This is a genomic window from Citromicrobium bathyomarinum, from assembly GCF_038594485.1.
GTDB lineage: Bacteria > Pseudomonadota > Alphaproteobacteria > Sphingomonadales > Sphingomonadaceae > Alteriqipengyuania > Alteriqipengyuania bathyomarina_A.
In genome coordinates this window covers 505,315-617,336 of record NZ_JBCFZG010000001.1, presented here as the reverse complement: position 1 = coordinate 617,336, position 112,022 = coordinate 505,315, and the positions used below count along the sequence as shown (strand labels likewise).

102 protein-coding genes, 7 tRNA genes and 1 other RNA gene (2 of these 110 only partly in view) are annotated in these 112,022 nt (G+C 64.5%); 38 read left to right on the top strand and 72 right to left on the bottom strand.

All coding sequences use genetic code 11. The features are described 5' to 3' along the window. The 3 genes from AAG591_RS03070 to AAG591_RS03060 all read right to left on the bottom strand — a co-directional run. A protein-coding gene (locus AAG591_RS03070) for an error-prone DNA polymerase (RefSeq protein ID WP_342529489.1) crosses the window boundary here: on the bottom strand, positions 1-216 show its 5' end (the start). 3,456 nt of this gene lie to the left of the window's left edge; 216 of the gene's 3,672 nt are visible here — the first part of the coding sequence; it begins with the start codon at positions 214-216; its stop codon lies off the left edge, out of view. 125 nt (positions 217-341) lie between these two features. Further along, positions 342-1,799, bottom strand: a complete 1,458-nt coding sequence (locus tag AAG591_RS03065) for a UdgX family uracil-DNA binding protein (RefSeq protein WP_342529488.1) — start codon at positions 1,797-1,799, stop codon at positions 342-344. Then, entirely contained in the window at positions 1,796-3,037 is a 1,242-nt protein-coding gene (locus tag AAG591_RS03060) for a putative DNA modification/repair radical SAM protein (protein WP_342529487.1), read from the bottom strand. The genes AAG591_RS03065 and AAG591_RS03060 overlap by 4 nt, the downstream gene beginning before the upstream one ends. 160 nt (positions 3,038-3,197) lie before the next feature. Between AAG591_RS03060 and AAG591_RS03055 the strand changes: the two genes are divergently transcribed. Next, positions 3,198-3,512: a hypothetical protein gene (locus AAG591_RS03055; protein WP_342529486.1), complete on the top strand. Its 315-nt coding sequence runs from the start codon at positions 3,198-3,200 to the stop codon at positions 3,510-3,512. Between the two features lie 10 nt (positions 3,513-3,522). On the opposite strand, the gene AAG591_RS03050 is transcribed toward AAG591_RS03055, so the two are convergent. Beyond that, the gene (locus AAG591_RS03050) at positions 3,523-5,220 is read right to left on the bottom strand and encodes a DUF6504 family protein (RefSeq protein ID WP_342529484.1); all 1,698 of its coding nucleotides are present in this window, start codon (positions 5,218-5,220) and stop codon (positions 3,523-3,525) included. A gap of 11 nt (positions 5,221-5,231) precedes the next feature. Then, the gene (locus AAG591_RS03045) at positions 5,232-6,089 is read right to left on the bottom strand and encodes a hypothetical protein (RefSeq protein WP_342529482.1); all 858 of its coding nucleotides are present in this window, start codon (positions 6,087-6,089) and stop codon (positions 5,232-5,234) included. Between the two features lie 117 nt (positions 6,090-6,206). Between AAG591_RS03045 and AAG591_RS03040 the strand changes: the two genes are divergently transcribed. Beyond that, a complete protein-coding gene (locus AAG591_RS03040) occupies positions 6,207-6,692 on the top strand; it encodes a pyridoxamine 5'-phosphate oxidase family protein (protein ID WP_342529481.1) in 486 nt (161 codons plus the stop codon). A 62-nt stretch (positions 6,693-6,754) separates the two neighbouring features. Here AAG591_RS03040 and AAG591_RS03035 read toward each other — a convergent pair whose 3' ends face one another. Beyond that, entirely contained in the window at positions 6,755-8,335 is a 1,581-nt protein-coding gene (locus AAG591_RS03035; RefSeq protein WP_342529480.1) for an amino acid permease, read from the bottom strand. 98 nt (positions 8,336-8,433) lie between these two features. Further along, on the bottom strand, positions 8,434-9,972 hold the full coding sequence (locus AAG591_RS03030; protein WP_342529479.1) for a sodium-dependent transporter: 1,539 nt from the start codon (positions 9,970-9,972) through the stop codon (positions 8,434-8,436). A 21-nt stretch (positions 9,973-9,993) separates the two neighbouring features. On the opposite strand from AAG591_RS03030, the gene panB reads away from it, so the two are divergent. Both panB and AAG591_RS03020 read left to right on the top strand, forming a co-directional pair. After that, positions 9,994-10,866 (top strand): 3-methyl-2-oxobutanoate hydroxymethyltransferase, encoded by an 873-nt coding sequence (gene panB / locus AAG591_RS03025; protein ID WP_342529478.1) that lies wholly within the window; start codon positions 9,994-9,996, stop codon positions 10,864-10,866. 12 nt (positions 10,867-10,878) lie between these two features. Continuing rightward, complete coding sequence (locus AAG591_RS03020) at positions 10,879-11,937, top strand: DUF475 domain-containing protein (RefSeq protein ID WP_342529477.1); 1,059 nt, start codon at positions 10,879-10,881, stop codon at positions 11,935-11,937. Here AAG591_RS03020 and prsR read toward each other — a convergent pair. The 5 genes from prsR to AAG591_RS02995 all read right to left on the bottom strand — a co-directional run bounded on the left by prsR (position 11,934) and on the right by AAG591_RS02995 (position 18,610). Beyond that, positions 11,934-13,310 (bottom strand): PEP-CTERM-box response regulator transcription factor, encoded by a 1,377-nt coding sequence (gene prsR / locus AAG591_RS03015; protein WP_342529476.1) that lies wholly within the window; start codon positions 13,308-13,310, stop codon positions 11,934-11,936. The two genes, AAG591_RS03020 and prsR, sit on opposite strands and share 4 nt — an antisense overlap. Then, positions 13,310-15,418: an XrtA/PEP-CTERM system histidine kinase PrsK gene (prsK, locus tag AAG591_RS03010; protein WP_342529475.1), complete on the bottom strand. Its 2,109-nt coding sequence runs from the start codon at positions 15,416-15,418 to the stop codon at positions 13,310-13,312. Before prsK ends, prsR begins: the two co-directional genes overlap by 1 nt. Continuing rightward, a complete protein-coding gene (locus tag AAG591_RS03005; protein ID WP_342529474.1) occupies positions 15,418-16,803 on the bottom strand; it encodes a TIGR03013 family XrtA/PEP-CTERM system glycosyltransferase in 1,386 nt (461 codons plus the stop codon). Before AAG591_RS03005 ends, prsK begins: the two co-directional genes overlap by 1 nt. Before the next feature lie 119 nt (positions 16,804-16,922). Next, positions 16,923-17,216, bottom strand: coding sequence for a hypothetical protein (locus AAG591_RS03000; RefSeq protein WP_342529473.1), 294 nt, complete (start codon positions 17,214-17,216; stop codon positions 16,923-16,925). A gap of 71 nt (positions 17,217-17,287) precedes the next feature. Then, on the bottom strand, positions 17,288-18,610 hold the full coding sequence (locus tag AAG591_RS02995) for a helix-turn-helix domain-containing protein (RefSeq protein WP_342529472.1): 1,323 nt from the start codon (positions 18,608-18,610) through the stop codon (positions 17,288-17,290). Between the two features lie 159 nt (positions 18,611-18,769). Between AAG591_RS02995 and AAG591_RS02990 the strand changes: the two genes are divergently transcribed. From AAG591_RS02990 to AAG591_RS02980, 3 genes are all read left to right on the top strand, one after another. Next, complete coding sequence (locus tag AAG591_RS02990; protein WP_342529471.1) at positions 18,770-20,365, top strand: isocitrate lyase; 1,596 nt, start codon at positions 18,770-18,772, stop codon at positions 20,363-20,365. Between the two features lie 87 nt (positions 20,366-20,452). Then, on the top strand, positions 20,453-20,638 hold the full coding sequence (locus AAG591_RS02985) for a hypothetical protein (RefSeq protein ID WP_342529469.1): 186 nt from the start codon (positions 20,453-20,455) through the stop codon (positions 20,636-20,638). A gap of 117 nt (positions 20,639-20,755) precedes the next feature. Further along, positions 20,756-21,403 carry a carbonic anhydrase gene (locus AAG591_RS02980; RefSeq protein WP_342529468.1) on the top strand — a complete coding sequence of 216 codons (648 nt, stop codon included), beginning with the start codon at positions 20,756-20,758 and terminating at the stop codon, positions 21,401-21,403. On the opposite strand, the gene AAG591_RS02975 is transcribed toward AAG591_RS02980, so the two are convergent. The 5 genes from AAG591_RS02975 to efp form a co-directional block, all read right to left on the bottom strand. Then, on the bottom strand, positions 21,400-22,746 hold the full coding sequence (locus tag AAG591_RS02975; RefSeq protein ID WP_342529467.1) for an amidohydrolase: 1,347 nt from the start codon (positions 22,744-22,746) through the stop codon (positions 21,400-21,402). The genes AAG591_RS02980 and AAG591_RS02975 overlap by 4 nt on opposite strands. 166 nt (positions 22,747-22,912) lie before the next feature. Then, positions 22,913-24,718, bottom strand: a complete 1,806-nt coding sequence (locus tag AAG591_RS02970) for an SLC13 family permease (protein WP_342529466.1) — start codon at positions 24,716-24,718, stop codon at positions 22,913-22,915. Between the two features lie 92 nt (positions 24,719-24,810). Beyond that, a tRNA-Leu gene (locus AAG591_RS02965) sits at positions 24,811-24,895 on the bottom strand. Between the two features lie 156 nt (positions 24,896-25,051). Then, positions 25,052-25,879: an inositol monophosphatase family protein gene (locus tag AAG591_RS02960; protein WP_342529465.1), complete on the bottom strand. Its 828-nt coding sequence runs from the start codon at positions 25,877-25,879 to the stop codon at positions 25,052-25,054. A gap of 6 nt (positions 25,880-25,885) precedes the next feature. Then, positions 25,886-26,449 carry an elongation factor P gene (gene efp / locus AAG591_RS02955; RefSeq protein WP_342529464.1) on the bottom strand — a complete coding sequence of 188 codons (564 nt, stop codon included), beginning with the start codon at positions 26,447-26,449 and terminating at the stop codon, positions 25,886-25,888. A 127-nt stretch (positions 26,450-26,576) separates the two neighbouring features. Between efp and AAG591_RS02950 the strand changes: the two genes are divergently transcribed. Continuing rightward, a complete protein-coding gene (locus tag AAG591_RS02950) occupies positions 26,577-26,969 on the top strand; it encodes a hypothetical protein (RefSeq protein ID WP_342529463.1) in 393 nt (130 codons plus the stop codon). 12 nt (positions 26,970-26,981) lie between these two features. Here the strand turns inward: AAG591_RS02950 and AAG591_RS02945 are convergent, their stop codons facing one another. Continuing rightward, positions 26,982-27,728: a M23 family metallopeptidase gene (locus tag AAG591_RS02945; RefSeq protein ID WP_342529461.1), complete on the bottom strand. Its 747-nt coding sequence runs from the start codon at positions 27,726-27,728 to the stop codon at positions 26,982-26,984. Beyond that, positions 27,703-28,398: a thiamine phosphate synthase gene (gene thiE / locus AAG591_RS02940; RefSeq protein ID WP_342529460.1), complete on the bottom strand. Its 696-nt coding sequence runs from the start codon at positions 28,396-28,398 to the stop codon at positions 27,703-27,705. The genes AAG591_RS02945 and thiE overlap by 26 nt, the downstream gene beginning before the upstream one ends. 79 nt (positions 28,399-28,477) lie before the next feature. On the opposite strand from thiE, the gene AAG591_RS02935 reads away from it, so the two are divergent. Next, the gene (locus tag AAG591_RS02935) at positions 28,478-28,882 is read left to right on the top strand and encodes a hypothetical protein (protein WP_342529459.1); all 405 of its coding nucleotides are present in this window, start codon (positions 28,478-28,480) and stop codon (positions 28,880-28,882) included. A gap of 3 nt (positions 28,883-28,885) precedes the next feature. On the opposite strand, the gene AAG591_RS02930 is transcribed toward AAG591_RS02935, so the two are convergent. From AAG591_RS02930 to tkt, 6 genes are all read right to left on the bottom strand, one after another. Beyond that, positions 28,886-29,779, bottom strand: coding sequence for a fructose bisphosphate aldolase (locus AAG591_RS02930; RefSeq protein WP_342529457.1), 894 nt, complete (start codon positions 29,777-29,779; stop codon positions 28,886-28,888). Between the two features lie 207 nt (positions 29,780-29,986). Next, positions 29,987-30,382, bottom strand: coding sequence for a hypothetical protein (locus AAG591_RS02925; protein ID WP_342529455.1), 396 nt, complete (start codon positions 30,380-30,382; stop codon positions 29,987-29,989). A 71-nt stretch (positions 30,383-30,453) separates the two neighbouring features. Then, complete coding sequence (locus tag AAG591_RS02920; protein ID WP_342529453.1) at positions 30,454-30,918, bottom strand: PaaI family thioesterase; 465 nt, start codon at positions 30,916-30,918, stop codon at positions 30,454-30,456. 4 nt (positions 30,919-30,922) lie between these two features. Next, a complete protein-coding gene (locus AAG591_RS02915; protein ID WP_342529452.1) occupies positions 30,923-32,125 on the bottom strand; it encodes a phosphoglycerate kinase in 1,203 nt (400 codons plus the stop codon). Between the two features lie 146 nt (positions 32,126-32,271). Next, complete coding sequence (gene gap / locus AAG591_RS02910; protein WP_342529451.1) at positions 32,272-33,279, bottom strand: type I glyceraldehyde-3-phosphate dehydrogenase; 1,008 nt, start codon at positions 33,277-33,279, stop codon at positions 32,272-32,274. Between the two features lie 18 nt (positions 33,280-33,297). Then, complete coding sequence (gene tkt / locus AAG591_RS02905) at positions 33,298-35,289, bottom strand: transketolase (protein ID WP_342529449.1); 1,992 nt, start codon at positions 35,287-35,289, stop codon at positions 33,298-33,300. Between the two features lie 180 nt (positions 35,290-35,469). On the opposite strand from tkt, the gene AAG591_RS02900 reads away from it, so the two are divergent. The 6 genes from AAG591_RS02900 to AAG591_RS02875 all read left to right on the top strand — a co-directional run bounded on the left by AAG591_RS02900 (position 35,470) and on the right by AAG591_RS02875 (position 38,161). Next, the gene (locus tag AAG591_RS02900; RefSeq protein WP_342529447.1) at positions 35,470-35,667 is read left to right on the top strand and encodes a hypothetical protein; all 198 of its coding nucleotides are present in this window, start codon (positions 35,470-35,472) and stop codon (positions 35,665-35,667) included. Between the two features lie 10 nt (positions 35,668-35,677). Further along, on the top strand, positions 35,678-36,253 hold the full coding sequence (locus AAG591_RS02895) for a cell division protein ZapA (RefSeq protein WP_342529446.1): 576 nt from the start codon (positions 35,678-35,680) through the stop codon (positions 36,251-36,253). A gap of 10 nt (positions 36,254-36,263) precedes the next feature. Next, positions 36,264-36,432, top strand: a non-coding RNA gene (gene ssrS / locus AAG591_RS02890) — 6S RNA. 138 nt (positions 36,433-36,570) lie between these two features. Continuing rightward, positions 36,571-37,128: a 5-formyltetrahydrofolate cyclo-ligase gene (locus AAG591_RS02885; RefSeq protein ID WP_342529445.1), complete on the top strand. Its 558-nt coding sequence runs from the start codon at positions 36,571-36,573 to the stop codon at positions 37,126-37,128. Beyond that, a complete protein-coding gene (locus tag AAG591_RS02880) occupies positions 37,125-37,340 on the top strand; it encodes a DUF2842 domain-containing protein (protein ID WP_342529444.1) in 216 nt (71 codons plus the stop codon). The genes AAG591_RS02885 and AAG591_RS02880 overlap by 4 nt, the downstream gene beginning before the upstream one ends. A 38-nt stretch (positions 37,341-37,378) precedes the next feature. Next, positions 37,379-38,161: an Fpg/Nei family DNA glycosylase gene (locus AAG591_RS02875; protein WP_342529443.1), complete on the top strand. Its 783-nt coding sequence runs from the start codon at positions 37,379-37,381 to the stop codon at positions 38,159-38,161. 3 nt (positions 38,162-38,164) lie between these two features. Here the strand turns inward: AAG591_RS02875 and AAG591_RS02870 are convergent, their stop codons facing one another. Both AAG591_RS02870 and AAG591_RS02865 read right to left on the bottom strand, forming a co-directional pair. Then, positions 38,165-38,839: a glutathione S-transferase family protein gene (locus AAG591_RS02870; RefSeq protein ID WP_342529441.1), complete on the bottom strand. Its 675-nt coding sequence runs from the start codon at positions 38,837-38,839 to the stop codon at positions 38,165-38,167. Between the two features lie 93 nt (positions 38,840-38,932). Continuing rightward, a tRNA-Asp gene (locus tag AAG591_RS02865) sits at positions 38,933-39,009 on the bottom strand. A 196-nt stretch (positions 39,010-39,205) separates the two neighbouring features. Here AAG591_RS02865 and AAG591_RS02860 point away from each other — a divergent pair. Next, positions 39,206-39,646 (top strand): hypothetical protein, encoded by a 441-nt coding sequence (locus AAG591_RS02860; protein WP_342529439.1) that lies wholly within the window; start codon positions 39,206-39,208, stop codon positions 39,644-39,646. A gap of 6 nt (positions 39,647-39,652) precedes the next feature. Here AAG591_RS02860 and AAG591_RS02855 read toward each other — a convergent pair whose 3' ends face one another. The 5 genes from AAG591_RS02855 to thyA form a co-directional block, all read right to left on the bottom strand. Next, positions 39,653-40,228, bottom strand: a complete 576-nt coding sequence (locus AAG591_RS02855; protein ID WP_342529437.1) for a YdeI/OmpD-associated family protein — start codon at positions 40,226-40,228, stop codon at positions 39,653-39,655. A gap of 4 nt (positions 40,229-40,232) precedes the next feature. Beyond that, positions 40,233-41,549, bottom strand: a complete 1,317-nt coding sequence (locus AAG591_RS02850) for a dihydrolipoamide acetyltransferase family protein (protein WP_342529436.1) — start codon at positions 41,547-41,549, stop codon at positions 40,233-40,235. Between the two features lie 5 nt (positions 41,550-41,554). Further along, positions 41,555-42,625, bottom strand: coding sequence for an alpha-ketoacid dehydrogenase subunit beta (locus AAG591_RS02845; RefSeq protein ID WP_342529433.1), 1,071 nt, complete (start codon positions 42,623-42,625; stop codon positions 41,555-41,557). Beyond that, positions 42,625-43,926 carry a thiamine pyrophosphate-dependent enzyme gene (locus AAG591_RS02840; RefSeq protein WP_342529432.1) on the bottom strand — a complete coding sequence of 434 codons (1,302 nt, stop codon included), beginning with the start codon at positions 43,924-43,926 and terminating at the stop codon, positions 42,625-42,627. Before AAG591_RS02840 ends, AAG591_RS02845 begins: the two co-directional genes overlap by 1 nt. A gap of 109 nt (positions 43,927-44,035) precedes the next feature. Next, positions 44,036-44,968 carry a thymidylate synthase gene (gene thyA, locus AAG591_RS02835; RefSeq protein WP_342529431.1) on the bottom strand — a complete coding sequence of 311 codons (933 nt, stop codon included), beginning with the start codon at positions 44,966-44,968 and terminating at the stop codon, positions 44,036-44,038. Between the two features lie 130 nt (positions 44,969-45,098). On the opposite strand from thyA, the gene AAG591_RS02830 reads away from it, so the two are divergent. The 4 genes from AAG591_RS02830 to AAG591_RS02815 all read left to right on the top strand — a co-directional run bounded on the left by AAG591_RS02830 (position 45,099) and on the right by AAG591_RS02815 (position 48,452). Then, a tRNA-Pro gene (locus AAG591_RS02830) sits at positions 45,099-45,175 on the top strand. A gap of 184 nt (positions 45,176-45,359) precedes the next feature. After that, positions 45,360-46,862 (top strand): helicase HerA domain-containing protein, encoded by a 1,503-nt coding sequence (locus tag AAG591_RS02825; RefSeq protein ID WP_342529974.1) that lies wholly within the window; start codon positions 45,360-45,362, stop codon positions 46,860-46,862. Between the two features lie 92 nt (positions 46,863-46,954). Next, positions 46,955-47,110, top strand: a complete 156-nt coding sequence (locus AAG591_RS02820; protein WP_342529430.1) for a YqaE/Pmp3 family membrane protein — start codon at positions 46,955-46,957, stop codon at positions 47,108-47,110. 4 nt (positions 47,111-47,114) lie between these two features. Next, a complete protein-coding gene (locus AAG591_RS02815) occupies positions 47,115-48,452 on the top strand; it encodes an ABC1 kinase family protein (protein WP_342529429.1) in 1,338 nt (445 codons plus the stop codon). Positions 48,453-48,576: 124 nt separating this feature from the next. Here the strand turns inward: AAG591_RS02815 and AAG591_RS02810 are convergent, their stop codons facing one another. Further along, positions 48,577-50,343 (bottom strand): DUF885 domain-containing protein, encoded by a 1,767-nt coding sequence (locus tag AAG591_RS02810; RefSeq protein WP_342529428.1) that lies wholly within the window; start codon positions 50,341-50,343, stop codon positions 48,577-48,579. Between the two features lie 67 nt (positions 50,344-50,410). On the opposite strand from AAG591_RS02810, the gene AAG591_RS02805 reads away from it, so the two are divergent. Then, entirely contained in the window at positions 50,411-50,881 is a 471-nt protein-coding gene (locus tag AAG591_RS02805; RefSeq protein ID WP_342529427.1) for a low molecular weight protein-tyrosine-phosphatase, read from the top strand. A gap of 417 nt (positions 50,882-51,298) precedes the next feature. Here the strand turns inward: AAG591_RS02805 and recG are convergent, their stop codons facing one another. After that, a complete protein-coding gene (recG, locus tag AAG591_RS02800; RefSeq protein ID WP_342529426.1) occupies positions 51,299-53,359 on the bottom strand; it encodes an ATP-dependent DNA helicase RecG in 2,061 nt (686 codons plus the stop codon). Positions 53,360-53,526: 167 nt separating this feature from the next. Between recG and AAG591_RS02795 the strand changes: the two genes are divergently transcribed. Together AAG591_RS02795 and mfd are read left to right on the top strand one after the other, a co-directional pair. Next, positions 53,527-53,802: an FAD assembly factor SdhE gene (locus AAG591_RS02795; protein WP_342529425.1), complete on the top strand. Its 276-nt coding sequence runs from the start codon at positions 53,527-53,529 to the stop codon at positions 53,800-53,802. Between the two features lie 132 nt (positions 53,803-53,934). After that, positions 53,935-57,426 (top strand): transcription-repair coupling factor, encoded by a 3,492-nt coding sequence (mfd, locus tag AAG591_RS02790; RefSeq protein ID WP_342529424.1) that lies wholly within the window; start codon positions 53,935-53,937, stop codon positions 57,424-57,426. On the opposite strand, the gene AAG591_RS02785 is transcribed toward mfd, so the two are convergent. Further along, positions 57,423-58,712 carry an EAL domain-containing protein gene (locus AAG591_RS02785; RefSeq protein WP_342529423.1) on the bottom strand — a complete coding sequence of 430 codons (1,290 nt, stop codon included), beginning with the start codon at positions 58,710-58,712 and terminating at the stop codon, positions 57,423-57,425. The two genes, mfd and AAG591_RS02785, sit on opposite strands and share 4 nt — an antisense overlap. A gap of 135 nt (positions 58,713-58,847) precedes the next feature. Between AAG591_RS02785 and AAG591_RS02780 the strand changes: the two genes are divergently transcribed. Both AAG591_RS02780 and AAG591_RS02775 read left to right on the top strand, forming a co-directional pair. Further along, positions 58,848-59,636, top strand: coding sequence for an NAD kinase (locus AAG591_RS02780; protein ID WP_342529422.1), 789 nt, complete (start codon positions 58,848-58,850; stop codon positions 59,634-59,636). A 66-nt stretch (positions 59,637-59,702) separates the two neighbouring features. Then, positions 59,703-59,777: transfer RNA gene (locus tag AAG591_RS02775), tRNA-Asn, on the top strand. A gap of 133 nt (positions 59,778-59,910) precedes the next feature. Here the strand turns inward: AAG591_RS02775 and AAG591_RS02770 are convergent. The 5 genes from AAG591_RS02770 to AAG591_RS02750 form a co-directional block, all read right to left on the bottom strand. Next, a complete protein-coding gene (locus AAG591_RS02770; protein ID WP_342529421.1) occupies positions 59,911-60,861 on the bottom strand; it encodes a hypothetical protein in 951 nt (316 codons plus the stop codon). Positions 60,862-61,115: 254 nt separating this feature from the next. Beyond that, entirely contained in the window at positions 61,116-61,862 is a 747-nt protein-coding gene (locus tag AAG591_RS02765) for a sulfite exporter TauE/SafE family protein (protein ID WP_342529973.1), read from the bottom strand. Further along, on the bottom strand, positions 61,859-64,663 hold the full coding sequence (secA, locus tag AAG591_RS02760) for a preprotein translocase subunit SecA (protein WP_342529419.1): 2,805 nt from the start codon (positions 64,661-64,663) through the stop codon (positions 61,859-61,861). The genes AAG591_RS02765 and secA overlap by 4 nt, the downstream gene beginning before the upstream one ends. Positions 64,664-64,762: 99 nt before the next feature. Then, entirely contained in the window at positions 64,763-65,029 is a 267-nt protein-coding gene (locus AAG591_RS02755) for a hypothetical protein (protein ID WP_342529418.1), read from the bottom strand. Between the two features lie 82 nt (positions 65,030-65,111). Continuing rightward, positions 65,112-66,140 (bottom strand): hypothetical protein, encoded by a 1,029-nt coding sequence (locus AAG591_RS02750; RefSeq protein ID WP_342529417.1) that lies wholly within the window; start codon positions 66,138-66,140, stop codon positions 65,112-65,114. 176 nt (positions 66,141-66,316) lie between these two features. Here AAG591_RS02750 and argJ point away from each other — a divergent pair, with 176 nt between their 5' ends. Next, the gene (gene argJ, locus AAG591_RS02745) at positions 66,317-67,543 is read left to right on the top strand and encodes a bifunctional glutamate N-acetyltransferase/amino-acid acetyltransferase ArgJ (RefSeq protein ID WP_342529416.1); all 1,227 of its coding nucleotides are present in this window, start codon (positions 66,317-66,319) and stop codon (positions 67,541-67,543) included. A gap of 10 nt (positions 67,544-67,553) precedes the next feature. Then, a complete protein-coding gene (locus tag AAG591_RS02740; protein WP_342529415.1) occupies positions 67,554-68,366 on the top strand; it encodes an inositol monophosphatase family protein in 813 nt (270 codons plus the stop codon). Between the two features lie 7 nt (positions 68,367-68,373). Here the strand turns inward: AAG591_RS02740 and trxA are convergent, their stop codons facing one another. From trxA to ahcY, 8 genes are all read right to left on the bottom strand, one after another. Beyond that, complete coding sequence (gene trxA / locus AAG591_RS02735) at positions 68,374-68,694, bottom strand: thioredoxin (RefSeq protein ID WP_342529414.1); 321 nt, start codon at positions 68,692-68,694, stop codon at positions 68,374-68,376. 47 nt (positions 68,695-68,741) lie between these two features. After that, the gene (gene addA / locus AAG591_RS02730; RefSeq protein WP_342529413.1) at positions 68,742-72,221 is read right to left on the bottom strand and encodes a double-strand break repair helicase AddA; all 3,480 of its coding nucleotides are present in this window, start codon (positions 72,219-72,221) and stop codon (positions 68,742-68,744) included. Continuing rightward, positions 72,218-75,199: a PD-(D/E)XK nuclease family protein gene (locus tag AAG591_RS02725; RefSeq protein WP_342529412.1), complete on the bottom strand. Its 2,982-nt coding sequence runs from the start codon at positions 75,197-75,199 to the stop codon at positions 72,218-72,220. The genes addA and AAG591_RS02725 overlap by 4 nt, the downstream gene beginning before the upstream one ends. Then, complete coding sequence (locus tag AAG591_RS02720) at positions 75,192-75,908, bottom strand: nucleotidyltransferase family protein (protein ID WP_342529411.1); 717 nt, start codon at positions 75,906-75,908, stop codon at positions 75,192-75,194. The genes AAG591_RS02725 and AAG591_RS02720 overlap by 8 nt, the downstream gene beginning before the upstream one ends. Beyond that, positions 75,908-76,888, bottom strand: a complete 981-nt coding sequence (locus tag AAG591_RS02715) for an aminoglycoside phosphotransferase family protein (protein WP_342529410.1) — start codon at positions 76,886-76,888, stop codon at positions 75,908-75,910. The genes AAG591_RS02720 and AAG591_RS02715 overlap by 1 nt, the downstream gene beginning before the upstream one ends. Then, complete coding sequence (gene tsaE / locus AAG591_RS02710) at positions 76,885-77,322, bottom strand: tRNA (adenosine(37)-N6)-threonylcarbamoyltransferase complex ATPase subunit type 1 TsaE (protein ID WP_342529409.1); 438 nt, start codon at positions 77,320-77,322, stop codon at positions 76,885-76,887. The genes AAG591_RS02715 and tsaE overlap by 4 nt, the downstream gene beginning before the upstream one ends. Further along, on the bottom strand, positions 77,322-79,679 hold the full coding sequence (locus AAG591_RS02705) for a PAS domain-containing sensor histidine kinase (RefSeq protein ID WP_342529408.1): 2,358 nt from the start codon (positions 79,677-79,679) through the stop codon (positions 77,322-77,324). The genes tsaE and AAG591_RS02705 overlap by 1 nt, the downstream gene beginning before the upstream one ends. A gap of 91 nt (positions 79,680-79,770) precedes the next feature. Further along, positions 79,771-81,162 carry an adenosylhomocysteinase gene (gene ahcY / locus AAG591_RS02700; protein ID WP_342529407.1) on the bottom strand — a complete coding sequence of 464 codons (1,392 nt, stop codon included), beginning with the start codon at positions 81,160-81,162 and terminating at the stop codon, positions 79,771-79,773. 333 nt (positions 81,163-81,495) lie between these two features. Here ahcY and AAG591_RS02695 point away from each other — a divergent pair, with 333 nt between their 5' ends. Further along, on the top strand, positions 81,496-81,975 hold the full coding sequence (locus AAG591_RS02695) for a peroxiredoxin (protein WP_342529406.1): 480 nt from the start codon (positions 81,496-81,498) through the stop codon (positions 81,973-81,975). Positions 81,976-82,054: 79 nt separating this feature from the next. Here AAG591_RS02695 and AAG591_RS02690 read toward each other — a convergent pair whose 3' ends face one another. After that, positions 82,055-84,478: a TonB-dependent receptor gene (locus AAG591_RS02690; protein WP_342529404.1), complete on the bottom strand. Its 2,424-nt coding sequence runs from the start codon at positions 84,476-84,478 to the stop codon at positions 82,055-82,057. A gap of 112 nt (positions 84,479-84,590) precedes the next feature. Between AAG591_RS02690 and AAG591_RS02685 the strand changes: the two genes are divergently transcribed. Next, on the top strand, positions 84,591-85,220 hold the full coding sequence (locus tag AAG591_RS02685; RefSeq protein WP_342529402.1) for a TetR/AcrR family transcriptional regulator: 630 nt from the start codon (positions 84,591-84,593) through the stop codon (positions 85,218-85,220). 30 nt (positions 85,221-85,250) lie between these two features. Here AAG591_RS02685 and folE read toward each other — a convergent pair whose 3' ends face one another. From folE to AAG591_RS02665, 4 genes are all read right to left on the bottom strand, one after another. Further along, the gene (gene folE, locus AAG591_RS02680; protein WP_342529401.1) at positions 85,251-85,859 is read right to left on the bottom strand and encodes a GTP cyclohydrolase I FolE; all 609 of its coding nucleotides are present in this window, start codon (positions 85,857-85,859) and stop codon (positions 85,251-85,253) included. Beyond that, entirely contained in the window at positions 85,856-87,412 is a 1,557-nt protein-coding gene (locus tag AAG591_RS02675; protein WP_342529400.1) for a phospholipase D-like domain-containing protein, read from the bottom strand. Before AAG591_RS02675 ends, folE begins: the two co-directional genes overlap by 4 nt. Beyond that, complete coding sequence (locus tag AAG591_RS02670; RefSeq protein ID WP_342529399.1) at positions 87,412-87,903, bottom strand: hemerythrin domain-containing protein; 492 nt, start codon at positions 87,901-87,903, stop codon at positions 87,412-87,414. Before AAG591_RS02670 ends, AAG591_RS02675 begins: the two co-directional genes overlap by 1 nt. A gap of 90 nt (positions 87,904-87,993) precedes the next feature. Then, positions 87,994-88,070, bottom strand: a tRNA-Arg gene (locus AAG591_RS02665). Positions 88,071-88,147: 77 nt separating this feature from the next. On the opposite strand from AAG591_RS02665, the gene AAG591_RS02660 reads away from it, so the two are divergent. Further along, positions 88,148-88,888 (top strand): queuosine precursor transporter, encoded by a 741-nt coding sequence (locus AAG591_RS02660; protein ID WP_342529398.1) that lies wholly within the window; start codon positions 88,148-88,150, stop codon positions 88,886-88,888. Here AAG591_RS02660 and AAG591_RS02655 read toward each other — a convergent pair whose 3' ends face one another. The 12 genes from AAG591_RS02655 to AAG591_RS02600 form a co-directional block, all read right to left on the bottom strand. Then, positions 88,889-90,457: a Ppx/GppA phosphatase family protein gene (locus tag AAG591_RS02655; RefSeq protein ID WP_342529396.1), complete on the bottom strand. Its 1,569-nt coding sequence runs from the start codon at positions 90,455-90,457 to the stop codon at positions 88,889-88,891. Beyond that, positions 90,457-92,607, bottom strand: coding sequence for an RNA degradosome polyphosphate kinase (locus tag AAG591_RS02650; protein ID WP_342529395.1), 2,151 nt, complete (start codon positions 92,605-92,607; stop codon positions 90,457-90,459). Before AAG591_RS02650 ends, AAG591_RS02655 begins: the two co-directional genes overlap by 1 nt. Positions 92,608-92,733: 126 nt before the next feature. Then, a complete protein-coding gene (gene virB11 / locus AAG591_RS02645) occupies positions 92,734-93,759 on the bottom strand; it encodes a P-type DNA transfer ATPase VirB11 (protein ID WP_342529971.1) in 1,026 nt (341 codons plus the stop codon). A 28-nt stretch (positions 93,760-93,787) separates the two neighbouring features. Next, positions 93,788-94,924, bottom strand: a complete 1,137-nt coding sequence (locus AAG591_RS02640) for a TraB/TrbI/VirB10 family type IV secretion system protein (RefSeq protein ID WP_342529394.1) — start codon at positions 94,922-94,924, stop codon at positions 93,788-93,790. Between the two features lie 39 nt (positions 94,925-94,963). Then, entirely contained in the window at positions 94,964-95,743 is a 780-nt protein-coding gene (locus AAG591_RS02635) for a TrbG/VirB9 family P-type conjugative transfer protein (RefSeq protein ID WP_342529393.1), read from the bottom strand. Beyond that, entirely contained in the window at positions 95,740-96,927 is a 1,188-nt protein-coding gene (locus tag AAG591_RS02630) for a TrbL/VirB6 family protein (RefSeq protein ID WP_342529392.1), read from the bottom strand. The genes AAG591_RS02635 and AAG591_RS02630 overlap by 4 nt, the downstream gene beginning before the upstream one ends. After that, the gene (locus AAG591_RS02625; protein ID WP_342529391.1) at positions 96,924-99,362 is read right to left on the bottom strand and encodes a VirB4 family type IV secretion/conjugal transfer ATPase; all 2,439 of its coding nucleotides are present in this window, start codon (positions 99,360-99,362) and stop codon (positions 96,924-96,926) included. The genes AAG591_RS02630 and AAG591_RS02625 overlap by 4 nt, the downstream gene beginning before the upstream one ends. Before the next feature lie 28 nt (positions 99,363-99,390). Next, positions 99,391-99,675: a VirB3 family type IV secretion system protein gene (locus AAG591_RS02620; RefSeq protein WP_342529390.1), complete on the bottom strand. Its 285-nt coding sequence runs from the start codon at positions 99,673-99,675 to the stop codon at positions 99,391-99,393. 21 nt (positions 99,676-99,696) lie between these two features. Next, positions 99,697-99,999 carry a TrbC/VirB2 family type IV secretion system protein gene (locus AAG591_RS02615; RefSeq protein ID WP_342529389.1) on the bottom strand — a complete coding sequence of 101 codons (303 nt, stop codon included), beginning with the start codon at positions 99,997-99,999 and terminating at the stop codon, positions 99,697-99,699. Positions 100,000-100,009: 10 nt separating this feature from the next. Continuing rightward, a complete protein-coding gene (locus AAG591_RS02610; protein ID WP_342529387.1) occupies positions 100,010-100,678 on the bottom strand; it encodes a lytic transglycosylase domain-containing protein in 669 nt (222 codons plus the stop codon). Between the two features lie 207 nt (positions 100,679-100,885). Beyond that, entirely contained in the window at positions 100,886-101,206 is a 321-nt protein-coding gene (locus AAG591_RS02605) for a hypothetical protein (protein WP_342529386.1), read from the bottom strand. A 164-nt stretch (positions 101,207-101,370) separates the two neighbouring features. Next, positions 101,371-101,829, bottom strand: coding sequence for a MaoC family dehydratase (locus AAG591_RS02600; protein ID WP_342529385.1), 459 nt, complete (start codon positions 101,827-101,829; stop codon positions 101,371-101,373). A gap of 128 nt (positions 101,830-101,957) precedes the next feature. Here AAG591_RS02600 and AAG591_RS02595 point away from each other — a divergent pair, with 128 nt between their 5' ends. Further along, on the top strand, positions 101,958-102,371 hold the full coding sequence (locus AAG591_RS02595) for a holin family protein (RefSeq protein WP_342529384.1): 414 nt from the start codon (positions 101,958-101,960) through the stop codon (positions 102,369-102,371). Positions 102,372-102,387: 16 nt separating this feature from the next. Here the strand turns inward: AAG591_RS02595 and purU are convergent, their stop codons facing one another. After that, positions 102,388-103,263, bottom strand: coding sequence for a formyltetrahydrofolate deformylase (gene purU, locus AAG591_RS02590; protein WP_342529383.1), 876 nt, complete (start codon positions 103,261-103,263; stop codon positions 102,388-102,390). Between the two features lie 92 nt (positions 103,264-103,355). On the opposite strand from purU, the gene AAG591_RS02585 reads away from it, so the two are divergent. The 3 genes from AAG591_RS02585 to accC all read left to right on the top strand — a co-directional run bounded on the left by AAG591_RS02585 (position 103,356) and on the right by accC (position 105,709). Further along, the gene (locus AAG591_RS02585; RefSeq protein ID WP_342529382.1) at positions 103,356-103,790 is read left to right on the top strand and encodes a type II 3-dehydroquinate dehydratase; all 435 of its coding nucleotides are present in this window, start codon (positions 103,356-103,358) and stop codon (positions 103,788-103,790) included. Between the two features lie 105 nt (positions 103,791-103,895). Further along, positions 103,896-104,348 (top strand): acetyl-CoA carboxylase biotin carboxyl carrier protein, encoded by a 453-nt coding sequence (gene accB / locus AAG591_RS02580; protein ID WP_342529381.1) that lies wholly within the window; start codon positions 103,896-103,898, stop codon positions 104,346-104,348. Positions 104,349-104,359: 11 nt separating this feature from the next. Further along, on the top strand, positions 104,360-105,709 hold the full coding sequence (gene accC / locus AAG591_RS02575) for an acetyl-CoA carboxylase biotin carboxylase subunit (protein ID WP_342529380.1): 1,350 nt from the start codon (positions 104,360-104,362) through the stop codon (positions 105,707-105,709). A 149-nt stretch (positions 105,710-105,858) separates the two neighbouring features. On the opposite strand, the gene AAG591_RS02570 is transcribed toward accC, so the two are convergent. The 3 genes from AAG591_RS02570 to AAG591_RS02560 form a co-directional block, all read right to left on the bottom strand. Next, entirely contained in the window at positions 105,859-106,380 is a 522-nt protein-coding gene (locus AAG591_RS02570; protein WP_342529379.1) for a DUF4199 domain-containing protein, read from the bottom strand. 99 nt (positions 106,381-106,479) lie between these two features. Then, complete coding sequence (locus tag AAG591_RS02565; protein ID WP_342529378.1) at positions 106,480-106,860, bottom strand: helix-turn-helix domain-containing protein; 381 nt, start codon at positions 106,858-106,860, stop codon at positions 106,480-106,482. Between the two features lie 65 nt (positions 106,861-106,925). Further along, the gene (locus AAG591_RS02560; protein WP_342529377.1) at positions 106,926-107,390 is read right to left on the bottom strand and encodes an Lrp/AsnC family transcriptional regulator; all 465 of its coding nucleotides are present in this window, start codon (positions 107,388-107,390) and stop codon (positions 106,926-106,928) included. A gap of 241 nt (positions 107,391-107,631) precedes the next feature. Here AAG591_RS02560 and AAG591_RS02555 point away from each other — a divergent pair, with 241 nt between their 5' ends. The 4 genes from AAG591_RS02555 to AAG591_RS02540 all read left to right on the top strand — a co-directional run bounded on the left by AAG591_RS02555 (position 107,632) and on the right by AAG591_RS02540 (position 110,788). Beyond that, positions 107,632-109,491: a sensor histidine kinase gene (locus AAG591_RS02555; protein WP_342529376.1), complete on the top strand. Its 1,860-nt coding sequence runs from the start codon at positions 107,632-107,634 to the stop codon at positions 109,489-109,491. A 42-nt stretch (positions 109,492-109,533) separates the two neighbouring features. Continuing rightward, a complete protein-coding gene (locus AAG591_RS02550; RefSeq protein ID WP_342529374.1) occupies positions 109,534-110,523 on the top strand; it encodes a polysaccharide deacetylase family protein in 990 nt (329 codons plus the stop codon). 71 nt (positions 110,524-110,594) lie between these two features. Beyond that, positions 110,595-110,671, top strand: a tRNA-Ile gene (locus AAG591_RS02545). Between the two features lie 40 nt (positions 110,672-110,711). Further along, positions 110,712-110,788: transfer RNA gene (locus tag AAG591_RS02540), tRNA-Pro, on the top strand. Positions 110,789-110,870: 82 nt separating this feature from the next. On the opposite strand, the gene AAG591_RS02535 is transcribed toward AAG591_RS02540, so the two are convergent. The 3 genes in view from AAG591_RS02535 to AAG591_RS02525 are tightly spaced (at most 13 nt apart) and all read right to left on the bottom strand, a layout consistent with a single transcriptional unit that may run on beyond the window. Then, positions 110,871-111,560 (bottom strand): YoaK family protein, encoded by a 690-nt coding sequence (locus tag AAG591_RS02535; protein ID WP_342529373.1) that lies wholly within the window; start codon positions 111,558-111,560, stop codon positions 110,871-110,873. 13 nt (positions 111,561-111,573) lie between these two features. Then, on the bottom strand, positions 111,574-111,954 hold the full coding sequence (locus AAG591_RS02530; protein WP_342529372.1) for a cytochrome o ubiquinol oxidase subunit IV: 381 nt from the start codon (positions 111,952-111,954) through the stop codon (positions 111,574-111,576). Then, on the bottom strand, positions 111,951-112,022 hold the final stretch of the coding sequence (locus AAG591_RS02525; protein ID WP_342529371.1) for a cytochrome c oxidase subunit 3. It continues 555 nt past the right edge of the window; 72 of the gene's 627 nt are visible here — the last part of the coding sequence; its start codon lies beyond the right edge, outside the window; the stop codon is at positions 111,951-111,953. Before AAG591_RS02525 ends, AAG591_RS02530 begins: the two co-directional genes overlap by 4 nt.

The window sequence follows — 112,022 nt, the reverse complement described above, 5'->3', positions numbered from 1 at the left end:
TACGCCCGCCATCGTGTTGGCATCGGCAATGCCGAGCGCATCGTAGCCGAGCGCACGCGCCGTCAGCGCGAGATCGACCACATCCGAACTCCCGCGCAGGAAGCTGAAGCAGGAGACGAGGCCAAGCTCGACGAAAGGCGCACGCGGCGGCGGATCGATCCCCTCGGGGTCGACCTCTATCCGGCGCTTGTCGGGGGTGAGCGGTGCTTCGGGCATCGGTGCGGCTCCCGCCCCTCCCCGTCATTCCCGCGAAGGCGGGAATCCAGCTTTTCTCGGCGCACAGACCTGCAAAAAAAGCTGGACCCCCGCCTTCGCGGGGGTGCCGGGATAGAGGAAGTTGCTCACTGCCCGACCAACTCCCCCAACCGCGCCCGTACCGCCGCAAGATCGGCATCGAACAGCGCAGCCTGCTTCTCGCGCGCCTCGCCATCGAGACGCAGCAGGTAGGACGGGTGCGCGGTGACCCACAGCTCGCTGCCGTCGTCGAGCGGGATCGGTGCCCCGCGAACCTTGGAAATACTCACCGTCTTGCCCAGCAGCCCGCGCGCCGCGCTCGCCCCCATCGCCAGCACCAGCTTCGGCTTCACCAGTTCGCGCTCGCCCTCGATCCACCAGCGGCAGGTGTCGATTTCCTTGGCAGTGGGCGACTGGTGGAGCCGGCGCTTGCCGCGCCCAGAGGCCTTGATCGTGAATTTGAAGTGCTTGACCGCGTTGGTGACATAGGCGGCGCTGCGGTCGATCCCTGCGCGCTCCAGATGCACATCGAGCAGCTGTCCGGCGGGCCCGACGAAGGGTCGCCCCTCCATATCCTCGTGATCGCCAGGCTGCTCGCCGACGATCATCAGGGCCGCACCTGACGGCCCCTCGCCCATCACCGCCTGGTTATCGAGGCAACCGATCGGGCATTTGCGACACTGCCTTATCGCTTCGCCGATCGCCGCAAGACTTTCCGGCCGTTCCTCGAATTCCAGTCCCCCCGCCGCCACCATCGCGCTTTCGCGCTGCTGCGCGCCTGCGATCAATTCCGGGATGAGCGCGGCTTCGGGCAGGTTCTTCCAGTATTTGCGCGGCATTTCGGAGAGCATCGCCCCCACTTTCAGCCGCGCCGGATTGAAGATCGAGGCGTAATAGGTGCGCCACAGATCCTCGACCGGGTCGCCGTGGGGCGCGTCGCTCTTCTGCGCGGGCGGGCCTTCGCGCATCGTCTCGCCATCCCAGTGCAGCGTGCCCTGCGGGGTCAGGATCGACCAGCGCATGCTCGCGAAGCGGCGCCGGAAGAAGCCCGCATTGGCACGCAGGATATGATGCTCGGGCTCGAACCAGGCGACGTAATGGTCGCCATCCTCTTCCTCGATCTGCCGAAAGCGGACGAAGGCATGCATCTTGTGACTGTCGCGCCGCACGTTCTTGTCGAGTTCCTCGACGCGGCGGACATCGGGATCGGCCTTGTCCTCCATGATTCGCGGATTGCGCTGGAGCCGCCAGAGCAGGCGGTAGAGTAGCGCAAAACGCTGCGGGTCGCGGTGCAGCGCGGTGTTCTTCGCAAGGCTCAGGTAGCGTTTGCTCGCCCGCACCGGCGGCGCGTCGGCGGGCGGCTCGGGCAGGCGCATGCCATCGCCAGAAGCCGATTGCGCGAACAGATCCCCGCTGCCGCCCGGTTCGACCCAGACAACCTTGTCTGGCGGGATATCGCACTGGATCAGCGAGCGTGCCCGCTCGCGCCAGAAGGCGAAGTCGTCGCTGCGCGGCAATTGCACGGTGTAGTGCGCGTGCGGGCGGACGTGCTGAAGCGCGGTCATGCCGCGAACAGCTCAAGTTGCTCGGCCTTGGGCGCGAGAAGCGCGCGCAAATCCGCGCGGTCGGTCAGCAGCGTGGGCCGCCAGTCGACGGTGCAGATGAAGGGCCGCACCTTGGTGATTGAGACGGTCAGCCGCGCTACATCGTCCAGTCTCAGCGTGCGGTGACGGCGCGAGGCGAGGATGCGCTGCACCGCCTTCACCCCCAGCCCCGGCACGCGCAACAAGTCCTCGCGGCTCGCGCGGTTCACATCGACCGGGAAGCGTTCGCGGAATTTCAGCGCCCAGGCGAGCTTGGGATCGATATCGAGCGGCAGGTTCCCGTCGGCTTCGGTCGCCTGCATGATCTCCTGCGGGCGGTAATCGTAGAACCGCATCAGCCAGTCCGACTGGTAGAGCCGGTGCTCGCGGATCAGCGGCGGGCGCTTCAGCGGCAGCACGGCCGAGGCATCGGGAATTGGCGAGAAGGCGCTGTAATAGACGCGGCGCAGGCCGAAACTGTCGTACAATCGGCTCGCGCGGCCCACGATATCCGCATCGCTTGCCGCATCGGCACCAACGATCATCTGCGTCGACTGGCCCGCCGGAGCGAAGCGCGGCGCGTGCTTGAAGCGCTTCTTCGCGTCCTTCGCCTCGACGATATCGCTGCTGGTCTTGCCGAGCGCGCCTTCGATCTGGCGCGCATCCTTGTCCGGCGCGAGACGCGTCAGCCCCGCATCGGTCGGCAGTTCGACATTGATCGAGACGCGATCGGCGTAGAACCCGGCGCGGTGGATGATCTCCGGGTCCGCCTCGGGGATCGTCTTGAGGTGGATATAGCCGCGAAAATCATACTCTTCGCGCAGGATGCGCGCGGCCTCCACGATCATCTCCATCGTGTGATCGCTGCTCTTGATGATGCCTGATGAGAGGAACAGCCCCTCGATATAATTGCGACGGTAGAAGCTGATCGTCAGGTCCGCGACCTCCTGCGGCGTGAAACGCGCGCGCTGCACGTTCGAGCTCTTGCGGTTGATGCAGTAGTGGCAATCGAAGATGCAGTGGTTGGTCAGCAGTATCTTCAGAAGAGAGATGCAGCGGCCGTCGGGCGCGTAGGCGTGGCAGATGCCCATACCCTCGGTCGATCCGATCCCGCCCTTGGTGCTGTTGCGCTTCGCGGTGCCGGACGAGGCGCAGGACGCATCGTACTTGGCCGCATCGGCAAGGATTTTCAGCCGGTCGAGAATTGGTGCAACGCCCATGCGTTCTTTATATGTTCTTGCTTATGGATTGACTAGCCCTTCCCTCGCGGCTCGTGCAAAAATTCCTCTTATCAAATGTTTGTCCACTTATTCACAGGCGGGCATGGGACCTTGCCCTTGGCCTGCAATGCGCGCATGATTGCCCTGGAGGAGAGGCATTATGGACGATCTTTCGATCAATTCCGCCCTGGCCAGTCGCCTTTGGCGCGTGGCCCTGTGGGGCTCTGTTGTCGCCATTCTCATCGCTCCGCTGGTCGCAATGCAGTTCACCGGCGAGGTTCACTGGACGCCGTTCGATTTCGCGGTCGCGGCTGCGCTGCTGGGCGCGACTGCGCTGGCTATAGAACTGGCGATCCGTGTGATCGGTCGCCCGACTTTCTGCGTCGTGGCGGTACTCGGCATCCTGCTGGCGCTGGTGCTGGTCTGGGCCGAGCTGGCGGTGGGCATCTTCGGCACGCCTTTCGCAGGGCACTGACGCGCCCGGATCAAGCGTACAGCCCCTGCAGGAACCATTCGGGCGCGCCCCCGCGCCCGTCGCCCGCGATCCCGTAGCGATAGATCCAGTAGCGCCGCCCGGTGTCGTCCTCGATCCGGTAGTAATCGCGCAGCCGCGCCGTACCGCGCTCGCGCCACCACTCGGGCGCAATCCGTTCGGGGCCCTCGACCCGCGCGATCTCGTGCACCTCGCCGCGCCAGCGGAACCGCTGCGGCAGGCCATCGGGCGTGGCGTAAAGCACCGCGATCGCCTCTGCCCGGTCGAGCAGCTTGAGCGGGCGCGCATGGAACCGCAGACTCTCCTGCGAAGGCGGCTCGGGGTCGAGCGCGGGCTGCCAGCCTTGCGACCGTTCGGGCAGGTGGCTTCCCTTCAGCACCGGACGGCGCACCGCCTTGGGGCCAAGGCGCGTGGTCAGCCGGTCGACGAAGGCGGCGAGCGAGGTGCCGTGGCGCTGCGCGGCGGCTTCGATATCGGCCTGGTTCGCGGGGAGCGGTTCGGCCCAGCTCGCGCGCAGGCGAACCAGCTCGATCCCGAAGCCCGCGTCGATATCGTCCAGCTTTTCGCCGAACAGCCGCACGATATGCGCCGCATCGCGCGTCGCGGCGGCGAGTTCGAGCGTCTTGACGGCAACCTCTCCGTCGACTCTCCACAGGCCGAGGTCGAGGCGGCGCGCGCCCTGCCCCGCGCCTTCGAGCTCGCGGACCATGTCTGCGGCAAGATCGCCCAGCACGGTGTCGAGCAGCGCGCGGTGGCGGATCGGCTCCATCAGCCGCCGCTGCACCAGCGGCACCTGCCGCGGCACCACCGGCAACAGCGGTTCGGGCACGCGGCCGAGCAACTGGTCCATCCGCACCAGCGGATTGGCGGCGGGCGACTTGCGATTGCGGAACCGGCGGTGGAGCGCATCGCGGCCCACCGTACCCAGTTCACCCAGCCGCTTGAGGCCGAGCCGCCGCAGCACGGTGAGCACATCGTCGTCGAGCCGCAGCGCCGCCACGGGCAGGTCGGACAGGCGCGCTTCCATCCATGAAGCATCGCGCGGGGCATCACGCCCTCCCCCGTCATCGCGAGGGGCGCAGCCCCGTGGCGATCCAGGGCGGTTGCGCTCGCTGCTCTGGATTGCCGCGCTCCCTCCGGTCGCTCGCAATGACGAGGGAGAAGGTGGCGCGAGAATGCTGCGATCCGGCCCGTAATGCGCCAGTGCCCACGCCGCGCCTGCGGTGGGTGCGATGGCAGCGCGGATCGCGAAGCCGCGTGTGTCGAAGGCATGGTGGACGTCCGCCAGCAGCTTCGCCTCGCCGCCGAACAGATGCGCGACCGCCGTTACATCGACCAGCAGCCCGTCGGGCGGATCGAGCGCGGACCATGGGCCCCAGCGCATGGCCCATGCCGCGAGCTTCTCCAGTTCGGCGAGATCGCCCGCCGGATCGGCCGGCACGGCGACGATCGAGGGGCACAGCGTGCGCGCATCGGCGAGCATGGTGCCGATCCGCGCGCCTGCATTGCGCGCCGCGATGTTGGCGGACTGGATGCGCGGGCCGTGCGCGGTCTCGGTAATCAGGACCAGCGGCTGCGCGTCCGCACCTTCGCCCCGCGTGCAGCCTTCACCAAGCCGCCAGCGATCGATCGCGAAAGCCGCGAGCCAGATCGAAAGGATGCGGCGGGAGGAGCCCTGCTCCCTCCCCATAGCCACCTCTATTACCGTTCGCCCTGAGCTTGTCGAAGGGCTGCCCTTTCTTCAGGTGTCGCGCCCACCAAAGTGAAAGACAGTGCTTCGACAGGCTCAGCACGAACGGAAATCTTTGGGTTCACCAGATTGCGATGTCTTGCCCTGCGGATGGGAATCGGGCGGATTTCCGGAGTATTGCCTCGCTCTACCACCAATCGCCCCGCATCCTCGCTCAGCCGCCACGTGCCCGGCGGATGGCTGCGCGCGCGGAACAGTTCGGCCTGCCATGCAGGCACGCCCGGTGCCTGACGGTTCCACTGGGGACGAGCGGAAGGCGCAGCCTGCACCGCCCAGCGCTGCCTTGCGGAGGAAAGGTCGCGCGTCCCGTCGAGCCGCACCAGCGTCAACGGGATGCCATGCCGCTCCGCCGCCAGCGTCAGCCGGCGCGAGGCGGTGAAATCGAGCGCGCGGGGGCTGCCCACGATCTCGCCGATCACGAAGGCGATGTCGCGGCAGCGCACCGCCTCTTCCAGCGCAAACAGCGCGTCCTCATCCTTCTCGGCAATCACATGGATCAGGCGGTGGCGGATTTCCGGCGGCAGGCCGGGGCGAAACGGGCGACCGCCGCGCTTCACTGCGGCGCGGGTCTGCACCCATACCACGCCACGGCGATCCTCCACCTCTTCGCCCTCCGCACGCGGGCGGGAGCGCCACGCATCGAGCGCGAGCGCCAATGCCGCGCCTGCCCCGCTGCCCTCGCACCCCGAGGCGAAGATCTCGCTCTGCGCGACGGCGCCCAGCCCCGGGCGCCAGCGTTCAGCCTGCGAAACGGAGGCAAGGTCGGCGGCGGTATCGAATGCATCAGGGATCATGGCGGAACGACTCATCTGTTCCACTTATGTTCCCTTTTGCACCCAACCGCAAGCACCCGCTGACTACCGCCCTTGGGCCCCTGTCGAAACCATCTCCCCCACTTGTTCGTTGCCAAAACAAAGGAGATCACAATGAGATACAACGAAGGCAAAGCCGACGAACTGCGCGAGAAATTCTGGAAGGCGCTGGCCGACAGCCCCTACCTGTTCCTCCAGCTCGACACCGATCCGAAAAGCGCTGTCCCCATGTCGCCGCAGCTCGACAAGGATGCCAACAGCTCGATCTGGTTCTTCACCCATACCAAGAGCGATTTCGCCAAGCTGGGTGCGGCGACCGCCACGTTCGAGGGCGAGGATCACAAGATGTTCGCGCGCTTCCATGGCACGCTGACCAAGGAAACCAGTGAGGAGCGGTTCGACCAGTTCTGGAATAACTTCGTCGAGGCCTGGTACGATGGCGGCAAGGATGATCCCGACATTCTGTTCCTGCGCATGGATCTGGGCAACGCGGAAATCTGGAACGGCGACATGGGCCTGCTAGATGTGGCCAAGATGGCGCTCGGCATGACCGTCCATGACGACGCGGAAGAAAAGCACGTCAAGGAAACGTCGCTCTAAGCGATCACTCCCAACCAAAAAAAGGGGCGCGACCAGAAAGGTTGCGCCCCCTTTTTCATTTATCAGGCAGACGGCGGGTCGATCGGCACCATCGTCTCCTCGCCCGACACATCGTCGACCACTTCGACGATCCCACGCGCCAGATGGCTGCGCGAACGGCTGTAGGCGAAGTAGATCACGATGCCGAGCAGACCCCATCCGGGCAGGAACAGCATCGCCTCGTACGGCAGGTTGAGGAACAGGAACACACAGCCCGCAATCGTCAGCGGCGCAATCAGCCACGCGGCCGGCACCCGGAAGGACCGCTTGCGCTCAGGATCACGGCTGCGCAGCACGAGCAACGCAATCGCCACCATCATGAACGCATAGAGCGTGCCCGCGTTGGAGATATCCGCCAGCTTGCCGACCGGGAAGAATGCTGCGCCTATGGCCACGGCACCGCCCGTCAGCATGGTCACGATATGCGGCGTCTTGTACTTCGGATGCACCCGGCTGAGGCTTTCCGGCAGCAACCCGTCGCGCGCCATCACGAAGAAAATGCGCGTCTGGCCGTAGATCAGCACCAGGATCACCGATGGCAGCGCCAGAAATGCCGCGATGCCGAGCAGGTTGCCGATGCTCGACCAGCCGATCTGGCGCAGCACATGCGCCAGCGCCTCGTTCGAGCAGACCAGCGGCAGCTTGTCCGCCGCATAGGTCGCGCACTGGCGTGCGAGCTCTTCCGATCCAGTGGGGAACGGCACGCCGTTCGGCCCCATAATAGGCTGCCCGCCGATCGTCCCAATCGCGCCCGCTGCGACGAGGATGTAGAACACCGTGCAGAACAACAGCGATCCGACGAGGCCGATGGGTACGTTTTTCTGGGGGTTTTTGGTTTCCTCCGCCGCGGTCGAGACCGCATCGAAGCCCACATAGGCGAAGAAGATCGTCGCCGCTGCGCCAACCGCGCCAAGACCCGAGCCGAAGCCGCCGAACACGCCGGCAGGGAGGAAGGGATTGAAATGGCTCGCATCGAAGGAGGGGCTGGTGAAGGTCAGCGCGATGAACGCCGTCAGCGCGGTGACCTTGATCAGCACCAGCACCGCGTTGACCTTGGCACTCTCGCTCGTGCCCACGACCAGCAGGCCGGTGACCAGCAGTGCGATGATCAGCGCGGGCAGGTTGATCAGCCCGCCCGGTGCGCCGCCCAGCGCCAGCGGTCCTGCCGCCAGCCATGGCGGTAGCTGGATTCCGAGAAGCTCGTTAAGGAAAGTCCCGCTGAAATAGCCGGACCAGCCGACCGATACGGCTGCTGCGGCGATCGCGTATTCCATGATCAGCGCCCAGCCCACAGTCCAGGCGAGAAACTCGCCCACGCTGGCGTAGCTGTAGGTGTAGGCAGAACCCGCGACGGGGATCATGGAGGCGATCTCTGCGTAGCAGAGCGCCGCGATGATGCAGACCGCACCTGCGATCGCGAAGGCAAGCATCAGGCCGGGCCCGGCCTTCTGAGCGCCCGCTGCGGTGAGCACGAAAATCCCGGTGCCGATCACGCAGCCGATGCCGAACAGCATCAACTGGAACCAACCGAGAGTGCGATGGAGAGACTTCTTCTCCGCCGTCGCCAGAATGGCATCGAGCGGCTTCACGCGGCCGAAGATCATGGGCGCTTATCCACGGTCCGGAAGCGAGCCCTCCCCGCCCTGCCGACCGCGTCTGCGCCAATATTACAACTCTTTGACCTCGTGAAGCCGAATTTTTCCTAGCCCAGGATGCTGGGGAACAGTCCCGTCACCAGAATGATGGTCACCGCAATGGGGCACAGCCATGCGATCAGGAAGCGCCACAGCGCAAACATGCCTGCCGAAAGGCCGGTTACCTGCTGCACCATTCGCCGGTCGGCGCGCCATCCGACGAATAGCGAAGTCAGCAGCGCGCCCAGCGGCAGCATGACCTTGCCGGTGAACCCGTCGACAGTGTCGAGAATGTCGAGATCGGCAAACAACGGCCAAAAGCCCAGCGGGTGCACGTCTGCCAGCACGTTGTAACCAAGCAGGCAGAATATGCCGATGAGGAACGCGCCCACGCCGAAGACCGTGGCCGAGGTACCCCGCTTCCAGCCCAGCTCCCCGATACCCCACGCCGTCGGCACCTCGAGCAGCGAGATCGAGCTGGTGACCGCCGCCACCAGGATCAGGATGAAGAACAGGAAGCCGATCAGCGCACCAGCAGGCATCGACTGGAAAGCGAAGGGCAGGCTCTGGAACACCAGCGTCGGCCCTGCGGCCGGATCCAGCCCTACCGCGAAGACCACCGGGAAGATCATCAGACCGGCAAGCAGCGCCACACCCGTGTCGGCAACCGCGATCAGTGCTGCAGTGCCGCCGAGCCCATCAGATCCCTTGATGTAGGAGCCGTAGGTGATGAGGCCCGCCACGCCCAGCGAGAGCGAGAACAGCGCCTGGCCCAGCGCGGAATTCATCACCGCAGGCGTCAGCTTGCTCCAGTCCGGCGTGAACAGGAAGGCGAGCGTATCGGTCAGATCGCCGACAATCGCGCCGTAGATCGTGATTCCGACCAGCAGGACGAAGAACATCGGCATCAAAATCGTCGCGGCGGCCTCGATCCCGGAATGCACGCCACGCGCCACAATAAACAGCGTCGCGCCCATGAAACAGAAATGCATTGCGAGCAGCAGGCCGACATTGCCGAACAGGTCGCCCATGCGGCCTTCGATCATCGCCTGGCTCTCACCGGCAAGCGCGCTGCGGAAGGGGTCGCCCGCGCCGATCGCCTGGATCAGATCCGCCCCGAAAACACCGGCGTAGTAGAGCACCCACCCGGCCACGACTGAATAGAAGGACAGGATCAGGAACGCCGCCAGCGCACCAATGCCGCCGAAGATGCTCCACGCTTGCGAAACGTTCGAGTCACGCGCGACCTTGCGAATCGAACCGACCGCGTCGGTCTGGCCAGCGCGGCCGATGAAAATTTCCGAAAGGACGAGCGGCAGACCCAGCAGGAAGACGCAGCCGATATAGAAGATGACGAAGGCACCGCCCCCGCTTTCCCCCGCCAAAGTCGGGAAACGCCAGATGTTTCCCAATCCCACCGCCGCGCCGATGGCGGCGAGGATAAAGGCGGATCGCGAGGACCAACCCTCGCTCGTGCTCGTCGATGTTGCGACCATGAATGTGCTCTCCCTGCGCTGCTTGATCTTGCGCGCATCCGATTTCGGTTGGTCGCGCTTCTGCAATGTTTCTGCCGCTTCGTCGAGGCCCCGGCTTTGCCTTTGTCCCATAGTCGGGCTAGCAGGCGCGCTATGTCGACGACCTTCCAGCTAGATACGGCGACGAGCCGAGCCACCCCCACCCCGCAGCCGATGAAGCGGCTGACAGTGCCGAAAATCCAGAACCGCAAGGCGGATGGCGAGACCAAGCAACCGCTGGTCATGCTCACGGCCTACACCGCGCGGCAGGCACAGCTGCTCGACGAACATTGCGACATCCTGCTGGTGGGCGATTCACTCGGCCAGGTCATCTACGGTCTTCCCTCCACCTTGCAGGTGACGCTCGATATGATGTGCGCGCACGGCGCGGCAGTCGTGCGCGGCAGCTATCATTCGGTGGTAGTGGTCGACATGCCCTTTGGTTCTTACGAAGGGAGTCCGCAGCAGGCGTTCGAGAGCGCCAGCCGGATCATGGCCGAAACCGGTTGTGCGGCGGTCAAGCTGGAAGGCGGCGAGGCGATGGCGGAAACGATTCGCTTCCTCTCGCAGCGCGGCATCCCGGTGATGGCGCATATCGGTCTCACGCCGCAGGCGGTAAACGCGCTGGGCGGGTACGGCGCGCGTGGACGCAGCCAGGAAGAACACGCCAAGATCATCGCCGACGGCAAGGCCGTGCAGGCCGCGGGAGCCTTCTCGGTCGTGGTCGAAGGCGTGGTCGAACCGATCGCCGTATCGCTCACCCAATCGCTCGAAATCCCGGTCATCGGAATTGGCGCCTCTGCCGAGTGCGACGGGCAGGTGCTGGTGGTGGACGATATGCTCGGCATGTTCGAGCGCGTGCCGCGCTTCGTGAAAAAATATGGCAATCTCGCGGATGAAATCACCGACAAGGTGGCCCAATACGCGCAGGATGTTCGCGCGCGCGAATTCCCGACAAAAGACCAGACCTACCAACCCAAGAAATAGGCCGCCCAGGACGTGCAGACCCTTTTCCGGCATTATAGCGGATCGCTGATCTTCACGCTGGTCTGTTTTGCAGCGGCGGCGGCCTATGCGTGGTCGGGATCGGCCGATCTCCAGCAGGTCGCACATGTCCTGTGGATCGTCTTCGTCCTTTCGATCCTCGAAATATCGCTCAGCTTCGATAATGCCGTGGTCAACGCGACCGTGCTGCGCGAGATGGACGAGAAATGGCAGCGCCGCTTTCTCACCTGGGGCATCGTGATTGCGGTTTTCGGGATGCGGATCGTCTTCCCGCTCGCCATTGTGGCGATTGCCGCCAAGCTCGACCCGATTTCGGCGATCAACCTCTCGCTCAACGATCCTGAGCGGTACGAGCAGATCGTGTCCAGCGCGCACATCGGCATTGCCGGGTTCGGCGGCGCGTTCCTGACGATGGTCGGGCTCAACTTCTTCTTCGATGGCGACAAGGACGTCGACTGGATTCGCGGACTGGAGCTGGCACTACGCCGTTTTTCGGAGATCAAGGCGGCGGAAATCGGCATCCTCCTGCTGCTCCTGTATGGCATTTCGACCATTCTGGCGGAAGATGAGGCAATGGTATTCCTCAGCTCCGGCATCCTCGGCATCATCACCTACATCGCGGTCGATGCGGTCGGCTCGCTACTCGACAAAGTCGAACGCAAGAAGATGGCTGCGGGCGCTGTACGATCGGGCATCGGCGGGTTCCTCTACCTCGAAGTGCTCGACGCGAGCTTTTCGTTCGATGGGGTGATCGGGGCCTTCGCCCTGTCCAACAACATGCTCATCATCGCGATCGGCCTGTCTATCGGTGCCATGTTCGTCCGCTCGATGACGGTCCACCTGGTCCGCGCAGGCACGCTGTCGAAATATCGCTTCCTCGAACATGGCGCGTTCTGGGCGATCATCGCGCTGGGCCTGATCATGCTGTTTTCCGCAAAATACCATATTTCGGAGAGCATCACCGGGCTGATCGGTGCGGTCCTGATCGGCATCTCGCTGCTGTGGTCGCTACGCTACAACCGCAAGCATGGCGGGCAGACCGATACGGTCTAGTTCTGCAGGTCGTACTGCTTGAGCAGGTCGTAGAGCGTCGGTCGCGACACGCCGAGCAGCTTTGCACTGCCCGAAATATTGCCCTCGGTTCGCGCAAGCGCGCGGCGGATTACCTGCCGGTCGACCTGTTCGCGAGCGCCTTTGAGATTGAGCGCCTCGTGTAACGAATCTTGCGGCAGATCGAGGTCGAGATCCTCGGCACAGATTAGCTTGCCATCGGCCATGATCACCGCGCGCTTCACGCGGTTTTCGAGCTCGCGAACATTGCCCGGCCACTTGTGCGAGTCGAGCGCCGCAAGCGCGTCGGGCGCGAAGCCCTTTACCTGCGGGTTCATTTCGCGTGCGAAGCGCGTCAGGAACGCCTTGGCCAGCAGGCCTGCATCGCCCGCGCGTTCGGCCAGGGTGGGGATTTTGACCACGATTTCGGCGAGCCGGTAATAGAGGTCTTCACGGAAGGATTGCTCGGCGATCATCGCATCGAGATCGCGGTGGGTGGCGCACACTATGCGCGTATCGACCGGAATAGGCTTGCGCCCGCCGATCCGCTCGATCGTGCGTTCCTGAAGGAAGCGCAGCAGTTTTACCTGCAGGGCAAGCGGGATGTCGCCGACCTCGTCGAGAAACAGCGTGCCGCCATGGGCGGTCTCGATCTTGCCTTCGGTGGTCTTCACGGCTCCCGTAAAGGCGCCCTTCTCGTGCCCGAAAAGCTCGCTTTCCAGAAGGTTCTCCGGAATCGCGGCACAGTTGATCGCCACGAAGGCGCCGTCGCGCCGCGGGCTCGCATCGTGCAGGCCTCGGGCGAGCAGTTCCTTGCCCGTCCCGCTCGCGCCCAGCAGCATGACCGAGGCATCGGTGTTGGCAACACGCTCGATCGTGCGGGCCACCTTCACCATCTCCGGCGCACCCGTAATCAGTGTGCCGAGCACGCGCTTGCTCTTGCCGATTTTCTCGGCAAGGCGGCGGTTCTCGGCCTCGATCCGGTGCAGGTTCAACGCGCGCCCGACGATGAGTTCGAGGGCGGAGAAATCCGCCGGCTTCTGGTAGAAATCGTAAGCCCCCGCCGCGATCGCATCGAGCGCGCTTTCGCGGGCCCCGTGCCCGCTGGCGACGATCACCTTGGTCGATGGCGCGGTCGCCATGATTGCATCGAGCACCGCGAAGCCTTCGCTGGTGCCGTCGGGATCGGGCGGCAGCCCCAGATCGAGCGTGACGACGGGGGGCATTTCCGCCCGCAGGATCGTCAGCGCTTCGTCGCGGGTCGACGCGATAAACACTTCGAACCCCTCGAATGCCCACTTGAGCTGTGTCTGAAGCCCGGCGTCGTCTTCGACAATCAGCAGCTTGGGCCTCGAACCCGTTGAATGATCGCTCATCAGGCAGCCTCTTCGATAGGTTTGGACTCGCCTGCGCTCTCCGCTGCGGCGAGTGGAATTTCGATGGTAAAGCGGGAACCCAGGCCAACACGCGATTGAACCTGCAACCGCCCGCCCATGGCACCGACCAGTTCGCGCGCCTCCAGGGCACCGATGCCGAACCCGTCGACTTTCGAGCTGACGAACGGAGCGAACAGCTTGTCGCGTACGAAGGCCGCATCCATCCCTTCACCGATGTCGGCGATCTCGATCGATGCGCACGAGTCCTCGCTGTGAACCGACACGCATACGGGCGCTTGGGCCGGGCTCGCGTCCACCGCATTCTGGACCAGGTGAACCAGCGCCTGTTCCAACCCTTCGCGATCGCCGTTCACCTCGCAGCCGGAATTTCCAGCGAGTTCAACGCGGTGATGCTGTGCAAAGCGCTTCACGACCTCTTGGGCCAGAATGCCGAGATCAAACCGCTCACGCTTCGCTTCGCGTCCCCTGCCATAGCTGCCGAGACGACGAATCAGCGCATTCAGCTTGTCGGTGCTGGTACCGAGCGTCTTGAGCATGTCCGCCCGGAACGCGGGATTATCCGCATGGCGCTGTGCATTGTGCGAGAGCAGCGAGAGCTGGCTCGCCAGATTCTTGATGTCGTGCAGGACGAAGGCCATCCGGCGATTGAACTCGTCGAACCTTGCCGCATCCATAAGCGCGCGCTGCGTCGCCTGCTCGGACAGGTAGCTGGCCAGCTGTCGGCCGACCACGGTGAGCAGGTCGAAATCTTCCCAATCGAGCTGTCGATCGAGGACGGGCCGCGCGAGAAGCACAGCGCCCTGCAATCGGTCGAAATGACGTAGCGGGACGATCGCCCACGCACGGCTGCTGCTATCGAGCCATGCAGGCAGAGCGTCCGTTTCCCCTGCGACGGACTTTCCCTCGCGCCATTGCTCGAGGTCGATCACGTAGTCGCGGTCGGCAAGCAATTGTACGATCTGGCTCGGCAATTCCCTCCCTTCATCCTCAAGCATCGGCCAGCGCCATGTATCGGTAAGGGAGAGCACTCCTTCACCCTCTACCAGGAACAGAGCGGCCGCAGGGCTCTGGGTAATCTCGGCGACGGCCTGGGGAATGCGCGCGCACAGCGCCGAGCCCTCTTCCGAACCGTGCCCGATGGTGTCGGCCAGCCTCAGCCATTCTGCGCGGTAATCGTATCGATGGCTGAACAGGTGTTTCTGCACCGTCACTTTCAACCACGCGCGAAAGCGCGGGGTCGGAAGCCAGAGCGCCGCGACGGTAAGGAGCGCGACAAGGAAGCCGACCTGGGCCAGCCTCGCCACGTCGGCATCCAGCGCACTCAGGAGACGCGCGAGCCCCGCCATCGCCAGCAGATAGCCCCCGATCAACAAGAGCGAGAGCGAACGAAAGGCGACGTTTCGCGAAGCCTGAAACCGCAAACGCCGCACATCGGCGCCCAGCGCCATGGCGAGCGGCACGCAAACGATCCCGACCACCAGCCCCCTGAGCCCGGCTATTTGCACGGGATAGTCGCCGGTGAACCAGCTCACCGCGTAAAAATTGAGTTCGAACACCCACCAGGCAGACAGCGACAGGGCCACCCACCGCGTGCTTGCGCGATCCTGATGCGAAGCGCCGGTATAAAGATGATGCAGCAGTACCAGCGAACCGATCGCCACCAGCATATGCAGCAATGCCGAAACCTCCAGCGCAGAGGCGGTGAATTCCCGTCCAGGGTTCATCGTGGCACCCACAGCCAGCACGGCGCCTTGCATCAATGTCACGAATACGAGGCTGGCGATGACGAAACGCACCCGCTGCGCGCTTTCCCGGTCGACGCCACCAGCAAACAGTGCGTGGAGCAGTGCCAGCCACGCAAGATTGCGAATGCTCTCCGCAGCCTCCGAAAACAGATTCTCTCCGCCAAGCGCGGCCAATACGCCAGCCCATAACGCGGTGAAGCAGAGCGCAGCCACGCCTGTGATCCGCTCTCGCCGCCACGGCAGCGGGCGCTGCGCAAGCCATAGCGCACCGATGGTGCAGGCGACTGCGCACGCCGTGCTGCCGGCCAGGCCGACGACATTCCAGAGATGGTCACCGACCATCAGCGGGCTCCGGCGGGAAACAGGATGACGCGAAGGGTCTGCAGCAGGATGAGCAGATCGAGGAAAGGCGTATAGTTCTTGGCGTAGTAGAGATCGTATTCGAGCTTGTTCCGCGAATCCTCGATACTGGCACCATAGGGAAAGTTGATCTGCGCCCATCCGGTGATGCCTGGTTTCACCATGTGCCGTTCGGCGTAATAGGGCAGCTTATCCTCCAGATCGTTCACGAAATGCGGTACCTCGGGGCGCGGTCCGACGAAGCTCATCTCGCCCTTCAGCACGCTCCACGTCTGGGGCAGCTCGTCGATCCGAACCTTGCGGATGAAGCGGCCGAGGCGCGTGATCCGCGGATCGTTCTCACACGCCCACTTCGCGCCGTCCTTTTCGGCATCCGTGCGCATTGACCGCAGTTTCACGACCCAGAACGGGCGACCGTAAAGGCCAACGCGCTGTTGCCAGAAGAATGCGGGACCCTTGCTGTCGAGCTTCACCAGCACCGCAAACAGCGCGATCACCGGCAGGGACAGCAAGAGCAGCAGCGCGCCGACCAGAATGTCGAAGGTACGCTTGGCGATGCTCGACCAGCGGCGGCCGGCGGAAAACCCGTCGGAGAAGATCAGCCAGCTGGGGTTGAGCGTATCGAGATCGACGCGCCCGGTCTCGCGTTCGAGGAAGCTGGAAACCTCCTGCACCGGGATGCCGCGCGTTCTCACACGCAACAGATCGGCCAGCGGCAGAGCATTGCGCCGCTCTTCAAGGGCAAGCACGAGTTCGGTCGCCTTCAGGCGTGTGACGTATTCGCCCAGATCTCCGGCATCGTCCCGACCAATAGCTTCGGGGAGGATGCGATGTGCCTCATCCATCGAGATGTAGCCGACGATCGCGAAACCGCTGTCCGGGTCTTCCGACAGGGTTTTCAGACGCGCGGCACGCGAGCCTGCCCCCATCACGACCACACGCCGTTTGAACCGGTCGCGATCGACCGCATGGCTCAGAACCAGACGGGCGAGCCCGATGAGCACTGCCGCCAGGCCCAGCGCGTAGAGCAAGGTCGAACGCCAGAAGCCCATCGTGGGCAGCATGAAGTCCACAACCGCCAGCGCAACTCCGCCGAGCGACAGCGCAACGAGCGCGCGGGCAAACGCGTATCGTGGGCTGCGCAGCGCCTCCGGATTGTAGAGCCCGATGGAAACCAGCGAGAGCCAGCAGACGATAGCGAAGCCGAGGATCGGAGGCAGACGATCAGACCAGGGCCCTGCGTCGATCCCGATCTGGATCGCACGAAGATGCCACGCAAGGTCACCCGCAAGCAGCAGGAGCGCCAGGTCGCACAGCCCGAACAGCAGCACCGCGTGCGGAATATAGTGCTTGAACAGGCGGATCATGCGCTTCGCCGGGCCCCTTCTCCGCGAGGTTTCGCGGGATTTCTCGAGGGGCCCGGTCTAAGCGGGAGTGGTGAAATGTCGGTAAACTTTACAGGGGCTCTCGCCCCGGCCCAACGTGCCTAGTCGTTCGGCGCGACCCGGTCTGCTGCGTCCTTCACAGCTTCGCCAGCATTGTTGGCCGCATCCCCGACTTGCGAGGCAGCCTCGCCGATCGCATTATCCTTAGCGACCTCGGCATTGCTCATGTTGCTGAAGAAGTAGACCGCGATAATGATCGCGACCACGGCCAGGAGCACGAGCAGGATCGTAGCGCCCCCGCCGCCCCGACGCGGTTCGTTATCGCTGACGATGGTATGGGTCGTGTGGGTGTGGCCCGCTTCATCGGTATGTTCGGTAATGCGTTCTTCGGTCATGGTGCTTCCGCCCGGCTTGTGGTCAGTGCTTTGCAAAAAGGGCAACGGGGGTTGCGGTTCCCCAACCTGTGCTAGTCTGCCGGGACCTGAGATGGCCCGCGTAGCGATCGCGCCGGGCATTCGGCCCTTCGGCAGGTGCGACACCCCGGACCGATCGGGACGGCATCCTCAGGCTTGAGCGAGACACCTCTGGCGAGCGCAAAATTGTCGGCAAAGCGGGCCTCGAGCCCGAGGAAGAGCGTGTCTTCGCGCGGTTCGTCGGCGATCGGCGGGGCTGCGATCTGGGCAATCAGCCAGTGCGGCGGCCCCAGCGCGCCGCTTTCCATCATCACTGCCTGCGCGCGCCATTCCGCAGGCGCGTGAAAAGCCAGGCGGGGGCAACCCGGTCGCCTGTCCAGCAGGCTTGCGTCGCTTGCACCGAGCAGACGCTCGACCAGCTGCACCGATGGGTCCACTCTCCCCACGAAGAACGGCAGGCCGCGCTGGCTCACCCTCTGCATCGTAGTAAAGCGCCGCGCGACCTCGCCCACATCGGTGGCGAAGCGGCGCGCCAGGACGCGCGGATCGTAAGCGGTCGCCTCACACGCGCGCAGGAAACGGCCATAGGGCATGATCAGGGCGCGGGCGTAATAACTGCGCAGATAGCTGGTGAAAGCTGCCTTGGTGCCCGGCAGATCGAAGCTGGCACCATTGGCGATGTCGGCGATCATGTCGCGCTGTTCCAGCTCGGCGATCTGTCGTGCGAGCGCGAGATTGCGCGCCGCAGGGGAGAGCATTTCGGACAATTGCACTTGCCGCGCATGCAGATCGAGCCGCCGGTTCGCTTCCGGCATGACCGCTCGCGGAAGATAGCGGATCGCCAGATCGTGACGGTCGCGCAGGTAATCGGTCAGCGCCGCGCCGATATCCGCACGGGTCAGGCGTAGTTCGTCGGCCAGTTCCTCCGCTGCTTCGTCCAGATCGGCGAAGTGATTGCGCCAGCGCTCGATAGCGCGCGACAGTTCTTCCTCGAAGGGCTGTTCCTGATGAATCGCGCGTCCACCTTCGTCGAACAATCGGGCAAAGGCAGCCGCAGCCTGCGGTGCAGCGGCGAGGAACTCGATCGCTTCGGCGCGGTCAATTCCAAGATCCGCGAAGCGTTCGTCGCCCAATCGCCGCGCCAACCCGTCGATTCCACCGATCGCGCCGTCTTCCTGCAAGGATCGCGGGTCGTAGTCGAACTGGTCGACCAGCTCGAGCACGACGCGCGCCGTGACCGGGCGCTGGTTGCGCTCGATAAGATTGAGGTAGCTGGGCGAGATGGACAGGCGCTGCGCCATGACCGCCTGGGTCAGGCCTTCGCGGCGGCGCAGCCGGCGCAGCGCGGCGCCTGCGTAGAGAGATGGTTCGCTCATAAAGAAGGCTATGGCTCCCAGATGTAAATATATTTACAATCGCACAAACACATTGGGCGATAGCAGCCTCGGAAGACAAGTTGTTTTGTAATTTTTCTGTCTGAAGCGCGTCCCGATGCGTATCCGCTTGGCAGCACATCACTCCTGCGGAGCATCGCAATGACCTACCAGAATGAAATCAACAGCCTGAACAACACGATCGCCGAGGGCGGACCCGCGTGGGCTGCCATCGACGGCACGTCTGCTGCACGGATGCGCCTGCAGAACCGTTTCCGCACCGGGCTCGACATCGCGAAATACACGGCAAAGATCATGCGTGCCGACATGGATGCGTATGACGCCGATCCGGCGAACTACACCCAGTCGCTGGGCGCATGGCACGGTTTCATCGGCCAGCAGCAGATGATCGCGATCAAGAAGCATTTCGGCAGTACCAAGCGCCGTTACCTCTACCTGTCGGGCTGGATGGTCGCCGCGCTGCGCAGCGAATTCGGCCCCCTGCCCGACCAGTCGATGCACGAGAAGACCGCCGTGCCCGAACTGATCGAGGAAATTTACACCTTCCTCAAGCAGGCCGACGCCCGCGAACTGGGCGGCATGTTCCGCGACTTGGACGCTGCGCGCGAGGCAGGCAACGAAACCGAAGCCAAGCGGCTGGAGAACGCGATCGACAACTACGAAACCCACGTGGTTCCGATCATTGCCGACATCGACGCAGGTTTCGGCAATGCCGAGGCGACCTACCTGCTCGCCAAGCAGATGATCGAAGCGGGCGCCTGCGCGCTGCAGATCGAAAACCAGGTGTCGGACGAGAAGCAGTGCGGCCATCAGGACGGCAAGGTCACTGTGCCGCACGAGGACTTCCTCCAGAAAATCCGCGCGATCCGTTACGCCTTCCTCGAACTGGGCGTGGACGATGGCATCATCGTCGCGCGCACCGACAGTCTGGGTGCCGGTCTGACCAAGCAGATCGCCTACTCGACGCAGCCGGGCGATCTGGGCGACCAGTACAACAGCTTCCTCGATTGCGACGAGGTCGACCCGACCGACATCAAGAACGGTCAGGTCTTCATCAGCCGCGACGGCAAGCTGCTGGCGCCCAAGCGTCTGCCTAGCAACCTCTACCAATTCCGCCCCGGCACGGGTGTGGACCGGGTCGTGCTCGACTGCATCACCTCGCTCCAGCATGGCGCTGACCTGCTGTGGATCGAGACCGAGAAGCCACATGTCGAGCAGATTGCCGAGATGGTCGACAAAATTCGTGAAACCGTGCCGAACGCCAAGCTGGTCTACAACAACTCGCCCAGCTTCAACTGGACGCTCAACTTCCGTCAGCAAGTGTTTGATGCGTGGGAGGAAAGCGGCAAGGATGTCAGCGCATATGATCGCGCCAAGCTGATGAGTGTGGACTACGACGGCACCGATCTGGCGATCGAGGCGGATGCGAAGATCCAGAGCTTCCAGGCCGATGCCGCGAAGCGTGCGGGCATCTTCCACCACCTGATCACGCTGCCGACCTACCACACGGCCGCGCTCAGCACGGACAACCTCGCCAAGCGCTATTTCGGCGAAGAGGCGATGCTGGGCTACGTCAAGAACGTCCAGCGCGAGGAAATCCGCCAGCAGATCGCCTGCGTGAAGCACCAGAACATGGCCGGTTCCGACATCGGCGACGACCACAAGGAGTACTTTGCCGGTGAAGCGGCCCTCAAGGCCGGCGGCAAGGACAATACGATGAACCAGTTCGCCGCCTAGCTGCGAAGCCTTGTCACCGGGACGCTCGGTCGGCATGGCTGACCAGCGAGCCCGGGACATAGCATTGCCAATGGAGCGATAAGACCGATGACTGAAGAAACCGATACCCCCAAGGAACCGGGCCGCGCGCGTGCGCTGCTCTCCACTGCCGATTTCCGCCTGCTGCGCGCCGCTCTCGCAAGCCACGCGCGCACGACGGAAGACCGCGAGGAGCTGGCGAAGATCAACGCCTTGCACCACCGGCTTGGAACATACGTCCCCGACGCGGAATAATCGCGCGGAGAGGATGCCAGCGGCGGGCGCATGGGGATGAAGCCCCGTGCGCCCGCTTGCGTTTGGGCGGGTAGCGGCTAGACCGCGCGGCGAGTTTTGGCCCGAGGAGATCGACTAATGCCCCGCTTTGCTGATGGTGTCCTGAAGTTTCAGAACGAGGTCTTCCCCGCAAAGAAGGAACTGTTCGAACGGCTGAGCCTGGGCCAGTCGCCCGAGGCGCTTTTCATCACCTGCTCCGATTCGCGGATCGAGACGGGCATGATGACCCAGACAGATCCCGGCGACCTGTTCATCTGCCGCAACGCAGGCAACATCGTCCCTCCGCATACCAACCAGACCGGCGGGATGACCGCCAGCATCGAATTCGCCTCTGCCGCGCTCAAGGTGCCGCACATCATCGTGTGCGGTCACACCGAATGCGGCGCGATGAAGGGTGCGATGGACCTGCACCACGACGCCACCTCGCTCGACAGCCTGCCCCACGTCCGCGAATGGCTGGGCTACAGCCGCGCGGCGGTGGACATCGTCGACGCCCTGGCCGAGGGTAAGAGCGAGACGGACAAGATGCGCATGCTGCTGGAGCAGAACGTCGTCCTCCAGCTCCAGCATCTGCGTACCCACCCCACCGTCGCTCTCCAGCTGGCGCGCGGCGAGGTGGAGCTGCACGGCTGGGTCTACGACATCAAGACCGGCGCGGTGGACGCCTACGACGAGGCGCAGGACCGCTTCGTCTCCATCGAGGAACGCTACGGCCTGGGCGGCTAAATCCCCGAAACCGGCATCAGCTGCATGGCGGACGCTGCCAGCGCTTCGGCGCCGGTGGCGATCACCTTTTCCGCATCGGGCGCCCAAAACGGGCTGTGGAGCGACGGCAACGTCGCCTCAGCCTTCTGCGCGGCCTCCCATTCATCCATCGGTACGCCGCCGACCCAGAAGATGAAGGATTCGACGTCGTCGGGCGCCGCCCGGTGGAACTGGCCGAAATCCTCGCCCCCCATTACGCTGGGCACCTGCATCACGCGCTCCTCGCCAAACCGCGCCCGGAAGCCTGCAACCACGCTCTCGGTCAGCTTGGGATCATTGTAGGTTGAGGGCGTGTACGGCTCTTCCACCGTAACCACGGGCATCAGGTCGTCGGGCAGCCCCGCCGCAATGGCCTCCCCGCGCGCGATCCGGGCGATCCCGTCGAGCAGAAGCTTGCGCGATTCATCGGTATAGCTGCGCACGGTCAGTTGCAGCTTCGCCTCATCCGAGATGATGTTGTGCTTCGAACCTGCGCGGAAGCTGCCGACCGTCACCACACCGGGTTCGAGCGGCGAAAGCTCGCGGCTGACCAGCGTCTGCAATTTCATCACGATCGCACTGGCAAGCACGATGGGGTCCTTAGTCGTTTGCGGATAGGCCCCGTGCCCGCCGATGCCCTTCACCGTGATGTCGACGCTATCCACGTTCGCCAGCGCATAGCCCGGCGCGTAGCCGATCATCCCGGCGGGAAACTGCGCCGCATCGTGGAAGGCGATGGCGTAGTCCGGCTTGGGAAACCTCTCGTACAGTCCGTCCTCCAGCATCGCGAGTGCGCCCAGCCCCAGCTCTTCCGCCGGTTGCAGGATCATCACCAGCGTGCCGCTCCACTGGTCCTTGTGATCGACCAGTTGCTGCGCCGCGCCGATCCACGCGGTCATGTGCGTATCGTGGCCGCACGCATGCATCACACCGGTTTCGACCCCACTGGCAGGCGTCGCGGTGACGGTGGAGGCAAACGGCAGCCCGGTCTGTTCGACCACCGGCAGCGCGTCCATATCCGCGCGGATCAGCACGGTCGGCCCTTCCCCGTTCCTCATCACGGCGACCACGCCCGTCTTGCCGACGCCCTGGGTGACGTCGAAACCCATCGCCCGCGCGCGCGCGGCAAGCTTGGCCGAGGTTTCCGTTTCTTCGAAGCTCAGTTCGGGATGCTCGTGCAGGTCGCGGTAGAGCGCCATCAGTTCGGGCATGTCCTGCGCCACGCCTTCGCGCAGCGTGTCGGACTGGGCAAACGCCGAGGTGGAGCACAGTAACGCACCTGCCGCCGCTGCAATGGCGCCCGCCATCCTAACCTGTTCGAACATCCCCGTTTCTCCCCTTGCCCCGGTTGGCCTGACACACCTGACACAGTGTTCAGGCAACGAAATCCACTCGATCGATCATGGCCCGTCAATCGCTTTATTCGATAAGTTCCGGGCCGCACGAAAGCTCATATCCAACCCTTCGCAAATTTGGCGCGGGTAGGAAATGCTACAGCCGGTACGTCAGCACCAGCAGGACGGAGAGCGTCGTCACCATCAGCAGCACCAGCGGCACGCCAGTGCGGATGTAATCCGAAAACTCATAGCTGCCTTCGCCCATGATCAGCATGTTCGTCTGATAGGCGATCGGCGTTGCGTAGCACAGGTTGCAGCCGAACAGCACCGCGAGAACCAGCGGTTCCGGTGGCAGGCCAAGCTGGGTGGCGATGCTGAAGGCAATCGGGGTGCCCACGGTCGCGGCGGTCGCGTTCGACGCGAAGTTGGTCAGGACGGTCACGAACAGCATCACCGCCGCCAGCACGAAGGCGGGTGCCAGCGAGCTCATCCCGCTGGCCAGCACCATCCCCAGCCATGCCGCCGCGCCGCTCGCGTCGATGATCTGGCCGACCGCAATGCTGGCCGCGACCAGCACGATGACCTTTGCCGATAGCGCACGCCCCACCCGGTCGAACTTCACGCAGCCGGTGACGAACATCAGGATCGCGCCCGCCAGCGCAGAGATTGCGATGGGGAACAGGCCGATCGAGGCGGTGACGATGGCCCCGCCCATGATGACCGCCGCCAGCACCGCCTTGGAGCGTCGGGGTAGCTCGCGCATCCCTTCGAGCATCAGCAGGCTGTCGCCGCGCGCGAATTCTTCCAGCTCGGCGCGCAGGCCCGTCACCATCAGCACATCGCCTTCGGCAAAGCGCAGATCGGTGTCGGAATGGTCGGTCTGTTCCTTTTGCCCGCCCGTCCATCGATCGGGCCGATGCACACCGAGCACGGCGACGCCGTACAGGTCCGCGATGCCCGAGCTTGGCAGGGTACGACCGATCAGGCGCGAATCGGCCGTCACCGCCATTTCCACCACGATCACGTCGTCGCCGCGCGCATCGGCCTGCCGCTTGATCTTGGAGAGCACCCAGTCGGGTGCGACTTCGCCGCGCAGCAGGCGCATCGCGCTCTCGATACCTTCCTGCGTCCCCGATATGAGCAGGCGCTGCTGCGGATGCAGCTTGCCCACCGGCGGATTGTGCACGCGCACGTCCTTGCCCAGGCGCGGCAGGATGTCGGCCAGCGATTCACCGGTCAGCGGCCCGTCCTCGCTCACCCGCAGGCGCGCCTGGAAACGGCGGCTCTCGCGCGTCTCCTCGATCCGGTTGTCCTTCAGCAGTCGCGGCATCACCAGCCACAGGTACGGCAGCGCGATGGCTGCGGCGAACAGCACGATCGGGGTGAAGTGGAACACGCTCATCTCGGGCAGGCCGAGGTCCATGGCGATCGACACGACCAGAATATTGGTCGAGGTGCCGATGGTGGTCGCCATCCCACCGATCAGCACGGCCGCGTTCAGCGGGATCAGCGTCTTCGAGGCAGGCAGCGCACCGCGCGCGGCGAGGCTGACGAAGATCGGCAGCAGCAGGACCAGCACCGGCGTGTCGTTGACCGCCATCGACAGCAGCATCGCCGCCACCAGCGAGACCAGCAGGCCGATCTGGAGGTTCCATTTGAACAGACGTTCGAGGATCTGCGCTGCAGGCTCCAGCGCGCCCGTCACCACCAGCCCGCGCCCCATGATCATCAGCGCGCAGATGGTGATGAGCGCATAATGCCCGAAGCCCGAGAAGGCGAGCGAGAGGCCGTCCGTCGGCTTGGTATCGGGGAGCGGGAAGAAATACAGGAACACCGCGATGACCGCGATGGTCAGCAGCGAAACGATCTCTGTCGACAGCCTGCTGCGCGCGAAGCCGAAGAACATGGCGACCGTCACCACCATTGCGGCGATCGCGTGAAAGGAAGGGGGTTCGATCATCGCTTCGTCCAGCGATAGCGCTTCGCAGGGGCGCTAGGCAATCGTGCGCGTGCGCTATGCCAAGCAAAAATGCGCCGAATGCGCCATGTGCGTGGTGCCCCTGGCCCGACTCGAACGGGCACTCCTTGCGGAACTCGATTTTGAGTCGAGCGCGTCTACCAATTCCACCACAGGGGCTTCCCGTGCGAAGGCCGGGACGACTAGCCTAGCAATCCGGTCGCATCAACGACAAAGCCCCACAGGGCATAATTTCCCGGTCGAACAGGCAAGAACCAGCCTCGTGCCACCGGAAAAGCTCGGCCCAGTGCCTCGGGCCGCATCGCAATGGGATGCCTAGCCTGCGTTTCGCAGTGAAGCAGCGACGACCTTGTGCATTTTGGAATGCAGGCCGTCGTTTCCGGCAAGAACCTGCTCGGTATGGATCGGCTGGCTGCGGCCGCGATAATCGGTCACGAAGCCGCCCGCTTCGCGCACCAGCAGGCACCCCGCTGCGGTGTCCCACGGCTGCAGGTCGCTTTCCCAGAACCCGTCGAAGCGCCCGGCAGCAACCCATGCAAGGTCGAGCGAGGCGGCACCGAAACGGCGAATTCCTGCGACTTCCGGGCCGAGGGCGCCAAAGATGCGGCTCCATTCGGCGAAGTTTCCGTGACCCTGGAAGGGAATTCCGGTCGCGATCAGCGCATCGGACATGCGGTTGCGCGACGACACGCGCAGGCGCCCGTCGTGCAGCCAGGCCCCCCGGGTCTTCTCGGCCCAGAAAGTCTCGTCGGTGATCGGCTGATAGACGACCGCGGCAGTCACATCGCCCCAGCCCGAACCATCAAGCTTGCGCTCCTGCACCGCAATCGACACCGCGAAATGCGGGATGCCGTGGAGAAAGTTGCTCGTCCCGTCGAGCGGGTCGATCACCCAGCGCGGCTGGCCGTCCTCGCCCTTGATCTCGCCCGCTTCCTCCAGCAGGAACCCCCAACCGGGGCGCGCCTGCAACAGGTCGTCGTAGAGCGAGCGTTCGGCGCGCATATCCGCCTTGCTTACGAAATCCGCAGGGCCCTTGCGGCTGACCTGCAGGTGCTCGATCTCGCCGAAATCGCGGCGAAGCCTGCTGCCTGCACGGCGCGCAGCGCGCTCCATGACGCGGATGAGGCCGGAAAGTGCTGCCATTGGTCGTCAGCCAGCCTTGCCGACGTAGGACTGTTCGTACACGTCGACGATGATCCGCGTGCCACTTTCGATGTGCGGCGGCACCATGATGCGCACGCCGTTGTCGAGGATCGCGGGCTTGTAGCTGGAGGAGGCGGTCTGCCCCTTCACCACTGCGTCCGCTTCGACGATTTGCGCTTCGATCTGCTCGGGCAGCGCTACCGAGATCGGCTTTTCTTCCCACAGTTCCAGCGTCACGGTCATGCCGTCCTGCAGGAAGGGGCGCGCGTCGCCAAGCAGATCGCTCGGCAGGTTGATCTGTTCGTAGGTGTCGGTGTCCATGAAAACCAGCATCTCGCCGTCCTCATAGAGGAACTGATAGTCCTTGGTATCGAGGCGGACCTTTTCGACCGTGTCGGCGCTGCGGAAGCGCACGTTGGTCTTGCGGCCATCCTGCAGGTTCTTCATTTCGACCTGCATGTACGCACCGCCCTTGCCCGGCTGGGTGTGCTGGATCTTGGCAACCTTCCAGATGCCGCCCTCGTACTCGATAATATTGCCGGGGCGGATATCGACGCCACTGATCTTCATGGGTTTTACCTTGGGTGCTTGCAAAAGAGGTCTGCCGGGCGAGACGATGGGACGCCCAAGCAGCAAGGCGCGCGCCTTAGCCGAGCGCTCATGGTCAGGCAAGGCAAGGCATCCTATATTGCGCCGCATGGACAGGAAATTCCCGATTCTCGGCCCGCTCGTCGCCAGCGCCGCGCTCTTCACCAGTGTCGCCGCCGGCGCCTCCCCGACACCGCCGCCCCAGGCAGGCAGGCTCGATACGCTGCCGATCGGCTCCTATCAGTGCACGCTGCCCGGCGATGCGAGCGGGCCCGCCTGGCATCGCGTTCCCGAAGGCGACTTCAAGATTCTCAACGCTTCCAGCTATGAGGCAAAGGGGAGCAGCGGCGTCTACCTGCTGCGCGGCGACCTGGTCACGTTCACGCGCGGCCCGCTGAAGGGCATGAGCCTCGAACGCACGGGGCGCACGATGCTGCGCGAACGGGCGGACGACGGGTCCCTGGGGGATATGCGCTGCGTCCGGGCTGGCCCGGTCAACTGATCCGGCCCGCGGTCAGTCCTTCCCTGCGGAAAGGTATGGGTAGGGATTGATCGCGTTGGTCGGTTCCCACCATTCGGCGTCTTCGGTGGTCCGCATGATCGCGAAATGGAGGTGTGGGGCGTCGGGCGCGGCATTGCCCGTCGTACCGACCGTACCCAAACGCTGACCGCGTCTTATCTTCTGCCCCTCGTTCAGTCCCGGCGCGTACTTGTCGAGATGGGCGTAGTAGAAGATCGTCTGCTTGTCGTCGGACCGCACGTAGAGCGAGTTGCCGCCCTTTTCCGACCGATAGATCCGTTCGATCGTTCCCGGCGCCGCGGCGACAACGGTGGTGCCGCGCGGAGCCATGATGTCGATCGCCTCGTGCATCCGGGCACCGCCGTCACGTTCGGCAAGGAAGCTGTCGGATAGCTCGCCCGGTTTCACGTTCAGCACGGGAATGACCAGCTGCGAAAGGTCGCGCGCGCCCGGCCTTGTCGCATTGGCACTATCGTGCGTCACGATATTGCGCTCTTTGGAGGCGCTGGCGGCGCTCTGCTCGCCTCCCGCAACAGTTTCCTGACTGACGGGCTCGGGCGTCTTCACGGCCTGGGCCGGACTGGTTTTTTCGATCTGGCTGTCGGAACCCGACATGTCGAGCAGGCTTCCACCCGCGACGATCCATACCATCGAGGTAATCGTTGCAGTGACGATGATGGTGAGGACGCGGTCCAGCACGCTCATCGACTTCGCCTTAACCGACCTCAGTCCCTCGAACATGGTCCGTGTCCTCCAACCTCTTGACGAAAGCCTTAACGGCTTGCGCCTCGTCACCGTTCCACACGGCGCCGCTGACGGCGAGGAAATCGGCGCCTGCGGCAATCAGCGGTCCGCAGTTTTCCGGCGTAATTCCCCCGATGGCGACGCTCGGAAGTTCGAATATCTGCGACCACCATTCGAGAATTTCGGGAGTCGGCCGTTCGGCGTCGCCCTTATCCTTTGTGGTGCTGGGGTAGAACGCGCCGAAGGCGACGTAATCCGCTCCTGCATCGCCCGCTTCCATCGCGAGATGGCGCGAGGCGTGGCAGGTAACACCGATCTGGGCCTGCATTCCCAGCGCGTCACGCGCTTCCTGCACGGTGCCGTCGTCCTGCCCGAGGTGGACACCGTCAGCTTTCAGCCGCTTGGCGAGCGCGATATCGTCGTTGACTATGAAAGCGACATCGCGCGCGGCGCAGATTTCCTGCAACGGCGCAGCCAGAGCCGCAGCCTCGTGCTGACCTGCTGAGCCTTCGAACCCCTTCACGCGGAACTGAAAGGCAGTGACGTGTCCGTTGCCCGCGTCGATCGCGCGAGCGAGCCGGTCGGGGAAATCGCGACCCACGTCGAGCGGGGAGATCAGGTAAAGCTGCGTCGGAATTTGCGCAATCGCGCCATTTGCGTCGTTCATGACTGGCGCACGTAGCCGGGTAAGCGCGGTTCGTCGATATTCAGCGAACCGCAAGCGAACCGGGCGCTATGTGCGGAGCATGAGATACGCTCCCCTGCTCGCGCTTGCCGCGATCCTTCCGCTCTCCGCCTGCGCGGTCGTTCCCAACGCAGGGCCGATCGTCGATTCGCCCCACGAGATTGCGCAGCAGGGCACCCTCGTGCCGCTGCTGCAGCCGGTGCAGGTCGGCAGCGTTGTCGCCACGCCGATGCGCGTGACGGAGGACAGCCGCTGCCCGATGAACGCGCGTTGCGTGTGGGCAGGACGGGCCGTGGTCGAAACACGGATCGACGGCCCTGGCTGGCGCCAGACTCAGCCACTCACGCTGGGCGAACCGCACACCGTACGCGGCGTGACGATCACTCTGGTGTCGGTGCAGCCCGAAAAGCAGACCGACAAGCAGATCACGTCCGCCGAATACCGCTTCGCTTTCGAAGGCGGATAGCCTTCAGCCAGCGGTGCTGGCGGCGTAAATCTCGTCGATCGCGCTTTCGAGTGCGTTGTCGAACTTCTGATCGTCCATCTGCGCACGCAGCTCTTCCAGCAGTGCGCGGCTGAAGCTTGCGATCATACCGGTGTTCTTGGCCAGTTCCCGACAGGCTTCTTCACGGCCGTAGCCACCCGACAGCGCCACGACGCGCAGCACCTTGGGGTGGTGGACCAGCGGCAGGTAGAGGTTCGGCTCGCTCGGGATCGTCAGTTTGAGCATGACCTGCTGACCTTCGGGCACACGCTCCAGCTCTTCCTGGAACGCCGCGAGCAGGTGCGCCTCGGCGGTGCCGCGATTGTCCGCCTTCAGGCTGACTTCGGGTTCGAGGATGGGCACGAGGCCGTGGCTGAGGATTTCGAGGCCGATATCCATCTGCTGACGGACCGCATCGGCAATGCCCTGGCGGTTCGCCTCGTGCACGACCGAGCGCATCTTGGTCCCGAACACGCCCAGCTTTTTGGCGCGTGCGCACTGGTCGGCCAGCTGCGGCATGTCCTTCATCAGCTGCACACCGTTTTCGGTATCGTGCATGCCCTTGTCGACCTTCAGGAACGGCACGATGCCCTTGCCTGCCAGCCTTTCGGGGATCGGCATGCCTTCGGGATTGCAGCCATCCATGGTCTTTTCGAACAGGATCGCGCCGACAACCTTCTCGCCAGTGAAGACCGGGCTTTCGACGATGCGGCAGCGCATCTCGTGGATCTTGGCGAACATCTCGTCTTCGCCCGAATATTCGCTTTCGGCGACGCCGTACCCGGCCAGCGCCTTGGGCGTGGAGCCGCCCGACTGATCGAGCGCAGCAATAAAGCCGTCGCCGTTGGCGATCTTCGCCTTCATCTCTTCGAAATTCATGCCTTAACGCTTCCCTTCGGGCCGGTTTGCCAGCTTGTGACGCATACGAATGCAGATGCGGCGCTCCTAGGCAGCCGCCGCGTGCAACGCAACATCGGCAAGGCAACCTTTTCGCGGGTGTGCTTTATCGGCCAATCGCGCCGCGCCGAGGCTGTATGGCAGTATTGGAACTGAGGCTAGCCAGCGCAAAAGCCGCAGGGTCGGTGGTCAGCGGCAGGTGACGTAGCCAGTGCCGACCGTCTTGGTCTGCTTGCCCTTGCTGATGACGATCTTGTCTGCGCGCGCTTTCATGCCCGACATCACCCAGCCCCTCAGCGTGTCGTCTTCGCACAGAGCGCGTTCCAGCTGACCCTGTGCATCGATCCAGCTGGTATCGACATCCACGGTGTCAGGGCGGACATAGAAGGTATAGACCTCAACCCCGCTCTGCGATCCGGTGAAGGTGAGCTCCCAGCCCTTGGGGACGGACATTTCCTCGTTGTAGAAGGCCGCGATCACGGGCCCGGCGCCCTTCCATTCCTGCGCCTGCGCAGCCGTGGCGATCAGTGCGGATGCCAGCACCGCCGTGCCTGACACACCGGCAAAAATCCACTTGTCGAGCACCCGCAATCCCCCCGAATGGAAACAAAACCAGCGCAGGAATTATTCCGACGCCTGCCATCGGTCAATCGGGATCAGTCGCGGGTTCCGCGCACCTTGCGGATGATCGCGTCGAAGCGAAGCACCGGGTTGCCGTCGGCCCGGACCTGACCGGCAACGAAGATCGTCTTGCCGCCTGCGCGCACGACCTCTCCGGTCGCCTCGATCAGCTGGCCCACGCGTGCGGGATCGAGGAAATCGCCGCTCAGGCTCAGCGTCACGCCACGGCTATCGCCCATCGCGTCGCGCGCGATGGTGAAGATCGCGCTGTCGGCAAAGGTCATCAGGCAGCCACCATGCATGAAGCCCGCGCCGTTCATGTGGCGCGGTTCGGCGCGGAACGCGGTCAGCATCGTGCCATCGGCCTGCCGCTTTTCGTAGAACGGTCCGGCGCGCTGCTCGAACGCGTCGCTCTGCCAAGTCTGCCAGCCTGCAAACTCGCCCCCGGTCACATCGACCAGGCCGTTGCCGCCCTCACCTACGCCTTCGTTCTCGCTCATCGTGTCAGGCCTTCAGCGCCTCGACACCGGGCAGCGGCTTGCCCTCCATCCATTCGAGGAAAGCGCCACCAGCGGTTGAAACATAAGTGAAATCGTCGGCCACACCCGCAACGTTGAGCGCTGCGACCGTGTCGCCTCCGCCCGCGATCGAGACCAGCGAACCTTCTTGGGTCAGCGCAGCAGCAGTGCGCGCGAGGCTGACGGTCGCCTGATCGAACGGCTCGGTCTCGAACGCGCCGAGCGGCCCGTTCCACACCAGCGTCTTGCAGGTCTTGAGCACATCGGCGAGTGCTTCGGTCGCTTGGCCGCCGATGTCGAGGATCATCTCATCGGCGGCGACCTCGTGTACATTGCTCGTGCGCAGCGACGGGGGATTGGCGGCGAACTCCTTCGCCACCACGACGTCATACGGCAGGTGCACGGTGCAGCCCGCGTGGTCCGCCGCGTCCATGATGGCATTCGCCTTGTCGACCAACTCGTGCTCGCACAGCGACTTGCCGACATCGGCTCCGCGCGCGGCAAGGAAGGTGTTCGCCATCCCGCCACCGATGATGAGGTGCTGCACCTTGCCGACGAGGTTGGTCAGCACGTCGAGCTTGGTCGATACCTTCGCCCCGCCCACCACTGCGGCCACCGGCTCTTCCGGGTTACCAAGCGCCGCATCGAGCGCCTTCAACTCGGCCTCCATCGCCCTGCCCGCGTAAGAGGGAAGGAAATGCGTCAATCCCTCGGTCGACGCATGCGCGCGGTGCGCGGCGGAGAAGGCATCGTTGACGTAAAAATCGCCATGCGCGGCGATCGCCTTGGCGAAATCGGGATCGTTCGCTTCCTCGCCCGGCCAGAAGCGCGTGTTCTCCAGCAGGCCGATATCGCCATTGCGCAGGATGCCGAGCGATTGCTCGACCGACGGGCCCGCGACCTCAGAGATGAACATGATCTCGCGACCCAGCACCCGATCCACATCGCCCTGTACGTAGCTGGTGCTCATGGTCGAATTGCGCTGGCCTTTCGGGCGCCCGAAATGCGCCAGCAGCAGCACTTTCGCGCCCTTGTCGCTGAGTTCGAGGATCGTCGGCTTCGCCGCCTCGACCCGCGTGACGTCGGTCGCCGAACCATCCTTCATCGGCAGGTTGAGATCGACGCGCACCAGCGCGACCTTGCCGGAAAGATCGGCAGGCAGATCGTCGAGGGTTTTGAACTTGGTCATGGGAACTCCCGATCCTCCCCCTTGGGGGAGGGGGACAGCGCGCGCAGCGCGGGGTGGAGGGGCACGCTCGAAATCTCCGAATGGTGGTGGGTGCCCCTCCACCACCTTCGGTGGTCCCCCTCCCCGTTTCCGGGGAGGATTGGTCGTCAGATCAGCCCCGCCATCACGCCGGCGGTGTCGATCATCCGGTTGGAGAAGCCCCATTCGTTGTCGTACCAGCTGACCACGCGGGCCAGCTTGCCTTCGAGCACGGCGGTTTCGAGGCTGTCGACCGTCGAGCTGGCGGGCTGGTGGTTGAAGTCGCTCGAAACCAGCGGCTGATCGGTGAAATCGAGCACGCCCTTCATGGCGCCGTCGGCTGCCGCCTTCAACGCCTCGTTCAGTTCCTCTGCCGAAGTGTCACGACCCGGCGTGAACACCAGGTCGATCAGCGAGACGTTGGGCGTGGGCACGCGGACCGACGAACCATCGAGCTTGCCGTTGAGTTCGGGCAGCACCAGGCCGACTGCGCGGGCGGCGCCGGTGGTGGTCGGGATCATGTTCTGCGCGCCGCCACGGGCACGGCGCATGTCCGAGTGCATCTGGTCGAGCATGCGCTGATCGTTGGTGTAGGAGTGGATCGTGGTCATGAAACCACGCTCGATCCCCACGAGATCGTTCAGCACCTTCGCGACCGGCGCGAGGCAGTTGGTGGTGCAGCTGGCGTTGGAGACGATGTGGTCATCGCCGGTCAGCGTCTCGTGGTTCACACCGAAAACGATCGTCTTGAGATCGCCCTTCGCCGGAGCCGAGATCAGCACGCGCTTGGCACCTGCATCGAGATGCGGCTTCGCAGCGTCGACCGACTGGAAGAAGCCCGTGCATTCCAGCACGATGTCCACGCCCATCTCGCCGTGCGGGAGCTTGCCCGGCTCACGTTCGCTGGTGACGGCGATCTTCTTGCCGTTCACGACCAGCGAATTGCCTTCGACCGAGACCGAGCCGGGGAAGCGGCCATGCGTCGAATCGTACTGGAACAGCAGCGCATTGGCATCCGCACTGGCCAGATCGTTGATCGCCACCAGTTCCAGATCGTGATCGGTGTGTTCGAGCAGTGCACGCGCAACAAGCCGTCCGATGCGGCCGAATCCGTTGATTGCAACCTTGGTCGCCATGGTCTTGGTTCTCCTGACTTATGCTTCCAGCTTGGCGACGATCTTGGGGATGATCGCCTCGCATGTGAATCCGAAATGGTCGAAGGCATCCCCGGCCGGGGCCGAGGTGCCGAAGGAATCGATGCCGATGCGCAGCCCGTTGCTCATCGTATAGCGTTCCCACCCGAAGGTGGTCCCTGCCTCGATGCTGACCCGCAGGATTTCCTCCGGGCCGACGTTGGGCAAGATATTGTCGCGATAGGCCGGGCTCTGTTCGTCGAACAGTCCGGCACACGGCATCGAGACGACGTCCGCGCCGATGCCGCGCGATTCGAGCTCGGCAGCGCACTCGATCGCAAGGCCGACTTCGGAGCCGGTCGCGATCAGGATCACGCGCCGTTCGGCCTCGGCGTCCTTGATGCGATAGGCTCCGCGGGCGGAGCGGTTTTCTTCCACCTCCTCGGTGCGGAACTGCTCCAGACCCTGCCGCGACAGCGCAAGCACGGTGGGGCGCTTCTTCTGCTGCAACGCCACCTCCCAGCACTCGGCGGTTTCGACCGCATCGCCGGGGCGCATCACCAGCAGGTTTGGAATGACGCGAAGGCTCTGCAGGTGCTCGACCGGCTGATGGGTCGGTCCATCTTCGCCCAGCCCGATGGAATCGTGAGTCATCACGTAGATCACCCGCGCTTCCTGAAGCGCCGAGAGGCGGATCGCCGGGCGGCAATAATCGCTGAACACCAGGAAGGTGCCACCGTACGGGATGATCCCGCCATGCAGCGCCATGCCGTTCATCGCGGCGGACATGCCGAATTCGCGAATGCCGTAATAGACGTAGCGCCCGCCGCGGTTGTCCGCCGAGAAGTCGCCCAGTTCGCCAGTCTTGGTATTGTTCGAACCGGTCAGGTCGGCCGATCCACCGACCGTATCGGGCAGGCGGTGGTTGATGACTTCCAGCGCATTCTCGCTTGCCTTGCGGGTCGCGACCTTTTGCGGGTCGCGCACAAGCTTGGTGACGAATTCGTCGAGAGAGAAGCCTTCGGGCAGATCGCCCGCCATGCGCCGCTGGAATTCGGCCTTCTTCTCGCTCGCATCAAGACGCGACGACCATTCCGATCGCACATCCGCACCTCGCGATCCGGCAGACCGCCATTCGCTGCGGATCTGGTCGGGAATTTCGAAAGGCTCGGCCTTCCAGTTCAGCTTCTCGCGCGCGGCAGCGACTTCGTCCGCCCCAAGCGGCGATCCGTGCGTTGCCGAGGTGCCCTGCTTGTTGGGTGCGCCGTAGCCGATCACGGTGCGGCACGCGATCAGCGCGGGGCGATCCTCCGCCAGTGCTTCGTCGATGGCGCGCGCGATATCCTCGTGATCGTGGCCGTCGCACGAATTGACGAACCAGCCCGTCGCCTCGAACCGGGCGCGCACGTTCTCGCTGGTGGAAAGATCGGTGCTGCCGTCGATGGTGATCTGGTTATCGTCCCAGAAGCAGATCAGCCGGCCCAGCTTGAGGTGACCGGCAAGTCCGATAGCCTCGTGGTTGATACCTTCCATCAGACAGCCATCGCCCGCGATCACCCAGGTGTGGTGATCGACCAGATCGTCGCCGAATTCGGCATTCAGGTGCCGCTCGGCCATCGCCATGCCCACTGCCATCGCCAGCCCCTGGCCCAGCGGGCCGGTGGTGCATTCGACGCCGGGAAGCAGGAAATTCTCCGGATGGCCCGCCGTCGGGCTGCCCAGCTGGCGGAAATTCTCGATGTCTTCGATCGTCGGCTTGGCAAAGCCCGACAGGTTGAGCAGCGAATAGAGCAGCATCGAACCGTGGCCCGCGCTCAGCACGAAACGGTCGCGGTCAGCCCAGTCGGGCGCGCTGGCATCGTATTTGAGGTAGTTCGACCACAGCACCGTAGCGACATCGGCCATGCCCATGGGCATGCCCGGATGGCCGCTCTGGGCCTTTTGAACCGCATCCATGGAAAGGGCCCGGATGGCATTGGCCATCGGGATCATACGGGCGGGATCGAGACTCATGTGCCGGGGTACTCCTGAACGGCGCGCCGACGCCGCGATTCGATTGTGCGTGTGCCTTCGACAAGGCAGGCGCTCAGGTCAAGGCAAGGCCACGCTTTGCGACGGACCGATCGTGCAACCTGTCCAAAAAATCGTGCCCGCTCTTGGGGATGGCGGATTTGCCTATTACACATTTGCGGCATGAGGGACCAAAGGCTCGAACAGACCATCCAGCGCATCGAACGCGCGCTGGCGCGGATTGGCGCGGCGGCCGATGCTTCGGTGGCCCGGCGCACCGACGCCACCGGGACTTCGTCGGCACGCTACGAAGAAATGCGCAGCAAGGTCCGCGCCGAACTGAGCAGACTCGATTCGGTCATAGGCGAACTGGAAAAGTGAGCGCCGAGGGATGAGCAAGGTGGAAATCACCATCGGCGGACAGGATTTCGCGATCTCATGCGCCCCCGAAGACGAACAGCGGGTTCGCGAACTCGTCTCCGCAATCGACGGATACTACGAGCCACTGACGCCGAGATTCTCCCAGAACATCCTGTTCGCGTGCCTCCGCGCAGCGGATGATGTCTTCGACAAGGCGGACGTCTCCCCCGGCGAGGACGCTGAGACCAAGCAGATGCGCGAGCGGCTTGCCTCGGTCGAGCAGGAGCGCGATCGGCTGGAGGCAGCACTGTCCTCCGCCACCGATGCGCGCGGACGGCTCGAACGTGACCTGCGCAACGCACGCGAGGAGGCGGCGAGCCGCGACGGGGCCGAGGCCAAGGCACAGTCCGACCGGATCGCCCTGCTCGAACAGCGCTGCACCGATCTGCAACGCCGGCTGGAAGATGCACAGATGCAGGAATTGCCCTTCGCAGCCGCCGCTTCGGGCGCGCAGGTGGACGAAGACCTGCTGCCCGCGCTCGAACGGTTTGCCGGTTTGCTCGAATCCTGTGCGGACAAGCTTGAGGGTGGCGACGGCAACGCCTAGATAGGGCGTGGCGGGACTGCCCGGCACGAGCCGTAGAACATCCCTGAGGCTATAAGTTTATCCTAGGGAGCTGTCCCTTCCCTGGTCCACCAGTTCGGCTGTGGGGCCGGGGTATACGGCGCCCACCTGACCTTCTGCGTCAGAGGATTTCCCAGGCACCGACCCATGGTGGTTCCGCCACTGATTTTTGGAAGTACGTTTGCAGAGCCGATCGGGCTGAGCTTGTCGAAGCCCCGTACTTCCTTGCGTTACATTTGCGTCGAAGTGAGAACGGCCCTTCGACAGGCTCAGGGCGAGCGGTGATAGACAAGTCGGAATTGCGTCGCGAATTACGGATCCTCCGCAAGAACACCGTCGCTGAACTGCCCGATGCGGTGCGCGCGTTGGTCTTCTCACGCCCCCCCGCCCCGGTTCTTTCGCGGATCGCGCCCGATGCGACGATTGGAGTGTATCACGCGAGCGCTGGCGAGGCCCCGGCAGAACGGTACGCCCAGTTCTTCCTCGAACACGGCCACAGGGTCGCCCTCCCCCGCCTGCTGGCAGAGGATGGCGCGATGCGGTTTGCCGAGCATACCGACCCGCTCGGCGGCAGAGACCTAGTAAGCGGCCCTCATGGGCTGAAGCAGCCGGGCAAGGATGCTGACGATCTTGTGCCCGACGTGATCGTGATGCCGCTGCTCGCGTTCGACGAAGATGGCGGCAGGCTGGGCCAGGGCGGCGGATATTACGACCGATGGTGCGCCGCACATCCCGATGCGCTGCGAATCGGGCTTGCGTGGGATGTGCAGAAGATCGATCGGGTTCCGATGGAACCCCACGATATGCCGCTGCACATGATTGTCACCCCCACCCGCGTTTACGAGGTTGCGTCGTGAGGCGCGAACCTAACTGGCGCATTCCCGTAGGCATCCTCGGCCTGCTGCTGGGATTGTTCGTCTATGCGATCCTGATCGCGCGTTATGTGCCAGAGGTAATCGGTACCTGGCCGGTGCTCGTGCAGACGCCGATCTACCTCGTGCTCGGCATAATCTGGCTGCTGCCGCTCAAGCGATTCCTGATCTGGATGGAAACTGGCCGCTGGGGCTGACGCGGGAAACGCTCTGCGGCGATAACCGTTGAACCTGCATGCCTGAACTCCCCGAAGCCGAAGCCAACCGGCTGCGCATCGAACGCGATTGCCTGAACCGCACGATCGAGGCGGTCGAGCTGGGTGAGGATACCGACTATCTCGAACTGCCGGGCGACAACGAACGCAAGCGGCTGGTCGGCCATCAATTCACGCAGACGCACCGCCACGGCAAGCTGATCTTCGCGGGCAGCAAGACGGGCCCTTGGATCGGCGTTCATCTCGGCATGACCGGATCGCTCCGCCCTTTCGACGAGGACGACAGTCCGCCCGACTACGCCAAGTTTCTCATTCGGTTCGAAGGCGATCGCCGACTAGCCTTCAGCTGCCCGCGCAAGCTCGGCTGGGTGCGCGTGATCGACAGCCCGGAGGCGGAAATCGCGCGGATCGAATACGGCCCGGATGCGCTGGAGATCGACCGCGCTACGTTTGCAAACGTGATCGGCGGATCGCGCGGGGCGACCAAGTCCGCGCTGATGGACCAGCGAAAGTTCGCCGGGGTGGGCAACCTGTGGTCCGACGAAATTCTCTACCGCGTCGGGATCGATCCCGAGCGCAAGGGCACCGACCTTTCCGAAAACTCGCTAGGCGACATGCACGAAGCCATGCGCGCCATCTTGCGCGCGGTCATGGACACCGGGGCGTACTACGACCGGCTGCCAGACGACTGGCTTATCCACACTCGCAAAATCGGGGCCGCCTGTCCCCGCTGCAACGGAAAGATCGAGAAGACCAAGATTGGTGGGCGCAGCGCGTATCACTGCACCCGTCACCAGAAATAGCGCCTAGAAACTGAATACAAAGGTCTCGCGCCCGTCCTTTGCCATCGCTCGCTGGAAGGAAGGCGTGCTGCGCATCTGATCCATCCACCGCCGGCAGTTGGGACGATCCGTCAGGCGCCCCTGGGCATCGGCGGACGCTATCGAATAGCACATGGAGATATCGGCGGCGGTCAGTTGATCGCCCGCCAGCCAGGTATTGCGCCCAAGGTCGCTCTCCAGCTTGTCGAACAACACCTTCAGTCGCGGCGCGACCAGCATCTCGCGCACCTTGTCGGTCGCGATGCCGATGACCGAACGGACCAGCGCGGGGCTGCGGGCTTTCATCATCGTCAGCAGGCCATTGAAGAACTGCATCGGCATAAGGCTGCCCACCCCTGCGTGGAACCAGAACAGGTAATCCACCCTGCTCGCCTCGCCCGGCGCGGGGCGCAGCGGGCTCTCCGGGTGCGAATCGAGGATGTAGTCGATCACCGCATTGCTCTCGGCCAGAACCAGCCCGGTATCGTCGGTGATGACCGGCGCGGTGCCGAGCGGCGAGAGCGCCTTGTATTCGGCGGGCGCAAGCCGCGTCTCGGGATCGCGGTTGTAGATCTTCAGCTCGTACGGCGCGCCCAGCTCCTCCAGCAGCCAGAGGATGCGGAAGCTCTGCGAATATTCGAGATGGTGAAGCGTGATCATCGGTGCCCTCCTGCCGGTGCGTTGCAGGGCAGGTGAACGCGCAGCGCGACCCGCGCAAGAGCACGGGGCGAAATCGGCACCATTTGCATGAAATGGCGCGAGTGACGGGACTCGAACCCGCGACCTCCGGCGTGACAGGCCGGCGCTCTAACCAACTGAGCTACACCCGCGCAAACACGTGGGAGAAGGTGTCTCCGCTGCGTGGGAGGGGCGCGATTAGGCCAGCTCTGCGACCCTGTCAATGGCCCGCAACCCGCCTTTTTCGCCTTGCACGAAAGAAACTTGGTTAGTCGGCGATTAACTGCATTTTGAGCATTTGCTGCGAGGGTCCGCAACGCTTGGAAAACGGGCATGGGGAGCCCAGTCATGCGTATCGGATTGCTGATCGGGGGTGTGGCGGTATTCGCTGCGACTGTGGCAAGCGCACAGTCGCTGGTGCAGATCGACCGTGAGGTTTTCGTCGAGCGTTCGCTCGAGCGTGATGGGCGTACCCAGCGCAGCCTCGAACCGGCGGACACACTGCAAACTGGCGATACGGTCGTGCTGATGCTCGCCTGGCGCAGCCCGCAGGACAGGCCCTTCACGATATCGAGCCGAGTTCCCCGATCGCTGGCGTTTCGCGCAAGTGGCGGCGACGAGCCCGAAGTCTCCGTCGATGGCGGCCGCATTTGGGGCAGGCTCACCGAGCTGCGCGTTCGCGGCCGTGCAGCGACCTCTACCGACGTTACGCACGTACGCTGGGATGTCGACAATCCGCGCGCGGCGCGCGGACGCGGCGTGTTCACCTACAGCGCGGTGGTGCGCTGATTCGGTTCAGCAGTTTTCGTATTTCCAGTTGCGGCGCTTCCCCTCGGCCAGCCATTCGACCGCGGTCGCAATCCGCTTGGTGCGCGTCTCGGCCCGCTTCGCCTCGGTAATCCACTCAAGATATTCACGACGCTGGGCGGGAGTGAAGCTATCGAAATTTTGCTTGGCCCGGAGATTGTTCTCCAGCGCTGTCGCGAAATCCTCAGGCATCGGGATTTCGGCTTTGGGTTTCGACTGACGGCGTTTGCCCTCCGCAACGCGTTCCGCACCACGCCGGATTCGCCCGACAAGCTCCTCATCGGGAGGCAGGTCGTCCACCGTAGCGAGTTTGCCGAGCTGGCCCATGCCCTCGCCAACGGCCTCCTGTTCCTCGTGATGGATCACGCACGCGCAGTGCGCCTTGAACGCCGCGATGCTGACGATGTTCTTTCCGCCCTGCATGAAGGTCGGCACGCGCCACTTGATCGCTTCCTCGCCATTGGGAAGCGCCTCATGCGCCAGCTTGCGCAGGTGAATCAGGATCGGCTGGGCAAAGGGTGCCGCCCGCGCAATGTAATCGTCGATGCGCGGGTCGGTCGTCATCGGATCAGCTCGCCAGGATCAGCGCGGGGGCTTCCAGACGCCGCTTGAGCGCCTGAATGAAGCTCGCCGCATCCCATCCATCGACCACGCGGTGATCGCAACTGATCGAAATGTTCATCAGCTTGCGCTTCTCCACGCGCTCGATTCCGTCCGAACCGATGACGAACATCGGGCGCTCAACGATCTTGTTCGGGCCGATGATCGCAACCTCGGGCCGGTTGATGACCGGCGTGGTCGCGATTCCGCCAAGGGGCCCGAGCGAGGTCACGGTCAGCGTGCCGCCCTGCATTTCTTCGGACCTGGCCTTGCCGCTGCGTGCGGCCTCGGCAAGCCGACCGATCTCACGCGCGAGCTGCCAGATGTTCTGCCCCTGCGCATTATGCAGCACGGGCACCATCAGCCCGGCGTCGGTCTGCGCGGCCATGCCCATGTTGACCGAGCCGTGGCGCGTCACCACGCCCGCTTCGTCATCATAGGTGGCATTGATCATCGGGAATTCGGGCAGGCACTGGCAGATCGCGGTGATGAGCAGCGGCAGGATCGTGAGCTTTGGCTTGTCTCCCCGCCCTTCGTTGAGCTGCGCGCGCATCGCTTCCAGATCGGTCACGTCGACCTCGTCGACATAGGTGAAGTGCGGAATATTGCGTTTCGATGCGCTCATGTTCTGCGCGATCCGGCGGCGCATTCCGATGACCTTGATTTCCTCGTCGGCGCGCGGGCCGCTGGCGGGCGAATAGCCGCCCGAATAGGCAAGGAACTGGTCGAGGTCGCCATGGCGGACGCGGCCATCCTCGGCCGGTTTTACCTGCGCCAGATCGATGCCCAGGTCTTTCGCGCGCTTGCGTACAGCCGGGCTGGCGAGAACCTTTGCCTCGGCTTTCGGTGCGCTCTTTTCGATGGGCTGCTTGGGCGCAGGCTCGGGATCGGCTTCGTGTGCGTCATCGGCATCGCTGGCGTCGGGGTTCTCGACCTCGATCCGCTCCTCGACATTGTCGTCCTTCGGCGCGGGCGCAGGTGCGGTTTCTGCCTCAGCTTCGGCGACCTTGGCGTTCTCCTCTGCCACGTCGTCCGGAATCTCGCCCTCGACTTCGATGGTGACCAGCATCGATCCGATCGAGATGGTGTCGCCCACCTCACCCGCGATCTCGATCACCTTGCCGGCAACCGGGCTTTCCATTTCCACGGTCGCCTTGTCGGTCATCATGTCCGCGATCTGCTGATCTTCCGCGACCATGTCGCCGACCGATACGTGCCACGCAACGATCTCCGCCTCGGCAATGCCTTCGCCGATATCGGGCAGGTTGAAGGTGAATTTCGCCATGGGGATCAGTCCTTGAGGAGCGTGTCGAGAGCCGCGCCAATGCGCACCGGGCCGGGGAAATAGGCCCATTCGAGGCTGTGGGGATAAGGGGTGTCGAAGCCGGTCACGCGCTGGATCGGCGCTTCGAGGTGATAGAAGCAACGTTCCTGCACCAGCGCGGAAAGCTCTGCGCCGAAGCCGGAGGTGCGCGTCGCCTCGTGCACGATCAGGCACTTGCCGGTCTTCTTCACCGATTTCTCGATCGCGTCCATGTCCAGCGGGACGAGCGTGCGAAGGTCGAGAATGTCGGCTTCGATGCCCTTCTCTTCCAGCACCGCTTTCGCGACGTGGACCATCGTGCCGTAGGTCAGCACGGTAAGCTGCTCGCCCTCGGTCACGAGCCGCGCCTCGCCTAGCGGGATGCGGTAGTATCCTTCGGGGACCACGCTATCGGGATGCGACTTCCAGTTCTTCACCGGACGGTCGAAGAAGCCGTCGAACGGGCCGTTGTAGATGCGCTTGGGCTCGAAGAAGATGACCGGGTCATTATCCTCGATCGCCGCGATCAGCAGACCCTTCGCATCGTAGGGCGTCGCCGGAATGACGGTTTTGATGCCAGAGGCGTGGGTGAACAGGGACTCGGGACTCTGGCTGTGCGTCTGACCGCCGAAAATGCCGCCGCCAAAGGGAGAGCGGATCGTGATCGGTGCGGTATATTCGCCCGCGCTGCGATAGCGCAGGCGCGCCGCTTCGCTGATGATCTGGTCGTAGCCGGGGTAGATGTAGTCGGCGAACTGGATTTCGGGGACCGGGCGCAGGCCGTAGGCACCCATCCCGATCGCCGCGGCGACGATGCCGCATTCAGAGATCGGCGTATCGAACGCGCGCGACTTGCCGTATTTCTCCTGCAAGCCCGCCGTGCAGCGGAACACGCCGCCGAAATAGCCGACATCCTCGCCGAAGACGACGACGTTGTCGTCCTTCTCCATCGACACGTCGAGCGCATCGTTGATCGCCTCGATCATGTTGAGGCGGCGATCATTGCCAGTGGCGTCGCGCCCCTGCTCGACCTTGGGCTGGTCTTTCGTCTCGCTCATCAGTGCGGCACCCCGTCCGGATATTTCTTGTCGCGTTCGGCCTGCGACTGCGCGTTCTGTTCGCGAAGGTGCCACGGCTCTTCCTCGAACACGTCTTCGAACATGGTGTGGAACGGCTGATGCATCCCGTGGCCCAGGATACCGTTCTTTTCGGCCAGCTTGGTGTCGGCCTTCACCTTTTCGGCGGCCTTCAGGTCCATCTCCGCCTGACGATCCTCGTCCCATTCGCCGAGTGCGATGAGGTGGTTCTTGAGCCGTGCGACGGGATCGCCGAGCGGCCATGCCTCACGCTCCTGCGCGCTGCGGTAACCGCTGGGATCGTCCGAGGTGGAGTGCCCTTCGGCGCGGTAGGTGAAGAATTCGATCAGCGTCGGCCCGGCATTCGTCCGCGCACGATCCGCTGCCCATTTCTCGGCGGCGTAGCATGCCAGCGGATCGTTGCCGTCCACCCGCAACCCGGCAAGGCCGTAGCCGATCGCGCGGCTGGCGAAGGTCGCCCGCTCGCCGCCTGCAAAGCCGGAGAAGCTGGAGATCGCCCACTGGTTGTTGATGACGTTGAGGATCACCGGCGCGTTGTAGACGCTGGCAAAGGTGCACGCCGCGTGGAAGTCGCCCTCCGCGGTGCTCCCCTCGCCCACCCAGGTCGCGGCGATGCGGGTGTCGTGCTTGATCGCGCTCGCCATCGCCCAGCCAACCGCCTGCGGCGTCTGCGTGGCGAGGTTGCCCGAGATGCTGAAGAAGCTGTGCTCGCGGCTCGAATACATGATCGGCAGCTGGCGGCCCTTCAGCTTGTCGCCGCTGTTCGAATAGATCTGGTTGATCATCTCGATCAGCGGATAGCCGCGCGCAATCAGCGCGCCCTGCTGGCGATAGCTGGGGAAGATCATGTCGTCTGGCTGCAGCGCCATCGAGGTGGCGATACTGGTCGCCTCCTCGCCTGTGCACTTCATGTAGAAGCTGGTCTTGCCCTGCCGCTGGCCGCGAAACATGCGTTCGTCGAACGCGCGCACCAGAGAGAAGTGGTGCAGCATCTGGCGCAGGGTCTCGGGGTCGAGCTTCGGGTCCCACGGGCCGTGCGCCATATTGTCGTCGCCCAGCACGCGGATCAGATCGGTGCAGAGCCCGTGAGTCTCGTGCGGTTCGCACGCCTCGTCGGGGCGCGGCTGCTTGCCCGCCTCTGGCACTTCGATCGCGGAAAAATCGACCTCGTCCGCATCGGGGCGATATTGCGGTTCGGGTACGTGAAGCGACAAGCGTGGCTTGTTGTCGCCCTTGGTGGCTCGCTCGGGCCCGTTGGCCATGCGTCTGTCTCCCGGCGCCTCCATCGTGAGAGACGCATTCTTTCATTTCGGCGACCGTTTATTGCGCAGTCCCTTTCGGGTCAAGCGCAGCTCCGGTCGGGCCGCTCGTTCACACTGCCACCGGTGCCTTGATCGGCGGATGCGGTGCGTAATCGGACACCGCGAAATCCTCGATCGTGTAGTCGAACATGCTTGGCGGACGCCTTGTAATCTCAAGCTTTGGCGCGCCGCGCGGTTCCCGCGCCAGCTGTTCCTCGATCAGATGCGCGTGGTTGAGATAGAGGTGCGTATCACCCCCCATCCACACCAGTTCGCCCGGCTCCAGATCGGTCTGCTGAGCGATCATCCGCGTCAGCAGCGCCGCACCGAACAGATTGAACGGCAGGCCCAGCGCAACGTCGCAGCTACGCTGGTAGAGTGCGCAGTTGAGCTGCGTACCATTTGCGCCGACGTGGAACTGATACGACTTGTGGCACGGCGGCAGCGCCATCCGGTCCAGCTCGGCAACGTTCCAGCCTTCGATGATGTGGCGGCGGCTGCCGGGGTTGGCCCGCAGGCTCTCGATCACCTGCGCGACCTGATTTACCCCTTCGCCCTTCTCGTACAGCCCGTCGAAGCGATAGCGATAGGTCGGCCAGTCGACCCACTGCTTGCCATAGACCGGGCCGAGATCGCCCCAGCGCGCTGCGAAGGCTTCGTCATCGGCGATTCGCTGGACGAAATCGTCGAGCGGCAGGTCGTCGCCCGTCTCCTTGACGTAGCGGGCATGCGGCCACTCGTTCCAGATCTTAACGCCCTGCAGGACAAGCGGGCGGATATTGGTTTCCCCGGTCAGGAACCACAGCATCTCGCGCGCGGCGGTTTTCCAGTAGACGCGCTTGGTGGTCAGCAGGGGCACGGCATTATCGGCGAGACTGCACCGCAGCTGCGCACCGAAAACCGACCGAGTGCCCACGCCCGTGCGGTCCACCCGCTCGTCACCGTCGCGCCAAATACGCGCCATCAGGTCGAGATACTGCTGTTCGTAATGCGATTCGGTCACGGTGATCGGCCTAATCCTTTCGTTCGTCAGCGATAGGACAAACTTGCCTGCAATGTCCGCTTGCGTGTGCGGTGATCCACACCTATAGGGCCGCCTCTGCCTCGCGGGGTCCGCCCCGCAAGCATCCGGTCGGGGAGTAGCTCAGCCTGGTAGAGCACTGTCTTCGGGAGGCAGGGGCCGGAGGTTCGAATCCTCTCTCCCCGACCATTTTACGTCGTTTCCGACAATAAGCCGCACCATCTCCGCCCGTTTTCCTCTACCTGAAGGGTCGGGTCGGCGATCCTGCGCGCCCGTTCTCCGGCATCATCGGCACTACGCGAGGCAAACCAGGACGGGATAACTGCCGGTTGCGCCTTTGCGCCGTGGCGGGGTGCACCTATTCGTGAATGATATGACAGCGCAGATCGAAATTGGCACGGATTCGGCCGGGCAAGGCATTTGCGTCGATGTCGAGGAGCTGCTCGCGACACGATTGCTCGTCCAGGGCAACTCGGGTTCGGGCAAGTCGCACCTCTTGCGCCGCCTGCTCGAACAGACCGCCGGGCTCGTCCAGCAGGTGGTGATCGACCCCGAAGGCGACTTCACCAGCCTGGCCGATGCGTTCGACCATATCGTGATCGATGGTGCCGCGCATTCGGTGCGCGAGATCGAGGCGCTGGCCGGGCGCGTGCGCCAGCACCGCGTCTCGGTCGTGCTGGCGCTGGACGAGCTGGAGGTGGAACAGCAGATCCGCTGCGCTGCGTTGTTCCTCGGCGCGCTGTTCGATGCCCCGCGCGAGCATTGGTATCCCGCGCTCGTCGTGGTCGACGAGGCGCAGATGTTTGCGCCTGCCGCTCCGGGCGAATTGTCCGAGGATACGCGGCGGATGACACTGTCCGCGATGACCAACCTGATGTGCCGCGGCCGCAAACGCGGGCTCGCCGGGATCGTCGCCACGCAGCGGCTCGCCAAGCTGGCCAAGAATGTCGCCGCCGAAGCCTCCAACTTCCTGATGGGGCGCACCTTCCTCGACATCGATATGCAGCGCGCCGCCGACCTTCTGGGGATGGACCGCAGGCAGGCGGAGCGGATCCGCGATCTGCAGCGCGGGCATTTCCTCGGCCTCGGCCCGGCGATCAGCCGCCGCCCGGTCGCGGTGCATATCGGCGAGGTGAAGACCGGAGGGAAGAACGCCGCCGAGGGCCTGACGCCATTGCCGCAGGCTTCGGGCGAGGATCTGGAGGCGCTGCTCCATTCGGAACTGGCGGAGGAAGCCGCGAAGCCCGCGCCGCCGCCCCCTCCCCCGCCGAAGCCTGCTGCCGATCTGGAGCAGGCGATCACCGCACGCGCCGCCGAGCAGGCACAGCGAAGCGAGAACGGGGAGCACACCGCGAGCGATGCATCCTCGCCCGAAGATCAGGCACCAGCCGCACCGCAGGACAAGGAAGCCGCCCTGACCCGGATCATCGTGGAGCTGGCGGCGGAGGAAGGCGCGACCTTCCAGTCCTCGGCCACGCTGTTCCGCAATTTCGCCCAGCGTTGCCGCCAGCAGGGCGTGCCCAGCGCGCATGTCGACATGCTCGAATTCCGGCGCCTGTTCGCCTTCGCCGCCGCAGGCCTGCACGAGCTGCCCCAACCGGTACGCGACACGATCGAGGAGCTGTCGCAGGCCGTCCCCGCAGACGTCCTCGCCCCTTACCTCGCGCTGGCGGTGTCGATCGCCAGAGGCGCCTCGGCACCCGACGAGGACGAGCTTGCGCGCGTCTACGGCACCTCCTCGCCCAGCCGCATTCGCCGCCTGCTGGAGCATATGGAGCGGCAGGGACTGATCGTTGTGCGCGAGGAATTCGGCGGCGGGCGCACGATCATCGTCGTCGGGCTGGAAGAGCTGGCGGGCGCGGTACATGCTTCGTGAGGTAGTGCGCACTCTTCGAGGACGAGCCTAGGGCGATCGAGCGGAACAGGCGCGCGCAGGCGCGGTTGGTCAGGCAAAGGAGATTTTCTGAAATGCCTATCATTATCCTCATCGCGACCATCCTGCTTCCGCCGCTGGGCGTCGCGCTCAAGCACGGGCTCGGCTCGCAATTCCTCATCAGTCTGATCCTGACGCCGATCTTCTACATCCCCGGCCTGATCTACTCGCTCTATGTGAACTACGCCTAAGGCCATGGCGCGGGAGGATGACGCGAAGGGGCGCCATCGGGCGGTTCCTTCGTCCCGCATCGGAAGATTGAGCGGCTTCGGCCGGCTTGCTGGCGGCGTCGCCGGCGGAATGCTGGCCGAGGGCGCGCGCCGCGTTGCCTCGGGCGAGCGGGTGCGGATGAACGATCTGGTTCTCACCCCCGGCAATATTGGCCGTCTGACCGAGCGCCTCTCACACCTGCGCGGCGCGGCGATGAAGATGGGCCAGATGCTCTCCATGGACGCGGGCGATGCCCTGCCGCCGGAGCTGTCCGAAATCCTCGCCAAACTGCGCGATAACGCAGACTTCATGCCCCCGCGCCAGCTCGACAAGGTGCTGGCTGAGGAATGGGGTAGCGAGTGGCGCAAGAACTTCCGCCGCTTCGAACCGCGCCCGATTGCTGCCGCCAGCATCGGCCAGGTCCACCGCGCGCTGACCCGTGACGGGCGGACGCTGGCGATCAAGGTGCAATATCCGGGCGTTGCGCAGAGCATCGATTCGGACGTCGACAACGTCGCCACTTTGTTGCGCGTCACCGGCCTGCTGCCCAAGGAACTCGACATCGCCCCGCTGCTCGCTGCGGCGAAGGAACAGTTGCACGAGGAAGCCGACTACCGCCGCGAAGGGCGGATGATGCAGCGCTATGGCGAGCTGCTCGCCGGGCACGAGGCTTTCGTGGTCCCCACGCTCGACGAAGAGCTGACCCGCGACCGCATCCTCGCGATGAGTTACGAGGAAGGGCGCCCGGTCGAACAACTGGGCGACCAGCCGCAGGAGGTGCGCGACAGCGTGTTTGCCGAGGTGATCGAACTCGTCGCGCGCGAACTGTTCGAATGGGGCCTGATGCAGACCGACCCCAATTTCGCCAATTACCGCTACCGCGAGGCCGATCGGAAGATCGTGCTGCTCGACTTCGGAGCTACGCGAGAGGTCGACCGCGACGTGCAGCAATCCTACCGCAACCTGCTGCGCGCCGGGCTCGACCGCGACCATGCAGGCGTGCGGCAGGCGGCGATCGATGCGCAATTCATGTCTCCTGCCGTGGTCGAGAAGCATGGCGAGGCGATCGACCGGATGATCGACATCATTCTCAGCGAGATGGCCAAGGATGCCCCGTTCGACTTCGGCGACCGCGGCTTCGTACCTGCACTGCGCGACGAAGGCTTCGCCATCGCGCAGGACAAGTCGATCTGGCACATCCCGCCCGCCGAAACCCTGTTTGTCCAGCGCAAGGTCAGTGGCACGGCGCTGCTCGGCGCGCGGATCGGTGCGGTGGTGAATATCCACGCCATCGTGCGCGACGTGCTGGAGCGGACGAATTAGTTTCCATCTCAAATAAGTTCCGTTCGCCCTGAGCCTGTCGAAGGGCCGCACTTCTTCTGTGCTGTGAGAAGAAGCAAAGACGATCCTTCGACAAGCTCAGGATGAACGGATTTTCCAAGGTTCGCTAGGACGCCTGCTCCGCCATCCAGCGCTCGATATGCTCTTCCAGTACATCGAGCGGCACCGCCCCGTTCTCCAGCACCGCATCGTGGAAGGCGCGCAGGTCGAACCGGTCGCCCAGCGCCTTCTCCGCACGCCCACGCAGCTCGCGAATCTTCAGCTCGCCGATCTTGTAGGCCAGCGCCTGCCCCGGCCAGGTGATGTAGCGGTTGACCTCGGCGTCGATATTCGCAGCCGATAGCGCGGTGTTGTCGGTCATGAAGGTGACCGCCTGTTGCTTGGTCCAGCCCTTCGAGTGGATGCCGGTGTCTACCACCAGCCGGCACGCGCGCCACATCTCGTAGCTCAGCCGCCCCATCTGCTTGGCGGGGGTATCGTACAGGCCCATCTCGATCCCGAGCCGTTCCGAGTAGAGCCCCCACCCTTCGACGAAGGCGGTGAAGAAGGTGCCGTTGCGGCGCAGCGGGTGCAGGTCCAGCTCCTGCTGCAACGCGATCTGAAGGTGGTGGCCCGGCACGGCCTCGTGCACGCCCAGCGCGGGCAGTTCCCACAGCGGGCGCTGGTCGAGTTCGGTCAGGTTGACGCGGTAGATGCCCGCCTGCCCGGTCTCGGCCGAGCCGGGCTCGTAATAGGCGGTGGTGTTGCCCGGTGCCTGCGCGGCGGGGATCGGGAGGACGGTATAGGGCAGGCGCGGGAGCGTGCCGAACAGCTTGGGCAGCCAGCCGTCGATTTCCTTTGCCAGCGCGGCGGCGTAGCGAAGGTACTCACCCTCGTCGGTCATATAATATTGCGGGTCGGTGCGCAGGTGTTCGATGAAAGCCTCGCGGCTATCGAAGCCGGCGTCGGCGGCGACCTGCTCCATTTCCGCCCGGATGCGTGCGACTTCGGACAGGCCGAGCTGGTGGACCTCGTCCGCGCTCATGTCGGTGGTGGTGAAGCTGCGGACGAGGTGGTCGTAATACTCTGCCCCGCCCTCTGTCTGCGAAATGCCCGGCAGGCCGTCGCGGCATTTGGGCGCGTATTCATTCTCGTAGAAGCGCACGAAATCGCGCAGGCCGGGGAAGACGACATTGTCGATCGCGGCCTTGGCGCGGAGTTTCAGCGCCTGCCAGTCCGCGTCCGAAATGTTCGTGGGCTTCTTCGCAAACGGCTGCCAGAAGCCGGACTCCTCGGCGCTGTCGGCAATCTGTCCGGTGATCTGGTCCTCGAACCCTTCCATCGGTCCGCACGCCTGCGTCAGACCGCGCGCCACGGCCTCACGGCTGCGGGCGATACCGTCGGCATTGTAGGGGCCGAACGCTTCGAGGCGGCCCACGTAGCTCTCGTAATCGGCCAGCGTGAAGAAGGGCGAGCTGTAGGGGAGCGAGGCGAGCGCGCTGAACCAGCCGCCGCGATTGGTGAACAGGATGTAGCGATCCTGATCGAACTGCGCGCCCTCCAGATAGTCCGCCAGCGAGCGATGCAGCACCGCGTAATCGACCCGCAGGTCTTCGGGCAGCGCATCCTTGTCGATCGCGTCGAGCCGGGCGAGGATGGCGCGGTTTTCGGCCATATCCTCCTCGTAGCCCTCGATCGAAAGATCGCCGAGCTTGCCATCCCCGCGCCGGTCGCCCACCGATGTCGCGAGCGTGGGATAGGCATCGAGCATGTCCTGCCACACCTCTTCGCGCAGTTGCTCGTATTCCCCGGCCGGGTTTGGCGCGGTCTGAGCGGCGAGCGGGCTGGCGACGATTACGGTGAGTGCCGTTGCGGCGAGCAGGTGCTTCAGCATACGAATTCCCCCTTGATTGCAGTATCGTCTATTGCGCGGCTCAGCCCGCGTCCAGTAGGCCGGACGCATGGAAAAGCCCGCCATTCTGTTCGTCTGCCTCGGCAATATCTGCCGTTCTCCCCTGGCCGAAGCAGCGTTCCGCGATGCTGCGGAGAAAGCTGGCCTGGAGGCTGAGGCGGACAGCGCAGGCACCGCCGACTACCATGTCGGCAGCTCACCCGATCCGCGCAGCATCGAAGAGGCGGCGAAGCACGGGATCGACATATCGGGCTATGCCGGGCGCCAGCTGTCGGTCGAGGACTTCGAGCGCTTCACGCATATCTTCGCGATGGATCACCAGAACCTGCGCAATATCGAGGCGCTGCGGCCCGAGGGATCGCGCGCGCATGTGTCGCTGTTTATGGACCTCGTGCCGGGGCGCGAGGGCGCGGCGATCGCCGACCCCTATTACGACGGTGAGGAGCAGTTCGAAGCGACGTGGGAAGATGTCGACGCGGCGGCGCGGGCGCTGGTGGAGCGGTTGGCAGAACGGGGCTGAATTCCTCCCCCTTGAGGGGGAGGTTGGGTGGGTGTGTACTCCGGCTGATGGCTTGGAGCCCCCACCCCCAACCCCTCCCCGTGGGGAGGGGAGTGATTTCGGGGAGCGACATGGGTGACACGTGTCACCCATGTGTCACCTTGGGAATATCTCTGCCTCTCAAATGGTTAGGTCCGGCGGAATGACACATTCCGGTTTTTGACCCAAAAAATTCTCCGTGCGTATGCAAGTGGACGACGATGCCAAAGAGCCGTCGCCACGCTAGCCTGTGCGGTTGCAGTAGGAAAATGCACTCTGAGGTGATGCCCAACCTGCTCCTCCCCCTTGAGGGGGAGGCTGGGTGGGGGGTACGGCGCTGGTATTTCGGGCGCCGAGCCCCCACCCCCGACCCCTCCCCCAAGGGAGGGGAGTATTGCGTCATCCCCCCCTCAAAGTCCGTACGCCCATGTCGCGTTCGTGCAGGTAGAGCAGGATGCGCGCGGCCTCGCCCCGTTCGCCTTCGAGCCCGGCATCGCGGTCCATCAGCAGCTTCGCGTCGGCGGTCGCCGGGTCCATTAGCCGTTGCATCTGCTCCAACGTCGCGATGCGGAACGGCGTATCGCCCGATTGCCGCGTGCCGAGCAGTTCGCCGCCGCCGCGCAGCTCCAGATCTTCCTCGGCAATGCGAAAGCCGTCCTGCGTCTCGCGCATCAGCGCAAGCCGTTTGCGCCCGGTTTCGGAAAGCTGTTCGCCGCGCAGCAGCAGGCAGGTCGACTTCTCGCTCCCCCGCCCCACGCGCCCGCGCAGCTGGTGGAGTTGCGCAAGGCCGAACTTCTCCGCCTGCTCGATCACGATCAGCGTCGAGGCGGGCACATCGACCCCGACCTCGATCACGGTCGTCGCCACCAGCAATTTCGCCTCGCCCGAGGCAAAGCGCGCCATCGCCGCGTCCTTCAGCTCCGGGTCGAGCTGGCCGTGGACCAGCACCACATCGTCATCGAAGCGCGCTTTCAGCGCAGCATAGCGTTGCTCGGCGGCGGGTTTTTCCATCCCGTCCTCGTCGCGCACCAGCGGACAAACCCAATAGGCCTGCTGACCGCTCGCGAGATGCCGCCCGACCGCGTCGACCACATCGGGCAGCCGCTCCATCCCGACGACGCGCGTGTCGATCGCCTGTCTGCCCGGCGGCAGTTCGTCCAACCGGCTGACTTCCATCTCGCCGTAATTGGCCAGCGTCAGTGTGCGCGGGATCGGGGTCGCGGTCATGGAAAGCGTATGCGGCGGGCGCTTGCCCTTCCTCGCCATCTGGAGCCGCTGCGAGACGCCGAAGCGGTGCTGCTCGTCCACCACCACCAGCCCGAGATCGCGGTACTGCACCGCCTCCTGAAAGATCGCGTGCGTGCCGACGACGATCTGGATGCTGCCATCCATCAGCCCCATCAGGATGCTTTCGCGCGCGCGGCCCTTGTCGCGGCCCGTCAGCAGCGCGACTTCCACGCCGGTAGGTCGCGCCATCTCGCGCAGCGTTTCGAAATGCTGGCGCGCGAGGAGTTCGGTCGGCGCGAGCAGCGCGGCCTGCGCGCCTGCCTCCACCGCGATCAGCATCGCATGCAGCGCGACCACCGTTTTCCCCGCGCCAACATCGCCTTGCAGCAAGCGCAGCATCGGCGCGTCCTGTTGGAGGTCGCCTTCGATCTCGCGGATCGAACGCTCCTGCGCCCCGGTCAGCGGGAACGGCAGTTGCAGCTTGCCCCGCAGGCTCCCGTCACCGGCGAGCGCGCGCCCGCGTTTCCTGCGGTTGTCGGCGCGCACCAGTTGCATCGCGAGCTGGTTGGCAAGCAGCTCGTCATAGGCGAGCCGGTCCTTCGCGCGCTCGTCGTCGCGCGCATGGACGCTGCGCAGCGCGTCGGGCCACGCGGGCCATTTCTCACGCGCCAGCATCCCCGGCTCGATCCACTCAGGCAGCGCGGGCAGCTTGTCGAGCGCCTGCGCCGCGAGGCTCGCCATGCGTGGCTGGGTGAGCCCTTCGGCGAGGCTGTAGACCGGCTCCCGCATCTGGCCGAGTGCGGGATCGTCGACCTTCAGAACGTGATCTGGGTGGACCATCTGGAGCATGTCGCCATACCGCTCCAGCTTGCCCGCAACCCGGCGGGTCTCGCCCACCGGCAGTTCCTTCTTCGCGGTGTAACTGGCCCTCCCGAAGAATGTGAGCGCGAGGACGTTGCCCGCGCTGTCGGTAGCGAGAACCCGGTACGGCGCGCGGCGCGAGGCACCGGAGCGATGCTCGGTCACGGTGAGCGCAATGATGATCTGCTCGCCCTCGGATGCCTCGTCCAGATTGTCGACCGGGCGGCGGGTGACGAAGCGGTCGGGCCAGTGATAGGCGACGTCGCGCACCCGCGTGCAGTGCAGCTTCTCCAGCGGCTTCTTCAGCTTGGGCCCGACACCGTCGAGCGTGTCGACCTCTGCAAACAGGGGGTTGAGGATTTCGGGCCGCATGGGAGCGCTATGACAAATAGAGTTCGTCATTGCGAGACACGTCCGCAGGACGGGGCGAAGCAATCCAGAGCGTCTCGCGAAAATGCCCTGGATTGCCGCGTCACGGCTTCGCGGTTCCTCGCAATGACGAGTTGAGAAATTGGTGCGCGAGGCCTAGTCCCCGCCCCATGATCTCCCCCAGCTTCGAATCCCGCCTCGCCCGTGCCAAGTTCCGCGCCTGGCATCGCGGTACGCGCGAGGCCGATTACATGATCGGCGGCTATTTCGACCGCTATCACCAATCGTGGGGCGAGGAGGACCTCGTCTGGTTCGAGGCGCTGCTCGATTACGACGATGTCGAGATCATGGCCTGGGCGCTCAAGACGCAGCCCGTGCCGCCAGAGATGCAGGGCGATCGGATCGCGATCATGCAGAAGCTGGATTACGTCAAAATCCCGCGCTGATAGCAGCGGGGTGGTGCGGAGGATCGCACCGCGCTAACGCCATAGCACAAACCCCAACCCCCTCCTCTACAAGAGAAGGGGGCAAATTGCGTGTGCCCGGAACAGGCGCGCGCCGGAGCGACTTAAACACCAATGCCCGACCTCTCCCGCATCCTGTCCGCCAAGCAGCCGCTGACTTTCGCCAACCTCGCGCGGGGCGCGCAGCCGCTGGTGATGGCAGACCTTGCCCGGGCAGCCAAACGCCGCGCGGTGTTCATCGCGCCCGACGACAGCGCCATGCGCAGCATTGCGGATGCCGCGCGCTTCTTCGCGCCAGAACTCAGCGTGATCGAATTCCCCGCGTGGGATTGCCTGCCCTACGACCGCGCGAGCCCCGCGCTGTCGATCAGCACCCAGCGGCTTTCCGCGCTGCACCGCTTGCAGAGCGAGAAAGGCACGCCGCAATTGCTGGTCACCACGGCCAACGCCGTGCTCCAGCGAATGCTCACCCCGTTCCGCATCCGCGAGGCAGTGCGCGAACTCAAACCGGGCGTGCAGATCGGGCACGAGAGCCTGACACAGCTGCTGCAAAAGCAGGGGTACAGCCGCACAGATACGGTGATCGACGCAGGCGAGTTTGCGGTGCGCGGGTCGATCTTCGACATCTTCCCCTCCGGCCTCGAACAGGGCCTGCGGCTCGACTTCTTCGGCGACGAGCTGGAAAGCCTGCGCCTGTTCGATCCAAGCACGCAGCGCACCACCGGCACACTCGATTCCTTTCTCCTGCTGCCCGCCAGCGAAGTGCTGCTGGAGGATGCGACGATCAAGCGCTTCCGCGCGGGCTATCGCGAGCGGTTCGGCGCGAATGCCACGCAAGACCCCTTGTACGAAGCCGTCAGCGAAGGGCGGCGACAGGCGGGGATGGAACACTGGCTGCCCCTGTTCGAGGAAAAGCTGGCGACCTTGTTCGACCATCTGGGCGCGGACGATCCGGTGACCATCGATGTGGGCGCACTCACCGCGTTCGAGGAACGCCTTTCCGACGTCGCCGAATACCGCCGCACGCGCACCGAGACCGCCGGGCAGAAGGCGGGAAGCTACCGCCCGCTCGACCCGCAGGCGCTTTACCTGACCGAAGACGAGATCGGCGGCGTGATGGAGGACCGCCCGGTCCACCGCGCGACCGGATTCGACGAGCCCGAGAGCGACAGCGTGATCGATTTCGGCTTCCGCTCCGCCCGCGATTTCGCGCCCGAACGTGCGCGCGGCGACAATGTGTACGAAGTCGCAGCGGAGTACTTCAAGAAAGTCGGCAAGGCAGGCAAGCGCCCGCTCCTCGCCGCCTATTCCACCGGCAGCCGCTCGCGGATCACCTCGATCCTGGGCGAAGCGGGCACGAAGGTGGCGCTCGCCGAAAGCTGGCAGGATGCACTCGGCAAGTCCGCGAAGGGGACCCCGGTCGCGATGATCCTGCCGCTCGACAGCGGCTTCTCCAACGACGATATCGAGCTGGTTACCGAGCAGGACCTGCTGGGCGACCGGCTCGTCCGCCGCCGCAAGAAACGGCGCGATTCGGATGCTTTCCTAAGCGAGCTTCAGGCGCTCTCGCGCGGCGATCTGGTGGTCCACACCGAACACGGCATCGGCAAGTATCTCGGCCTCGAACCGATCAGCGTCGGCAAGTCCAAGCACGACTGCGTGATGCTGGAGTACAAGGGCGGCGACAAGCTCTACATCCCGGTCGAGAACCTCGAAGTCCTCTCCCGCTACGGCAGCAGCGAAGATGCGGTGATGCTCGACAAGCTGGGCGGCGAAGCCTGGCAGAAACGTCGCGCCCGCCTGCGCGAACGCATCCGCGAAATCGCCAGCGAGCTGATGCGCACCGCCGCCGAGCGCGCGCTGAAGAAAGCGCCCGTGCTCGAAGCCGAGGAAGCCAGCTTCAACCAGTTCGTCGACCGCTTCCCGTGGGAAGAAACCGACGATCAGGACGCCGCGATCGCCGATGTCCTGCGCGATCTGGAAAGCGGCAAGCCGATGGACCGGCTCGTCTGCGGCGATGTCGGTTTCGGCAAGACCGAGGTGGCATTGCGCGCCGCGTTCGTCGCGGCGATGAGCGGGCAGCAAGTCGCGGTGGTCGCCCCCACCACGCTGCTCGCGCGCCAGCACTACCAGAATTTCAGCGAGCGCTTCGCGGGCTTCCCGCTCAAGATCGGCCGCCTCAGCCGCCTCGTCCCCGCCAAGGAAATCACCGAGACTCGCGGGGCGCTGGCCGACGGAACGCTCGATATCGTGGTCGGCACCCACGCGATCCTGAGCAAGTCGACCCGGTTCAAAGACCTGGGGCTGGTGATCGTCGACGAGGAACAGCGCTTCGGCGTCACGCACAAGGAACGCCTCAAGCAGCTGCGCACCGATGTGCACATGCTCACGCTCACCGCCACGCCGATCCCGCGCACGCTGCAAATGGCGATGAGCGGGCTGCGCGAACTCTCGACCATCCAGACCCCACCGGTCGACCGCCTCGCGGTGCGAACCTACGTGATGGAGTGGGACGACATGGTGATCCGCGAAGCGCTGCTGCGCGAGCATCACCGTGGCGGGCAGAGCTTCATCGTCGTACCGCGCATTTCGGACATGGACCCGCTCCTCGAATGGCTGCGCGAGCATGTGCCCGAGGTGAAGGTGGTCCCCGCGCATGGCCAGATGAGCGCCAGCGAGGTCGAAGACCGGATGAGCGCGTTCTACGAGAAGAAGTACGACGTGCTGCTCTCGACCACGATCGTCGAAAGCGGGCTGGACATCAGCAGCGCCAACACGATCATCATCCACCGCGCCGACCGCTTCGGCCTCGCCCAGCTTTACCAGCTGCGCGGGCGCGTGGGCCGCGCAAAGCTGCGCGCCTATGCCTACCTGACCACCGCCGCCGACACCGCGCTTTCCGAAGTCGCGGAGAAACGCCTCAAGGTGCTGAGCGATCTCGACAGCCTTGGCGCAGGCTTCCAGCTCGCCAGCCACGATCTCGACATTCGCGGCGCGGGCAACCTGCTGGGCGACGAGCAGTCTGGCCATATTCGCGAGGTCGGCTTCGAACTCTACCAGTCGATGCTGGAGGACGCGATCCTCGCCGCGAAGGCGGGCGAGATGGGGCTGGAGAAGCCCTCCGAAGACATCAGCCCGCAGATCACGGTCGATGCACCGATCATGATCCCCGAAGACTACGTGCCCGACCTCGCCGTGCGCATGGCGCTCTACCGCCGCCTCAACCAGGCGAGCGACAAGGCCGAGATCGAAGGGCTGGCCGCCGAGATGATCGACCGCTTCGGCCAGCTACCGCAGGCAACGCAGAACCTCGTCAAGCTGATCGAGATCAAGCATCAGGCCATCGCCGCGAACATCGCCAAAATCGATGTCGGCGCGCGCGGCACGCTGGTCACCTTCCACAACGACGACTTCCCCGACCCCGCCGGGCTGCTCGCCTACGTGGACAAGCGCGCCGAGGCGGTGAAGCTGCGGCCCGATATGAAGCTGGTGGTCAACCGCGCCTGGCACGACCCGCAAAGCCGCCTCAACGGCCTGTTCCAGTTGACCAAGGGGCTCAGCGCAATTGCCCTGCGCGCGAAGAAACGGGAGAAGGCGCCGGCCTAGTCCCGTGCGCCTACCAGCTCCAAGAAATCCGCCTGCGTCAGCGGCTTCGCGCGCAGAAAGCCCTGGTACGCAGTGCAGCCTTCCTCCGCCGCGATTTCCCGCTGGCGTTCATTCTCGACGCCCTCGGCAAGGACTTCGAGGTCGAGCGCGCGCGCCATCGCCATCACCCCGCGCAGCACCGCGCGGTCGCGCGCATTCTCGGCCACGCCGTCGAGCATGATCCGGTCGAGCTTGATGATGTCGAGCGGCAGGTACTTGAGGTAGCCGAAATTGCAGAAGCCCGCGCCGAAGTCGTCGAGCGCGATTCGCACCCCGGCATCGCGCAGCAGGCCCAGCGATCGGGCGGCAAGGTCGAGGTCGCCGAGCAGCGCCTGCTCGGTAATCTCCAGCGTGATCCGCGCCGGATCGACAGCAAGATCGCCCATCATATCCAGCAATTCCTGCGGGAAGCGCGCGACCGCCAGATCGGCGGCGGTGATGTTGATCGAGCATTTCAGACCGGCCGGCCAGGCGAGTACCAATTTAAGCGCGGCCCCCACCACCCTGCGCGTCAGCTGCGTGGTCAGGTCGGCGCGCGCCGCGATCCGCAGCAGGGCTTCGCCGCCGACCGAGCCGAGCAGCGGCTGATTCCAGCGCACCAGCGCCTCGGCCCCGATGATCGCATCGTCGGCAATCGCGAATTGCGGCTGGAACTTGAGCGAGACGGCATTTTCGTCGAGCGCGCGGCGCAGCTCCGCCTCCACCTGCGTCGCGCCCATCCCGGGGGGCGTGTCTTCGCGATCGATCCACACGATCCGCCGGCCCGGTTCGCCCCTCAGCGCAATCTGCGCGTCGCTCAGCCTGCCGAGAATCCCTGCGGGATCGTCGCCCGCCAGCGCGCGGATCAGCGCGACATGCGGCCATAGCTGCGGCAGGGCGGTGCTTATCCCGCCAAGAGGCTGCGCGATCCCGTCGGCCAGCGCTTCGGCGAGGAACTGCCACCGCTCGCGACTGCACTCCTCACGCGTGGCGAGCAGGAACTTGCCGCCTTCGATCCTTGCGGCGAACCACTGCCCCTGCAAAAACTCGTCCTGCCCGAAATGGGTGATCCGCCGGGCGACCTCGGCCAGCGCGAAATCGCCCGCATCCGCGCCATGCGCCAGATTGACGCTGTCGAACCGGCCGAGCACCAGCAACAGGGCATGGACCCGCGCGTCGCCCGCCTGCAGCCAGTCACCCAGCTGCCGGCGCGCCGTGCCGGCATTGGCCAACCCTGTCAGCAGGTCCCGATCGTCGACGTCGTTCATCGCGCGCTTATCGCAATACCGCAGCGTTTCTGGAAGAGCGCACGCACCGACAATACCCCGGCGTCCCGCATCCATTGATTGCCAAGTGCATGGTAGCTGCCATAGGCAGGGCGTGATTGTGGCGAGAGGAGCCTGATGGCCGGGCAACCGACATACGAGCGGCTGGCGCTTGCGATTTCGAACTCCGCGCTGGCGCAGGACACTGCCGAGGCGTTGCGCGAAGCGCACGACTGGGTGCCGCTGGAAGAGGCGGACGCCGTCGTCGCGCTGGGCGGCGACGGCTTCATGCTGCAAACGCTGCATCGGATGCTCGACAATGAGCGAATCCTGCCCGTTTACGGTGTGAACCGTGGGACGATGGGCTTCCTGATGAACAAGCACCGGCCCAAGGGCGCGCTGATCGAACGGGTCAATCGCAGCCGCCCCGTCGGTATCTCTCCGCTGCGCATGGAAGCGATCACGCAGGACGGGCACACGCGCGTCGAATGCGCGCTCAACGAAGTCTCGCTGCTGCGCGAAACGCGCCAGACCGCGAAGATCGAGATCCTCGTCGACGGCAAGACCCGGATAGAGGAGCTGGTGGCAGACGGCGTACTGGTGGCGACACCTGCCGGATCGACCGCGTACAACCTTTCCGCCAACGGGCCGATCCTGCCGCTCGATTCGCAGCTGCTCGCCCTCACGCCGATCAGCGCGTTCCGCCCGAGGCGCTGGCGGGGCGCGATCCTGCCCGAGCGGGTGAAGGTGACCTTCCGCATCAACGAGCCTGCCAAGCGGCCCGTTGCGGCCGTGGCGGACCAGAAGGAAGTGCGCGACGTGGCCGAGGTTCACGTCGAAATCGCCCGCGATTCCGAGCTTACCCTGCTGTTCGACAAGGGCCATTCGCTCGACGACCGGATCGTTGCCGAACAATTTGTCGTCTGATTTGTTACGGGGGCTTGCGAAATTTTAAGCACCCCCATATAGGCCCGGGCCTGCCGACAAGGCTGCTCCCCGATAGCTCAGCGGTAGAGTAGGTGACTGTTAATCACTTGGTCGTTGGTTCGAATCCAACTCGGGGAGCCATTTTTTCGAGTGTGACCGCTCAAGGCCGCAGGCTTCCCCCCCGAGCGCCGCCTTGGTATCGATTTTATAAGTTGCCGTGCTGACTGCGAGAGCATGGGCTTCTGATATTGTCTAATGGTTGGAACCAAGCCAGCTAAGGCGCTCCATTGTTTGAGATCAATGCCAGTATGGCGTCCATATTAGCGTCACGATCCGGTGTGCCTGGAATCGCGTAAGCTAGCGCATCAACAGAGTTTCGATCGTCCGCAAAGATTTGGTGCCGTCCTAGCGCGTAAGCGTCAGAAATCGACGGCGCTTCTGACCGATAGAATACCATCTGACGAGCATAGACTTGGACCGCATAGTTCAAAGCATCGGCCTCCGCGGCACTCACTGAAAGGGTGAAGAGACGAGGGTCCGACGTATAAGACATGGGGCGGGTGAAGAGCACAGCCATCCAAGGCGTCAGCGGCACGAACATTTTTGGGCTATGCCAATGCTCACCGTTAGTTGTGAGATTGTTGTAAAAACCGTCTCCGAATAGAAATTCTCGTTCTGGGGAAAACGCCACAAGAGCCTTACCAAGGCCGCCTAGATTGCGAACAGCATTGCGAAGGGTGCGTTGAATGTTGGCGCCGATCAACGAGTTTCTCTCGCGCTCTGGTAGAGGGCCCCTTAGGTGCTCAGCCAGCGCAACGCCTTGTTCGCGATGCATTGGGCTACGCGCAGCAAGTGACACAAGGCATTCAATCAGTTGCGCGAATTGTTCGTCACTGGCTTCTTCCGCTTTGATTCTTTCCGCTAGGGGTCGATCAAATGGCGGACCACTGCGATCAAGGGTGTCCAGCCACTGGATGAGACTAGGGAAATTGTCGTCGGCATTCTGAAATTCGGATTCGAAGCTGCTATCCCACACGCTTCCCTTCTCTAGGTCTCCGCCTAGCTTAATCGCATGTCCGTTTCCGATCACCCCGAAGTTCTTCGGGACTGACCGGCGAACCGCTCCATCCGGAAGAAGCCAGTTCACACCGCCCTCTTGGTCAGCCCAATACGCCGAGACCCCCTCTGGCCACCAATGGTGTCGCTCTGACTTGATCTTTGCCATGGCGCAAAAACGTAGTAAAAACTTGCGCCGCTACAAGCGAGCGGTATGAATAACGATCAAAAAATTACGGGTCGCATTATTTTCCTACTCCGCCGCTTCCCATAAACCCTCGCGCGATGGCTCGTGTGCATCTGTCCTCTGCCCGTCCCGAAGGGGTGATTAGCGACCGCGCCGACTACTCGCAGGTTTTCTTCCCTAGGACTGTGTGTCAGGGCTCGGCAGGCGCAGCGCGCTAACCCGCGCACTTGCTGGCGTCACACCCCCACCAGCAACCGCACCCCCACCACGATCGTCAGCACAGCGGTCAGCCATGCGATTACCTGCGGCTTGAACAGGCGCACGGCGAACAGGCTGCCGATCTGGCCGCCGATCACCACTGCCAGCATAAGCGGCAGGCCGGTATTCGCCGCCGCGCCGAGAATTCCGAAACCGCTTTTGCCCAGCTGCCCGAAGAGGCCGAACAGCGAATTGACGAGGATGAACAGGCTCGCGGTTGCGGCGATGGCGCGGGGGGTGTTCCAGCGCACCAAATGCAGCAGGGGGGCGAGGAAGATGCCTCCGCCAATGCCCACCAGACCGGCAAGGTAACCGAGCGGCGCGGCGGCGATCAGCATCGCGCGCCCTCCCCTCGCGCTCGCGCCTTCGGCCGTCTCTCGCTTCGGTAGCAATAGCAGCGCCCCTGCCAGGCACAGGCTCGCACCCAGCAGCATCAGGAAGGCGCGCTCTCCGATCGGGGTCAGCCCACCCAGCAGTGCGGCAGGCGCGGCTATGGCCGTCAGCGCCAGCGCACCGCGCCAGGGCGTGATCCCGGCCCGCGCGAAACGGATCGAGCCACCGCTGACAACCACCAGGTTGCACAGGAGCGAGACCACCGGCAACAGCCGGTAGTCCATGCCCGAAAGCGCCAGCAGCGCGCTGTACGTCGATCCGCCGCCAAAGCCGACCGACGCATAGAGCAGCGCGGTTACGCAGAAAGCCGCGAGGAGGGCCGCGAAGCCTATACTGCGGTTCCCCTCATCGCGGCAGCCGCGCCGTGGCAGTGCTTGTACTTGTTACCCGAACCGCACGGGCACGGGGCGTTGCGGCTGATTTCCTGCCCTTCCCACGGATTCTCGGACGTGTTGCCCGGGCCCGCATTCGCGCGCGGCGAACCCGCCAGCGAGCCGAACATCGCCGCGTTGCGTTCTGATCCGTCGCCATCATTGCTGTCGTCGATCCCGGTCAGCGGGTCGATATGCCCGGTCAGGAAGTCGGGCAGATCGGGCAGCGAGCGCTGCGGCGGCGGCGCCACCCGCAGTTCGCGGGTCAGCAGGATCTGCGTAATGTCCTCACGCAGCGCATCGAGCATCTTCTCGAACAGGCCGAAGGCTTCCTGCTTGTATTCGTTGATCGGCGTCTTCTGCGCGTAGGCGCGCAGGAACACCACCTGGCGCAACGCGTCGAGCGTGGCGAGGTGTTCCTTCCAGTGATAGTCGAGCCGTTCGAGCAGGATGCTCTTCTCGACGCGCCGCCAGATCTGCGGATCGTTCTGCTCGATCTTGCGATCCATCACCGCGTCCGCTTCCTCGCGGATGCGTTCTTCGAACACTTCGGGATCGATCGAATCTTCTTCCATCCACGCGTCGATCGGCGGGGTCAGGCCGAGGATGTCCTGCACCCGCTGCTTCAGCCCGGCGACGTCCCACTGTTCCGGGTAGGAACCCGGAGGGCACGATTCGGCGACGATGGTGGAAATCGTGTCGTGCCGCATGTCGACCACAACGTCGTCGACCGCTTCGGAATCCATGATTTCCGATCGCTGTTCGTAGATGACCTTGCGCTGGTCGTTCATCACGTCGTCGTATTCGACGACCTGCTTACGGGTATCGTAGTTGCGCGCCTCGACCTTCTTCTGCGCGGTCTCGATCGCCTTGGAAAGCCACTTGGACCCGATCGCCTCACCATCGGCCAGGTTCGAGTTCATCATGCGGGAGAACAGCGTGTCCGGCCCGAAGATGCGCAGCAGGTCGTCTTCGAGACACAGGTAGAAGCGCGAAAGGCCGGGGTCGCCCTGACGTCCCGAACGACCGCGCAGCTGGTTGTCGATCCGGCGGCTTTCGTGGCGTTCGGTGCCGAGCACGAAGAGGCCGCCTGCTTCGAGGACCTTCGCCTTGTCCTCAGCGACCTGCGCCTTGATCTTCTCGATCGCCCGATCGCGTTCGGGCCCTTCGGGCATGTCGCCCACTTCGTCTTCGATCAGGAAGTCGAGGTTGCCGCCCAGCTGGATGTCGGTCCCCCGGCCGGCCATGTTGGTGGCGATGGTGACCGCGCCGGGGCGACCCGCCTGCGCCACGATATGCGCCTCACGCTCGTGCTGGCGGGCGTTGAGCACCTCGTGCTTCACGCCTTCCTTGTCGAGGAACTGGCTCAGCAGCTCGGACTTCTCGATGCTGACCGTGCCGACCAGCACCGGCTGGCCGATCTCGCTCTTTTCGCGGATCGCCTTGGCGATGGCCTGGAACTTGTCGAGCGTGTTCTTGTAGAATTCATCGTCTTCGTCGATCCGCTGGACCGGCACGTTGGTCGGGATCTCGACCACGTTCATCTTGTAGATGTCCCAGAATTCCGCCGCTTCGGTGGCTGCCGTACCGGTCATGCCGGAAAGCTTGGGATACATGCGGAAGTAGTTCTGGAAGGTGATCGAGGCCATCGTCTGGTTCTCTGGCTCGATCTTCACGCCTTCCTTGGCCTCGACCGCCTGGTGCAGGCCATTGGACCAGCGGCGCCCGTCCATCATGCGGCCAGTAAACTCGTCGATGATGACAACCTTGTTGTCCTTCACGATGTAGTGGTCATCGAGCTTGAACATCAGGTTGGCACGCAAGCCTTCGTTGAGGTGATGGACGACCTGCGTGTTCTCGACGTCGTAGAGGTTGTCGGTTTCGAGCAGGCCGCTTTCCGCCAGTCGCCGCTCGATTTCCTCCGCGCCATCTTCGGTCAGCGACACGGTGCGCGACTTCTCGTCGGTATCGTAGAAGCCCATGCCTTCTTCGGCGCCATCGGGAAGCGTGTCGTGATCGGCGACGAATTTCTTCACCACCTGATCGATCGTGACGTAGAGATCGGTCTTGTCTTCGGTCGGCCCGGAAATGATCAGCGGCGTGCGCGCCTCGTCGATCAGGATCGAGTCGACTTCGTCGATGATCGCGTGATTGAACGGGCGCTGCACCATCTGGCTGCGCTCGTGCTTCATGTTGTCGCGCAGGTAATCGAAGCCGAATTCGTTGTTGGTGCCGTAGGTGATGTCGGAACCGTAGGCTTCGCGCCGCTCGAACTCGCCGAGGTTGGGCACGATCACGCCGACCGTCAGGCCGAGCCAGCGATAGAGCTGCCCCATCCATTCGGCGTCACGCTTCGCGAGGTAGTCGTTCACGGTGATGACGTGGACGCCCTTGCCTTCGAGAGCGTTGAGATAGGTCGCCAGCGTGGCAACCAGCGTCTTGCCTTCGCCCGTGCGCATTTCGGCGATCTCGCCGCGATGGAGCACGATGCCGCCGATCATCTGCACGTCGAAGTGGCGCATGCCGAACACGCGCACCGATGCCTCGCGCACGGTGGCGAAGGCTTCGGGCAGGATATCGTCGAGCTTGGTGCCCGAGTTCAACGCCTCACGGAACTTGGCAGTCTGCGCCTGCAGCTCCTCGTCGGACATTGCCTGCATCGTGGGTTCGAGATCGTTGATCTGCGCGACGATCTTGTGGAGCGACTTGACGTAACGGTCGTTGGACGAGCCGAAGACGGATTTCATGACAGACTGGAACATGGAACGAATGGCCTTGGAATAAGCGGATTATGCGGAACGCGCCCTGGCACAGCAGTGCCGGGCGTTCGCGCGGATTGAATCGGATTTTAAGGGTTGGCGCTATTCCAGCGCGCGATCGGGACCCAGCTGGACGGTCGGCACGAAGACGACAGGACCGCGCGGCCGGCATACTTTCTCGAATACGATACGCCAGTCACGCAGACGAACGGTGGTGCGGCATTCGCACCGCGCATCGTCCTTCTTGGCATCGCAGACTTCGGCGGCCGAACGGCTCACCGAACTTTCGGCCATCATCGCATTCGCCGGAGCGCCGATGGCGATCAGACCGCTCAGGAAAGCGAGGCAGGTAAGTAGGAGCCGAAGCATGGAGCGCTACATAAGCGGTGCGCGGCGTCCCGTCCAGCCGCAAGCCGCTGCGTGCGCGTCCCAGCGGTCCTGTGGCGAGCGCCTAGCCGCGGCCGCTCGTTTCGCGAATCGCCGACTCCCACAAATCGGCCACATGTGCATCGCCGTAGCGCGCATCGATATGGTCGAGCCCCTCGGCCAGGCGGTCACGCTCTTCGGGCCAGTTGGACGCGTATCGCCACAGGCCGCCCTGCCAGTCGTCGATCGGGACGAAATCCTCCAATTCGCGATACGCCGGAAGCGAATCGGCCACCACGCCAAGGCCCGCACGAAGCGCGGTCGCGGGTCTGTTGATGGACTTGCCGAGGGTGAAACTGTTGCGCCCCACGGGGATGATCGCCACGCGGTGGGCACGAAGAGCGGGCAGAAATGCCGCAAGCGACCAGCCGATATAGTGAGTCGGGATACCGAATTCGGGGGCCATCCGACGGTAGGCGAGCCAGGTATTGCTGACGATGGTCAGCGTGATCGGGTGACGCTTCGCGAAAGCCTCCAGCTCGGGCATGCGTTCGCGCACATGGACCAGGCCCGCCTGTGCACCCGAACTGTTGCCGAACCAGACGCAGTGCAACGCATCCTGATGGCGGGCGAGGAAACGTCGCAGCCGCGCCAGCCGCCAGCGCTCGGCGAGCGAAGGTCGCAAGCCGGCGAGAAACTCCGTATTCTCGAGCAAATCGGGGACAACCTGGCCCGGCACGCCCGGCACCTGCTCGCTCAGCCGGTCAAGCAGCTCGGGCGTGGGTGCGGTGATCCGCGCCGCCCGTCCCAGCGCGGAAACCACTCGCCGCTCTGCCTCATCGTCACCCTCGGCCCGGGCTTTGGCCACCAGATTGTCGCACATGTCGTAAAGCACCGGCACGCCCGCCGCATCTGCCCGGTCCAGAACCCGATGGGCCGCACTCGTGAAACTCTTGGAGATGACGATGCAATCGAGCCCGTCGGGCGCCCGCGCCCCGTCGTACAACACGCATTCGTGCCCCCGCGCCTCCAACAGCGCCATCGGCCCATGCACCCGCAGGCGGGCGCTGGCGTGCTTGGGATTGGGGCGCTGGGTCTGCCAACCGATACGCATTCGGCCCTCGTCAAATGGCTGGGTGTCTCACTCGTCATGAAGGACACGGTGGACGATCCGGCCCCGGATAACGTTCACCAGCGCGAGTGCAAGGACGAAACGGACGCGCCCGTGACCCGATCCGCGCGATCGAACGGGCTTGCCTCGCTCCCCGCCCAAACCTAACCGCCGGAGCCATGGATCTCGCCCGCTCTCCGCTCGCCCGCCCCTTTCCCGATATCCCGCCGATCAACGGCGTGACGCTGCGCATTGCGCGGGCGCGGTACAAGGAATGGGATCGCTGCGACCTGACCTTCGTCGAACTTGCGGAAGGCAGCAGCGTTGCAGGCGTGTTCACGAAGAACGTGTGCTGTTCGAGCGAGGTCGAACTGGGACGCGAAAACGTCGCCAAGGGAACCGCGCGCGCGATCATCGTCAATGCGGGCAATTCCAACGCGTTTACCGGCTATCGCGGGCGCGAGGCGGTCGAGCAGATCATGGCGCAAGTCGCCGCGCGTCTTGGCTGCGAGCCTGCTGAGGTACTTGTCTCTTCCACCGGCGTGATCGGCGTGCCCTTGCCCAAGGACAAGGCGCGCGCGGGAGTCGAGGCGGCGCTGACTGCCGAGCCCTGCCGATGGGAAGATGCGACGAACACGATCGGCACCACCGACACCTTCGCCAAAGGCGCGCGTGCCAGCGCGATGGTCGGCGAAACCCGCATTGAGATCGGCGGGATCATCAAGGGTTCGGGCATGATCGCGCCCGACATGGCGACCATGCTCGGCTACGTGTTCACCGACGCGGCGGTGGAGCCCGTCTTCCTCCAGACGCTGCTGAGCGACATCAACACGCGCACGTTCTCCTGCATCACGGTCGACGGAGACACCTCTACCAGCGACACGGTGCTGGTGTGCGCGACGGGCAGGGCGGGACACGCACCGATTGCCTCTTTCGACGATCCAGGCGCGGATGCCTTTGCCGCAGCGCTGGAAGACGTCTGCCGCACGCTCGCGCAACTGGTGGTGCGCGATGGCGAAGGCGCGCAGAAGTTTATCGAGGTTGCGGTCACCGGCGCGGTCTCGGACGAGAGCGCGCGCCGCATCGGCCTCGCGATCGGCAATTCGCCGCTGGTGAAGACCGCGATTGCGGGCGGCGATGCCAATTGGGGCCGCGTGGTGATGGCGGTGGGCAAGGCAGGCGAACCCGCCGACCGCGACAGGCTCTCGATCGGTTTCGGCGGCCATTGGGCCGCACGCGACGGCCAGCCTGTGGCGGATTACCATGAGGCGCCGGTCGCCAACCATCTCAAGGGCCAGGACATCCGCATGGATGTCGACCTCGGAATGGGCGACGGCCGCGCGACCGTGTGGACCTGCGACCTGACGCATGGATACATCGACATCAACGCGGATTATCGCTCCTGAGGAGATAATCATGAGCGTACTCGACCGCGAAGTTCTGGCCCTGATGCGCGATGTGGCGGAGCGGATCATCATGCCGCGCCACCGGGCGCTCAAGGCGACCGAGATCATCGAGAAGGCGGACGACGACCTCGTCACCATCGCCGACCGCGAGGCGGAGGTCGCGCTGGCGGAAGGATTGGCGAAGCTCCACCCCGAAGCCGCCATCGTGGGCGAGGAGGCGGTGCATGCCGACCCGTCGGTGATGGATCGCCTGTCGGGCACGTGCTGGATCATCGATCCGATCGACGGCACCGCCAATTTCGCCAGCGGTAGCGGCCATTTCGGCATCATGATCGCGCTTGCCGAAGGCGGGGCGGCGCAGGCGGGGTGGATCTACGATCCGCAGCGCGACCGGCTGTGCGCCGCGCATCTGGGGCAAGGCGCAACGGTCGATGGTGAGCAGGTGCTCGCGCGCAGTAGCGGCGCAAATCCGCCGCGTCTCGCCGCGATGACGAAATTCATGGCGCCCGACCAGCGCTCGAGATTCGAAACCGAGATCTTGCCGCACTACACACCGGTGCAGGCGCCCGGCGCGGCGTGCGAGCAATATCCGCTGACCGTGCTGGGCGAGCACGATCTGGCGATCTACGAACGCACGCTGCCGTGGGATCACGCGGCGGGCAATCTGTTCCTGAACGAGGCGGGAGGCACCTGCCTGCGGCTAGACGGATCGCCCTACCGCGTCGACGACGGCCGCAGGGGCATGATCGGCGCAGCAAACCGCGCGCTGTACGATCAGCTGGTCGCGCGGCTGGCGGTCGCGGGCTACCAACCCGCGACCTGATAACCGGTCAGAGCTGCTGTTCGAGCCAGCCCTTGAGCTGGTTCTTGGGCGCGGCACCCTGCTGGCGCGCAACAACCTCGCCGTTCTTGAACAGGACCAGTGCGGGAATCGCCTGAATGCCGAGCTTGCTGGGCGTGTCGGTGTTTTCCATAATGTCCATCTTGGCGATGGTGACCTGATCGGTCAGCTCGTTGCTGATTTCCTCCAGCGCAGGCGCGATCATCTTGCACGGCCCGCACCATTCGGCCCAGAAATCGACAAGCACGGGCTTGTCGCTGTCGAGGACGTCGGTCTGGAAGCTGGCATCGGTGACGGTCTTGGTGGCCATAAGGCAATCTCCTGAGTCTTGGCCCCGTACTTAGGAAGTCTGGCGCGTCACGCAAAGTCGGAGAGGGGCAAGCTTGTCTGCTTGTCCCCCAAGCCGGGCTTGTGCTGCGCCAGCAGGTCTTCCGGCAAGGCGATCAAATGCGGGGCATGCGTGTAGAGCAAGGCTGCGGAAATGCGCCGTCCGGGATAGATGCTGGCCAGCGCAGAGGCATAGGCCGACATCTGCTTCAGCGTCGCGGCTGGCACCTGATCGAGCGATTGCGGCGGACGGCGGGTGGTCTTGTAATCAACCACCAGCACCGCGTCATCGCCCACGCACAGCCGGTCCAGCTTGCCGGTGACCACCTGCCCCTCGACCGTCGCGGCAAGCGAAACCTCGGCCAGCGCACCGGGCGCGAACAGGTCGGCGAAGTCCGGATTGTCGAGCACCGCGAGCGCCTGCGCGACCATCTGCGCGCGGACCTCTTCGGACAGCTCGCTCGCTTGCGATGCGAGCCACACGGTCGCCCGCTCCTCCCGAAGGTCGAGCGGGATATCGGGCAGGCGTTCGAGCAGGCGGTGGATCAGCGTCCCGCGCAGCGCAGCCTCGTTTGTCTGCGTGAGCCCCGGCGGATTGGGCGCAAGATCCTCGCCGACAGCCGACGGCGCCAGCGGGCGCGGCGGGCTCGGTTCGGCAGCGAGAGGCCGCTCAGCCCAGTCGGGCAGCTGCGGCAGACGATCTTCGCTGGCAGCGTCCGGCGCTGGTGCCGCGATGTCGCCCAAGGCGCCCAGATCGTGGCTCCCGCCCCAGATCGGATCGGCCAGCGGTTCCCCCTCGAACAGCGAAGCCGCAACCGCATACCAGCTCGCTTCGGGCACTTCCTTGTCGCTCGGCAGCAGCGCGCCGCCGATATAGAGCGCCTCCTCCGCGCGGGTCATTGCGACATACATCAGCCGCCAGTGCTCTTCACGCTCGCGGGCGGCCTTGGCTTCCTCGGCCGCAGCAACCGGCCCTGCCCGCGCTTCCTTGGGCAAGGGAGGCAGCGGAACCGGGCGGCCATCTTCCGTCGCCAGTTCCCCGGCCCGCGCAGGACCGCGATCGGAATTGCCGGTGGCATCGGCGAGGATCACGATCGGTGCCTGCAAGCCCTTGGAGCCGTGCGCGGTCAGCACGCGCACCGCATCGCCGCTGCCTGCAGCTTCGCGCTTCAATTCCTCGTCCGAGGCGTCGAACCAGTTGAGGAAGCCCTGCAGGCTGGCGGTATGCTCGGCGGTATAGGCAAAGGCTGCGCCGACCAGTTCGTCGATCGGATCGTTCGCTTCGCGACCCAACCGCGCGACCAGCTTGCGCCGTGCGTCCCACGGTCCGCTCAGCAGCCATTGCAGCAGCGCCTGCGGGGGCTCGTAGTCGACCCGCGCGAGCAGCGCGCGGAGGCGCTCGGCAGTTGCCATGCACAAGGGTGCGTCGCTGCGGCGGATATGATCCCACAGGCCGACTTGCCGCTCGCGCAATCCATGTTGCAGCAGATCGTCCTGCGACCAGCCCCCCAGCGGCGAGACCAGCAGGTTCGCCAGGCTGAGGTCGTCGCGCGGCTGCGCGGCGAAGCGCAACGCGGCCAGCAGGTCCTTCACCGCGAGCGGCGACCCGAGACGCAGGCGATCGACCCCGGCAACGGGCACGCCCGCCGCATGAAGCCGCGCCACGATCAGCCCGGCGAGCGCACGGCGCTTGCGGACAAGGATCATGATGTCGCCAGGGGTGGCCCGCCGATTGCCGCCCTTGGTCAGCGGATGGCCTTCGTCGAGCCATCCCTTGACCTGGGCGGCGATCGCATCGGCCATGCGGCGCTCGGGTGCGGGCAGCCAGGTTTCCGCGCCGTCTTCCTCGACCGCCTCGGGATCGTCGCTTTCCTGCGGGCGGATCGGCGCCCACAGCGTCACGCGGCCAGGCCGATCCTCGCCCGTGTGGTGGACCTCCTCGCCCGCCATCCCCATCGCCTCGGTCCCGACCTGTGCCACCGCCTGGTCGACGAAATCGAGGATGGTCTGCGAGGACCGGAAGTTCTGTTGCAGTTCGACCGGCTGGAGCGGGCTCAGCGGGACCAGCGGAACGTCGCGGGTCTCGCGCGCCAGTTCCTCCGCATTGGCGAGAGCCTGATCGATCGTCTGGCGATACTTTTCCCGCTGCGACAGGAACAGCTGCGGCTCGGTGCCCTGAAAGCCGAAGATTGCCTGCTTGTAGTCGCCCACGACGAACACGGTGCGCAGTCGTGCGCCCGCAGCGCCCAGCCCGTCGAAATAGTCCTGCGTCAGCGCGTCGATAATCGCCCACTGGCTGGCGTTGGTGTCCTGCGCCTCATCCACCAGAATATGATCGAACTCGCGGTCGAGCTTGTACCCGATCCACTGCGACATTTCCGATTTGCTCAGCAGTGCCGCCGCGCGCGCGATCTGGTCGTCGAAATCGACCAGCCCGCGCGAACGCTTCGCCTCGTCCCACTTCAGCGCGAACCGCCGCCCCAGCTCCAGCGCAGGCGCGAGGTATTCGGTCAGCGCCAGCAGGGCGTGCTTCTCACGGATCGCGTCGAGATTGGCGCGCACCGCCTCGACATTGCCCTCGTACAGCGGGTCACGCTTGGCGAGGTTGGTCAGGTTCTTCGGCTTGGAGCCATCGGCGACCAGCAGGCTGCCATTGAAGCACGCGAGTGTCGCCAACCGCTGCGTCGCATCTGCAGCAAGCCACGCGGAGACCGGCTCGGCAGCGTCGCGACCGCTCTTCGTGTTCCAGTCCTGCAAGGTGGCGAGACACGCCCGCAACGACGCGCAATCGAACGCATCGTCGGCACATTCCTGCGCCAGCGCCGCTTCGTCGAAGTCGCTCGGCAGTCCGAGCAGTTGCAACACCTGCGCACGCAGCGGGCTGCGCCAGCCGCCGGGATCGGCCCACAGCTCGCTCGCCTTGGCGCAGGCCATCAGCCAGCCCTTCGCGCCATCGGGGCCGAGGCGGAGGGACAGCATGGAAAGCGCGCTGCGATCGGTATCGTCGGCGTGTTCGACGAGGTCGGTCAGCACCTCACGCGCAAGCAGTTCGCGCGTGCGGTCGTCCATCGCCACGGTGCCCGGCTCCAGCCCCGCTTCCTCGGGGAAGGCGGCGAGCAGGTATTGTGCGAAAGCGTGGATCGTATCGATCCTGAGACCGCCCCCCGGGCAATCGAGCACCTTGGTGAACAGCGTGCGCGCCCGCGCCTGCGTATCGGGATCGAACTTCGCGCCGATGGCCCTGAGGTCCGCGGCCAGCGCGTCGGGCTTCATCCGCACCCAGCGCGCCAGCGTCTCGTTGACGCGGGTCGCCATCTCGGCCGCGCCCGCCTTGGTGAAGGTGAGACACAGGATCGAACCCGGCTCCACGCCCGGCTGCAACAGCAACCGCAGCACGCGGGCCGAGAGCACCTGCGTCTTGCCCGTCCCCGCACTGGCGGAGAGCCAGACCGAATGGCCGGGATCGGCAGCACGTCCCTGTTCGGGCAACAGCGGATAGAGCTTGCTCATTCGCTCTCCCTCCCCAGCCATTCCTCAAGCCGCATCAGCTGGTCGTAAGTCGCGTAGAGCTTCAGATCGGGGTTCGGGCGCGCTGTGAACGGCGCATCGCCGGTGATCCACGTGTCGAGCGCCTCGGTCAGGAAGCGGCGCGTTTCGGGAAGGAAATCCTCGGGCGGGATGCCGGTGCGCGCAGCCCCGACCTTCAGCGGCGTGGTGACATAGCCAAAGCCCGTGTCCGACTTCGCATCGCGACCCAGAGACCAGTATTCGAACCGCGTCGGCTCACCCTCGATCCCGCGATCCGCATAGGCCCCTTCGGCCAGCAGCAGCCCGAGCGTGCCGAGCTGGAGCGCGAAGCCTTCCTCCACCATCTTCTTCGACGGTGGCCCACCGGTCTTGTAATCGACGATGGCGTAGCTGCCGTCCGCCAATCGGTCGATCCGGTCGGCGGTGCCGGTGATCTCGATCCCGTTGAACAGGTGCCTGCCCTTCTCCTCGACCGCGACGATCCGGCGTTCGGGGTCGGCTTCGACCTGGTTGGCAATCCATTCGAGCGCGGCCATCAGGCGCGGCTCCCACAGCGCGCGGGTCAGGGGATGCGCGTCCATCGCGGCGAGGTGCTTTTCCGCCAGATCGGTCAGCGCGCCGCCCTGTTTGTGCCATTCCTCCAGAATCGCGTGCGCCAGAGTGCCCTGCCACGCTGGGCTGGGCTCTGCGTCGAGCGGGTCCATCTCGCCCAGATGCAGGATCGAGCGGGCGTAGAACTGGTACGGGTCGGACCGCAGCCGGTCGAGCGAGGTGGCGCTGATGCTGACCCGGCGCACTTCGACAGGCGGGCACGGCTCGGGAATTGGATAGGGCGGCGCGGGCTCGGCATCGCGCAGCGCGTGGACCAGCGCGGGCAATGCAGTCTCTTCGTGCCGGTCCGCCAGATCGCCCAGCAGCGCCTTGATCCGCAGGAAGAATCGCGACGGGATCGCGGGCCCATCCGCATCACGCTCCGCGCGCGTCAGCAGCACCTCTGGCGCGCCGAGCGCACCGGCAAGATCGTGCGCCGCGAGCCCGATGCGGAATTCCGCCCCCGGCACGCCGAGCGCGCGCAGCACCGGCGGCGCGAGCAGCGGATCGGGCGAGGAACCGCCCGGCCAGGTGCCCTCGTTCAGCCCAGCGCAGATAATCAGGTCGGCGCGCGCCATCCGGCTTTCGAGCAGGCCGTAGATCGCCACGCGCGGGTGCCCGCCATAGGCAGGGCGCACCGCAATCCGCTCCATCGCGTCGGACAGGACATCGTGCAGATCGCCCGGGTCGAGGACAGTCCGTGCGGCTTGTGCCTGCTGGCGCAGGCCTTCGACGAAGCTACCCAGCGCGCGCCCATCTTCGCGCGCCCAGATGCTCTCACCGCAGAAGCTTTCGAGAACGCGCGCCAGATCACCCAGCAGGTCGGCAAGCAGCGCGCCCTCGCCGCTCATCAGGGGTTCGAGGCGCGCAGCTACACCGTCCCACCACTCGACAACATCCGCCTTGGCAGCGATCGCCCGCAAAGGGCCGAGCCCCGGCGACGGACGCGGGCCGCGCAAGCGATCCTCGAACCGGCGCAGTGCATCGAGCCAGTCGGCACGCGCTCGGTCCGGGTTTTCGGCATCGCCAATCCCCATCGCCGGATGGCCGAGCAGCGCGATCAGCGGCACCGGCGCAGCATTCTCGGCAATCACCTGCGCGAGCAGCAGCATGGCCCGCCCCGCAGGTGTGTCGCCGAGCGGAGCGCCAGCCGAATCATCGGCCTGGATATCCCAGCGGCGCAGGTGGTGTACGATCCGGCTCGCCAGCGCGCGGTCGGGCGTGATGACCGCCACGCGCTGTTGCGGCGTTTCCAGTTTGCGGCGCACGGCGAGCGCAACCGCCTGCGCCTCCTCTTCGGGATTGCCCGTTTCGAGCAGTTGCACGCTCGCCAACCGCCGCTTCTCCGACGGTAGTTCGACCCAGCTCTTGCTCGCTTCGGGAGGCAGGAACAGCGCGCTGACCGCGTGGGTCCGGTCGGGGTTGGCCGCGCCGATGCCGCGCCGGTGCCATTGCTGCACCTCGCCGCGATTGACGCCCATGCGGTTCAGCAACAGCTTGAGGTGATATTGCGGGTGCGTCGGCGCGTCCCTGCGACCGATGATCTCGCCCTGGGGCTCGTCGGCCATACCTGCCCTGCCCAGTTCCTCCCATGCTTCGTCCGACAGCGAGAGGTCGAGGTCGGGCAGGATTACCGAGCCTTCCGGCAATTCGCTGACGACCCGCAGCAACCGTGCGAGCGCAGGTGCGGCGCTGGTAACACCCGCCGCGACGATCGGGGTTGCGGGAGGCTCAGCGCGCCAGCTTTTGGCGGCGTGGGCGAACAGCAGGTTGCGCCGGGTTGCCGCATCGACGCGGCCCATTTCGCCAAGTTCGACACGCCAGCGTGCCTGCACGCGCGCAAAGCGGCGCAGGCTGTCCTGCCAGTGTCCCGCAACCGAGCCGACCACATCGAGCACGCGCTCGCCCAGCAAATCCTCGGGCGCAATATCCTCGACCAGCAGGCGGTTCATCGTCTCGGCGATCATTCGCGCCTGACGGAACAGCGGCGGGCCTTCCGGCGCATCCGCTCCCATTTCCTCGGCCAGCAACGCCGCAAGCCTCAGCCAGCGATAGGTCGGGTCGACCGCTGGTCGAATATCGCTCGCCACCAGAGGATCGAGCAGCGGGCCAAGCGCTTCGTCGAGCGACAGATCGCCGATGGTGACCATGCGCGGCAGCAGCAGCCCGCCGCCGCCGCCTTCGCCCATGTGGCGGATGAATGCCTCGCCCACCGTACGGATCGCGCGTCCGCTGGGCAGCAGCAGGGTGAGGCGGGCGAGGCCCAGCCCGTCCTTGCCGTAGCGCGGCACCAGCCCCGCGACCAGGGCATCGGCGAACCCGCGGTGCGCCGCGATGGAGTAGACTTCGGGCCGCGTGGGTTCAGCCACGCGAGAGCGCCTCCTCGGTGGTGCGGATGGCCGCAGGCGTGCCAACTTCGAACCACTCGCCGTTGAAGGGAAGCGCGAACAGGCGGCCTTCCTCTATTGCGCGATCCCACAGGATATTGGTCGAGAATTTGCCCTCGGGCGCATCGCGCAGCAGCCGGTGCGAGACGAGCTGGATGCCGGTATAGACGAAGGGCGCGATCCGCCCCGGCTTGCGCCGCGTCACGCCGCCCATCGCATCGACGTGGAAATCGCCCGGCCCGTTGAAATTGCCCGCGCGCTTGTGCGTCACCACCAGCAACAGCGCGTCCATCCGCTCCGCATCCCAGAAGTCGGACAGCTCGACGAAGGCATTCACCGGCCCGTCGAGCCAGATATTGTCGGAGTTGAGACAGAAGAACGGATCGGCCAGCATGGGCTGCGCCTTGATCATGCCGCCACCAGTTTCGAGCAGCATGTCACGCTCGTCCGAAATCTCCACCTTCGGGCTGGTGCGTTCGGCAACATGCGCTTCGAGCGCATCGGCGAGGTAGTGGACATTGACCACCGCGCGCGAAACGCCCGCTTCGGCCAGCCGGTCGAGCGTGTGGTCGATCAGCGGCTTGCCCGCCACGCGCACCATCGGCTTGGGCATGGTCGCGGTGAGCGGCCGCATCCGCTTGCCCAGCCCTGCGGCCATCACCATCGCGGTGTCGCTGGCGAGCTTGGCCATCAGCCGACCGCTCCGTATCTGGCGCGTAGCTCGGCGGGGATGTTCGCGTCGAACCACTGCGCGACCGGAACCACCGCCGGGTGCGCCAGATCGCGTTCCAGCGCTTCCCACACGCGCGGGATCATTCCGAGATAGCGCGGCTTGCCGTCACGCTGGTTGAGGCGCGCGAAAATTCCCACGATCTTGGTGTTCCGCTGCGCACCGAGCCGGGCGTAATCGGCATCGAATTCCGGCCCGCAATCGGCCTGTTCGCGATAGCGGGCGAGCATCTTCGTCTCCAGCTCGGGCGACACGTCGCGCCGTGCATCCTGTAACAGCGAGACGAGGTCGTAGGCCGGATGGCCGACCAGCGCGTCCTGAAAATCGATGACACCCTGCTCGCTCGCGCCGTCCTCCGGGCGCAGCAGCATGATGTTCTCCGCGTGGTAATCGCGCAGCACGGTTACGCCCGGCCGTTGGTTCGCGGTCAGCGGAGCGAGCACATCGCGCCACGCCGCATCGAACCCGGCGGCGTCGACATCGAGGCCGAGCGCGGGGCAGTACCATTGGGTGAACAGCTGCGCCTCACGCAGGTAGGTCGCCTCGTCATACGGCGCAAATGGCCCGGCGGGCTTGCGATGCAGATCGACCAGCGTGGCAATCGCGCCCGCATAGGCTTCTTCCTCGCCGTGCGGATTCTCATCGAGCCAGTCGCGCATGCGTGCATCGCCGAAATCCTCGATCAGCACCCAGCCCTTGTCGAGATCTTCGGCGTAGATCAGCGGCGCGCGAATCTGCTGGTCGATCAGCCAGCGCCCGACATGGAGGAATTCGCGTGGTTCCTCGGGCGGCGGCGCATGCATCAGCATCGCGCTCTTGCCTTCATGGTGGAGCCGGAAATAGCGGCGGAAGCTGGCGTCGCCGGTCAGCGGAGCAATCTGCGCCCCCGCCCAACCGGCTGCGCCGAGGAATGTGTCGATACCGTCAGGCAATGTGCTCATGGCGCGCGTCCTAGCCAATCCGCCCCGCATTCGACAATCGCCTTGCGACCGTCATCGGCAAAAGACACCGCAATTCGAAGGCAGCCTGGCTCATGCGCGAAGCCACCGGCCCGCTCGGGCCATTCGGCAATCAGAACCGCGCCTTCGCGATAATCGTCCAGCCCCAGTTCTGCCGCTTCGGAGGGGTCGTCGAGCCGGTAGAAATCGGCGTGCGCGATGGGCGGGTTCGTCGCGTCGTACATTTCCACCAGCGTAAAGGTGGGCGAAGGCACCTCCCCTTCGTGCCCCGCCCCCCGCAGGATCGCCCGCGCCAGCGTGGTCTTGCCCGCCCCCAGCGGGCCGGAGAGCGATATGACGTCGCCCGCGCGCATGTTCGCCGCAATGCGCAGCCCGAAAGCCTCCATTGCTACAAGGTCGGGAAGGTCGACAGTCATCAGCGCGGCTTCCTCGGCAGCCAGAGGCTGACGCTTGTGCCGACACCCTTGCGCGATTGAATCTCGAACCGCCCGCCATGTGCCTCGATCAATTGTTTGGCGAGCGGCAGTCCCAGCCCCTGGCGACGCGAAGCGCCCTCGCTCCCGATCTCCGCCCGCATTCCGTCGAGCGCGCGCGCCAGTTCGCTGTCATCCATCCCGCGTCCGTCGTCCGAGATGACGATTCTTACACCCTGATCGTGCTTCGAAAGATCGACGAGAATCCGCCCCTTCTCGTCGCACGCTTCGATCGCATTATCGAGCAACTGACCGATAGCGCGCCCCAGCTGGCGCGGGTCCGCCGACAGCGTGAGCGACTGGCTGCCCGTCAGATCGAGCGAAAGGTTCTTCGCCTCGATCGCGTCTTCGCGCGCCCGGGCGACACCCGTAACGAAAGCCAGCAGCGACAAGTCCCGCGCTGCAATGGGCAGCAGGCCCGCCTCGCTCTGCGACAGGTCGAGCACGTTTTCGACCTGGTCGGTCAGCCGCGCGACCGATTCGAGGATCGCCGCCACGTATTCCTTCGCGCCATCGGTGAGCGGCCCGGCGACCTCCGCCTCCAGCAGCTCCGCAAAACCACCGATCGATGTCAGCGGAGTACGGAATTCGTATGACATGTTGGCGAGGAAGCGGGTCTTCACCTTGTCCGCCGCCTCCAGCGCCTCGGCCCGGTCGCGCAGCGCCATTTCGGCCTGTTCGTTGGCGGTCACATCGAGCGTGGTCAGCAGGCCATTGCCATCGGGTAGCGGAATGCCGGCGAATTCGATCGTCCGGCCATCGGCAAGCTGCAGACGCCCGGCGCGCTCCTTGCGGTCGAGCGTGGCGGAGCGGATCACCTCGCCCACGCCTTTCGCCTGCTTGGGCCGCGCCAGGTTGGGCTGGATCTCGGCGAGCAGCGTGTCGACCGATGGGTGTCTGTCGAGCGCTTCGGGTTCCAGCCCCCAGGTCTCGGGGAAGCTGTGGTTCCAGAGCTGCAGGGTGCCATCGGGAGCGAACACCGCGAGCGCTTCGAACAGGCTGTCGAGCATTGCGGTGCGCGTTCGCAGCAGGGTGTCGCGATTGGCGGCGATGGAAAGCTGTTCGGTCCGGTCCTCAACAATTAGCGCCAGCCCGCCATCGGGCATTGGCTGGCCGACCACCGCCAGATGCGTTCCGTCGGATAGCGGCCAGTCTTCCTCCTGAGTGTCGCCCGCCTCGAACCACGCAATGTGCTCCTTGCGCCAGCTGGGAAAATCGCGAACCTCGGTGATCCGGCCTTCGTCTCGCGCGTCGCTCAAAATCCTCTCGAACGCCGCTCCAATCGCGCCCGCACCGGGCCGAATCCCCAGCAGGCGGCGGAATGGCTGGTTGGCGAACGTCAGACGCCGCTGGCCATCGAACAGCGCCACGCCGACCGACAGACGATCGAGCATCGAGCGCTGCGCTTCGCGATAGGCGCGGTGCTCGCGCGCCTGGTCTTCCTGTTCCTGGATGTCGACCGCGTAACCTGCCACCCCTTCCTGACCCAATGGCAAGTCGGAAACGCGAAAGCGGCGGCGATTTCCATCGACGCTGGTGACGGAGACGATCCGCTCGACGGGTTCGCCGCTCTGCGATGCCTGCTGCGCGATCGCGCTAGGACTGACGCCGTCGATCGGCTCGACCAGTTCGATCTGCTCGTCGATCACGCGTTGCGCGCTGGCGGCACCGACGGCAGCGACATAGGCCTTGTTGACCAGTTGCAGCTGCATGTCCGGGTTGCGGAACCACATCGGGGTGGGTGCAGCCTCGATCAGGCCGACAAGCGCTGCGAAATCGGATTTGGAGCGCGCGGTTTCGTTCCGCATCTTGGCAAGTTCATGTTCGCTCTCGGAGAAATCGAACACCCAGATCAGCGCCGCGCCCCCGGGCGAGACTTGCGGATCGGCGAGGCTGCCGCGCAATGCGAGGCTGCGAGACGATCCTGGCAAGGTCACCGCCATACGGAACGGCGCGGCGGATTTCTGGGCGAGCCGCACCTTCTCGGTCAGTTCGTCGAGCTGCTCGCCGGTCAGTCCGCGGTCGGGATGTTTGGACAATTCGCTGAGGAACTGCGGCAGCTGCTCGAAGCCAAGCCAGTGCGCCAACCTCTCCGATCCCTCAAGCCGTCCATCGCTGCGAACGAGCAGGGCCGCCGTGGGTGCCTCGTCGAGCAGGCGACCCAGCCGCCTGGCCGTGCGCCGTGCCGCGTCCGCGCCGCGCGAGCGCGCCCCGGCGGCGATCATCAGCCACGCCGCAGCAGCGGTCCACGCCGCCAGCAATAGGCCCAGAAGTGCCAGCGCGGTTGAGCCAAGATCCATAAGAATCAGCTAGGCCCGGCAATGGTCGCTTGGCAACCACGCCGGGCCTGCAAGAGGGGCGAGTTTCCCCGCCCTTGGATAAATCGCTCGATTAGTAGCGATAATGTTCGGGCTTGAACGGGCCTTCCTGCGACACGCCGATGTAGTCGGCCTGTTCCTTGCTCAGCTCGGTCAGCCGCACATTGAGCTTGGCGAGGTGGAGCGCGGCGACCTCTTCGTCGAGGTGCTTGGGCAGCACGTGGACCGCGTTCTCGTATTCACCCGCCTTGGTGAACAGTTCGATCTGCGCGAGCACCTGGTTGGTGAAGCTGGCGCTCATCACGAAGCTGGGGTGACCGGTCGCGTTGCCGAGGTTCAGGAGGCGGCCCTTCGAGAGCAGCAGGATGCGCTTGCCATCGGGGAATTCGACCATGTCGACCTGCGGCTTGATCTCGGTCCACTTCATGTTGGCGAGGCCTTCGACCTGGATCTCGTTATCGAAGTGGCCGATGTTGCCGACGATCGCCATGTCCTTCATGGCGCGCATGTGATCGACGGTGATCACGTCCTTGTTGCCGGTGGTCGTGACGAAGATGTCGGCGCGCTTGGTCGCATCTTCCATGGTCACGACTTCGTAGCCGTCCATCGCCGCCTGCAGCGCGCAGATCGGGTCGATCTCGGTGACCATCACGCGCGCACCGGCACCGGCCAGCGAAGCTGCCGAGCCCTTGCCGACATCGCCGTAACCCGCGACGCAGGCGACCTTGCCCGCCATCATCACGTCGGTGCCGCGACGAATGCCGTCGACCAGCGATTCCTTGCAGCCGTACTTGTTGTCGAACTTCGACTTGGTGACGCTGTCGTTCACGTTGATCGCCGGGAACGGCAGCTTGCCTGCCTTCGACAGCTGGTAAAGGCGGTTCACGCCAGTGGTGGTTTCTTCCGAAACGCCGCGCACGGTTTCTACCGTCTTGGTCAGGTAGCCGGGCTTGCGCTCGACGAAGGCCTTGAGGGCGCGCTGCATTTCGCGCTCTTCCTCGTTGGTCGGCGCGGGCATTTCCTCGCCCGCTTCGATCCGTGCGCCCCACAGCGCGAACATGGTCGCATCGCCGCCATCGTCGAGGATCATGTTGCACGGCTCATCGCCCCAGTCGAAGATGTGGGCAACGTAGTCCCAGTATTCGGCCAGCGTTTCGCCCTTCACGGCGAACACCGGGATGCCCTGATCGGCGATCGCGGCGGCGGCGTGATCCTGCGTCGAATAGATGTTGCAGGTGGTCCAGCGCACGTCTGCGCCCAGCGCGACAAGCGTTTCGATGAGAACCGCGGTCTGGATCGTCATGTGCAGCGAACCGGCGATCTTCGCGCCCTTCAGGGGCTTGCTGTCGCCATACTGTTCGCGCAGCGCCATCAGGCCGGGCATTTCGGTTTCGGCGATCGCGATTTCCTTGCGGCCGTAGTCGGCCAGACCGATGTCTGCGATAATGTTTGCGGGGGTAGCCATGCATGCTCCTTGGGTCGTGATGGGCATACGCCGTGGCGGCGCAGGGAACCCGGGGGATATTTCAGCGGGCGATCGGGCCGGTGGCCAGTCGCTCCTTGCCCCGCCCCATATAAAGACTTCTTTATATGTGCAAGCGCCGAGGCGGCTCCACTTGCCACGGACGGTGCGGCACATCGGGTCGGTCGACGATTATCGGCGGGTTTGCGGGATAGATCGGGCGTGCGGTTCGTAGATCATTATAGAGGCCTTCGCTCTCTGGCGCAGCTTTCGTGTTGCTCCGGTAGGACAGTCAGGCCACAGGACGCGACACACCAACCAACCGGGACGACGACTATGAAGATTTCCGAAGGCGACAAGATTCCTCAGGTGAAGCTAACCAAGGCAACCGAAGGCGGGCCTGAGTCCGTCGATACGCGCGAGTTCTTCGCCGGGCGCAAGGTTGCGCTGTTCGCTGTTCCGGGGGCTTTCACGCCCACCTGTTCCGCCAAGCACCTTCCCGGATTCGCCGAAAAGGCCGACGAGCTGAAGGCCAAGGGCATCGACGAGATCGCGTGCATTTCTGTCAACGACGCATTCGTCATGGGCGCGTGGAAGAAGGCCGACGGCAGCGAAGACATCACCATGCTGGCCGACGGCAATGGCGAGTTCGCCGAAGCGATCGGCCTCACCATGGACGGCTCGGGCTTCGGCATGGGCAAGCGCAGCCAGCGCTACTCGATGATCGTCGACGACGGCGAAGTGCGCAAACTCAACGTCGAGCAGCCGGGCGACTTCAGCGTTTCGAGCGCGGAGCACATGCTCGGCCAGCTCTAGGCCCCGCTTATCCCAAAAGAGAGGGGCGCGCCTTCGCAATGAAGGCGCGCCCCTTTTTCGTGTCACGTAGCGACCGGGATCAGAGCTTGAACCCCACCGTCAGGAAGACTTCGCGTGGGTTGCCGTAGAACGTGGTCATCGTGCCTTCGCAACCCAGCGCCGGATAGTAGCCGCCGACAGGATAATTCCCGGCAGGGCACGTACCGGCGAGCGCTGTCTGCGTCGCAGGCGTTACCGTCAGAAGCGTACCAGTCGTCGGATCGGCCGCCAGATACGGATAACCCGAGGTCCTGTAGCGCTTGTCCAGCAGGTTCTTGCCATGCACGCCGACCGTGATCCGTCCGCCCGGCAGGGTATAGACGATATCGCCGTTCAGCAGCGCGTAGCCATTCTGGTCGAGGAAGGGATTGGGCACCTCGAACTGGAAGGTCTTGCCACGATAGCTGACCGTCGCACCGGCATAGAGATCGCCGTCGCCGACGGGGGCGTTGTAAGCCAGCGTTGCGCTGCCGGTCCACTCGGGCGTGTTCTGCACTTTGCGGAACTGCGCCACATCGGTCGGCGTGGCACCGATATTGGTGATGTACTCGTCGTACTGCGCATCGATGTAGCCCAGCATGCCCGAAAGGTTGAACCCGCCGCCCAGCCGGGCGCTGCCTTCGAACTCAACGCCCTTGAAGCTGGCCTTCCCGGCGTTGGTCACGGTACCGCAGAAGGTCGGGACACCGCTGACCACGCAGGCTTGCGAACCGGGGATCTGGACGTTCTTGTAGTCGGCATAGAAGGCCGCGATTGCCACGTTGACCCGGCCATCCGCGAGACTGCCCTTGTACCCAACCTCGTAGCTGTCGACCTCTTCGGGTTCGAAGCTGAGGAAGGCGGCGACCTCGTCGTCTGAAACGATCGAGTCGCTGTTGAGATCGGGCGCATTGGCGCCCACCCCGCGCGGATCAAACCCGCCGCCCTTGAAGCCCTTCGAATAGCTCGCATACAGGTTGTGATCGGGCGTCGGCATGAAGCTGATCGAGGCGCGCGGCGTGAACTTCTCGAAGTCGGCCGATCCCACAAAATCGGTGTCCGTACCGATCACCACCCCCCGCGTGCCGAAGGCGCCGGAACCACCGAAGATGAAGTTCTGCTTCGTGATGTCGGCATCGCGCCGATCCCAGGTGTAGCGCCCGCCGACCGACAGCGAAATCCGGTCGGCAAGGTCGATCGTCGCATCGGCGAAGACGGCATAGGTTTCCGTGTCGACCAGCGCCGCAGTGTACCCGGTGAGCTGCGGCAACAGGGTCGGCAGCGAGGTGTAGAGCCGGCTTTCGAACAGCGTGTCGGCCTGCGCATCGAGGTAATATGCACCGATCAGGCCGGTCAGCGGCCCGCCATTATCGTACAGGATCTGCAGTTCCTGGCTGAGCTGTTCGTTCCGGTAGATTCCCGGCACGTCGAAATCGACGGTGGCGAGTGCATCGAAATCGATGGGCGTGCTGCTGTCGTCCTTGCGCCACGCGGAGATGGAGCGGAACGTGAGCCCGGCGCCCATATCGATCTCACCCTGCATCGACAGGCCGTAGGATTCGACGTCCTGCGCCGGATCGACGAGCCCGCCGCGCGTATCGTAGACATTGTCGAGGACCGGAGCTCCGCCGATGAAGCTTGGGATTTCACGATGCCCGCCGCGCGGGTTGCTCTTATCCTTGGTGTAGTCGCCCTGGATGCGCAGGAACACCGGTTCGCCGTAGCCGCCCATTTCGACGCTGGCGCGGCCCGCCCAGATGTCCTTGTTGTAGTTTTCGGTCCCCAGCGTCAGGTTGTCGCCGAACCCGCCGCGCGAAAGCCTCGCCACCGAACCGCCGACACGTACGATGTCGTTGATGGGGGTGGACGCGGTCACGACGCCTTCGGCCAGATTATACGTGCCGTAGCTCGCCTTGGCCTTCAGCGCGGGCTCCTGCGGCAGACGGCGGGTGACATACTTGACCGCGCCGCCGATCGTGTTGCGGCCATAGAGCGTGCCCTGCGGCCCGCGCAGAACTTCGATCCGCTCGACATCGTAGATTTCCAGCACCGCCGCCTGCGGGCGGTTGAGGTAGACATCGTCGAGATAGATGCCCACGCCCTGCTCGAAGCCGGAAACCGGATCCTGCTGGCCGATCCCGCGAATAAAGGCGGAGAGGGTGGAGTTGGTCGCGCGACTTGGCTCGAGCGTCACGTTCGGCGTGTAATTGCCGATATCGGTAATATCGACCGCACCGCGCTCCTCCAGCTGCTGTCCGCTGAACGAAGAGACCGAGATTGGCACGTCGATCAGCCGTTCCTCGCGCCGACGGGCGGTGACCGTGATGAAGTTGCCTTCGCCCTCACCCGCAGCGTCCGCACTCGGCGCATCTTCGTCCACCACGACATCCTGTGCAGCGGCGGGCATTGCTGTGACCGCGGCCAGCCCCGCACCCGCCAACAGGCACGCACGCAGGCAGAATCCGCTCTTGTTGGAGCTACGCATGATCAAAATTCCCTCTCCATTCGTTCTTATTGGCCGTTCCATATTGAAACCTGAACCATGTTTCAAGTTACTGCTTGTAGGGAACACCCGGTTTCCATAAGCAGTGGCAATCATGGCACGCACGGACACTGACACGACGCCCGCCCCACCCGCCACAGAACGTGGGCGGCGCACGCGGCGCAAGCTCCTCGATGCAGCGACGGCGGAGTTTGGCGAACGGGGATTTCATGAGGCGTCGATCGCCTCCATCACCCAGCGCGCGGGCGTGGCGCTGGGCAGCTTTTACACATACTTCGGTAGCAAGGAGGCGATCTTCCGCGATCTGGTCCGCGACCTCAGCGATGGGGTACGCATGGCCGCAGCGCAGCGCCTCGCCGAGCGCGATATGGATGCCCTCGATACCGAGCGCGCCGCACTCGCCGCCTTCCTGGCCTTCGCGCGCGAGCACAAGGAAATCTACCGGATCATCGACGAGGCCGAATTCGTCGCGCCCGAAAGCTACCGCGCGCATTATGAAGAAGCGGCACAACGCATTCTCGGGCGCCTCCGTATCGGCGCGCAGGGCGGGCAGCTACGCGACGACCTGGAAGAAGCGCATGCATGGGCAATCATGGGAATGAACGTATTTCTCGGCCTGCGCTACGCCGTGTGGGCGCAGGAGGGAGACGCTCCGGACGAGGCTGAGCGCGCAGCGCAAGCGGCCAACTCGATCCTCGTCGAGGGGATTGGAAGCAAGAACTAGGCGGACAGCGCAGCGCCGCCCTGCCGTCGCCTAATGGCCCATGAGGCCCAGCACTTCCTCGCGGCTGCGCTCATCATCGCGGAATACGCCCATCATCCGGCTGGTGACCATGGTCACGCCCGGCGTGCGGACACCGCGCGCGGTCATGCAGGCATGGCTCGCCTCGATCACCACAGCCACCCCTTCGGGCTTCAGCTTGTCCCAGATGCACTGCGCGACCTCGGCGGTTAGCCTCTCCTGCACCTGCAGCCGGCGGGCATAACCATGCAGCACGCGCGCCAGCTTCGAGATGCCGACGACCGAGTCGGTCGGCAGGTACGCAATATGCGCGACGCCGATGATCGGCGCCATGTGGTGTTCGCAATGCGACTGGAACGGGATGTCCTTCAGCAGCACGATGTCGTTATAGCCGCCGACTTCCTCGAACACGCGATCGAGATGGACACCCGGGTCCTCTTCGTAGCCGACGCAATATTCCTTCCACGCGCGAGCGACGCGCGCAGGCGTATCGAGCAGCCCCTCGCGCGAGGGATCGTCGCCAGCCCATTCGATCAGCGTGCGAACGGCATTTTGCACCTCATCCGGCACAGGCGGCTTTCCGCGGGGATCATCCTCATCCGGTCCGACCAGACTACTCATTTCAGCAATTTCCTCTTTGCCGTGTCGCGCAAGCGTCTCAGGCGTCCGCCTTTGCCGAAAAGTCCGCCTTCCGCAAATGGTCGCAGGATGCCCGAGGGTCTTTCAGGGTCGAGCATCCCCGATTCCGCGAGCCATTCCTGGAATTCGCTTTTGGTGGGCGGGACATAGGGCCGCAGGCGCCGACGACCCGAAGACCCGAGCGCGGCGATCGCCCCCTGCATCGTCCCGTGCTCATCAAGCGCGGCCTGCATCTCCGCCTCGTCCACCCCGCAATGCTCGGCCAGCAGCGAGACCCGAATCTCGCGGATGCGCTCTTCCAGCCCGCGTCCGGCGTTATGCGGACGCGTTGCGTCGAGCACGGTGTCGCATTCGCTATCGAGGCCGAGCGAGCGGTTGTTGAGGTTGGCAGAACCGATCCTGAGAATCTCGTCGTCGACGATCATCAGCTTTGCATGAACGTAGATCGGGGTGTCGCCGGTATAGGGAACGTACAGTTCGAAGCGATCCTTCCCATCGGTCTCCTCGACCGCGGTGGAGATCAGATCGCGCGCATGATCCATCGCCTGCTGTTCGAGCCAGCCATCGGCATTTCGCGGATGAACCATCACGATCTCGGGCGGGTCCGCCTCGACCAGCCGCGCGGCGATCGCCTCGGCAATCTTGCGCGAGGTGAAATACTGGTTCTCTATGTAGATGAGCCGCTTTGCCCGCGCGATGTGGGCGAGGAACAGCTCCTCCACCTCGCACACCGCGGTCACTTCGCCATTGGCTGCGCGGGTCCGTGACAGGCCGATCTCGACATCCTCGAAACCTGTCTTGAGCTTCTCGGGCCACGGGCTCGCAGCCGGTGGCTCTGGCCGGGCGAGCGGATCGCCGCCGGCCAGCTGCCAGCGCGTATCGCACAGATCGAACAGTGCCCCCGCGATCGGCCCCTCCATCATGACGGTGATGTCATGCCACGGCCCATGGGTATTGCCGGGCCAGTTGGTTCTGCGCGGATCGTCTTCGAGGTGGTCGCGGGTATCCCACCTGTCGTAGGTCAGGTCGATACCGCCGCACACCGCCAGCTCGCGATCGAACACCGCGATCTTCTGATGATGGCTGCACGCTGGCGGATGGTGGCTGTCGAACCGGAAGCTTATGCCATCGACCATCCACATGCGCGCGATATCGTAGGCCATCCGCCCACGCTTGAAGAACTGGACCCATGACAGACCCCATTTGAGGATGCGGATGTCGAGCCCCTTGTGCTCCTTCACCAGCCAGGGGAGATAATCGCCCAGACGGCTGGGCCGCTTGGCATTCCCGTTCTCCCATTCCTCCCCGCGCATCAGCGAAATGCGCGTGTCGAAGTCCCATCCGATAAGCACGATCTGCTTGCGCGCATTGAACATCGCTGTGTGTACGTGCGCGAAGTAGTCCTCGCCATCGATGATGACGGTCATCTTTTCTGCGATGGCGTACCGCCAGATGCCTTTTTCGGCAGACGCATCTTCCCCCTTACCGGATGCTATCGCCCGGTCGAGTTCGTCGCTGCCCCCCTTGGTGGACACTATTCCTTGGCGTCTTCGCGGGCTTCGGGGGTCACTTCGGCATCATCCTTCTCTTGCGTTTTTCGCCGCTCAAACACCTGTGCCATGTGCTTCACATCCGCCTCGTCGAGGTACTTCTTGAAGTCGGGGAAGTGATCTTCCTCCTCCTCGTCGATATGATGGCGGTACTGGTGGTCGAAGCTCTTGAACTTCTGCAGCCAGCCACCTTCGGACATGTCGGTCGCGGCCAGATCGTTGAGTGCTTCGTCGATCTCGTGGTGTTCGGCAACCGAATGGCGCGTCTCGTCGGTCGTTTCGGGTTTTCGGAGCATCGTCGAATAGAGGGCCTGCTCCTCTGCGGCGGCGTGGCCCTTCAGTTCCTTGGTGAGTTCGGTGAACAAACGCTCGCGCTCAGGGCTGTCGCCGTGCGTTTCGAGCAATTGATCGAGCAGCTTGCGGTGACGGTCGTGATCCGCCTTCAATTCGTCGAAAATGTCCTGCGCGGTCGTCATAGCGTAGAATCCCTGTCTGGCTTCGCATTCTCAACAGCGCTCGTTTGTCCGGGTTCCGCACTTGCACAGGAGCAGGATCTACGGATGGGCTGGCGCGCCCTGCAGGATTCGAACCTGCGGCCTCAGGATTAGAAGTCCCGTGCTCTATCCAACTGAGCTAAGGGCGCGCACGCGAGACGCCCATAGCCATCTTTGCGCGTCGTCAAAACCGGGTTATGCGCAAGGCATGGGGGAAAGCGATCAGATGGGTGAACCTGTACGCTTCAAGCACTACGACCGCGTAATGGCGGCCTTTGTCGCTATCCTGCTGCTTTCCAACCTGATCGGCGCCTCAAAGCCAAGCTATGTCAACGTCCCGTTCTGGCCTGAAGGATGGTGGCCCGCACCCGAAGGTGTTTTCATATTCGGGGCCGGCGTCCTGTTCTTCCCGGTCAGCTATATCATCGGCGACGTGCTGACAGAGGTGTATGGCTACGCCCGGGCGCGCCGAGTGATCTGGACCGGGTTTGCCGCGCTCCTGTTCATGGCCTTCATGGCGTGGGCCGTGGTCTCGCTTCCCCCCGCCGCCGGGTGGGACGGGCAGGAGGCCTACGAAAAGGTCTTCGGTAACACCTGGCGGATCGTCGCGGCATCGATGATCGCCTTCTGGGTCGGCGAATTCGCCAATTCCTACGTGCTCGCGCGGATGAAGGTCTGGACGAAAGGCAAGGCGCTATGGACCCGCACGATCGGCTCGACGATCGTCGGGCAGGGGCTCGACAGCCTGATTTTCTATCCGCTCGCCTTCTATGGCCTCGCCGGATGGCCACCTGAACTTCTGTGGCAGGTCGTGCTCGGCCAATGGTTCATCAAGACCGCATGGGAAGCGGTGTTGACGCCCTTCACGTATCTCGTGGTCAATTGGCTCAAGCGTGCCGAGGGTATCGAGATTTTCGACACCGACACCGACTTCTCACCCTTTGCGCACGATAGAACGGCCGGTTAGCTACCCCTTGATGGGCTGGTCGATCAGCAGCGCTACCTCGCCCTTTTCGGGCAGCTTTTTCTCACCCATCACCCGCATCTTGGGCTCCAGCCCCAGGTGGTTCGCCAGCAACGCCAGATCGCGTTCCGCCGACTGCGAATAAAGCGCAGCATGACTCTTCGATATCGCGAGGACGAGCGACTTCTTTTCGCGCGTCAGGCGAGTCGCGTCGAGCGACCGTGCCGAGCCCGCGCCCAGCCTGCGCGCCAGACGCAGCCCCAGCCCCCACGTGATCGCTTCCTCGACCGCGTCCTTGCTCGCCAAAGCGGTTATCGTGTCGGGCAGGTCGAGCACGTTGGAGTTGGCGCAGATCGCCGCTGCCAGCATGGCGCGGCCTTCGGGTGAGATCGCAATCCAGCGCTTCTGGAAGGCCCAGTCGACACCTTGCGAAACCCGCAGGTTCGGCTCCGTCTGCATCGCCGCGAGACCCAGCATGATCGCCGCAAGCCGCAGCCGCTCCGCACCAGGACGCAGCGAGCTGACCGTTTCCACCGTCCAACCGGCAACCCGGGTCGCCTGCATGGGGGATGCGCTGCGGCTCTCGATGAACTCGACCACGCCCGCCAGCAGGGGATCCTGCGCCAGCTGATACTTGTCCAGCTGCCGCATCATCAGTCCTTCGCGCAGGCCCCACGCTGAAATGACAATCCGTTGCGGATCGTATTGCTTGAGCAACACATGGAGCAGCTGCACCGCATCGGGAAGGAACTCCGCACGGGAAGCCGCCACATTCGGGCTCGCCTTGATCTGCTCGACATCGGTCTTCGACAGCGTCTTGATCAGATCGGTGGCACGCTCGCGGTTCATGGTGAAGCCGTGGGGATCGGTGAGCGGGAAGCCCAGCTCGTCGCGAGCGAAAGCCGCCAGCGCCCGCCACGTGCCGCCCACCAGGTAAAGATCGCCCGCATCGCCGTCGGACGCAGGCATCGATGGCGCGTCCTTCGCGATCATCTTCTTCAGCTTGTCGCGCAGCTTGTCGCGATCTCCGCCGCCAATGCCTGGCAATCGCAGCGTGCCCGCAGGCAGGCTGCATCCTTCGCCCACTTCGCCATCGCCGACGGGAACCAGTTCCAGGCTGCCGCCGCCAAGATCCGCCACGATTCCCCGCGCTTCGGGAAATGCGCCGAGAACGCCTTCGCCGCTGATGGTCGCCTCGTCCTGCCCGCTCAGCAGGCGCGGTTCGAGGCCCAGCGACTTCACCCGCTTGAGGAACTGTTTGCCGTTCTCCGCATCGCGCACGGCGGCAGTGGCGACCGCATCGGCGCGGGTAATTTCAAGATCGGTCAATATCAGCGCAAAACGCTCAAGCGCGGCCATCGCAAGTGCGACCGATTCGTCTGCAAGCCGGCCGCTCTTGTCGATGTCGAGACCGAGGCGAGCGGTCACTTTCTCGTTGAACAGCGTCACCGGGGCACGTGGCGGGCCGCCGTAAATCACCAGCCTTACCGTGTTCGATCCGATATCGATGATCGCGCCGCGCGGCTCGGCGCCTGCGATGCGTCCGCGATCGTGCTTGTTCTTGCGTCCCATCAGGCTGCTCCTCGCGCAAATGCCAGCTTGGGCACATCGCCCGCTTCCAGCGCACCGCCGCGCCCGGATAGCGACGGATTGGTCATGAAATAGCGGTGGCAATTAAACGGTTTGCTACCGGGTTCCGACCGTTCGTACGTACCATCCGGCTGGAGAATCCAGCTTCGTTCGGTGTCGAGCAGGTTTGCCAGCAGCACCTGCTGCAGTACCTGATCGTGGACCGTCTGATTCTCTACCGGCACAAGCTGTTCGACGCGCCGATCGAGGTTGCGTTCCATCATGTCCGCGCTGGAGATATACACCCTCGTCTGCTTGCCGGGGATCGGCGCCCCGTTCGCGAACGCATAGATGCGGCTGTGTTCCAGGAAGCGCCCAATGATCGACTTCACGCGGATATTTTCGGACAGGCCCTGCACTCCGGGCCGCAGATTGCAGATGCCGCGAACGACCAGCTGGATTTCGACCCCCGCCTCGCTCGCCGCATAGAGCCGGTCGATCATCCCGGCGTCCGTCAGCTGGTTGAGCTTTGCCCAGATGCCCGACGGTTTGCCCTGCCGCGCAGCCTCCGCCTCCGCATCGATCCGTTCGTAGAGTTTTTCCCGAAGGTCGACCGGGCTTATACCGAGCATCTCGGTGCCGTGCGGTTCGACGTAACCGGTGACGAAATTGAACAGCTTGGCCGCATCGCGCCCGAACCGCGGATCGGCGGTGAAGTAGCTCAAATCGGTGTAAATCTTGGCTGTGATCGGGTGGTAATTGCCAGTGCCGAAATGACAGTAGGTGCGAAATCCGTCTTCCTCGCGCCGGACGACCATGGCGACCTTGGCATGGGTCTTCCAGTCGACGAAGCCGTAGATAACCTGCACCCCGGCACGTTCCAGCTTGTTCGCCCAGTAAAGGTTCTGTTCCTCGTCGAAGCGCGCCTTCAGCTCGACCACGGCGGTCACCGACTTGCCGTTCTCCGCCGCTTCGACCAGCGCCTCGATCACTTCGGATTGGGTGCCGGCCCGATATAGCGCCTGCTTGATCGCGACCACGTTGGGATCGGCAGCAGCCTGACGGATGAAATCCACCACCACGTCGAAGCTTTCGTACGGGTGGTGGACGACGATGTCCTTTTCCCGGATCGCTGCGAAACAATCGCCATCGTGTTCGCGAACCCGCTCGGGATAGCGCGGCGAATAGGCATCGAATTTGAGGTCGGGCCGATCTTCCTTCACGATGTCGGACAGACCCGACATGCCCAGCATACCGTCGATCTTCACGACGGATGCTCCGGGCGTCGCCAGCCTTTCGCGCAGCAGCGCCTCTGCCGTGGGGTCGAACTGCTCTTCCAGCTCCAGCTGGATCACCTGCCCACGCCGCCGCCGCTGAATCGCGCTGCGGAAGGTGCGCACCAGATCCTCCGCCTCTTCCTCGATTTCGATATCGCTGTCGCGCAACACCCGGAAGACGCCGCTGCCGCGCATTTCGAACCCGGGGAACAAGTGCTCGGCAAATCGGGTGATCAGGTTCTCGATCCCGATGTAGATCGCCTCGTCGCCCGGCACGCGCAGGAACCGGGGGAGCGCCGAAGGGATCAGCACCATTTCCACCAGTTCTTCGGTTTCGTTCGCCTTGATCTCCTGCCGGCGGACGGTGAACAGCACGCCCAACCCTTCGTTTGAGATGAAGGGAAACGGGTGACCCGGGTCGAGCGCCTGCGGGGTAATCACCGGCATGATCTCGTCGAGGAAATGCTGGCGCAGCCACTCGTGCGCCTCCTGCCCAATCCGGCGGTCGTCGGCCATGTGGATGCCTGAATCGGCCAGCATCTCGCGCAGGTCGCTGAAAATCTCCTGCTGCCGGCCACTCAGCGCACCCAGGCGCTCGCGCACTTCGGCAAGCTGCTGGGTCGGGGTGAGCCCGTCGATGGAGGGCTTTTCAATCCCGCGCTGGACCTGACCGACGAGGCCGGCGACCCGGATCATCATGAATTCGTCGAGATTGCTGCCCGAGATCGACAGGAAACGCAGCCGTTCGAGCAGCGGATAATCGGTGTTGCATGCCTCGGCGAGAACGCGATCGTTGAAGGCCAGCCAGCTCAATTCACGATTGAAGAATCGCGCACTGTGTTCGCGGCTCGCATTGGCGCTCAACGGGAATTCCATCGTGTCAGCTTTCGCCCCAACTGGCATCGCAAAGGTGTTCCGGCACCCGCAAGCGAGCGCGCGATCGGTGGCAGCCTCTAGCCATTGTGCGCGAGGCAGACCACCCCGCTTTTGGCCCCGGCGATCCTACCAGTCGCCCGATTTCAACAGATCCTGACTGCGCGCGATCTCGGCAATCCCGCGCTTTCCATCGGCCCCGCGCCCAAGCTGGACGATCACGTCGATCACGCTGGCGGCATAGGCGATGATATCGGGCCGGGTCAGGCCGATCCCGGTCTGCATGACCATCAGCGATAATTGTTCGAGAGCGCCAGCCAGAGAGTTGGCATGGACCGTCGAAAAACTGCCCGGATGCCCGGTGTTGATCGCACGCAGGAAGCTGACGCTCTCGGCGCCGCGCAACTCGCCGAGCACGATCCGGTCGGGACGAAGGCGGAGCGCGGCCTGCAACAGCTCGTTCGCCGTGACTTTCGCCTCGCCCAGCTCGCCCTTCACGGCGACCAGCCCCACGCCGTTCTCGCCTGGAAGTTTGAGTTCGGGCGTATCCTCGACCAGCACCACGCGCTGATCCTTCGGGATTTCGCCCAGCATCGCGTTGAGGAAGGTGGTCTTGCCGGTGCTGGTACCGCCGGAGATCAGGATGGTCTGCCGCTGGAGGATCGCCTCGCGCAGGAACGCGATCGGTTCAGCCTGCGGGTCGGGCATCGGCGGATGCGCGCGCTTTTGCAGTGGGCCGGTGTCGTAGGCGTCGAGCGGCAGGTCGAGCCGGCGGTGGCGGCGTATCGCCATCACCCAGTGCTTGCGGCTCGCGGGCGGGCCGCAGAATTGCACGCGCGCGCCATCGGGCAGCGTCGCGCCGAGCAGCGGATGTTCGCGGTTGATGCCCTGATGGCTGACCCGCGCGACCTGTTCGGCCAGGCGCTGGACGAGCACGTCGGTAATTGTGGGGGTTTCGATCCGCTGCATCCCGCCGGGCTGCGCTGCGTCTTCGATCCACACCTCGCCGGGCCGATTGACGATGATCTCGGTGACCGTGTCGCGGTCCAGCCATTCCCGGAACGGCGCGAGGTATGCTTCGAGATAGACGCTGCGTTCGCGCGCCTGCGCGGAGCGCGGCTCCGCGGTCTTCAGCGGCTGGACGTCGGCGCCCACGCGCTGCGGATCGGCCTCGGCCAAGGGCTCAGACCCCGGAAAAGTCGAGATCGCGCGCGGTGAAGACCCGGATCGGCTCGCCGGCGCGGACCCGCACCACAGGGCCCAGCTTGCCATCCTGTTCTGCCGCCGTGGCCGCCGCAGCCTGGCCGCCGCCCCCGATGATCAGCGACGCGCCGCCGCTGCCGATGGCCGAGAGGCCGCCGATTACGGAGAGCAGCATGGCGGAGCCGAACCGCTGGAAGAAGCGGCTGTCGACATCGCCGGGCAAACCCGTCTTCCCGTCGAACCCAACGCCTGGCGATTGCAGGTTCACGCTGACGCCATCGGGCCGGATCACGCGCGTCCAGATCACGTACGCGCGCTTCTGGCCCGCCTGAAGGCCCGACTGGTACTGGCCGATAAGACGGCTGGAGCGCGGGACCAGCACGTTCTTGCCATCGAAGCTCTTCACATCCTGGCTCACCACGGCACGCACGAAGCCGGGCACATCGGTGTCGATCGCAGTTTCGAGAACCGCAGGGATAAGGGTGCCCTCCGTCACCGTTGTTGCCGGATTGCTGAGCGGCTTGGCCTGCGCGGTCGTCCCGCCCACCCCGCCGACACGGCTCGCGAAATCGGCAGCCGAACCGCCGACGGAGACGTTGCCGCCCGGCGTCGTCGCGGCACCTTCCGGCAAGGCTGCCGTCGGCACGGATGCCACCGCCTTGCCGGTCGAATCGAACACCAGCGACGGGCTGTTGTACGGATTGCTGGCCACGCCCACCGCGACCCCAGGCGGATTGGCGTAGACCGGCTGCGGGGACGGATCGACGCGCACGACCGTTTGTTGCGGAGCGGCTACGGGAGAAGCGACCGTGGCCGGATCGACATTCACCTGAGCGGTATCGGTCGCGGGTGTCGGCTGCGCCTGCCCGGCGTCCCCAGCCTTATCGGAATCGAGACGTGCGCTGCTCATGCTCCATAGGGTCACGAGGCCCAATGCGGCGACGATCGCGATCCCTGCGACCATGCCCATCGTATCGCCGCCGCCCTTCTTCCGCGCGACTGCTGGAAAGGCACTTCGGCTGGCGAGATCGATGATCTCCGCGCTCTCGCTCTCGCGCGGATCATCGTCGCGTGCGGAGTCGCTGTCTACAGGGCCCTTCTTGGGCGGCATTTTCATCGCGAGGCGCATATCTTCGCTTCCCTTGTGTCGGCGTGCCTAGCGGCCGCCGTTGACCGGCCCGCTGGCCGCGGTCGCGCGGGCAGGACCATTGTTTACCAGTATGGCTTTTTCGCGACCCGAGCGCAGGATAATCTGCCTGGGGACGCCATCGACGATAACCGTATCGCCGCGCACGGTCGAATTGACCGGCCCTTCGTCGCCTTCGTAATTCTCGATCAGGATCGCCGGAACGGGGCGATCCTGCTCCCAACGCAGGTAGGTAGAACGGCCATCGTCGAACACCTCGTCGGGCTGGAGCGAACGCTCGCCCTGCGCCACCCATTTGAAATTGAGCATTGCCGGGTCGACCACCGCAAGCGGATCCTGCGCAGCCGCCAGTTCCAGCGAATTGGGCACCGCGGGCGCATCCTCGGCGAGCTGTTCGTCCTTTTCCTCTGGCGGAGGCTCGGGATAGGTAAAGCGCAGCACATACAGCGGCTTGGCACGCGGACTTGCGACCAGATCGAAGAGATAGGTGTGGCGATTGGTGACCACGGTCATGTTGGTCTTCGCGCTCGGTTCGAGCGGTTTGACGAACAAGAGGTTCGCGCGCTGGTTCGGGCTCACCTGCCACGCAGCGGAATCGCCGATCGCGACATTCTCTATCGCTTCATCGTCGCCGAACTGGATCATCGCCTGAACATCGGTCTTGCCCTGGACGAGGATCACCTCGTCGGGATCGTACATCCGTTCGACAAGTCGCGGATCATTGGCGAGCGAAGGGCTCGCGCCGAGCAGTGCGATACAGGCGAGCGCGGGCATAATCGCGCGGATCATTTCACTTTCTCCGTCTGGCGTGCAGGCGCAGCCTTGAAGCGGGAACCAAGCCCCGTGGTGCGCGATGCGGCCTTGCTAGTTTCGCCGCCCTGACCATTGCCTGAAGAGGTCGCGTAGACCTTCGTCACGCGGGCGCCGCCCGCTCCGGCGGATGCACCGCCGGAATCGTTGGCGGCCATCGGCGGGGTGGCGGCGACCACAGCGGTCCGGCGTGCGGCACTCGATTGCGCGGGCTGCGATCCGTTGGCCGAATTGTACACGCTTTGCACGGGAGGTGCAGGAGCGGCTGCGCTCGTGGAACGCCCGCTCCGCCCGCTGTCGCTATCGCTTCTGGCGAGGCCGAAGACCTGCCATCCGCCCACGACGGTGCCCATCACCTTCAGCACCATCACCATCAGCGCGACATGCACCGCGCCGATCATGAAGAATGCCATTGCGGCACGAGCGGGAATATCACCCGGCATCGCATTCAGGGCCGACAGGACGGGGATCGACATCTCAAGCATGATCGACCCGCCCAGCACCGCAAACAGCGGGGTCATCGCCATCATGGTGAGCCCCTTCAGCCAGCCCACGAAGAGCCCGCGTGTCCCGTCGAACAGCGCCAGCACCAGGAAGATCGGGCCGAGCGCCACCAGCAGCGCAAGCGCAATGCGCGCGGTCACCAACACGCCCACCGTGCCGAGCATGAACAGCAGCGCACCCATCCACATCATCCCTGCGGGGGAGAAGGTCTCGATATCCTCCTTCCCCTGCGATGCCTGCTGAACTGCAGTGAAGACCGTATCCACCTTCGTCGCAAAGGTCTGCGTCGCCGAGCCGTCGTCTCCGGTGAGAATTCCCGCGAGCCAGTCGGGGCCGAGGACGAAGATGTTCCAGAACACCGCCTGATAGGCGATCCAGCTGGTGACGAAGGTCAGCACCAGTCCGATGCGCAACATCTTCGGGGTCAGCGTGCTGACGCCGAGCGTGCTCCGCCCGGTGACGAGCTGGATCGCGAAGAACGCGACGTACAGCGTCAGCATGATGGTCAGCGCCGTGACAAGCGCGCCACCCGGGGCGAACAACCGCCCGAAGGTTGCCCCGGTGACTTCGGCGGCTACGCAATTGACCGCCTGCAGAGCGGCGGCGACACCGCCTGCGGCTTCGGACATCGCCAGTTGGCAGGTTCCGGAGGCGTTCATTCGGCAGCCTGCTTGAACGGCAGCAGCGCGCCTTCATCATCCGAAGGGCCGTCGCTCTTCTCGCCTGGCCACGCATGGCCGGTGAGCGCGGGGAACCAGTCTGCCGGATTGTCACCCACCGCTTCGCGCAGCAGATCGAGCCGGCGCACGCTGCTTTCCCGACCCGACAGGATCGTGAGGACTTCAGGCGCATTCGACAGGTCGAGCCGTACCACCACGCTCGCATCGGGCTGGCGGACCAGGAAGCAGCGGCTGTGCGCGGGCAGCGTGCGGATCAGCGCGAGTTCATGGCTCGTCAGGCCGAAGCCATCGCAATAATCCTCGGGCCGTGCGCGGCTGTTGGGCATGAACACCATCGTCGCGGTCTGCTCGACCAGCGCAGTGGAAATGCGGCTTTCCAGCGCATCGCGCGCGCTTTGCGTGGCGAACCCGACCAGCGCGTTGCGTTTCCGCAAAGTCTTGAGCCAGTCGCGAATGCGTGCGGCGAAGACCTCGTCGTCGAGCGCCTTCCAGCCCTCGTCGATCAGGATCATGGTCGGCTCGCCGTCGAGCCGCTCCTCGATCCGGTGGAACAGGTACATCATGGTCGGCGTGCGCAGGCGTGGGTTCTCAAGCAGCGCGGTCATGTCGAAGCCGAGTGTCTTGCGGTTCAGATCGAGCTCGTCGGTCTCGTTGTCGAACAGCCAGGCATATTCGCCGCCATGGATCCATGCGGAGAGGCGATCCGCGAGGTCGCCCGGTTCGGGGCGCCGCGTGCCGCTCAGCAGTTCGCGGAAATTGCGCAGGCGGCGCAGGCTCGCATCGTTCTCGTACGCCGCGTCGACTGCGTGGCTGACGGTCTGCAGTTCCTCGGGCCCCTCGGCCTTCAGCATCACGCCCAGCCAGTCGCGCAGGAAGGCGCGGTTGGCGGGCGTATCGGGCAGTGCGAGCGGATTGAACCCCGATGGTTCGCCCGCATAGATCCGGTCGTAGCGCCCGCCGATCCCGCGCACGAACAGCTCCGCGCCGCGATCCTTGTCGAACAGCACCGTGCGCGGATTGAACTTCTGCGCCTGCGCGGCGAGGAAGTTCATCACCACGGTCTTGCCCGACCCCGACGGCCCGATGACCGAGAAATTGCCCAGATCGCCATTGTGGAAGTTGAAGAAGAACGGCGTCGCGCTGGTGGTTTCCAGCAGCGTCACCGCTTCGCCCCAGTGGTTCCCATCGGCCTGGCCCAGCGCGAAACCGTGCAGCGAACCGAAGCTTGCCATATTGGCCGAGCTGATCATCGCGCGGCGCACGATATAGTGCTCGTTGCCGGGAAACTGCGCCCAGAACGCCGGCTCCAGATTGGTATCCTCGCGCACCACGATGGCGCCGGTATCCGCCAGCGCGGCGGAGCAGGCGGCGGTCGCGTCGTCGAGCCGCGGAAGCGTGCGTTCGCGCACAAGTACCGTCAGGTGGTGATCTCCGAAGCCGACCGCCCCGTTGCCCAGCGCATCGCGCGCCGCGAGCATGTCGGCGCGTTCGGCCTGCGCTTCCTCGTCGACCGAGCGTAGCCGCCGGATCGCGAGATCCATCCGCTCGCGTGCGGTGGTGCGTTCCGATGGCGCATAGCTTTCCGAAACGACCATTTCGTAGGGCAGCCTGAGCAAGCTATCGAGCAGGCCCGGGCTCGTCGCGTCGGGATAGTCCTTGAGGCTAAGGATCGAGGCGAAATCGGGCTCGCCACTGCCACGCAATTCCATTGCGTCGAGCCCGAAGCTGGCGCGCCGGTAGGGCAGGAAATGGCCGATGTCGCGATCCTCGGCGGGGCGGCGGACGGGCCGCATCTCGCCATTGTAGAGGGCCGACAGCAATTCGAGGATTTCGGAGTTTTCGAAGCCCTTCGGCCCGATATAGTTGCCCAGCAGCGCCGCGCCGTAAGGTTGTAGCGAGGCAACAAGGCCGGTCGCCGCAGCACGCAGGCTGCGCAAATCCTTCGGGTCGACCTCGACCGCGTCCTTCTTGCGCGCGTTGAGCGCCTTGCTCGCCTTTTCCACCCAGCCCGCCTTGCCGCGCGCGGGACGACGGATCAGCGTGACGAACTGGTCGTTGATGAACAGCGATCCCGAACCCAGCCGTTCCTTCCACCGCGCGTCGATATGGCGCGCGAGCGGGTCGGAAAATTCAGCGTCCAGCTCCACCTCGACCCGCCGCCGGATGACGTGGTGGTACATCACGAAGCGGCTGTCGAGCGTCGAGCGCAGCATCACCTCGCGCGTCGCGGCATGGGCGTTGAGAGCTTCAGTATCCTCGGTCTCGAACAGCAGGCCGGGCACCTGCAACGCGGTGAGAAGCGAGCCGTCGCGCAGCAGCAGCGTGTTCTCGTCTACGAGACGCGCATAGGGCAGCCGGTCGCCAACGCGGGCTTCCTTCGCGCTCCAGGCGGCGGCTCCTTTCCATTTGCTCATGCGTCGACCCTCCTAGGTCGGCTTGCTCTCAAGCCGCGTAGCTGTTGCAGCCCCACCGCTTGTAGTTCTTGATGCGCGGGCATTTGCTGACCTTGGTGATCCACAGGTCGAAAATGCGCGGTTCGCGCAGACAGGCGAAATATCCGATGCCGTGCATCACGACGGCGACCGGCAGTGCCAGCCAACTGCCGGTGATCAGGAACACCTCGGTCGTCACCCCGATGTTGATGATGAAATAGTTGAGCGTGACGCCCGCGAACATCTGCGGACGGGTCAGCGCGCGGTGGACCGGATGGCGGACAAGCTGATCCATGAGACGCGCTCCTCCCCTGCCCTAGCCTGCTGCGGCCTGGATGCCCGACACGATCGAGGCCGCGCCGAACAGGATGAACACGCCGATGATCACGGTCGCGCCGAAGCGCCAGTTCATCCGGCCGGTCAACATCATGAAGCCAACCGCCGCGACGGCCATCACCGCGACCATCGTCGCGACATTGCCCAGCAGCGTGCCTTGCAACCATGCCAGCGCATTGACGATCGGGCCCGAGCCCGCCGGGTCCTGCTGCTGCATCTGCGCCATCGCCGCGCTGGGCGAGAGAAGCGCGATCAACGCGGCAAGGCGAGTGGTCGATTTCATGTAATACCCTCTAATCGTTACGCGAATGATTGGCGAGACGGCCCATGATGGCCGCCACGTAAGCTTGCGTCTCGCGAATGCGCGGGACGCCGTTGGCGCGAATGACGCGGCCCGGCCCGGCATTATACGCGGCGAGCGCCTTTTCGAGGTCGCCGTCGAAACGGTCGAGCTGTTCGCGCAGATAGCGCGCCCCGCCCTCCAGATTGGCGAAGGGATCGTCGGCGTTCACGCCAAGATCGCGAGCGGTACCCGGCATCAGCTGGGCGAGGCCACGTGCGCCCACCGGCGATACTGCATTCGAGCGCCAGCGACTCTCCTGCCAGACCAGTGCCTCGATCAGACTGGGGCTGAGATCGAAACGCGCGGAAAGTTCGGCCACTTTGGCGCGATAGTCGACGGGTACTCCATCGGCAGTGACACGCGGATCGGTGGTTGCATGATCGGGCAGGTCCGCGATCGCATCGTATTCGTCGAGCGACACGAGTTCGCTCTCGATGTCGTCAATGGCCGCAGCCTGCGCAGGGGTCAGGTCGAAGCCGGACACGGGCATACCGGCGTTCTGGCCCGCAATCCATCGCGCGCCATTCTCGCCAATTTCCATCACATCGGCCCGCGCCGGGGCCGTAAGCAGGGTCAGCACTGCGAAAACCGCGAGCCGACCCGATGTCCCGAGAATCATCGAGCCCTCCGTCCTGTCGCCTTGCGCATCATACATGACAGCGCAGTGACATGCGAACGAATGGTTCCCGCATGTTGTCTCTATTTTGCAACGGCTTGTCGCCGAACCACGCATCCGGTCAACCTGACGGACCGCGTCGGCTGCGGCTCGAGCGCGAGCATACGCGGCGGCAAGGCTCCCTCACCGCACGCGCAAAAAGTTACTCGATCAACGGTTGGCGAGATCCGTTCTCGCAACGCCGAACTCGCCATTATCCAGCATTCTGAGACCCGTGCGGGCCAGTTCGGCCGGGTCGACCCAGCGTCCATCGACCGTTTCGAGAGTGTAGTCGGACCGCATCGTACGGACCTTCTCGAAGGCCGCGCGCGCCGCCTCGTACTCGCCCGCGTTGGCCAGTCGTACGCCAAGGTTGATCAGGGCCGCCGGATCGTCCTGGGTTTCGACCATCGCGATCGGCTCGGGGGTCATGGGAGTGGCCTGAGCGCCCTGAAGCAGCAACGCGACCGCCATCATTCCTTGAGTCAGCATCTCTCTCTCCTGTTTTCAGGAGGAGATACATGCACCCAATTGCGTCAGACTGCAACATAACTGTAATATTGTCTTCATTGAGTCATATTCAGCACGCCCACGATCACCGATTTCCGCGATTTCCCTTCGTTCCAAGACAGCACGAGGCTGTCATAAACGCGCAATCAGGCCTCGGCCGGCCTCTTTCGCTGAAGGCCGCTGCGCTTGCAGCTGGCCACCAGATCGCCGTGCTGATTGAAGGCGCGGTGTTCGAAGGTAACGATCCCCGCCTCGGGGCGGCTCTTGCTTTCGCGCAAACCCACGATCTCGGTTTCGATCCTGATGGTATCGCCGTGGAACAGCGGCTTGGGGAAGCGGACCTCGTCCCATCCCAGGTTGGCGATCGCGGTTCCCAGCGTGGTGTCGTTGACCGAGATCCCAACCATCACCGACAGCGTGAAGCACGAATTGACGATCCGGGTGCCGAATTCGGTGCCCTTCATATACTCTTCGTCAAGGTGCAGTTGCGCTGGATTGTGAGTCATGCAGGTGAACATGACATTGTCCGTCTCGGTCACCGTGCGACGGATCGGGTGGTCGATCACCTGCCCCACTTCCATATCGTCGAACCATATCCCGGCCATTTTGCGTCTCTCCAATGTCTGTGTGCTTTGGTGGACGGCCTAGCGGGGGGTTGTAAGGCCGCAAACCATTTTCCTACACGAACCGATCTGGTTACATGATCGCGCTCCAACACACCGGAGTCGTGCCCATGCCCATCATCGACAGCCTGATCGGTCCCATCGCCTCGATCATCGACAAGATCATCCCCGACAAGGTAGCGCGCGCAAAAGCCAAGCTCGAACTGCTCGCGCTCGAAGGATCGCAGGAACTGAAACTGGTCGAAGCGCAGATGGCGGCCATCATCGCTGAGGCGCAATCGCCCGATCCCTGGACCAGCCGCGCGCGGCCGAGCTTCCTTTACGTGATGTACGCAATGATCCTGTTCGCGATGCCGATGGGCGTACTCTCCGCCTTCGATCCGCGCATGGCGGTGAACATCGGCAACGGCATGACCGCCTACCTGCGCGGCCTGCCCGAGGAACTCTACGCGCTCTTCGGTACCGGCTACCTCGGCTACACCGCCGCGCGCCAGTGGGGGAAGATCAAGGGGGTGGAGCGGTAGGGCCGCCCCGCCCGGCCTATTGAAATACCACGGTCCGCGAGCCGTTGAGGAACACCTTCTGCTCGGCCGTCCAGCGGACCGCACGGGCAAGCACGCGCGCCTCGATGTCGCGGCCCATCACGACCAGATCCTGCTCGGTCGCGCGGTGATCCACCCGCTCGACATCCTGTTCGATGATCGGCCCTTCATCGAGGTCGCTGGTCACGAAATGCGCTGTCGCGCCGATCAGCTTCACCCCACGCTCGTGTGCACGGGCATAGGGCCGTGCGCCCTTGAAGCTGGGCAGGAAGCTGTGGTGGATATTGATGCACCGGCCAGCGAGGCGCTCGACCAGCTCGGGCGAGAGCACCTGCATGTAACGCGCAAGGATCAGATAATCGGCGCCGCTATCCTCGACCAGCGAAAGCAGTGCGGCTTCTTGGTCTGCCTTCGTGTCGGGCGTGACCGGCAGATGGTGGTAGGGCACGCCATGCCATTCGGTCAGGTCGCGCAAGTCCGGGTGGTTCGACACCACGCCGACGATGTCGACCGGGAGGTTTCCGGTCCGCCAGCGATAGAGCAGGTCGTTGAGGCAGTGGCTGCCTTTCGATACCGCGATCAGGAGCCTCGGCCGGTGCGACGAGGGTCGCAATTCCCACCGCATCTCGTAAGCCCGCGCGATTGGCTCGAACCCTTTCGTCAATTCGTCGGGCGAGCCGGGGAATTGGTCCCCGTGGGGCTGAAACTCGATCCGCAGGAAGAAGCGGCCCGATTCCAGATCGGCATATTGCTGGCTGTTGACGATGAACCCGCCGATCTTCGCCAGATGGCCGCTGATCGCCGCAACGATCCCGACGGTATCGTGGCACGACAGGGTGAGGATGTAAGAATCTGCGGTGTTCTGAGCGTTCATGCGCCGCACGATGTCACCCTTCCCGCTTTGCGCAAGAAGAAACCCGGCCCACTGCTATTCCGCAAGGCGCATCGGCTCGCTAAAAGCGGACCATGACCCCCGCCCTGTTCATCTTCAACGGCCCCAACCTCAACCTGCTCGGCACGCGGGAGCCGGAGATTTACGGCACCACTACACTCGCCGAAATCGAGGCGGCGTGTGTAGAGAAGGCGCGCGGGCACGGGCTCGCCGTCGATTTTCGCCAGACCAACCACGAAGGCACGCTGGTCGACTGGCTGCACGAGGCGCACGCGGCGGGCGCAAAGGCGGTGATTATCAACGCCGCAGCCTATACCCACACCTCGGTCGCGCTGCTCGATGCGGCGAAGGCGATCACGCCTCCAGTAATCGAAGTGCACCTGTCGGACCCGCAGACTCGCGAGGATTTCCGCCATCTTTCCTATATCGGGCAGGCGGCGGCTGCCTGCTTCAAGGGCAAGGGCCTCACCTCGTATCTCGACGCAATCGACGCTGCCGCCGCTCTCTAAACCTTGCATGAATGCGAAGGCGGGCGCATACGCCCCTCTTCCCCCATTCATCGATCAAGGTTGTACATGGCAGAGCATAGCCGCAATTCCGGTCGCAAATCGAAAATGAACGTCGACATCGAGCTCGTCCGCGAGCTGGCAGAACTCCTTTCCGAAACCGGTCTTTCCGAGATCGAGGTCGAGGATGGCGATCGCAAGCTGCGCGTCGCGCGCGAGCTGCAGGCCGCAACCTACGCTGCGCCCGCACCGCAGATGGCCGCACCCGCCGCTGCGCCTGCCCAGCAGGCCGCGCCGCAACCCGCCGCCGACAGCGGACCCGACCTTTCCAACGCCGTCCCATCGCCCATGGTGGGCACGGTCTACCTCGCGCCCGAACCCGGCGCTGCGGACTTCATCAGCGTCGGCGCGTCGGTCAAGGAAGGCCAGACCCTTCTGATCGTCGAGGCGATGAAGGTGATGAACCCGATCACCGCGCCGCGCAGCGGTACGGTGAAAGCCATCCTGGTCGACAACGCCCAGCCGGTCGAATTCGACCAGCCGCTGGTCGTCATCGACTGAGGACGCAAAGCATGGCCATTACCCGCATCCTGATCGCCAATCGCGGCGAAATCGCCCTGCGCATCCACCGTGCAGCGCACGAAATGGGGATCGAGACGGTCGCCGTACACTCGACCGCCGATGCTGACGCGATGCACGTGCGGCTGGCGGACCACGCGGTCTGCATCGGCCCGCCGCCCGCGGGCGAAAGCTACCTCAACATCGCCAACATCATCTCGGCGGCGGAAATCGCGCATGCCGATGCGATCCATCCGGGCTACGGCTTCCTGTCAGAGAACGCCAAGTTCGCCGAGATCGTGGAAGCACACGACATCAAGTGGATCGGCCCCAAGCCCGAACATATCCGCACCATGGGCGACAAGGTGACGGCGAAAACCACGGCGGGCGAGCTTGGCCTGCCGCTTGTCCCGGGCAGCCCGGGTGCAGTCGCCACGGTCGAGGAAGCCAAGCGGATCGCTGCAGAAATCGGCTATCCGGTGCTGGTCAAGGCGGCGAGCGGCGGCGGCGGACGCGGCATGAAGGTCGTGCCCGAGGAAGACCAGCTCGAAAGCCTGATGAGTCAGGCGAAGTCCGAAGCGAAATCGGCCTTCGGCGACGACACCGTCTATCTCGAGAAGTATCTTGGCAATCCGCGCCACATCGAATTCCAGGTGTTCGGCGACGGCAATGGCAACGCGATCCATCTGGGCGAGCGCGACTGTTCGCTCCAGCGTCGTCACCAGAAGGTTCTGGAAGAAGCGCCTTCGCCGGTGCTGTCTTCCGAAGAGCGCGACCGGATGGGCAAGGTCTGCGCCGATGCGATGGCCGCGATGGGCTATCGCGGCGCGGGCACGATCGAGTTCCTGTGGGAAAACGGCGAGTTCTTCTTCATCGAGATGAACACCCGCCTGCAGGTCGAACATCCGGTGACCGAAGCGATCACCGGGGTCGATCTGGTGCGCGAACAAATCCGCGTGGCCGAAGGCAAGCCGCTGTCGGTAACGCAGGACGAAATCCGCTTCGAAGGCCACGCCATCGAATGCCGGATCAACGCCGAAGACCCGTTCACCTTCGCCCCCTCGCCCGGCAAGGTTTCGGCCTACCACGCGGCAGGCGGCATGCATGTGCGCGTCGATAGCGGGCTCTATGCGGGCTATTCAATTCCACCCTACTACGACAGCATGATCGCCAAGCTGATCGTATACGGTCGCACGCGCGAACGCTGCATCATGCGCCTCAGGCGCGCGCTGGGCGAGATGGTGGTCGAGGGACCCAAGACCAATATCCCACTGCACCAGGCCCTGCTGGGAGAGGCCGACATCCTGAACGGCGACTATTCGATCAAGTGGCTGGAACAATGGCTTGCCGAGCGTGAGAGCTAACGGTACGTCTTAGTTGCGCCTCGCCCCGCGCAATCCGCTCCGCTGTCCTCCTCGATAAGACGACAGCGCAAGAGGCGCGCGGGGCAGCCGCTTTCGCTTCGCAAAAAGATATACCTCTCAATCAGGCGAAGGCCGCGCTGGCCGCAGGTTCACCCGACCGTGCGAGCGGGGAGAAAGCGGCGGTTGCGTAGCAGCGCCGCGGAGAGCAGCGTCACGAGAATGGCGACCGGCGCGATTTCGCTCAGCGTGATCAGGAATCGGTAGACGGGGTTCTCGTAACTCTTGGCAAACCCGTCCATATCGGCCTGCATCTTCGCGATCTCCGCGCTCGACGCGCCATTTTCTTTCGCCGACGCAATGATGCTGTTCGCGTAATCTGCCATGAAGCTGTAGTCGGTCGAATAGAGGTAAACCTCCCAACCCACCGCGTAACATAGCGAAGCGACCGCCGAGATACCCAGGCCGACACCCGCAGCGGGCCAGAAGCCGATCACCCCGCCAAGCTGATCGTCGCGATATTTCTTGATCCCGACGAACACCATGGTGAGCGCAACCAGCATGGACAGGTATCCAACCACCATGCTGTGCGCACCGATCGCCATCGATGCGACCATGGCAGCCGCCACGATCGCTCCCGCGATCAGCCCGTACACCGCGATTATCCTGAACATCGAAATTCTCCCTGCCTGATTCGATGCGATGCTTATTACGCGCGGCGAGCCACGCCCGCCTATCGCCCAAACGGGTGATACCGGGCCAGTCACCCGGCTTTACGGCAGAATGGAGAGCGCACGGGCCTGCGCCACGGCTTGCGTTCTGTTGGACGCCTCCAGCTTGGCGTAAAGCGATGCGACGTGCGTCTTTACGGTGTTGGGAGAGATTTCGAGCTTGCGGGCGATACCCTTGTTCGTCGCACCCTTCGCCAGCAGGGCCAGTACCTCGCGCTCACGCGCACTGATCCGCAGCTGGCGAAGGGCGGCCTCATTGGCGACGAATGCCCCTGCCGCAGGTCGCGGGATCAGACGAAGCGCGAGCCAGCCGCCAAGCAGCGCGAAAATCACCGCGACGGCAAGAACGTAAAGTTCACCCGAGCGATCGTGAATCGCGCGCCGATAGTCCAGCCAGTCGAGCAGCCAGACGATCGCCGCCATGCCAGCCCCGTATGCTGCGATAAGCTTCAGGGACGCAAAGTTGCGTACCGTCGGCCGCAATCTGCTCACCGCAGCGGCACGCCCGGCGTATACTTGCTCGTCCGGATGGTCAGCGATGTCTTCACGCTCGCCACATTGGGTGCAGGCGTCAGCTTGCTGGTGAGGAATTCCTGGAAGCTCTGAAGATCGCGGCTTACGATCTTGAGAATGAAGTCGATTTCGCCGTTCAGCATGTGGACTTCGCGCACTTCGGGCAGATCCTGCATCGCGTCTTCGAATTCGCGAAGGGCAGTTTCGGCCTGGCTCTTCAGGCTGACCATCGCGAAGACCACGATCGCGAATCCGAGCTTGGAGGGTTCCAGATCGGCGTGATAGCCGCGGATCACGCCTTCGTCCTCTAGCGCGCGCACGCGCCGCAGGCACGGCGGCGCCGTCAACCCGACGCGACGCGCCAGTTCCACATTGGTAACACGACCTTCAGCTTGCAGTTCCTGCAACAGCTGCCGGTCTATCTCGTCCAGATTGGCCATCCGCCCCCTCGCAACAATCAATCATCCCTGCTGCAACCCGGGCGATTCCTGAAAGGATCGCCTTTGTTAATAATTCGGATCGCTAACATTATTGTTCATGGCAGCGAATGTCCCGCTTTGCAACGTGGGGACTGACTGTCATTCCCGTGCCGTGGTAAAGGTTTATGCACCATACACGTCGCGTCGGGATGGCACGGCGGATCACCCTTGTCTTTCGCCGGAGCCCCGCCCCCACCCCGCCATGCAGTTCGACGATCGCCTTGCCACCGTCCTGCGCCAAAAGGCGGGAGCCAGCGCGGGGGCTCGCACCCAATACCGCCAGCTTCTCGACCTGCTGGGACGCCCGCAGCCTGGCCGCGATCCCAGCCTGCTTGCCGCCGCGCGGTTGCGGCTCGATTCGCTAGCCGACGTCATCTCCGTTCGCGAACGGGCAGAAATCATTCGCGAACAGGGGCGGCGCCTCAACGATCCTGCGCTCGTGGCGCACTTCGCCGAGGCAGAACCCGACATTGCATCGGCCACGCTCTCCACCTCCAGACTGACCGAAACACAATGGCTCGCCCTGATCCCGGAGCTGCCGGTGCGAGCCCGTGGCTTCCTGCGCCTGCGCCGCGATCTGCCCGAGAAGGTCGACGCACTGCTCGAGCGGCTCGGCGTTCATGACCGCGCCCTCCCGCTCCCACCCCAGCGAGAGCCTCTGGTGGAACAGCCGAGCGTGGAGCCGGAATCTCGACCCGAACCAACCTTGGCGGGTGATAATCGCGAGCATGACGATGAGGACATCGTCGACGGCGAGTATACCGAGGTCGATGACGACGAACCCGTCGAACCCGAACCGCAGGACGGCACCATGAGCGCGGGCGATGTCGCGACCGCCGCCGACGCCGTTGCGGATGGTGTGGCCGGAGCGAAGGCGAACGACGGCGTCGGCGATCAGCCGCAGAGCGAAATCACTGCACTGCGCCACAGGATCGAGGCATTCCAGCGCGCGCGCGAGGAAGGCGAGCCGAGGGCCCCGCGCCAACCCGTCGCGGAAGATCACGCCGCGCCCACGCTGCCCTTTGCCGACGAGAGCACCCGGCAGGAGGAGCTGACCGGCTTCGGATTTTCCACCGACACCTACGGGACGATCGACTGGGCGGACAGTTTCGCCGCTTCGCGCGTCATGTACCTGTCGTTGCCGTCGATCCTGCCCGAGGAACTTTCCGAAGCGATCCAACGGCAACTTCCGCTCCACGGGCTGGCAGTCACGCTTGAAGGCGGTCCTGCGATCGAGGGCGAATGGATTCTCGACGCGCAGCCTCGCTTTTCAAGCCCGGATGGACGTTTCCTTGGGTACGCAGGCGGCTTTCGCCGGCCGTTGCGGGCAGAGGAACCGGGCAACCAGAGCGACCGGCTGCGGCAACTCCTTCACGAACTGCGCACGCCCGTGAACGCGATCCAGGGTTTCGCCGAGGTTATCCAGCAGCAGGTCGTGGGGCCGGTGCCGCACGATTACCGCGCGCTAGCGGCGGGAATCGCGGGCGACAGCGCCAGGATGCTCGCCGGATTCGACGATCTGGAGCGGCTCAGCCGCCTCGAAAGCGGCCGCCTGCGCCCGACCGGCGGCGATGCGGACCTTGCCGCGATCTTCCGCCAGCATCTCGCGCAGCTGCTTCCGTTGCTGCAGCCGCGCAACGCGGGCTTCGTCGCGACGCTTGGCGGAGTATGCAGGGTCGATCTCGCCCGGCCCGAGGCCGAATTGCTCAGCTGGCGGATACTCGCAACGCTTGGCTCTGCCGCCGCCCCAAGCGAAAAACTGGCGCTCACGCTGGAGCACGACCAGAGCTCCGGCGCGAACATGGCGCAATTCGTGGCCGACCTGCCCGCCTCGCTCAACGGCAGCGAGGACATTTTCGGCGCTCGCGGAAAGCCGCTTTCGGTGGCGATCAGCGCTGGCCCGTTCGGCCCCGGCTTCGCGCTGCGGCTGGCGCGGGCAGAGGCGCGCGCGATCGGCGGCAGCCTGCGGCGGGAAAACCGGCGGTTGATACTCACCCTGCCCGCTTTGACCGCGCACGAGCCGGCCGCTACCTCATCCGCCGAGGTGCCCGAACACGTCTGACGACGCGCTTCGTGCTGCTCCTCGCGATGGGGGCGACAATTCATGCTGACATTACCGAAGCCATCGCAGGCTGCGACTTTCGCCCCCGGCTTCGCACCCGCTTCATTGCTGACGGTCGATACCGAAGAAGGCTTCGACTGGACCGGCCCCTTCACCCGCGACCAGCATGACCTCACGCACCTGAGCGGCATTCCCGCATTCCAGGCTCTGTGCGAGGAACTGGGCGTATCGCCGGTCTACCTTGTCGACTGGCCGATCGTGCAATCGAGCCTTGCGAAGGAAATCATCGGCGATGCGGTGCGGCGCGGCACAGCCGAGGTGGGCGTCCAGCTGCACCCGTGGGTAAACCCGCCGTTCGACGAAGAGGTCAACATCCGCAATTCCTTCGCGGGCAACCTGCCGCCAGAGCTGGAGCGTGCCAAGTTCACCGCGCTGCGCGATGCGATCGAGGCCGCCTTCGCAACGCCGCCGATCATATATCGCGCAGGCCGGTACGGCCTCGGCCCGGCAACCAGGGCGTTGCTGCAGGATACCGGGGTGACCATCGATAGCTCGGTCCGCGCACTCTACGATTATTCGCCCGGCCATGGACGCGATTATAGCGCCTTTCCCAACAGCCCCTATTGGGTCGACGATGATCGCACGCTGCTCGAGCTGCCGCTGACCACGGTCTACACCGGCGCCTTGGCCCGCCACGGGCACTCACTGTTTCCCAAGCTCGAACGGGTTCCCCATGGGGCCGGGATTGCCGCGCGGACCGGATTGCTCGAGCGGATCGGTCTGACGCCCGAAGGGACCCCGCTGCCCGACGCGATCCGCGCGGTCGATGCAGCGCTTTCGCAAGGTCTCCCGCTACTCGTCCTGTCCTTCCACAGCCCGTCGCTTGAGCCGGGCAACACCCCCTACGTCCACACGCAGGCCGATCTGGAGGCATTGTTCGAGTGGCTGCGCGGCGTCTATGCCCACATGGCGACGCGCAATGTCACGCCAACCACCGTGGCCGGGGTGTGGGCCGCAGCCCAGCGCGGTTAATCGACACGCCCCGCTTGCGAAACCGCGCGTTCGCGGGTAGCGGCTGCGATCGCGATGGCATCAACCCCGGGGGGCCTGTAGCTCAGTTGGTTAGAGCTGGCCGCTCATAACGGCTAGGTCGCGGGTTCGAGTCCTGCCGGGCCCACCAGGGAAACCGCCATCGCACCAGCCAGTCCGTTTCTGGCGGTCGGGGAGTAGCGCAGTCCGGTAGCGCGCCTGCTTTGGGAGCAGGATGTCGCAGGTTCGAATCCTGTCTCCCCGACCAACCGGACCTCGAATGCTCATGGCTCGGGTCAATTCATTCCCTCGTATGATCTTACACGTGGATGGCCGCAACCTGACGCCACTCAGCCATGCGTTTCGATGGCATCGAGATGGCCATCCCTGGCATCCCCTGCCTCTTCGAGCCAGCGTGCGCCATTCGCCACCGCAAGCAGGCTGACCAGCGCCGCAGGCACGAGGAGCGCGATAACCAGAGCGATCTTGAGCGTCAGGATGCTCCCGAAGAAGGCGCCGGATAGGATTGCGCCCCAGATGTTCAGCGGCAGGAGCGCCTGCTTCCAGTCCCCGCGCCCAGAGATGGCGTCGGCGATGTCCGACCCGATGGTCACGACCGCTCCGCTGACGAAAGTGTGGACCGTGAAGCCGTTCTTCCCCTGCAAGGCGCGGTTGATCATGCCCATGCCAAGGGCGAGCAACAGCAGTAATGCATAACCGTCCCAGCGCATGAGCACCCCCGCCCCGGCCAGACAGAGGACACCGGCAACTGCGGCCAAGGCCGTGGTCTCTCGCCAGCGCGTGCCATCATTGATGAGACGCGACAGGACAGTACCCAGAATGAAGACGAGGACGACGCCTGCGACCAGCCCGGCAAGGCCCGGTTTGCCCGATACGAGATCGGTCACAACCTTGGTCGAGTTGCCGCTCATGAATGAAGGGAAGGCACGCACCGAGCCGACGAGCGCAAGGAAGCCGACTGCGTCCACCCAACCGGCAACGAAGTTGAGAGTGAAGACGGCCTGTTTGCGCGTGATCACTATCGGCCGTCCCTTACCGTGTGGGGGCCTGATCTACCGGCGCGCCACTTGACGACGTCTCGTGCATTCGCCCGCTGAGGTCGGACATGATGTACCATGTTCCACCGGCCATGATCGCGAGCAGGCAGACGGAAAACAAAACCAGCAGCAAATCCTCTTCCGACTGCCCTTTGGCCAGGCTGAGATGGAGGAAATTGCGCAGGTGCGCGATAATCTGGAGCAACGCCGCGGCGCAGATCAGGCCGATCTTCCATGCGGTGGGCAGGTCCGACAGCAGCGCTGCAAACGCGCCCACCGTCAGCAGAAGGCTGACGACGAAGCCTGTCGCGTAGCTCCTTATCTCGCTGGATGCGCTTTCCTGCGGATCGAGCACTCCGGTGTTGGGTTTGGTCATGCGAGAGGCACCAGGAAAACGAAGGAAAAGATACCGACCCAGATGAGGTCGAGGAAATGCCAGAACAC

Excerpts from the sequence above, each read along its gene's own strand:
- AAG591_RS02875 (WP_342529443.1), top strand. The coding sequence starts at position 37,379 with ATGCCTGAACTCCCCGAAGCCGAAGCCAACCGGCTGCGCATCGAACGC.
- AAG591_RS03045 (WP_342529482.1), bottom strand. The coding sequence starts at position 6,089 with ATGAGTCGTTCCGCCATGATCCCTGATGCATTCGATACCGCCGCCGAC.
- AAG591_RS02770 (WP_342529421.1), bottom strand. The coding sequence starts at position 60,861 with ATGGCAAAGATCAAGTCAGAGCGACACCATTGGTGGCCAGAGGGGGTC.
- AAG591_RS02750 (WP_342529417.1), bottom strand. The coding sequence starts at position 66,140 with ATGCGTATCGGTTGGCAGACCCAGCGCCCCAATCCCAAGCACGCCAGC.
- prsR (WP_342529476.1), bottom strand. The coding sequence starts at position 13,310 with ATGAGCGATCATTCAACGGGTTCGAGGCCCAAGCTGCTGATTGTCGAA.
- AAG591_RS02670 (WP_342529399.1), bottom strand. The coding sequence starts at position 87,903 with ATGACGACCGCGCAGGACATTTTCGACGAATTGAAGGCGGATCACGAC.
- tsaE (WP_342529409.1), bottom strand. The coding sequence starts at position 77,322 with ATGACTGTCGACCTTCCCGACCTTGTAGCAATGGAGGCTTTCGGGCTG.
- AAG591_RS02780 (WP_342529422.1), top strand. The coding sequence starts at position 58,848 with ATGGCCGGGCAACCGACATACGAGCGGCTGGCGCTTGCGATTTCGAAC.
- ahcY (WP_342529407.1), bottom strand. The coding sequence starts at position 81,162 with ATGGCTACCCCCGCAAACATTATCGCAGACATCGGTCTGGCCGACTAC.
- AAG591_RS02705 (WP_342529408.1), bottom strand. The coding sequence starts at position 79,679 with ATGGATCTTGGCTCAACCGCGCTGGCACTTCTGGGCCTATTGCTGGCG.
- AAG591_RS02650 (WP_342529395.1), bottom strand. The coding sequence starts at position 92,607 with ATGGAATTCCCGTTGAGCGCCAATGCGAGCCGCGAACACAGTGCGCGA.
- AAG591_RS02595 (WP_342529384.1), top strand. The coding sequence starts at position 101,958 with ATGCCCATCATCGACAGCCTGATCGGTCCCATCGCCTCGATCATCGAC.
- AAG591_RS02930 (WP_342529457.1), bottom strand. The coding sequence starts at position 29,779 with ATGAATTTCGAAGAGATGAAGGCGAAGATCGCCAACGGCGACGGCTTT.
- folE (WP_342529401.1), bottom strand. The coding sequence starts at position 85,859 with ATGAGTAGTCTGGTCGGACCGGATGAGGATGATCCCCGCGGAAAGCCG.
- AAG591_RS02690 (WP_342529404.1), bottom strand. The coding sequence starts at position 84,478 with ATGCGTAGCTCCAACAAGAGCGGATTCTGCCTGCGTGCGTGCCTGTTG.
- AAG591_RS02895 (WP_342529446.1), top strand. The coding sequence starts at position 35,678 with ATGAGCAAGGTGGAAATCACCATCGGCGGACAGGATTTCGCGATCTCA.
- AAG591_RS02620 (WP_342529390.1), bottom strand. The coding sequence starts at position 99,675 with ATGGATCAGCTTGTCCGCCATCCGGTCCACCGCGCGCTGACCCGTCCG.
- AAG591_RS02920 (WP_342529453.1), bottom strand. The coding sequence starts at position 30,918 with ATGAGCGAGAACGAAGGCGTAGGTGAGGGCGGCAACGGCCTGGTCGAT.
- AAG591_RS02980 (WP_342529468.1), top strand. The coding sequence starts at position 20,756 with ATGCCCCGCTTTGCTGATGGTGTCCTGAAGTTTCAGAACGAGGTCTTC.
- AAG591_RS03000 (WP_342529473.1), bottom strand. The coding sequence starts at position 17,216 with ATGACCGAAGAACGCATTACCGAACATACCGATGAAGCGGGCCACACC.
- AAG591_RS02565 (WP_342529378.1), bottom strand. The coding sequence starts at position 106,860 with ATGGCGGCGATCGTCTGGCTGCTCGACTGGCTGGACTATCGGCGCGCG.
- AAG591_RS02715 (WP_342529410.1), bottom strand. The coding sequence starts at position 76,888 with ATGAGCACATTGCCTGACGGTATCGACACATTCCTCGGCGCAGCCGGT.
- AAG591_RS02605 (WP_342529386.1), bottom strand. The coding sequence starts at position 101,206 with ATGCTGACTCAAGGAATGATGGCGGTCGCGTTGCTGCTTCAGGGCGCT.
- AAG591_RS02740 (WP_342529415.1), top strand. The coding sequence starts at position 67,554 with ATGAGCGTACTCGACCGCGAAGTTCTGGCCCTGATGCGCGATGTGGCG.
- AAG591_RS02795 (WP_342529425.1), top strand. The coding sequence starts at position 53,527 with ATGATCTCCCCCAGCTTCGAATCCCGCCTCGCCCGTGCCAAGTTCCGC.
- AAG591_RS02900 (WP_342529447.1), top strand. The coding sequence starts at position 35,470 with ATGAGGGACCAAAGGCTCGAACAGACCATCCAGCGCATCGAACGCGCG.
- AAG591_RS02640 (WP_342529394.1), bottom strand. The coding sequence starts at position 94,924 with ATGAAAATGCCGCCCAAGAAGGGCCCTGTAGACAGCGACTCCGCACGC.
- panB (WP_342529478.1), top strand. The coding sequence starts at position 9,994 with ATGTCGACGACCTTCCAGCTAGATACGGCGACGAGCCGAGCCACCCCC.
- AAG591_RS02850 (WP_342529436.1), bottom strand. The coding sequence starts at position 41,549 with ATGGCGAAATTCACCTTCAACCTGCCCGATATCGGCGAAGGCATTGCC.
- AAG591_RS03065 (WP_342529488.1), bottom strand. The coding sequence starts at position 1,799 with ATGACCGCGCTTCAGCACGTCCGCCCGCACGCGCACTACACCGTGCAA.
- AAG591_RS02855 (WP_342529437.1), bottom strand. The coding sequence starts at position 40,228 with ATGACGACCGACCCGCGCATCGACGATTACATTGCGCGGGCGGCACCC.
- AAG591_RS02615 (WP_342529389.1), bottom strand. The coding sequence starts at position 99,999 with ATGAAATCGACCACTCGCCTTGCCGCGTTGATCGCGCTTCTCTCGCCC.
- AAG591_RS02990 (WP_342529471.1), top strand. The coding sequence starts at position 18,770 with ATGACCTACCAGAATGAAATCAACAGCCTGAACAACACGATCGCCGAG.
- purU (WP_342529383.1), bottom strand. The coding sequence starts at position 103,263 with ATGAACGCTCAGAACACCGCAGATTCTTACATCCTCACCCTGTCGTGC.
- AAG591_RS02610 (WP_342529387.1), bottom strand. The coding sequence starts at position 100,678 with ATGATTCTCGGGACATCGGGTCGGCTCGCGGTTTTCGCAGTGCTGACC.
- AAG591_RS02805 (WP_342529427.1), top strand. The coding sequence starts at position 50,411 with ATGGAAAAGCCCGCCATTCTGTTCGTCTGCCTCGGCAATATCTGCCGT.
- AAG591_RS02555 (WP_342529376.1), top strand. The coding sequence starts at position 107,632 with ATGCAGTTCGACGATCGCCTTGCCACCGTCCTGCGCCAAAAGGCGGGA.
- AAG591_RS02785 (WP_342529423.1), bottom strand. The coding sequence starts at position 58,712 with ATGAACGACGTCGACGATCGGGACCTGCTGACAGGGTTGGCCAATGCC.
- AAG591_RS03055 (WP_342529486.1), top strand. The coding sequence starts at position 3,198 with ATGGACGATCTTTCGATCAATTCCGCCCTGGCCAGTCGCCTTTGGCGC.
- AAG591_RS02985 (WP_342529469.1), top strand. The coding sequence starts at position 20,453 with ATGACTGAAGAAACCGATACCCCCAAGGAACCGGGCCGCGCGCGTGCG.
- gap (WP_342529451.1), bottom strand. The coding sequence starts at position 33,279 with ATGGCGACCAAGGTTGCAATCAACGGATTCGGCCGCATCGGACGGCTT.
- AAG591_RS02655 (WP_342529396.1), bottom strand. The coding sequence starts at position 90,457 with ATGGGACGCAAGAACAAGCACGATCGCGGACGCATCGCAGGCGCCGAG.
- thiE (WP_342529460.1), bottom strand. The coding sequence starts at position 28,398 with ATGAACGACGCAAATGGCGCGATTGCGCAAATTCCGACGCAGCTTTAC.
- AAG591_RS02970 (WP_342529466.1), bottom strand. The coding sequence starts at position 24,718 with ATGATCGAACCCCCTTCCTTTCACGCGATCGCCGCAATGGTGGTGACG.
- AAG591_RS03040 (WP_342529481.1), top strand. The coding sequence starts at position 6,207 with ATGAGATACAACGAAGGCAAAGCCGACGAACTGCGCGAGAAATTCTGG.
- efp (WP_342529464.1), bottom strand. The coding sequence starts at position 26,449 with ATGAAGATCAGTGGCGTCGATATCCGCCCCGGCAATATTATCGAGTAC.
- AAG591_RS03030 (WP_342529479.1), bottom strand. The coding sequence starts at position 9,972 with ATGGGACAAAGGCAAAGCCGGGGCCTCGACGAAGCGGCAGAAACATTG.
- mfd (WP_342529424.1), top strand. The coding sequence starts at position 53,935 with ATGCCCGACCTCTCCCGCATCCTGTCCGCCAAGCAGCCGCTGACTTTC.
- AAG591_RS02815 (WP_342529429.1), top strand. The coding sequence starts at position 47,115 with ATGGCGCGGGAGGATGACGCGAAGGGGCGCCATCGGGCGGTTCCTTCG.
- secA (WP_342529419.1), bottom strand. The coding sequence starts at position 64,663 with ATGTTCCAGTCTGTCATGAAATCCGTCTTCGGCTCGTCCAACGACCGT.
- AAG591_RS02755 (WP_342529418.1), bottom strand. The coding sequence starts at position 65,029 with ATGCTTCGGCTCCTACTTACCTGCCTCGCTTTCCTGAGCGGTCTGATC.
- AAG591_RS02570 (WP_342529379.1), bottom strand. The coding sequence starts at position 106,380 with ATGTTCAGGATAATCGCGGTGTACGGGCTGATCGCGGGAGCGATCGTG.
- AAG591_RS02810 (WP_342529428.1), bottom strand. The coding sequence starts at position 50,343 with ATGCTGAAGCACCTGCTCGCCGCAACGGCACTCACCGTAATCGTCGCC.
- AAG591_RS02600 (WP_342529385.1), bottom strand. The coding sequence starts at position 101,829 with ATGGCCGGGATATGGTTCGACGATATGGAAGTGGGGCAGGTGATCGAC.
- AAG591_RS03005 (WP_342529474.1), bottom strand. The coding sequence starts at position 16,803 with ATGATCCGCCTGTTCAAGCACTATATTCCGCACGCGGTGCTGCTGTTC.
- AAG591_RS02950 (WP_342529463.1), top strand. The coding sequence starts at position 26,577 with ATGGACAGGAAATTCCCGATTCTCGGCCCGCTCGTCGCCAGCGCCGCG.
- AAG591_RS02550 (WP_342529374.1), top strand. The coding sequence starts at position 109,534 with ATGCTGACATTACCGAAGCCATCGCAGGCTGCGACTTTCGCCCCCGGC.
- AAG591_RS03060 (WP_342529487.1), bottom strand. The coding sequence starts at position 3,037 with ATGGGCGTTGCACCAATTCTCGACCGGCTGAAAATCCTTGCCGATGCG.
- AAG591_RS02935 (WP_342529459.1), top strand. The coding sequence starts at position 28,478 with ATGAGATACGCTCCCCTGCTCGCGCTTGCCGCGATCCTTCCGCTCTCC.
- AAG591_RS02820 (WP_342529430.1), top strand. The coding sequence starts at position 46,955 with ATGCCTATCATTATCCTCATCGCGACCATCCTGCTTCCGCCGCTGGGC.
- AAG591_RS03035 (WP_342529480.1), bottom strand. The coding sequence starts at position 8,335 with ATGATCTTCGGCCGCGTGAAGCCGCTCGATGCCATTCTGGCGACGGCG.
- accB (WP_342529381.1), top strand. The coding sequence starts at position 103,896 with ATGAACGTCGACATCGAGCTCGTCCGCGAGCTGGCAGAACTCCTTTCC.
- AAG591_RS02530 (WP_342529372.1), bottom strand. The coding sequence starts at position 111,954 with ATGACCAAACCCAACACCGGAGTGCTCGATCCGCAGGAAAGCGCATCC.
- AAG591_RS02625 (WP_342529391.1), bottom strand. The coding sequence starts at position 99,362 with ATGAGCAAATGGAAAGGAGCCGCCGCCTGGAGCGCGAAGGAAGCCCGC.
- AAG591_RS02685 (WP_342529402.1), top strand. The coding sequence starts at position 84,591 with ATGGCACGCACGGACACTGACACGACGCCCGCCCCACCCGCCACAGAA.
- AAG591_RS02860 (WP_342529439.1), top strand. The coding sequence starts at position 39,206 with ATGCGTATCGGATTGCTGATCGGGGGTGTGGCGGTATTCGCTGCGACT.
- prsK (WP_342529475.1), bottom strand. The coding sequence starts at position 15,418 with ATGGTCGGTGACCATCTCTGGAATGTCGTCGGCCTGGCCGGCAGCACG.
- AAG591_RS02635 (WP_342529393.1), bottom strand. The coding sequence starts at position 95,743 with ATGATCCGCGCGATTATGCCCGCGCTCGCCTGTATCGCACTGCTCGGC.
- AAG591_RS03050 (WP_342529484.1), bottom strand. The coding sequence starts at position 5,220 with ATGGGGAGGGAGCAGGGCTCCTCCCGCCGCATCCTTTCGATCTGGCTC.
- recG (WP_342529426.1), bottom strand. The coding sequence starts at position 53,359 with ATGCGGCCCGAAATCCTCAACCCCCTGTTTGCAGAGGTCGACACGCTC.
- AAG591_RS02870 (WP_342529441.1), bottom strand. The coding sequence starts at position 38,839 with ATGATCACGCTTCACCATCTCGAATATTCGCAGAGCTTCCGCATCCTC.
- AAG591_RS02720 (WP_342529411.1), bottom strand. The coding sequence starts at position 75,908 with ATGGCCAAGCTCGCCAGCGACACCGCGATGGTGATGGCCGCAGGGCTG.
- AAG591_RS02845 (WP_342529433.1), bottom strand. The coding sequence starts at position 42,625 with ATGAGCGAGACGAAAGACCAGCCCAAGGTCGAGCAGGGGCGCGACGCC.
- AAG591_RS02915 (WP_342529452.1), bottom strand. The coding sequence starts at position 32,125 with ATGACCAAGTTCAAAACCCTCGACGATCTGCCTGCCGATCTTTCCGGC.
- AAG591_RS02585 (WP_342529382.1), top strand. The coding sequence starts at position 103,356 with ATGACCCCCGCCCTGTTCATCTTCAACGGCCCCAACCTCAACCTGCTC.
- accC (WP_342529380.1), top strand. The coding sequence starts at position 104,360 with ATGGCCATTACCCGCATCCTGATCGCCAATCGCGGCGAAATCGCCCTG.
- addA (WP_342529413.1), bottom strand. The coding sequence starts at position 72,221 with ATGAGCAAGCTCTATCCGCTGTTGCCCGAACAGGGACGTGCTGCCGAT.
- AAG591_RS02660 (WP_342529398.1), top strand. The coding sequence starts at position 88,148 with ATGGGTGAACCTGTACGCTTCAAGCACTACGACCGCGTAATGGCGGCC.
- AAG591_RS02960 (WP_342529465.1), bottom strand. The coding sequence starts at position 25,879 with ATGGCAGCACTTTCCGGCCTCATCCGCGTCATGGAGCGCGCTGCGCGC.
- tkt (WP_342529449.1), bottom strand. The coding sequence starts at position 35,289 with ATGAGTCTCGATCCCGCCCGTATGATCCCGATGGCCAATGCCATCCGG.
- AAG591_RS02695 (WP_342529406.1), top strand. The coding sequence starts at position 81,496 with ATGAAGATTTCCGAAGGCGACAAGATTCCTCAGGTGAAGCTAACCAAG.
- AAG591_RS02840 (WP_342529432.1), bottom strand. The coding sequence starts at position 43,926 with ATGGCCAACGGGCCCGAGCGAGCCACCAAGGGCGACAACAAGCCACGC.
- AAG591_RS02630 (WP_342529392.1), bottom strand. The coding sequence starts at position 96,927 with ATGAACGCCTCCGGAACCTGCCAACTGGCGATGTCCGAAGCCGCAGGC.
- AAG591_RS02975 (WP_342529467.1), bottom strand. The coding sequence starts at position 22,746 with ATGTTCGAACAGGTTAGGATGGCGGGCGCCATTGCAGCGGCGGCAGGT.
- AAG591_RS02995 (WP_342529472.1), bottom strand. The coding sequence starts at position 18,610 with ATGAGCGAACCATCTCTCTACGCAGGCGCCGCGCTGCGCCGGCTGCGC.
- argJ (WP_342529416.1), top strand. The coding sequence starts at position 66,317 with ATGGATCTCGCCCGCTCTCCGCTCGCCCGCCCCTTTCCCGATATCCCG.
- trxA (WP_342529414.1), bottom strand. The coding sequence starts at position 68,694 with ATGGCCACCAAGACCGTCACCGATGCCAGCTTCCAGACCGACGTCCTC.
- AAG591_RS02945 (WP_342529461.1), bottom strand. The coding sequence starts at position 27,728 with ATGTTCGAGGGACTGAGGTCGGTTAAGGCGAAGTCGATGAGCGTGCTG.
- AAG591_RS02825 (WP_342529974.1), top strand. The coding sequence starts at position 45,360 with ATGACAGCGCAGATCGAAATTGGCACGGATTCGGCCGGGCAAGGCATT.
- AAG591_RS02560 (WP_342529377.1), bottom strand. The coding sequence starts at position 107,390 with ATGGCCAATCTGGACGAGATAGACCGGCAGCTGTTGCAGGAACTGCAA.